The 112,264-nt window shown below is 71.1% G+C and carries 114 protein-coding genes and 2 pseudogenes (1 of these 116 cut by a window edge); 81 read left to right on the top strand and 35 right to left on the bottom strand.

The features are described 5' to 3' along the window. From ACFWTC_RS01390 to ACFWTC_RS01335, 12 genes and pseudogenes are all read right to left on the bottom strand, one after another. Positions 1 to 1,048, bottom strand: partial view of a tetrahydrofolate dehydrogenase/cyclohydrolase catalytic domain-containing protein gene (locus tag ACFWTC_RS01390; RefSeq protein WP_384025857.1) — the 5' portion only. Its footprint begins 77 nt before the window's first position; 1,048 of the gene's 1,125 nt are visible here — the first part of the coding sequence; the start codon lies at positions 1,046 to 1,048; its stop codon lies off the left edge, out of view. After that, positions 1,045 to 1,488 carry a hypothetical protein gene (locus ACFWTC_RS01385; RefSeq protein ID WP_383922754.1) on the bottom strand — a complete coding sequence of 148 codons (444 nt, stop codon included), beginning with the start codon at positions 1,486 to 1,488 and terminating at the stop codon, positions 1,045 to 1,047. Before ACFWTC_RS01385 ends, ACFWTC_RS01390 begins: the two co-directional genes overlap by 4 nt. 14 nt (positions 1,489 to 1,502) lie before the next feature. Then, positions 1,503 to 2,894 (bottom strand): hypothetical protein, encoded by a 1,392-nt coding sequence (locus tag ACFWTC_RS01380; RefSeq protein ID WP_384025860.1) that lies wholly within the window; start codon positions 2,892 to 2,894, stop codon positions 1,503 to 1,505. Between the two features lie 61 nt (positions 2,895 to 2,955). Next, positions 2,956 to 3,339, bottom strand: a complete 384-nt coding sequence (locus tag ACFWTC_RS01375) for a DUF4913 domain-containing protein (RefSeq protein WP_383922759.1) — start codon at positions 3,337 to 3,339, stop codon at positions 2,956 to 2,958. Beyond that, a complete protein-coding gene (locus ACFWTC_RS01370) occupies positions 3,336 to 5,102 on the bottom strand; it encodes a type IV secretory system conjugative DNA transfer family protein (RefSeq protein ID WP_384025863.1) in 1,767 nt (588 codons plus the stop codon). Before ACFWTC_RS01370 ends, ACFWTC_RS01375 begins: the two co-directional genes overlap by 4 nt. Then, positions 5,099 to 6,562 (bottom strand): ATP/GTP-binding protein, encoded by a 1,464-nt coding sequence (locus ACFWTC_RS01365; protein WP_383922815.1) that lies wholly within the window; start codon positions 6,560 to 6,562, stop codon positions 5,099 to 5,101. Before ACFWTC_RS01365 ends, ACFWTC_RS01370 begins: the two co-directional genes overlap by 4 nt. Positions 6,563 to 6,603: 41 nt before the next feature. Then, complete coding sequence (locus tag ACFWTC_RS01360) at positions 6,604 to 8,097, bottom strand: SCO6880 family protein (RefSeq protein ID WP_383922764.1); 1,494 nt, start codon at positions 8,095 to 8,097, stop codon at positions 6,604 to 6,606. Between the two features lie 38 nt (positions 8,098 to 8,135). Next, entirely contained in the window at positions 8,136 to 9,209 is a 1,074-nt protein-coding gene (locus tag ACFWTC_RS01355; RefSeq protein WP_384025866.1) for a zeta toxin family protein, read from the bottom strand. After that, complete coding sequence (locus tag ACFWTC_RS01350) at positions 9,206 to 9,448, bottom strand: hypothetical protein (protein WP_383922774.1); 243 nt, start codon at positions 9,446 to 9,448, stop codon at positions 9,206 to 9,208. The genes ACFWTC_RS01355 and ACFWTC_RS01350 overlap by 4 nt, the downstream gene beginning before the upstream one ends. 24 nt (positions 9,449 to 9,472) lie before the next feature. Beyond that, positions 9,473 to 10,540 (bottom strand): zeta toxin family protein, encoded by a 1,068-nt coding sequence (locus ACFWTC_RS01345; RefSeq protein ID WP_384025869.1) that lies wholly within the window; start codon positions 10,538 to 10,540, stop codon positions 9,473 to 9,475. After that, a complete protein-coding gene (locus ACFWTC_RS01340) occupies positions 10,537 to 10,782 on the bottom strand; it encodes a hypothetical protein (protein WP_384026086.1) in 246 nt (81 codons plus the stop codon). Before ACFWTC_RS01340 ends, ACFWTC_RS01345 begins: the two co-directional genes overlap by 4 nt. 463 nt (positions 10,783 to 11,245) lie before the next feature. Next, positions 11,246 to 11,443 (bottom strand): annotated as a pseudogene (locus ACFWTC_RS01335) (zeta toxin family protein); the annotation flags it as partial. A 29-nt stretch (positions 11,444 to 11,472) separates the two neighbouring features. Between ACFWTC_RS01335 and ACFWTC_RS01330 the strand changes: the two are divergent. After that, a complete protein-coding gene (locus ACFWTC_RS01330; protein WP_383922780.1) occupies positions 11,473 to 11,715 on the top strand; it encodes a hypothetical protein in 243 nt (80 codons plus the stop codon). 134 nt (positions 11,716 to 11,849) lie between these two features. Here the strand turns inward: ACFWTC_RS01330 and ACFWTC_RS01325 are convergent, their stop codons facing one another. The 6 genes from ACFWTC_RS01325 to ACFWTC_RS01300 all read right to left on the bottom strand — a co-directional run bounded on the left by ACFWTC_RS01325 (position 11,850) and on the right by ACFWTC_RS01300 (position 15,435). Beyond that, on the bottom strand, positions 11,850 to 12,095 hold the full coding sequence (locus ACFWTC_RS01325) for a hypothetical protein (protein WP_383922782.1): 246 nt from the start codon (positions 12,093 to 12,095) through the stop codon (positions 11,850 to 11,852). Between the two features lie 80 nt (positions 12,096 to 12,175). After that, positions 12,176 to 13,366 (bottom strand): hypothetical protein, encoded by a 1,191-nt coding sequence (locus ACFWTC_RS01320; RefSeq protein WP_383922785.1) that lies wholly within the window; start codon positions 13,364 to 13,366, stop codon positions 12,176 to 12,178. Next, positions 13,356 to 14,162, bottom strand: a complete 807-nt coding sequence (locus ACFWTC_RS01315; protein WP_384025872.1) for a hypothetical protein — start codon at positions 14,160 to 14,162, stop codon at positions 13,356 to 13,358. Before ACFWTC_RS01315 ends, ACFWTC_RS01320 begins: the two co-directional genes overlap by 11 nt. 16 nt (positions 14,163 to 14,178) lie before the next feature. Then, a complete protein-coding gene (locus ACFWTC_RS01310; RefSeq protein WP_383922790.1) occupies positions 14,179 to 14,466 on the bottom strand; it encodes a hypothetical protein in 288 nt (95 codons plus the stop codon). Between the two features lie 152 nt (positions 14,467 to 14,618). Continuing rightward, positions 14,619 to 14,861 carry a hypothetical protein gene (locus ACFWTC_RS01305; RefSeq protein ID WP_384025875.1) on the bottom strand — a complete coding sequence of 81 codons (243 nt, stop codon included), beginning with the start codon at positions 14,859 to 14,861 and terminating at the stop codon, positions 14,619 to 14,621. Between the two features lie 22 nt (positions 14,862 to 14,883). Next, positions 14,884 to 15,435: a DUF6668 family protein gene (locus ACFWTC_RS01300; RefSeq protein WP_383922794.1), complete on the bottom strand. Its 552-nt coding sequence runs from the start codon at positions 15,433 to 15,435 to the stop codon at positions 14,884 to 14,886. Positions 15,436 to 15,608: 173 nt separating this feature from the next. Between ACFWTC_RS01300 and ACFWTC_RS01295 the strand changes: the two genes are divergently transcribed. From ACFWTC_RS01295 to ACFWTC_RS01285, 3 genes are all read left to right on the top strand, one after another. Further along, positions 15,609 to 16,643: a peptidoglycan DD-metalloendopeptidase family protein gene (locus ACFWTC_RS01295; RefSeq protein ID WP_384025877.1), complete on the top strand. Its 1,035-nt coding sequence runs from the start codon at positions 15,609 to 15,611 to the stop codon at positions 16,641 to 16,643. A gap of 29 nt (positions 16,644 to 16,672) precedes the next feature. Continuing rightward, complete coding sequence (locus ACFWTC_RS01290) at positions 16,673 to 17,356, top strand: hypothetical protein (protein WP_384025879.1); 684 nt, start codon at positions 16,673 to 16,675, stop codon at positions 17,354 to 17,356. Positions 17,357 to 17,439: 83 nt separating this feature from the next. After that, positions 17,440 to 18,354 (top strand): hypothetical protein, encoded by a 915-nt coding sequence (locus tag ACFWTC_RS01285; RefSeq protein WP_384025882.1) that lies wholly within the window; start codon positions 17,440 to 17,442, stop codon positions 18,352 to 18,354. A gap of 43 nt (positions 18,355 to 18,397) precedes the next feature. Here ACFWTC_RS01285 and ACFWTC_RS01280 read toward each other — a convergent pair whose 3' ends face one another. Then, positions 18,398 to 20,866 (bottom strand): YfhO family protein, encoded by a 2,469-nt coding sequence (locus ACFWTC_RS01280; protein WP_383922806.1) that lies wholly within the window; start codon positions 20,864 to 20,866, stop codon positions 18,398 to 18,400. 537 nt (positions 20,867 to 21,403) lie between these two features. Between ACFWTC_RS01280 and rpsL the strand changes: the two genes are divergently transcribed. From rpsL to tuf, 4 genes are all read left to right on the top strand, one after another. Further along, positions 21,404 to 21,775, top strand: coding sequence for a 30S ribosomal protein S12 (gene rpsL / locus ACFWTC_RS01275; RefSeq protein WP_007265893.1), 372 nt, complete (start codon positions 21,404 to 21,406; stop codon positions 21,773 to 21,775). A gap of 2 nt (positions 21,776 to 21,777) precedes the next feature. Next, positions 21,778 to 22,248, top strand: coding sequence for a 30S ribosomal protein S7 (gene rpsG, locus ACFWTC_RS01270; protein ID WP_267724764.1), 471 nt, complete (start codon positions 21,778 to 21,780; stop codon positions 22,246 to 22,248). Between the two features lie 39 nt (positions 22,249 to 22,287). Further along, positions 22,288 to 24,417: an elongation factor G gene (fusA, locus tag ACFWTC_RS01265; protein ID WP_383802546.1), complete on the top strand. Its 2,130-nt coding sequence runs from the start codon at positions 22,288 to 22,290 to the stop codon at positions 24,415 to 24,417. 149 nt (positions 24,418 to 24,566) lie between these two features. Then, positions 24,567 to 25,760, top strand: coding sequence for an elongation factor Tu (gene tuf / locus ACFWTC_RS01260; RefSeq protein WP_257554813.1), 1,194 nt, complete (start codon positions 24,567 to 24,569; stop codon positions 25,758 to 25,760). 196 nt (positions 25,761 to 25,956) lie between these two features. Here tuf and ACFWTC_RS01255 read toward each other — a convergent pair whose 3' ends face one another. Both ACFWTC_RS01255 and rfbA read right to left on the bottom strand, forming a co-directional pair. Next, a complete protein-coding gene (locus ACFWTC_RS01255; protein WP_383917731.1) occupies positions 25,957 to 26,556 on the bottom strand; it encodes a dTDP-4-dehydrorhamnose 3,5-epimerase family protein in 600 nt (199 codons plus the stop codon). Further along, positions 26,553 to 27,428, bottom strand: coding sequence for a glucose-1-phosphate thymidylyltransferase RfbA (gene rfbA / locus ACFWTC_RS01250; protein WP_383917728.1), 876 nt, complete (start codon positions 27,426 to 27,428; stop codon positions 26,553 to 26,555). The genes ACFWTC_RS01255 and rfbA overlap by 4 nt, the downstream gene beginning before the upstream one ends. 82 nt (positions 27,429 to 27,510) lie before the next feature. Between rfbA and rfbB the strand changes: the two genes are divergently transcribed. The 44 genes from rfbB (at position 27,511) to glmM (ending at position 61,323) form a co-directional block, all read left to right on the top strand. Next, positions 27,511 to 28,488 carry a dTDP-glucose 4,6-dehydratase gene (rfbB, locus tag ACFWTC_RS01245; protein WP_383917725.1) on the top strand — a complete coding sequence of 326 codons (978 nt, stop codon included), beginning with the start codon at positions 27,511 to 27,513 and terminating at the stop codon, positions 28,486 to 28,488. Further along, positions 28,485 to 29,396 carry a dTDP-4-dehydrorhamnose reductase gene (gene rfbD, locus ACFWTC_RS01240; protein ID WP_384025885.1) on the top strand — a complete coding sequence of 304 codons (912 nt, stop codon included), beginning with the start codon at positions 28,485 to 28,487 and terminating at the stop codon, positions 29,394 to 29,396. Before rfbB ends, rfbD begins: the two co-directional genes overlap by 4 nt. A 158-nt stretch (positions 29,397 to 29,554) precedes the next feature. Continuing rightward, the gene (locus ACFWTC_RS01235; protein WP_383917719.1) at positions 29,555 to 29,944 is read left to right on the top strand and encodes a DUF2304 family protein; all 390 of its coding nucleotides are present in this window, start codon (positions 29,555 to 29,557) and stop codon (positions 29,942 to 29,944) included. Next, positions 29,941 to 30,747, top strand: a complete 807-nt coding sequence (locus tag ACFWTC_RS01230; RefSeq protein WP_383917717.1) for a glycosyltransferase family 2 protein — start codon at positions 29,941 to 29,943, stop codon at positions 30,745 to 30,747. The genes ACFWTC_RS01235 and ACFWTC_RS01230 overlap by 4 nt, the downstream gene beginning before the upstream one ends. A gap of 10 nt (positions 30,748 to 30,757) precedes the next feature. Then, a complete protein-coding gene (locus ACFWTC_RS01225; protein ID WP_383917714.1) occupies positions 30,758 to 31,642 on the top strand; it encodes a glycosyltransferase family 2 protein in 885 nt (294 codons plus the stop codon). Positions 31,643 to 31,667: 25 nt separating this feature from the next. Then, on the top strand, positions 31,668 to 32,966 hold the full coding sequence (locus ACFWTC_RS01220) for a lipopolysaccharide biosynthesis protein (protein WP_383917711.1): 1,299 nt from the start codon (positions 31,668 to 31,670) through the stop codon (positions 32,964 to 32,966). A 6-nt stretch (positions 32,967 to 32,972) separates the two neighbouring features. Beyond that, on the top strand, positions 32,973 to 34,793 hold the full coding sequence (locus ACFWTC_RS01215; protein ID WP_383917708.1) for a phospholipid carrier-dependent glycosyltransferase: 1,821 nt from the start codon (positions 32,973 to 32,975) through the stop codon (positions 34,791 to 34,793). Positions 34,794 to 35,002: 209 nt separating this feature from the next. Further along, a complete protein-coding gene (locus tag ACFWTC_RS01210) occupies positions 35,003 to 37,654 on the top strand; it encodes an N-acetylmuramoyl-L-alanine amidase (protein ID WP_384025888.1) in 2,652 nt (883 codons plus the stop codon). Between the two features lie 519 nt (positions 37,655 to 38,173). Next, complete coding sequence (rpsJ, locus tag ACFWTC_RS01205; RefSeq protein ID WP_003948644.1) at positions 38,174 to 38,482, top strand: 30S ribosomal protein S10; 309 nt, start codon at positions 38,174 to 38,176, stop codon at positions 38,480 to 38,482. 14 nt (positions 38,483 to 38,496) lie between these two features. After that, positions 38,497 to 39,141, top strand: a complete 645-nt coding sequence (gene rplC, locus ACFWTC_RS01200; RefSeq protein ID WP_215015311.1) for a 50S ribosomal protein L3 — start codon at positions 38,497 to 38,499, stop codon at positions 39,139 to 39,141. A gap of 4 nt (positions 39,142 to 39,145) precedes the next feature. After that, on the top strand, positions 39,146 to 39,796 hold the full coding sequence (gene rplD, locus ACFWTC_RS01195; protein WP_267724792.1) for a 50S ribosomal protein L4: 651 nt from the start codon (positions 39,146 to 39,148) through the stop codon (positions 39,794 to 39,796). Next, a complete protein-coding gene (gene rplW, locus ACFWTC_RS01190) occupies positions 39,796 to 40,119 on the top strand; it encodes a 50S ribosomal protein L23 (RefSeq protein WP_383917702.1) in 324 nt (107 codons plus the stop codon). The genes rplD and rplW overlap by 1 nt, the downstream gene beginning before the upstream one ends. A gap of 40 nt (positions 40,120 to 40,159) precedes the next feature. Beyond that, positions 40,160 to 40,996, top strand: a complete 837-nt coding sequence (rplB, locus tag ACFWTC_RS01185) for a 50S ribosomal protein L2 (RefSeq protein WP_030388860.1) — start codon at positions 40,160 to 40,162, stop codon at positions 40,994 to 40,996. A gap of 12 nt (positions 40,997 to 41,008) precedes the next feature. Beyond that, the gene (rpsS, locus tag ACFWTC_RS01180; RefSeq protein ID WP_008739713.1) at positions 41,009 to 41,290 is read left to right on the top strand and encodes a 30S ribosomal protein S19; all 282 of its coding nucleotides are present in this window, start codon (positions 41,009 to 41,011) and stop codon (positions 41,288 to 41,290) included. Positions 41,291 to 41,333: 43 nt separating this feature from the next. Beyond that, entirely contained in the window at positions 41,334 to 41,681 is a 348-nt protein-coding gene (gene rplV, locus ACFWTC_RS01175; protein ID WP_267725087.1) for a 50S ribosomal protein L22, read from the top strand. Next, positions 41,681 to 42,523, top strand: a complete 843-nt coding sequence (rpsC, locus tag ACFWTC_RS01170) for a 30S ribosomal protein S3 (protein ID WP_008739710.1) — start codon at positions 41,681 to 41,683, stop codon at positions 42,521 to 42,523. Before rplV ends, rpsC begins: the two co-directional genes overlap by 1 nt. A 5-nt stretch (positions 42,524 to 42,528) precedes the next feature. Further along, positions 42,529 to 42,948 carry a 50S ribosomal protein L16 gene (rplP, locus tag ACFWTC_RS01165; protein WP_030026326.1) on the top strand — a complete coding sequence of 140 codons (420 nt, stop codon included), beginning with the start codon at positions 42,529 to 42,531 and terminating at the stop codon, positions 42,946 to 42,948. Continuing rightward, the gene (gene rpmC, locus ACFWTC_RS01160) at positions 42,948 to 43,172 is read left to right on the top strand and encodes a 50S ribosomal protein L29 (RefSeq protein WP_073912892.1); all 225 of its coding nucleotides are present in this window, start codon (positions 42,948 to 42,950) and stop codon (positions 43,170 to 43,172) included. The genes rplP and rpmC overlap by 1 nt, the downstream gene beginning before the upstream one ends. After that, positions 43,172 to 43,453, top strand: a complete 282-nt coding sequence (gene rpsQ, locus ACFWTC_RS01155; protein WP_030008467.1) for a 30S ribosomal protein S17 — start codon at positions 43,172 to 43,174, stop codon at positions 43,451 to 43,453. The genes rpmC and rpsQ overlap by 1 nt, the downstream gene beginning before the upstream one ends. A 124-nt stretch (positions 43,454 to 43,577) precedes the next feature. Then, complete coding sequence (rplN, locus tag ACFWTC_RS01150; protein WP_008739701.1) at positions 43,578 to 43,946, top strand: 50S ribosomal protein L14; 369 nt, start codon at positions 43,578 to 43,580, stop codon at positions 43,944 to 43,946. Between the two features lie 2 nt (positions 43,947 to 43,948). Further along, complete coding sequence (gene rplX / locus ACFWTC_RS01145) at positions 43,949 to 44,272, top strand: 50S ribosomal protein L24 (RefSeq protein WP_267724807.1); 324 nt, start codon at positions 43,949 to 43,951, stop codon at positions 44,270 to 44,272. Continuing rightward, positions 44,272 to 44,823, top strand: a complete 552-nt coding sequence (gene rplE, locus ACFWTC_RS01140; RefSeq protein ID WP_030388859.1) for a 50S ribosomal protein L5 — start codon at positions 44,272 to 44,274, stop codon at positions 44,821 to 44,823. The genes rplX and rplE overlap by 1 nt, the downstream gene beginning before the upstream one ends. 5 nt (positions 44,824 to 44,828) lie before the next feature. Continuing rightward, positions 44,829 to 45,014 (top strand): type Z 30S ribosomal protein S14, encoded by a 186-nt coding sequence (locus tag ACFWTC_RS01135; protein WP_003956452.1) that lies wholly within the window; start codon positions 44,829 to 44,831, stop codon positions 45,012 to 45,014. A gap of 223 nt (positions 45,015 to 45,237) precedes the next feature. Further along, entirely contained in the window at positions 45,238 to 45,636 is a 399-nt protein-coding gene (gene rpsH / locus ACFWTC_RS01130; protein WP_067163170.1) for a 30S ribosomal protein S8, read from the top strand. A 20-nt stretch (positions 45,637 to 45,656) separates the two neighbouring features. Beyond that, a complete protein-coding gene (gene rplF, locus ACFWTC_RS01125) occupies positions 45,657 to 46,196 on the top strand; it encodes a 50S ribosomal protein L6 (protein WP_383917699.1) in 540 nt (179 codons plus the stop codon). A gap of 2 nt (positions 46,197 to 46,198) precedes the next feature. Continuing rightward, complete coding sequence (rplR, locus tag ACFWTC_RS01120; RefSeq protein WP_267724873.1) at positions 46,199 to 46,582, top strand: 50S ribosomal protein L18; 384 nt, start codon at positions 46,199 to 46,201, stop codon at positions 46,580 to 46,582. A gap of 45 nt (positions 46,583 to 46,627) precedes the next feature. After that, a complete protein-coding gene (gene rpsE / locus ACFWTC_RS01115) occupies positions 46,628 to 47,233 on the top strand; it encodes a 30S ribosomal protein S5 (protein WP_030298218.1) in 606 nt (201 codons plus the stop codon). Then, a complete protein-coding gene (rpmD, locus tag ACFWTC_RS01110; RefSeq protein ID WP_053682614.1) occupies positions 47,233 to 47,415 on the top strand; it encodes a 50S ribosomal protein L30 in 183 nt (60 codons plus the stop codon). The genes rpsE and rpmD overlap by 1 nt, the downstream gene beginning before the upstream one ends. A 1-nt stretch (position 47,416) precedes the next feature. After that, positions 47,417 to 47,872 (top strand): 50S ribosomal protein L15, encoded by a 456-nt coding sequence (gene rplO / locus ACFWTC_RS01105; protein WP_053682613.1) that lies wholly within the window; start codon positions 47,417 to 47,419, stop codon positions 47,870 to 47,872. A gap of 187 nt (positions 47,873 to 48,059) precedes the next feature. Next, positions 48,060 to 49,373, top strand: coding sequence for a preprotein translocase subunit SecY (gene secY, locus ACFWTC_RS01100; protein WP_267724880.1), 1,314 nt, complete (start codon positions 48,060 to 48,062; stop codon positions 49,371 to 49,373). Beyond that, positions 49,373 to 50,020: an adenylate kinase gene (locus tag ACFWTC_RS01095; protein WP_383917695.1), complete on the top strand. Its 648-nt coding sequence runs from the start codon at positions 49,373 to 49,375 to the stop codon at positions 50,018 to 50,020. Before secY ends, ACFWTC_RS01095 begins: the two co-directional genes overlap by 1 nt. A 165-nt stretch (positions 50,021 to 50,185) precedes the next feature. Further along, on the top strand, positions 50,186 to 51,037 hold the full coding sequence (gene map / locus ACFWTC_RS01090; protein ID WP_383905236.1) for a type I methionyl aminopeptidase: 852 nt from the start codon (positions 50,186 to 50,188) through the stop codon (positions 51,035 to 51,037). 138 nt (positions 51,038 to 51,175) lie between these two features. Then, complete coding sequence (gene infA / locus ACFWTC_RS01085) at positions 51,176 to 51,397, top strand: translation initiation factor IF-1 (RefSeq protein WP_003956442.1); 222 nt, start codon at positions 51,176 to 51,178, stop codon at positions 51,395 to 51,397. A gap of 73 nt (positions 51,398 to 51,470) precedes the next feature. After that, positions 51,471 to 51,584, top strand: coding sequence for a 50S ribosomal protein L36 (gene rpmJ / locus ACFWTC_RS01080; protein ID WP_003956441.1), 114 nt, complete (start codon positions 51,471 to 51,473; stop codon positions 51,582 to 51,584). 200 nt (positions 51,585 to 51,784) lie between these two features. Continuing rightward, positions 51,785 to 52,165 carry a 30S ribosomal protein S13 gene (gene rpsM, locus ACFWTC_RS01075; RefSeq protein WP_214936437.1) on the top strand — a complete coding sequence of 127 codons (381 nt, stop codon included), beginning with the start codon at positions 51,785 to 51,787 and terminating at the stop codon, positions 52,163 to 52,165. 54 nt (positions 52,166 to 52,219) lie between these two features. Then, on the top strand, positions 52,220 to 52,624 hold the full coding sequence (gene rpsK / locus ACFWTC_RS01070; protein ID WP_003956432.1) for a 30S ribosomal protein S11: 405 nt from the start codon (positions 52,220 to 52,222) through the stop codon (positions 52,622 to 52,624). Positions 52,625 to 52,807: 183 nt separating this feature from the next. Next, on the top strand, positions 52,808 to 53,830 hold the full coding sequence (locus ACFWTC_RS01065) for a DNA-directed RNA polymerase subunit alpha (RefSeq protein ID WP_008739666.1): 1,023 nt from the start codon (positions 52,808 to 52,810) through the stop codon (positions 53,828 to 53,830). 134 nt (positions 53,831 to 53,964) lie between these two features. Then, entirely contained in the window at positions 53,965 to 54,447 is a 483-nt protein-coding gene (gene rplQ, locus ACFWTC_RS01060; RefSeq protein WP_267725053.1) for a 50S ribosomal protein L17, read from the top strand. Between the two features lie 114 nt (positions 54,448 to 54,561). Continuing rightward, positions 54,562 to 55,413: a tRNA pseudouridine(38-40) synthase TruA gene (gene truA, locus ACFWTC_RS01055; RefSeq protein WP_384025891.1), complete on the top strand. Its 852-nt coding sequence runs from the start codon at positions 54,562 to 54,564 to the stop codon at positions 55,411 to 55,413. Between the two features lie 187 nt (positions 55,414 to 55,600). Next, positions 55,601 to 57,220, top strand: coding sequence for an ATP-binding cassette domain-containing protein (locus tag ACFWTC_RS01050; protein WP_384025894.1), 1,620 nt, complete (start codon positions 55,601 to 55,603; stop codon positions 57,218 to 57,220). Positions 57,221 to 57,260: 40 nt separating this feature from the next. After that, entirely contained in the window at positions 57,261 to 58,589 is a 1,329-nt protein-coding gene (locus tag ACFWTC_RS01045; RefSeq protein WP_384025897.1) for a glycosyltransferase family 87 protein, read from the top strand. Between the two features lie 232 nt (positions 58,590 to 58,821). After that, positions 58,822 to 59,265 carry a 50S ribosomal protein L13 gene (gene rplM, locus ACFWTC_RS01040; RefSeq protein WP_383802500.1) on the top strand — a complete coding sequence of 148 codons (444 nt, stop codon included), beginning with the start codon at positions 58,822 to 58,824 and terminating at the stop codon, positions 59,263 to 59,265. 42 nt (positions 59,266 to 59,307) lie between these two features. Beyond that, complete coding sequence (gene rpsI, locus ACFWTC_RS01035) at positions 59,308 to 59,829, top strand: 30S ribosomal protein S9 (protein ID WP_267725064.1); 522 nt, start codon at positions 59,308 to 59,310, stop codon at positions 59,827 to 59,829. Positions 59,830 to 59,964: 135 nt separating this feature from the next. Next, on the top strand, positions 59,965 to 61,323 hold the full coding sequence (gene glmM, locus ACFWTC_RS01030) for a phosphoglucosamine mutase (RefSeq protein WP_383917683.1): 1,359 nt from the start codon (positions 59,965 to 59,967) through the stop codon (positions 61,321 to 61,323). Between the two features lie 72 nt (positions 61,324 to 61,395). Here the strand turns inward: glmM and ACFWTC_RS01025 are convergent, their stop codons facing one another. Next, positions 61,396 to 62,343, bottom strand: coding sequence for a DUF389 domain-containing protein (locus ACFWTC_RS01025; protein WP_384025900.1), 948 nt, complete (start codon positions 62,341 to 62,343; stop codon positions 61,396 to 61,398). Between the two features lie 16 nt (positions 62,344 to 62,359). After that, the gene (gene coaA / locus ACFWTC_RS01020) at positions 62,360 to 63,409 is read right to left on the bottom strand and encodes a type I pantothenate kinase (protein ID WP_384025903.1); all 1,050 of its coding nucleotides are present in this window, start codon (positions 63,407 to 63,409) and stop codon (positions 62,360 to 62,362) included. Positions 63,410 to 63,697: 288 nt separating this feature from the next. On the opposite strand from coaA, the gene ACFWTC_RS01015 reads away from it, so the two are divergent. The 8 genes from ACFWTC_RS01015 to ACFWTC_RS00980 all read left to right on the top strand — a co-directional run bounded on the left by ACFWTC_RS01015 (position 63,698) and on the right by ACFWTC_RS00980 (position 71,749). After that, positions 63,698 to 64,459: a hypothetical protein gene (locus ACFWTC_RS01015; RefSeq protein WP_383917675.1), complete on the top strand. Its 762-nt coding sequence runs from the start codon at positions 63,698 to 63,700 to the stop codon at positions 64,457 to 64,459. Positions 64,460 to 64,568: 109 nt separating this feature from the next. Next, on the top strand, positions 64,569 to 66,416 hold the full coding sequence (gene glmS / locus ACFWTC_RS01010) for a glutamine--fructose-6-phosphate transaminase (isomerizing) (RefSeq protein WP_383917672.1): 1,848 nt from the start codon (positions 64,569 to 64,571) through the stop codon (positions 66,414 to 66,416). Positions 66,417 to 66,437: 21 nt separating this feature from the next. Then, complete coding sequence (locus ACFWTC_RS01005; protein ID WP_383917670.1) at positions 66,438 to 66,809, top strand: holo-ACP synthase; 372 nt, start codon at positions 66,438 to 66,440, stop codon at positions 66,807 to 66,809. A gap of 54 nt (positions 66,810 to 66,863) precedes the next feature. After that, complete coding sequence (locus ACFWTC_RS01000; RefSeq protein ID WP_384025905.1) at positions 66,864 to 68,282, top strand: NAD(P)H-hydrate dehydratase; 1,419 nt, start codon at positions 66,864 to 66,866, stop codon at positions 68,280 to 68,282. Positions 68,283 to 68,561: 279 nt separating this feature from the next. Then, a complete protein-coding gene (alr, locus tag ACFWTC_RS00995) occupies positions 68,562 to 69,698 on the top strand; it encodes an alanine racemase (RefSeq protein ID WP_383917664.1) in 1,137 nt (378 codons plus the stop codon). Positions 69,699 to 69,769: 71 nt separating this feature from the next. After that, the gene (locus tag ACFWTC_RS00990) at positions 69,770 to 70,906 is read left to right on the top strand and encodes an alpha/beta fold hydrolase (RefSeq protein ID WP_383917740.1); all 1,137 of its coding nucleotides are present in this window, start codon (positions 69,770 to 69,772) and stop codon (positions 70,904 to 70,906) included. Next, positions 70,857 to 71,423 (top strand): tRNA (adenosine(37)-N6)-threonylcarbamoyltransferase complex ATPase subunit type 1 TsaE, encoded by a 567-nt coding sequence (gene tsaE / locus ACFWTC_RS00985; protein ID WP_383917661.1) that lies wholly within the window; start codon positions 70,857 to 70,859, stop codon positions 71,421 to 71,423. Before ACFWTC_RS00990 ends, tsaE begins: the two co-directional genes overlap by 50 nt. 140 nt (positions 71,424 to 71,563) lie before the next feature. Then, positions 71,564 to 71,749, top strand: a complete 186-nt coding sequence (locus ACFWTC_RS00980) for a hypothetical protein (RefSeq protein ID WP_383917658.1) — start codon at positions 71,564 to 71,566, stop codon at positions 71,747 to 71,749. Positions 71,750 to 71,819: 70 nt separating this feature from the next. Here the strand turns inward: ACFWTC_RS00980 and ACFWTC_RS00975 are convergent, their stop codons facing one another. Further along, entirely contained in the window at positions 71,820 to 72,377 is a 558-nt protein-coding gene (locus tag ACFWTC_RS00975) for a hypothetical protein (protein ID WP_383917656.1), read from the bottom strand. A 114-nt stretch (positions 72,378 to 72,491) separates the two neighbouring features. Here ACFWTC_RS00975 and tsaB point away from each other — a divergent pair, with 114 nt between their 5' ends. Genes tsaB through ACFWTC_RS00955 form a run of 4 tightly spaced genes read left to right on the top strand, consistent with a single transcriptional unit; the run spans position 72,492 to position 75,097 of the window. Next, complete coding sequence (gene tsaB / locus ACFWTC_RS00970; protein WP_383917654.1) at positions 72,492 to 73,154, top strand: tRNA (adenosine(37)-N6)-threonylcarbamoyltransferase complex dimerization subunit type 1 TsaB; 663 nt, start codon at positions 72,492 to 72,494, stop codon at positions 73,152 to 73,154. 38 nt (positions 73,155 to 73,192) lie between these two features. Continuing rightward, complete coding sequence (gene rimI, locus ACFWTC_RS00965; RefSeq protein ID WP_383917737.1) at positions 73,193 to 73,672, top strand: ribosomal protein S18-alanine N-acetyltransferase; 480 nt, start codon at positions 73,193 to 73,195, stop codon at positions 73,670 to 73,672. Further along, positions 73,665 to 74,828 (top strand): tRNA (adenosine(37)-N6)-threonylcarbamoyltransferase complex transferase subunit TsaD, encoded by a 1,164-nt coding sequence (tsaD, locus tag ACFWTC_RS00960; RefSeq protein WP_383917651.1) that lies wholly within the window; start codon positions 73,665 to 73,667, stop codon positions 74,826 to 74,828. Before rimI ends, tsaD begins: the two co-directional genes overlap by 8 nt. Then, on the top strand, positions 74,825 to 75,097 hold the full coding sequence (locus ACFWTC_RS00955) for a hypothetical protein (RefSeq protein WP_383917648.1): 273 nt from the start codon (positions 74,825 to 74,827) through the stop codon (positions 75,095 to 75,097). The genes tsaD and ACFWTC_RS00955 overlap by 4 nt, the downstream gene beginning before the upstream one ends. Before the next feature lie 42 nt (positions 75,098 to 75,139). Here the strand turns inward: ACFWTC_RS00955 and ACFWTC_RS00950 are convergent, their stop codons facing one another. The 3 genes from ACFWTC_RS00950 to ACFWTC_RS00940 form a co-directional block, all read right to left on the bottom strand. Further along, the gene (locus ACFWTC_RS00950; protein ID WP_383917645.1) at positions 75,140 to 76,336 is read right to left on the bottom strand and encodes a methyltransferase domain-containing protein; all 1,197 of its coding nucleotides are present in this window, start codon (positions 76,334 to 76,336) and stop codon (positions 75,140 to 75,142) included. A gap of 197 nt (positions 76,337 to 76,533) precedes the next feature. After that, positions 76,534 to 78,942: an ATP-binding cassette domain-containing protein gene (locus ACFWTC_RS00945; protein WP_384025909.1), complete on the bottom strand. Its 2,409-nt coding sequence runs from the start codon at positions 78,940 to 78,942 to the stop codon at positions 76,534 to 76,536. A gap of 111 nt (positions 78,943 to 79,053) precedes the next feature. Further along, complete coding sequence (locus tag ACFWTC_RS00940) at positions 79,054 to 79,470, bottom strand: VOC family protein (RefSeq protein WP_384025912.1); 417 nt, start codon at positions 79,468 to 79,470, stop codon at positions 79,054 to 79,056. A gap of 307 nt (positions 79,471 to 79,777) precedes the next feature. Between ACFWTC_RS00940 and ACFWTC_RS00935 the strand changes: the two genes are divergently transcribed. Then, positions 79,778 to 80,638: a polysaccharide deacetylase family protein gene (locus ACFWTC_RS00935; protein ID WP_383917637.1), complete on the top strand. Its 861-nt coding sequence runs from the start codon at positions 79,778 to 79,780 to the stop codon at positions 80,636 to 80,638. Beyond that, a complete protein-coding gene (locus ACFWTC_RS00930; protein WP_383917634.1) occupies positions 80,635 to 81,525 on the top strand; it encodes a polysaccharide deacetylase family protein in 891 nt (296 codons plus the stop codon). Before ACFWTC_RS00935 ends, ACFWTC_RS00930 begins: the two co-directional genes overlap by 4 nt. A gap of 48 nt (positions 81,526 to 81,573) precedes the next feature. Here ACFWTC_RS00930 and ACFWTC_RS00925 read toward each other — a convergent pair whose 3' ends face one another. Beyond that, the gene (locus ACFWTC_RS00925; protein ID WP_383917631.1) at positions 81,574 to 82,995 is read right to left on the bottom strand and encodes an FtsW/RodA/SpoVE family cell cycle protein; all 1,422 of its coding nucleotides are present in this window, start codon (positions 82,993 to 82,995) and stop codon (positions 81,574 to 81,576) included. A gap of 179 nt (positions 82,996 to 83,174) precedes the next feature. On the opposite strand from ACFWTC_RS00925, the gene ACFWTC_RS00920 reads away from it, so the two are divergent. The 3 genes from ACFWTC_RS00920 to groL all read left to right on the top strand — a co-directional run bounded on the left by ACFWTC_RS00920 (position 83,175) and on the right by groL (position 85,714). Next, positions 83,175 to 83,492 (top strand): hypothetical protein, encoded by a 318-nt coding sequence (locus ACFWTC_RS00920; protein ID WP_384025915.1) that lies wholly within the window; start codon positions 83,175 to 83,177, stop codon positions 83,490 to 83,492. 154 nt (positions 83,493 to 83,646) lie between these two features. Further along, positions 83,647 to 83,955: a co-chaperone GroES gene (groES, locus tag ACFWTC_RS00915; protein WP_030230757.1), complete on the top strand. Its 309-nt coding sequence runs from the start codon at positions 83,647 to 83,649 to the stop codon at positions 83,953 to 83,955. A 136-nt stretch (positions 83,956 to 84,091) separates the two neighbouring features. After that, positions 84,092 to 85,714 carry a chaperonin GroEL gene (gene groL, locus ACFWTC_RS00910; RefSeq protein WP_383917625.1) on the top strand — a complete coding sequence of 541 codons (1,623 nt, stop codon included), beginning with the start codon at positions 84,092 to 84,094 and terminating at the stop codon, positions 85,712 to 85,714. 97 nt (positions 85,715 to 85,811) lie between these two features. On the opposite strand, the gene ACFWTC_RS00905 is transcribed toward groL, so the two are convergent. The 3 genes from ACFWTC_RS00905 to ACFWTC_RS00895 all read right to left on the bottom strand — a co-directional run bounded on the left by ACFWTC_RS00905 (position 85,812) and on the right by ACFWTC_RS00895 (position 88,085). After that, on the bottom strand, positions 85,812 to 86,510 hold the full coding sequence (locus ACFWTC_RS00905; protein WP_383917622.1) for an ester cyclase: 699 nt from the start codon (positions 86,508 to 86,510) through the stop codon (positions 85,812 to 85,814). 102 nt (positions 86,511 to 86,612) lie between these two features. Continuing rightward, complete coding sequence (locus ACFWTC_RS00900) at positions 86,613 to 87,386, bottom strand: SDR family NAD(P)-dependent oxidoreductase (protein ID WP_383917619.1); 774 nt, start codon at positions 87,384 to 87,386, stop codon at positions 86,613 to 86,615. Positions 87,387 to 87,416: 30 nt separating this feature from the next. Next, positions 87,417 to 88,085, bottom strand: coding sequence for an MOSC domain-containing protein (locus ACFWTC_RS00895; protein ID WP_383917734.1), 669 nt, complete (start codon positions 88,083 to 88,085; stop codon positions 87,417 to 87,419). An 88-nt stretch (positions 88,086 to 88,173) separates the two neighbouring features. Here ACFWTC_RS00895 and ACFWTC_RS00890 point away from each other — a divergent pair, with 88 nt between their 5' ends. Continuing rightward, entirely contained in the window at positions 88,174 to 89,073 is a 900-nt protein-coding gene (locus ACFWTC_RS00890; protein WP_384025918.1) for a LysR family transcriptional regulator, read from the top strand. A gap of 114 nt (positions 89,074 to 89,187) precedes the next feature. Here ACFWTC_RS00890 and ACFWTC_RS00885 read toward each other — a convergent pair whose 3' ends face one another. Continuing rightward, positions 89,188 to 89,517, bottom strand: coding sequence for a WhiB family transcriptional regulator (locus ACFWTC_RS00885; protein ID WP_267839842.1), 330 nt, complete (start codon positions 89,515 to 89,517; stop codon positions 89,188 to 89,190). A gap of 380 nt (positions 89,518 to 89,897) precedes the next feature. Here ACFWTC_RS00885 and ACFWTC_RS00880 point away from each other — a divergent pair, with 380 nt between their 5' ends. The 4 genes from ACFWTC_RS00880 (at position 89,898) to ACFWTC_RS00865 (ending at position 94,363) form a co-directional block, all read left to right on the top strand. Next, on the top strand, positions 89,898 to 90,509 hold the full coding sequence (locus ACFWTC_RS00880; protein ID WP_003948568.1) for a response regulator transcription factor: 612 nt from the start codon (positions 89,898 to 89,900) through the stop codon (positions 90,507 to 90,509). 311 nt (positions 90,510 to 90,820) lie between these two features. Next, positions 90,821 to 91,450, top strand: a complete 630-nt coding sequence (locus tag ACFWTC_RS00875; RefSeq protein ID WP_267723152.1) for a sigma-70 family RNA polymerase sigma factor — start codon at positions 90,821 to 90,823, stop codon at positions 91,448 to 91,450. Positions 91,451 to 91,567: 117 nt separating this feature from the next. Further along, positions 91,568 to 93,073, top strand: coding sequence for an IMP dehydrogenase (gene guaB, locus ACFWTC_RS00870; protein ID WP_384025922.1), 1,506 nt, complete (start codon positions 91,568 to 91,570; stop codon positions 93,071 to 93,073). A 165-nt stretch (positions 93,074 to 93,238) separates the two neighbouring features. Then, entirely contained in the window at positions 93,239 to 94,363 is a 1,125-nt protein-coding gene (locus ACFWTC_RS00865) for a GuaB3 family IMP dehydrogenase-related protein (RefSeq protein ID WP_383917610.1), read from the top strand. An 87-nt stretch (positions 94,364 to 94,450) separates the two neighbouring features. Here ACFWTC_RS00865 and ACFWTC_RS00860 read toward each other — a convergent pair whose 3' ends face one another. Together ACFWTC_RS00860 and ACFWTC_RS00855 are read right to left on the bottom strand one after the other, a co-directional pair. Beyond that, a complete protein-coding gene (locus ACFWTC_RS00860; protein WP_383917607.1) occupies positions 94,451 to 94,924 on the bottom strand; it encodes a hypothetical protein in 474 nt (157 codons plus the stop codon). A 116-nt stretch (positions 94,925 to 95,040) separates the two neighbouring features. Next, positions 95,041 to 96,270, bottom strand: a complete 1,230-nt coding sequence (locus tag ACFWTC_RS00855; RefSeq protein WP_383917604.1) for a nucleotide sugar dehydrogenase — start codon at positions 96,268 to 96,270, stop codon at positions 95,041 to 95,043. A gap of 257 nt (positions 96,271 to 96,527) precedes the next feature. Between ACFWTC_RS00855 and ACFWTC_RS00850 the strand changes: the two genes are divergently transcribed. The 6 genes from ACFWTC_RS00850 (at position 96,528) to ACFWTC_RS00825 (ending at position 109,500) form a co-directional block, all read left to right on the top strand. After that, a complete protein-coding gene (locus ACFWTC_RS00850; RefSeq protein ID WP_383917601.1) occupies positions 96,528 to 98,234 on the top strand; it encodes a glycerol-3-phosphate dehydrogenase/oxidase in 1,707 nt (568 codons plus the stop codon). Positions 98,235 to 98,410: 176 nt separating this feature from the next. Further along, entirely contained in the window at positions 98,411 to 101,173 is a 2,763-nt protein-coding gene (locus ACFWTC_RS00845) for a protein kinase (RefSeq protein ID WP_384025924.1), read from the top strand. A gap of 77 nt (positions 101,174 to 101,250) precedes the next feature. Next, positions 101,251 to 104,151, top strand: a complete 2,901-nt coding sequence (locus tag ACFWTC_RS00840; protein ID WP_384025927.1) for a protein kinase — start codon at positions 101,251 to 101,253, stop codon at positions 104,149 to 104,151. Positions 104,152 to 104,276: 125 nt separating this feature from the next. After that, on the top strand, positions 104,277 to 105,956 hold the full coding sequence (locus ACFWTC_RS00835) for a serine/threonine-protein kinase (protein ID WP_383917593.1): 1,680 nt from the start codon (positions 104,277 to 104,279) through the stop codon (positions 105,954 to 105,956). A 103-nt stretch (positions 105,957 to 106,059) separates the two neighbouring features. Beyond that, positions 106,060 to 107,691 (top strand): succinic semialdehyde dehydrogenase, encoded by a 1,632-nt coding sequence (locus ACFWTC_RS00830; protein ID WP_383917590.1) that lies wholly within the window; start codon positions 106,060 to 106,062, stop codon positions 107,689 to 107,691. Positions 107,692 to 107,700: 9 nt separating this feature from the next. Beyond that, positions 107,701 to 109,500, top strand: a complete 1,800-nt coding sequence (locus ACFWTC_RS00825; RefSeq protein ID WP_383917587.1) for a GMC oxidoreductase — start codon at positions 107,701 to 107,703, stop codon at positions 109,498 to 109,500. A gap of 497 nt (positions 109,501 to 109,997) precedes the next feature. Here the strand turns inward: ACFWTC_RS00825 and ACFWTC_RS00820 are convergent. Further along, positions 109,998 to 110,279: pseudogene (locus tag ACFWTC_RS00820) on the bottom strand (chorismate mutase); the annotation flags it as partial. A 296-nt stretch (positions 110,280 to 110,575) separates the two neighbouring features. Between ACFWTC_RS00820 and guaA the strand changes: the two are divergent. Then, the gene (gene guaA, locus ACFWTC_RS00815) at positions 110,576 to 112,162 is read left to right on the top strand and encodes a glutamine-hydrolyzing GMP synthase (protein ID WP_384025930.1); all 1,587 of its coding nucleotides are present in this window, start codon (positions 110,576 to 110,578) and stop codon (positions 112,160 to 112,162) included. The last annotated feature ends 102 nt before the right edge of the window (positions 112,163 to 112,264 follow it).

Here is a 112,264-nt window from a genome sequence, read left to right as displayed (position 1 = left end):
CCGGAAGCCGAGGAGGCGCGGCAGGGGCGGCCGTGGGCCCTGCGGGAGCCCCTGCCGGGGGGCCGGCGGAGCCGCGGAGCCGGGCGGCCTGGGCCACCGAGGGCGCGGTCCCAGGCGCGGACCGGGCAGTGTCCGGGGCGCTCCCGGCGCTGCGGGAGGCGGCCTCGAAGGCGCCGCGATCGAGGTAGGGCCCCGCGGCCACCTGCCACGGAGTGACGTTCGGATCCACCTCCTGACGGACTATGCGTTCCATCAGGGTGGCCATCTCCACCGGCCCGATGCCGCCGGGAACGGGGGTGATGTTCTGCGGGATCCCGGCGGCATCGGCGTGTACGTCGCCCTGGACGCCGCCGTTCGCCTGCGGCACGAAACCGGAGTCGATCACCACCCTGTGGTGGGGCTGGATGTGGTCGGGACCCAGGATTCCCGGGTTTCCGGTGACGGAGATGACGATGTCGGCGTCCCGCACCCGGCGCAGGTCGTCGCCCTGGTCCAAGGTCATCGGGTCGTGCCCGTTCTCCCGGAGCAGGCCGACGATGCCCTGGCCCACGAAGCCCTTGCTGCCGACCACGGCGATGGTGGGACCGTCCTGCGCGAAGGGCTGGGCGACCCGGTAGACCCCCTCCGCGGTGGCGCAGGCCGGGTAGGGGGACCGTCCGCCCAGCAGTGCGTCTATGTCCTTAGACGGATCCATCCGCTCCACGAGCGGGCGCAGATGGGCGGGCGGCGGGAACTGCACGATGATCGCGCGGGTGGCCGGGTCCTGGCTGTAGCGGTCCAGTACGGCGACGAACCCGGCTCGGTCGACTCCGGGCGGCAGGACGACGTGGTTCGCCTCGAAGCCGAGGTGCTCGAAGGCCTTCACCTTCTGCTCGGCGGAGACCCGGGAGGCAATCAGACGGGTCTGCCAGTCCGGTGGGTCGGTCGCCTCCGGGGTGAACCGGATGATCGCGACCTTCTGTTCCCGGGGCTGGACGATCTCCTGGTAGTGCCCGTAGAGCTCGCGCGCCTGTCGCAGTACGTCCCGGCCGGAGACGAGTTCGGTCACGTGCTGCGCCCCAGGGCGCCGAGCACCTCGGGTACGGGTGCGAGCGGCTTGCCGCCGAAGAGTGCCGTGACCTGCTCGGAGGTGAGCCGCTGGTCGCCCCGGAGGTCGTCCTGGTAGCCCTCGGGCGTCGCGGTGAGGGCGAGGGCGGTGAAGGTCTCCGGCCCGGAGGGGTCGTGGTACGAGAAGTCGCCGAAGTGGGCGATCCAGGTGATGGCGGCGATGTCCGGTGCGAAGCCTTCGCGCAGCAGCGGGAGCGCGGCGCCCGCGACGCTCGGGAAGTCGTCGGTGATACCGCGGTCGTCCGGGTTGTCGGCGAGTTCGGAGACGACGGCCACGACGTGCCGGGTGGCGGGGTCGTAGACGGCCCGCAGCAGGGCGTGGGCGTCGCCGGCCCGGCGGTGGCGCCAGTGGACGACTGCCTGGAACTGAGGGATTTCCATGGTCACTCCTCGGGTCAGCTCTGCTTGAGCACGGAGATGAGCAGCCCGCCCGTGGGACCGGGGGTCACGAAGACGCCGACGTTGTCGAGGGCCCATGTGGGGGCGACGGTGCCGGTCGGGAGCAGCTTGGGGGCGCCCGCGTCCTTGGAGAGGTCGATCTCGACGACGGCGTCGCCCTGGTCGCTCACCCGCCCGTACGCGATGCCCGCGTCGGTGAGGGACGTGACGAGCACGCCCTTGCGGTCCGCGGTGGCGCCCAGGCAGGTGCCGTGCAGGCGCTGGAGGTCGAAGGCCAGGCCGCCGTCGGCGATGAACCGGCCGTTCGGGGAGATCACAGCGGCCAGTGGTTCCGTGGTGCCGGGCCTGGCCCGCCGCGACGTCCACTCGCAGGCCATGCTCGCCTTCAGCTTGCCCGTCGCGGTGTCGTGCACCGCGGCCACGGGGAAGGTGATGCCGCGGCCGGTCTTGGGCGCGCGCCATCGGGAGAGCACGTTCCCGCCCCTGGTCGAGAGGAACTCGCCGTCGTTGCCGGTCCAGTCCGCGGCGGAGGCGCCGGGCGGTACGGCGGTGAGGTTCGACCAGACGCCGGACACCTGGAATCCGCCCGTGAATCCGGAGACGAGCCACCCCTTGCCCGTCTTGGTCTGTCCCGCACCCTTGGCACAGGCATCGGCGCACGCCTCGATCGTGCCCGTGGCCAGGTCCACGGCCACGGCCCCGTGGGGGTTGTTGCCGGTGACGGCCGGACCGTGCCAGCGGATCTGGAGGCCCGTTCCGAGATCCTCCACCTGGAGGTCGTTCAGGGCGTTGCCCGAGTTGCTCCCGTACGTATTGACGGGCACTTCGATCTCGCGGAGCGGGGTCACCGAGTCACCCGTGGCATCGGCCGGGTAGACGGCCATGCGGACGACTTCCTTGCCGGTGCTGAGGGCGTCCTGCCCGGCGACGCCGTGCGCCCACAGCACCACGTACTCCCGGCCGTCCTGGTAGGCCGTGGCGACCCCCGGGAGCTCGGCGTGCTCGTCGGCGTAGTCCCCCTTGCCGAGTTCGCCCATGGACTTGGGGGGTTCCCACACCGTGCCGGTGAAGACGTCCTCGCCGGTCGCGGCGCGTCGGGCCTTGAGCCGGAACCCGTCCTCCGAGGCCGTCAGGTACGCGACGACGCCGGTACGCGCGGCGACCGCCACGGGCGGTCTGGACGAGTACTCCCTCGGCAGCCACGTCAGCTCTTCCTGCCAGCCCTTGTCCGCGGCGTACGCCGACGGGACGGTCAGCAGGACCTTCGGCCCCTGCGGCGGCGGAGGGGCCGAGGCCGACGGCGCGCTCGGCTTGTCCTCCTTCGACGGGGAGTCCGCTCCTTCTCCGCAGCCTGCCAGGAGAGCCCCGGCCAGTACCGTCGCTGCCATCGCATGACTTCTGCGCACGTGTCGTACCCCTCCCCTTGCGTGCCTCATCGCTGTGGCACGTTCAGTACTTCTCGACCACCGGCGCGCTCTTGGCCCGGTGGCTTCCCTCCTTGCAGCCGGCGAACGGTCCCGCCGGATCGCGCAGTTCCCGCATCGCCGGGCCCAGATGATCTCGGTGCCACACGGAGGGTCCGCTCGCGCCGGACGCCGGATCGGTCAGCTCCTGCCACACCAGCCACAGGCCGTGCAGCCGGGCCACCGCCTCCAGGTGTTCCCACCAGCGGGGGCACCACGGTTCCGTGGAGCGGGCCTCCCGCCCGTAGACCGGCAGCAGCAGGTACTCGACCCACGTGGCGAGCGCCCGCAGCTCGCTCTCGTACGCCTCCCCCTCGAGGTAGAGGATGAAAAGGGGGGCCGCCCGGTCCTCCGGGGCGGGCGCCGTCATCGCAGGGCCGCCCGTGCGGCCCGGGCGGTGATGGCCTGGACCTCGGCCTGAGCCGCGGCCTGGATGCGATCGGCGCCGGGCTCCTTGTACCAGGGGCGCAGCCGGATCAGGGCCGGACGGACACCGGTGGCCAGCAGCAGGGCCGTGCCCTTGGGCAGGGCCCTGATCCGGTCCGCGGGCAGGATCCGCTCCAGCCGGTACGAGGTCGAGCGCGAGCGGCCGTCCTTGCTGCGGGAGTAGCTGACCGTGCTCACGTCCTGTTCGCCGACGAGCCGCGAGATCTTCTCGACGAAGTCGGCGTCGTCCAGGCCGGCGCCGAGCAGCTTGATCGTCGCGGCGCCCCAGAGGGCGTCCATGCCGGCCTCGCCCCAGACCCGGCTGCCCTGCCGGTAGCTCTGGAGGAGCGTCACGATGTTGATGCCGCGCGAGCCGAAGTGCGAGTACAGGTCGGGAAGGTCGGAGATCCGGCAGACGTTGGCCGCCTCGTCCAGGACCGCTGTCATCGGCGGGTCGAGGCGGCCCCCCGTGCGTTCGGCGGCGCGGACGCCAGCCCGCAGGACCGAGTCGGCGACGGCGGCGATGACGCCGGCGGCCGAACCGCCTCCGTCCTTGGACAGCAGGTACAGGGTGTCGGTGCCCGTCACGTGCTGGTCCGGCTGGAACTGCGGCATCGAGGGGTCGGGCGTGACCCAGGCGGCGATCCGTGGGTCGAGGAGGCAGGACACGCACTGCCGTGCCGTCTCGAAGATTCCGTCCCGGGTTTCCACCGCGCCTTGGATCGTGCCCCGCAACTGCTCGGCGAGGGCGTTCATGCCCGCGTCGCGCAGCAGGTCGATCGGGGTCCGGTCGGCCGGGTCGGCGAGCCAGCCCAGCACTTCGTCGACGGGGCGACCGCCCTTGTTGGCCGCGTGGAAGAGGGCGGTCAGGGTGTTCTGCGCCGCGGAGATCCAGAAGTCCCGCTTCGAGGCGTCGTCGTTGACCGCGCCCACGAAGTGGCCGGCCAGGCGCCGGGCGCCCTCGATGTCTCCGGCGTCGGCGAGCATGTCCCACCACATGGCGCGGGGGGTGTGCGCGATGCCCTGCGGGTCGAACGTCCAGACCCGGCCGACCCGTTCGCGTTCCGCCCGGGTGACGCTGTAGACGTCGGCCTTGTTGGACGTCAGCAGCACGCAGCCGCGGGCCCGCAGGACGCGCGGGACGGCGATGCCGGTGGACTTGCCCGCGCGGGGGGCCATCAGGTCCAGCTCCACGTCCTCGTAACTGGAGCGCAGTTCGGGGCCGTTGGGCTCCAGGTTGCCGAGGATGTTGCCGGTGTCGTCGGGATGGAGCTTGCCGCCGGAGGCCTTGCGCAGGGACGGGCGGAGCTCCAGGGCGCGGGCCGCGGCGCCCTTGGGGAGCATGGAGGCGAGCTCCCGGCGTCCGGCCAGGCCGTTCGAGCGGCCGCCGCGCTTGCGGATCAGCAGGACCAGAGCCACCAGCAACCCCAGGAGCACGCCGAAGGTCAGCGCGATGCCGGCGCCCGACACGGCGGCGGAGACACCGGGCCAGAGCGGCTCCGGGCCTTCCTGCACCAGGGTGGCCAGGGTGCTGAGGGCGAATGGGGGAGGGTTCCAGCCGGCGCCCCCGGCGGCCGCGCCGAGCGTGCCGCCCAGCCAGGCGGACAGGAAGCCGAGGAAGACGATGGCGGCGACCCCGACGATCAGCCAGGGGAGCAGGTCCTCGGCGGAACCGCCGCCCTTCCTGCGGGGGGTACGTGCGGTCACTGCTCCTCCCTGGGCTTGAGCAGCGGCACCCTGTCGGCCTCGGTCCACCGGTTGTTGGTGTTGTGCAGGTTCTTCTCGGTCTCCGTGATGGCGACCTTGATGGGGATGCCCGGCCGGCCGCCGACCTTGATCAGGAAGCGGCCGCGGCCGGGAGGCTCGGAGTTGGCGGTGGGGTTGGCCCACCCCGGCGGGGAGGACCAGGAGGAGACCAGGTCGATCTCCCGCTCGGACATGCCGATGACCTTGCCGAGGTCCTCCATCTCCGTACGCGGCAGTCCGGCACACACCACCATCCCGGCGCGCTCCACGAAGCCGCGGGCCTTCGCCCGGTCGGACTCGCTGCCGAGCGCCTCGGCGTCCTTGAGCGTGTGGGTGATCTTGGCGTCGCCGAGCCCGAGCGATCGGTTCAGGCGGGTCAGGGCGTCGATGCGTTCCACGATGCCGGAGGCGGCGCGCAGGGGACGCCACAGCTCGTCGAGGACGGTGAAGAACCAGCGCTGTGGAGCCAGGCCCGCGTCCGCCAGGGCGTGCGCCGCGGCGACGGTGCCGAGCCCGTCCGACCAGGCGGCCAGCATCGCGGCGGCGGTCAGCTGGGTGTCGGCCTCGCCGATGCGGGAGATGTCCACGCACACGGCGGGGGCGTTGGGATTGATCCGGGTGGAGGTCTCCGTGGCGAAGGTGTCGCCGAGCGGCCCGTCCAGGATGCCGATCAGGGAGCGGTGCAGAGGGTCGACGGCCTCCTGGTAGCGCTCCTGGTTGCCGCGGTCCAGGGTGACCGCCCGGACCCGGTCCGGCCCCTCGTCGAGGACCCGCAGGAGGTCGGGCAGCAGCGGGGGCCGGCCCGGCGTGGACCGCTCCTTGAGGTGGTGCAGGCAGGCCGACAGCACCGACTGCTCGTGGTCGTCCATCGGGCGGCCGCGCATGATGGTGATCAGCGCGGCGACCATGTTCAGGACGCGGCCGTGGGCCTCGGCCCGGAGCACCCGCCCGGCCTCCCCGCCGATCCGCTCGGCCGCCTCGCCCATCGCACCGGGATCGAGGACGTTGATCCCGCCGACGCCGCGGCCGATGGAGATCACCTGGCCGCCGAGGGCCCGCACGGTGTCGGCGTAGTCGGGCTTCAGGTCGCCGAGGACCAGCGGGACCACCCCCGTCGCCGTCATGCCGATCAGCATCCGGTTGACCAGGGTGGACTTGCCGAGGCCGGGCATGCCCAGCATGAACAGGGACGGGTTCGATATGTACCGGGCCCGGGTGAACCAGGAGATCGGGTCCCCGCACACGGTCGCGCCGGTGTGCAGGTGCTGGCCGAGGGGCACCCCCGTCATGGGCGCGCCGGATCCAGCGGCGAACGGCCACAGACCGCACGCCTGCACGGTAGTGGCACGCCACATCGAGGGCGGGTCCATGTGGGCGACCTGCCCGCCGCCGGGCCCGGGCCAGCCGCGGGACGGCGTCATGAGGCTTCGGGGCTGCCGGGGAGTCGCGGGCTGCTTCGTGCTCACAGGGTCTCCCTGAGCTGGTACGGGATGAGGGTGTGCTCCCACGGCAGCAGGCCGACCGGCAGGGTGCAGGTGAACGCGGCCGCCTGCATGCGGTCGGCGGGGCGCATCAGGATCCGGGAGGACGCCTGGAGGTTGCGCACGGTGATGGACGCGTCCGCCAACTGCTCCTCGTCGGCGACGGTGACCGTGACCATCATCGAGAATTCGACGAGGCCGGCGCCGGAGGCCTCCTCGGCGGCGGTCTGTTCGGCGGCGCGCATCTCGGACGCGGCGCGGGCCTGGACCAGGCCGCGCTGGGAGCCGGCCATGAAGTGGGCCGAGCGGCGGTCGGCCTCCACGATGCGGGCCGAGGTCCCCGGGTCGATGGGCCGGTAGACCAGCGAGACCCGTTTGCGGCGGGTGCCCTGCGCGGGCTCCAGCAGACCGCGCAGCACGCTGGAGCGGACGGTGCCGCGCGGGGCCAGCGTCAGCATCCAGGTCCGGGACACCCCGGAGTCGTGCTTGTACCCGTCCACGGTTTCCACCGCGGCGGCCGGACCGGCGTCGTGCCACTGGACGCCGGTGGCACCGTGCTCCGCACGGACGTTGAGGAGGTCCGGGGCGATCGCCGGGTCGTAGGCGACGCGCACGATCTCCGAGATCTGCTCCGCGGACATCGGGGAGGCGGAGCCGCCGCCGGCCGCGACCAGACCCGACAGCAGGGAGGGCAGGCGCATCGACAGGTCGGTGATGATGTCGTCCTGCTTGCGGCGCGGACCGGGCATGGCGCCGTAGGTGAGGGCGATGTACGTGTGCATCTCGGAGGACGCGGACGGGTAGCGGGCCACGACCTCCTCCATGACCGCGCGGGCAGCGAGCGGGGCGTCGGGCACGATCCGCGGCAGGACCTCGGCGGCAAGCCGGGTCCCGGTGTCGGGCGCGGTCTCGACGACGACCTGCGCCCCGCGCAGGCCGGGCTCGTGGGACAGGCGAGCCAGCCAGTCGCCCCAGGAGGCCACCCAGATGTCCACCTGGTGCGGGTCGACGAGGGAGCCTCCGTCCGGCTCGCAGGCCAGGACGATCGTGTAGAGGTTGCGGCCCGGGTGGTGCAGGACGCCGAAGGAGCGGCCGTAGGCGTCCTGGCCCTCCAGCATCTTCACGCGGGCGAGCATGCCGGGCGGCGAGAAGTGCCCGCCGGTACGCCGTGACAGGGGGCCGGAGACGTAGGTGTGCGAGCCGTTGGCCTTGCGCTTCATCCAGCCGATCCGCACGGCCACCATCTGGTAGACGTTCCGGCCGTCGGCGCTGCGCAGGGCGAGCGGTGCGACGAAGAGCGCGAGCGGTACGAGCACGCCGATGGCGGTGGCGAGCGAGACCAGCGAAGCGAGCAGGACGACCACGAGCCCGCCGAACGCGACGACGGTCCCGAGCAGGCCGAGCGGCCCGAGGCCGGGCCTGCGGGGGCGCCGCCAGTTTCCGTAGGTAGGCCGCGCCATGGATTCGGTGGCCATGCGTTTCCTTTCGGGGTGTTCTGTGTACGAGTGCTGGTTCAGCGGGTGCGGCCGGGGCCGGGCTGGTGGTGGGGGGTGTGGGGCGCCTGCGGCGCGGGCCGGGTGGCGGGCTGGACCGGGGTGCCGGTGGTGCCGGTGGTGCCGGTGGTGGAGCGGAGGCGGCCGGCGGCGGCTATGCGCATCGTGGTGTCGCCCTGCTGGAAGGCGGGGGCCTGGGCGAGCAAGCCGACGGGTGCGGGGGCCTGGGCGGCGAAGATGCCGCGGTCGGAGGTGATGAGGCCGGTGACGAGGCCCTTGTCGGCGAGGCGCTCGGCGTTCTCGCGGCCGATGGAGTAGCCGCGGCCGGTGCTGCTCTGCTGGTAGAGGTCCTTGATCATGGCTTCGGGGGCCATGCGGCCGCCGTAGTCGTCGCGGCCCTGTTCGTACTCCTTGCGGCCGGACTCCCAGCGGGTGTGGTTCTGTTGGAGGCACTGTTCGAGGGGGACTTCGACGGAGAGGATGACGCGCTTGTCGTAGCCCTGGCCGGCGAGGTCGGTGAGGAGCCGGGTGTTCTTCGCCTCGTTCTTGAGGGTTGCGTCGTAGAGCAGGTTGTAGCCCTCTCCACGGGCCCACCGCTCGAACTGGTCCTGCAAGTCGGCGGATTCCCGGTGGATGAGCGAGGCCATCTCGGACGGGGTGAGCTCGCGCCCGAAGGGCAGTTCCCTCGACGGGGCGTCCAGTTGGGGGAGTCCGCCGTGTCTGAAGATGGCGACCTTGAACTGGTCCGGGTCCAGGACGACGTAGTCGTCCAGGTTCACGCCGTGCGCGCGTGCCAGCTCGCGCCCGATCTCGGTGTCCTGACCCTGCAACGCGGATAGGTTCGCCTGGGCGCCCCCCTTACCGGCGCCCGGCGCGCCCGCCGTGAGCAGCACGGCATGGCCGTCACGGGGGAGCCCTGCGGTACCGGCCTGGAACTCCCGGAGGATCGTCGCGTGGAGGGGGCGCCGCTCGCGGTCCCAGCGCAGGCCGTCGTTGTACCTGCTGTATGTGTCCCGGTCGCCGGGGGACAGATCCCCTCCGGGGCCGATGCGTTGTTGCAACTCGCGGTAGAGCTGCTGGTATTCGGAGGTCATGCGCTGGTGTTCCGGCGGTCGCAGATCTCGTCGTAGTCCTCTTCGGTGATCTCGCCGAGGAGGAAGGATCCGTAGAGGACGTTCGCCGTATTGTCCTGGTGGGAGGGCTCGGTGTGGCCTTCTTCCCAATCCCATTCCTCGAACTTCCACTCCGTGACGGCGGTGATCATTTCCTCGCGCGGGATCTCACCGGCCGCGTAGCGGCCCAGGTAGGCGCGCAGGGAGGGCTTGTCGCTCATCTGCTGTCTTCCTTTCGGAATCTTCTAGCGGGTGCGGCCGGGTCCGGGGGGCTGGTGGGGCTGGTGGCCGGGTTGCGGCGTGGGCTGCTGTCCTGCGGGCCGGGGCGCCGCCGGGGTGGGGGTGCCGGTGGTGGAGCGGAGGCGGCCGGTGGCGGCTATGCGCATCGTGGTGTCGCCCTGCTGGAAGGCGGGGGCCTGGGCGAGCGGGCCGGTGGCTGGAGACGGTGTGGCGAAGGTGCCCCGGTCGGCGGTGATCAGGCCGGTGGCGAAGCCTTGGCCGGCGAGCCTTTCGGCGTTCTCCCGGCCGATGGAGTGTCCGCTTCCCGTGGTGTTCTTCGCGTACAGGGCGTGGATCATCTGCTCGGGGGACATCCGTCCGCCGTAGGCGTCCTCGCCCCGTTCGTACTCGAGGCGGCCCTGGTACCAGCGGTTGGTGTTCTGCGCGATCGACTGTTCGAGGGGGACCTCGACGGAGAGGATGACGCGCTTGTCGTAGCCTCCTCTGCCGAGGCCGTCCAAGAGCTCGGCGGCGCTCCGTTCGTTGGCGAGGGTGGCGTCGTAGACGAGGTTGTAACGGCCCTCGCGCGCCCACTCCTCGAATTCGTTCCGCAGGTTCGAGGCCTCCCGGTGCAGGAGTCCCGACATTTCGGCGGGTGCGAGTTCCCGCCCGTGGGGCAGGGCCATCGACTGGGGGTCAAGGCGGGGGAGGCCGCCCGCCTCGAAGAGGGCACGCTTGAACTCGTCGGGGTCCAGGACGACGTAGTCGTCGAGGTTCACGCCGTGCGCCGACGCCAGCCGGCGGCCGAGCTCGGAGTCCTCGCTCTGCCACTCGGTCAGCTTGCCCCGCGCGGCTCCCTTGCCGGCGCCGGGTGCTCCCGCCGTCATCAGGACGGCCGCCCCCCCGCGGGGGCGGTGCCTGTTCTCGGTCTTGAAGCGGTCCAGGACGGCCGCTTGCATGTGAAGGCGATCGCGGTCCCAGGCGGCGTTCCGCCCGAATGCCGCTTGGCTGTCCTGCGGACCGGGCGAGAGGTCTCCTCCCCGGCCCATGCGCCGCTGCAGCTCGGCGTAGAGCTGCCGGTATTCGTTGTTCATGCGTTGCTGGCCCCGCGCCGCCGCTGGATCTCCTCGTAGTCCTCATGGGTGATGCGACCGTGCAGCACTCCGCCCCTGAGCACGCTGAGGGTGTTGTCCTGGTGGATGGGCTCGATGACGAGCTCGTCCCAGATCTCTTCCTCGAAGTCCCAGGCGGCGACGGTGTCGAGCATCTCCTCGCGCGGGATGGTGCCCGTGGCGTACTGCTTGAGGTAGGCGCGCAGGGAGGGCTTCTCGGTCATCGGTGGTTCCTTCGGGGTCAGCGGGTGCGGCTGAGCGGGGTCTGGCCGGGAAGTCGGGCGGGGGAGCCGTCTGCGCCGGGGGTGTGGTGCGGGTGGCGGATCCCCGGGTGGAACGGAGCCGGCCGGCGGCGGCTATGCCGAGGGTGGTCTCGCCCTGCCGGAAGGTGGTGGCCTGGCGTGCCTTCGTGGGTGGCGCTGCCGGGAAGGTGCCGCGTTCGGTGGTGATGAGCGCGGTGGCGAGGCCTTTGTCGGCGAGCTTCTCGGCGTTCTCCCGGCCGATGGAGTGGCCGCGACCGGTGCTGCTCTGGGCGTACAGGTTCATGATCATGGCTGCGGGGGCCATGCGGCCTCCGTAGGAGTCGGGGTCGCGGCCTTGCTCGTACGCGATCCGTCCACGCTTCCAACGCTCGGCGTTTTGAGCCAGGCACTGTTCGAGGGGTACCTCGACGGAGAGGATGACTCGCTGCTGGTAGCCGACGCTGTCCAGCTCCCGCAGCAGGCGGGTGTTCTTGTCCAGGTTCTTGAGGGTGGCGTCGTAGAGGAGGTTGTAGCCCTGGCTACGGGCCCAGACCTCGAAGTTGTCCTGGAGGAACGCGGATTCCTCGTGGACGAGGGACGCCATTTCGGAAGGCGAGAGCTGCCGGCCGTGGGGGAGCGCCATGCGCTCGGTGTCCAGCCGGGGAGGCCCCCGTGCTGGAAGATGGCGACCTTGAACTCGTCGGGGTCCAAAGGGACGTATTGCTTCAGGTCCACGCCGTGGGCATCCGTCAGGGCGCGGCCCAGGTCGGAGTCCTGCCGCTGCCACTCCGCCAGATTGGCCTGCGCCGTCCCCTTGCCCGCGCCGGGGGCGCCCGCCGTCATCAGGACGGCCCGGCCGTCGCGGGGGCGGTCGTCGTACTTCTCCTTGAACTGTTCCAGGACGGCACGCTGTAGCTGACGCCGCTCTCGGGTCCACTCGTCGTTGGTCGTATGGACCGCGTAGGTCGTGTGGGGGCTTCCCGGCGACAGGTCACCGCCCTGGCCCATGCGCCTCTGGAGCACCTGGTACAGGTGCCGGTACTCGTCGTTCATGCCGAGCGCAGTCGGCGTCGGCGGTGGATCTCTTCGTAGTCGTCGTCGGTGATGTCCCCGAGCAGGGCGGCGCCGGAGAGGACCTTGAACGTGTTGTCCTGGTGGGTGGGTTCGATGTGTTCGGGGTCCCAGTCGTCCTCTTCGAAGTCCCAGGCGGCGACGGTGCCGAGCATCTCCTCGCGCGGGATGGTGCCCGTGGCGTACTGCTTGAGGTAGGCGCGCAGGGAGGACTTCTCGGGCATCGGTCTTCCTTTCGAACAGCGTGCTGTCGGTGGTGGGGTGGTGCGTGCCCAGGGGCGCGCACCACCCCACCCGACGGTTACTACTGGTTGTGGCCCTTCATACCGTCGTTGTCGTCCAGCGAGCCGGCGACTTCCTGCGCAGCGGCGATACCCGCCTGGGCGACCACCGCTGCGGCCTGGATCGCGACGCCCGCCGGGCCTGCTGCCGCGGCGGCGCCACCGGCGGCCGCGCCGCCCGCGCCGCTCGCCGAGGATCCGGCGCCTGCCGAGGGCGAGCCCTGGGGGCCTCCGCCGCCTCCGCCGCTGGAGCCTCCGCCTCCGCCGCCTCCGCCGCCAGCTCCACTGGCGATGCTGACGGCGCCGGAGGCGATGTTGTTCGCGACGTTCATCGCGACGGTTCCGCCGGACGTACTGCCGAGGGCGGCAGTCGCTGGGACGACCAGCTTGAGCAGGGCCGGCAGGGCGAAGACGGACAGGATCAGCATTCCCATGCCGGCGATCACGCTGTCCAGGCTCTTCTCGTCCTTGGTCATCGATGTCGCGGAGTAGATGATGAGCGCGGCGGCCGGCTTGTAGAGGAGCCACGCCACGGTCCAGCCGATGTGCTTCTTCCACCAGCCCTCGCCCCAGCCCGTCATCGACGAGGCGGCGGCGATCGGGAGGGTGCCGATGAGCATGATCAGCACGCCCAGCCTGATGTACATCAGGATGATCTGGATGAAGCTGGACAGCATGACGAGGATGCCGAAGATGATGATCGTGCCCGGACTCTCCAGCGCGGTGAAGCCGACGATCTTCTCGGCGTTCTCCCCGAGGTTGGCCTTGGTGTAGACCTCCTTGGCGTAGGCGTCGGAGGCCGCGTACAGGGACTGCGCGATGACCGGGGCCATGGCGCTGACGAGGATGACCTTCCACATCCCCATGAACGCCTGCTGCATGGACTGGCCCTTGCGCTCGTAGGCCATCCGGAACGCGGCGAGGAGGACGGACGCGACGGCAACGTAGCCGACGATCCAGCTCGTCTCGCCCATGATGGCGTTGAGCCCGGTGCCCTTCTGGGGGTTGAGCGTGGTGCCGTCGCCGACCTTCAGCCAGACACCGTTGAGAGTTTTGAGGATCTCGCCGACGGCCTTGCCGATGGCTTGGGCGAAGGCGCCGACGGCGCCGTCGGCGATCGAACCGCCGACCTTCTCGACGACCTTTCCGCCGCACTTGAGCGGATGGAGCGCGCAGTCCGCGATGTCGCCGGGACCCGGCAGGTTAACCGGCATTGCCGCCTCCCCAGACGACGAAGCCGTCCGTGCCGTCCACCGGAGCCATCCCTTCGAGGAGCGATCCGGTGAGGGTGGGGCGGAGCCGCCAGTCCCCGTCCTCCCAGACCACGGAAGCCGTTCCCGAGACGTAACCCTTCTCGGGCAGCTGGAGCAGCAGCATGACGGTCGCCTGAGTCGGGGAGTAGCTGAGGACGCCGAAGCCGGCGTAGGTTCCCTCGCTTCCCGGGGCACCCTTCCCGCTCTGGTCGGCCGGCTGGGCTCCCCGGCGCTTGATGAACTCGTCGCGGCCGGCTCCGCGCGCCATCTGCCGGTCGGCCACCTCGCGCCAGCGAGGTCCGGTGAAGTGGGTGGAAATACTGTGGGCCGCGAGCACGGCGCCCATCGGGGTGTGGGCGTAGCAGGTCCAGAGGGGCCCGTCGAACTGGCGCGGGCCAGCCGTCTCCGACACCGGAAGCAGATCGGTGTCGGACTGCTTCCACTTCAGGTCCGACGGGCCCTGCTTCGGGATGTTCTGGTCACTGTCGTTCGTGCTGCACCCCGCCGGGCGGCCTTCCGCTGAAGCGGACGGTGCCCCCGCCGACGGAGTGGCGGCAGGGGGGCCACTGGATGCCGGCGCGGACGGCTGGGGCTGCCCGGTGTTGTTGCCGTCCGAGTCCTCCCCGGTCAGGAGGACGATGCCACCGATCAAGAACATCGACAGCAGGAACGCGGCGGAGATCATCCAACCGCGCTGTTGCCAGAACGGCTTCTCCCACTCACCGCTGCTGCCACGGGATTTTCCGGAAGCCCTCATCGGTCAGCCTCCCGGATCAGTTGAAGACGAAGGAGACGAGCGGGCCGGCCGTGGCGACCAGGACGCAACCGCCCAGGACCATGCCGAGACGCCCCATGTGCTCGGAGCCCTCACCGCGGCGCATCGATATCGCCATCATGGCTCCGGTGATCAGGACGCCGGCCACGCCGGCCGCAGTGCCCGCCCAGGCCACGATGCCGAGGACGTTGTTCACCTTGGTGGTGAGCTCCGGCGGGGCGTTCATTCCGGGCTTCGGGACATCGGCCGCGAGAATGACGGCTGCGTCACGGACCTTACTGAGCATGGTGGATCCCCCTGGGTCATGTTCTACGCCGACCAATTGGTCGAAATTTTAAAGGCATTGAGATGTCATGGCCGACGGCATCATGGCAGGGATGGCACCGGTTGGGTCTTGCTCGTGACCGGTCCGGAACATATTCCGTCGGCGTTACGGTTTCAACCGGACAGCAGGAAGGCCACGATCGGGCCCGCCGTGGCGCCGATGATGCAGGCGCCCAGGACCGTGGCCAACTGGGCCAGGTGTTCGTCCCCGTTGCCCGAGCGGAGCGCGATCGCCATGCGGGAGCCGACGATCAGGACGCCGAACACCCCGGCCACCGACACGAGCCACGCCATCCAGCCGAGGATCTGGTTGAGGGGACCGGTAACCGCCGGGCCGGCGGCCAGCATGAACTCCATTGCTCTTCCCTCCCGGTGGCCGTCAGCGGCCGTTGATCAGTCTGGACAGCTTCGACGTCTCTCTCGGAATCGGGCCCGACAGGTCGCCCATGCGCCAGGCCGGTATCCACGGCACCCGGTGGACCTCGACGACCGAGCCGATCACCCTGATGCGCTTGGCCAGTTCGGGTGGCAGGCGGCCGGGGGCGTCGGCGACGAGAACGACGGCCTGGAGGCTGGCTCCGGGCGGCTGTTCATTCCTTCGGATCATATCCAGTGCCTGTGACACCGCCCGAAGTCCGGACGCGTGCGTGCGGGCCACGAGGAGGACCTTCCCGGAGGCTCCGGTCGCCGGATCGGGCCACTGCGATCCGGCGTCGGCCCCGCCGAACACCGTGGCCAGCGTGGTGGCCCCGGCGCCGCCGTGGGCGTTCATCCAGGTGAAGGGCGCGAGCTCCGGGGAGGGCGGGCCGGCCGCAAGTCCGTTGTCGGCGAAGGCGTGTGAAGGCGGGAGGGAAGGATCGGCCAGTGCCGTCGCCGAGCCGACCGGCCCCCGGATCCAGATCTCCGGACCACCCGGTGTTCTTTGACTCATGGCTTTGTCTCCCCCCACGTCGACGCCCGCCGCCAACTCGCGTAGCGTCCTGCACCGACAACTTAGTGCGAATCTCTAGGGATTGTTTGTGACAGTCTCGTGACTCTCTGCCGGACGGCCCCCCAGGAGACTCGCACGGGTAAACGGCATTGGAGCATGTCGACGGGGGAGCGATGTCAGAACAGGGGGGCGGCGCGGCCATGTGGGTGGCCGGCGCCGCAGTAGCTGCCGTCATGATGCCCTTCGTCCTCTTCGTGGGTGTAAGCGGCGGCGGAGCCGATACCGGACTGGTCGCCGGGGGCGGGGCGTTGAACCCCAAGCACGTCCCCCCGGAGTACGTGGCCTGGGTGCTGAAGGCCGGCTCGATCTGCCCGACCATCACCCCGCCCGTCATCGCGGCGCAGATCGAGGCCGAGTCGGCCTGGATCAACGGCCGGACGTCGCCCGTCGGCGCGCAGGGACTGTCCCAGTTCATGCCCGGCACCTGGGCCGGGTGGGGTAAGGACGACGACGGCAACGGCCGCATAGACCCCTTCGACCCCGGGGACGCGATCATGGCCCAGGGGCGCTACGACTGTGCCCTCGCCCGGGACGTCGAGCGCTACAAGGAGCGCGGCATAGCCAGCGGCCCCACCCTCGACCTCGCCCTCGCCGCCTACAACGCGGGGCCCGGCGCCGTCGAGAGGTACGGCGGCATACCCCCCTACCGCGAGACCCAGGGCTACGTCGTCGCCATCAAGAACGCCATGGCGAAGTACACCGCGATCGCCACAGACCCCGGCTCGGGAACCATCCCCGCAGGTCAGCAGATGGCCATGCCGTTGCGCGTCAACGCTCCGGTGACCTCCCCGTACGGTATGCGCGTGCACCCGGTGACGGGCGTGCACAAGCTGCACACCGGCATGGACTTCGGCGTCGGCGAAGGCAATCCGGTACTCGCGGCCAAGGAGGGCACCGTCACCTTCGCAGGCTGGAACACGGGTTACGGAAACCGCGTCATCATTTCGCACGGCACCGTCGGCGGCGCGCAGATATCGACGACCTACAACCACATGTCCGCCCTCAACGTGGGCGTCGGAGCACAGGTGGGCGTCGGGACCGTGGTCGGGCTCGTTGGTTCGACGGGCTACTCCACGGGTGCCCATCTCCACTTCGAGGTCCAGCAGAACGGCCAGTACGTGAACCCCGCCCCCTGGATCGGCAGGTGAGCGGGCAGGTGAGGAAGGAGATGACCGCCGTGCGCAGAGCCCTCGGCGTGGTACTCGCGGCCGTGGTGGGCGCCGCACTCCTGACGGGCTGCGGCCTGCGAGACCTCAGGGAAGAGAAGGGCGCCGGTCCGGCGCAGCCGTCAGCGGTCGAGACCTTCCCGGTCAAGGCACCGGTGCCGCCGGGCAAGCCGCTCGACGGGCAGGCGAAGGTGCAGCCCGTCCCGTCGCCGGACCCCACCGACGCGTCCGCGGTGGCCCGTGCCTGGCTGGCGACGGCATACGGATACGACACGGCGTACGACAGCGGACCGCAGGACGCGAACATCCGGGCAGTCGCCTACCTCACCGAGGAGCAGGCGGGCGCCGAGCGCGAATACCGGCCCGGCGCGGGCAGCGGATCGGACTGGGCGACGTGGGCGCAGCACCGGGCGTGGACGACGGTGGAGATCACCGCGGACGAGGACGACCAGGGGCCGGATGGCACGCCCGGCGCCTCCTTCCAGACGTACTACGTCGAAGGCACGGCCCACGGCCGTGACGGCTGGACGGGCCCCGGGCCGCGGCTGACCGCCGTGGTGCAGTTGACCCTCACCGGCCCGGCCGGCTGGAAGGTCGCGGGGGTCACGGTGACTCCCGCCGCTGTTCCGCCGGATGCAGTGCCATCGGGGACGTCTCCGCGTCCTTCTCCTCCATCTTCCACACCCGCACGCTGAGCAGAGCCGAGGAACCCATGTCCCTATTCACTCGCCGGAGCCGGAAGGCGGAGCCGGACTCGGCCCCCGCTCACGTGGCCCCCGTGACCGTGGATGTACGGATCACCGGCGCTGGCTACGCGGAGGTGGCGGGCTGGCCCGTCGTCGCGGGTGTCGGGGAGGAGCCGCAGGACGCCGTCCTCGACTACCTCCACCGGCAGGTGCTGTCCAGCGGTGCGCCGGTTCTGGCTACGGTGTGGGACGAGCGCATCGGCCACGTCGTACGGATCCAGGTGCTGGAGGACGGCTCCAGCCGGTTCACCGCCCACCCCGAGCCGCTTCCCGGCGCCGCGCCGACGGCCGTTGCACAGGCGGGGCCCACCAGGCCGGCGGAGACGGAGGCGCCGGCGCCGCCGGAGGCCGCGTCCGTGCGGGAACACCTCCCCGCGCCGACACCCACGGAGCCCGCACCCCCGCCGGAGCCGCAAGGCGTGCCCGTGCCCCCGCCGTCGGCCGTACCCGGGCCCCCGCCTGCTGCCACACCGGTGCCGGTGCCCGGGAAGCCGTCCGTACCGCACCGGGCCGCAGACGACCTGGTCGCCGGCCCCGGGGCGCGGATCCAGGAGGCGCTCCGGTCCGGGCGCATCGAGTGGGCCGCCACCCTCGCCCAGCAGAGCGTGAACACGGCGGCCGAGCGCCTCGGGTGGGAGTCGCCCGAGGTGCTGCAACTGCGCGAGCTGAACGCGTACGTGGCCTTCGTCGCCGGGGACAGCCGCCGGGCCTTCCACAACTCCCTCGAAATCGCGCGGATCCGCAGCGCCCGCAACGAGCCGCAGGCGCTGCACAGCGTGCTGAACGCCGCCGCGGCGTGGCTCAAGGTGGCGGACCCCGCCGAAGGGATCCGCATGGGACACGAGCTGATCTCGTTCTGGTCCGCGCTGCCCGGGTCGGACGCGGCTCAGCTGCAAGCCGCCCGGGCCCGGATGAGCCGTCTGGAGAAGCGGGGCGGCGCGGCCTGACCCGGAGGGGCCGGCCTCGGCCGGGGCGCCGCGGGTGCGGGGCTCAGGCGCGGTGGCGGCGGCGGGTGGCGATCGTGGTCGAGGCGAGGACCAGGACGGCGAGGGCGGCGCCGGCCAGGCCGGGCAGGAGGCCCCGCGGGGTGAAGGTGCAGGAGACCCCGGCCGCGCCGGCGGGAAGGTCCACCGCGAGCAGGCCGTGGAAGGGCTTCAGGGGGGCCGAGCAGCGCCAGCCGGGCACGGCCGTGGTGGCGATGACGGCCGTGCCCCGGGTGCCCCGGGGGAGGGCGGCCTCCAGGGTGTGGCCCGCGGCCTCGACCCGGGTGGCGCCGGTGGCGGTCAGGGCGGCCACGGCCCCGTCGAGCGCCCGGCGGTTCAGGCAGCCGACGGGGTGGGGGCCCGCCGTGGCCCCCCGGGTCCGGGTGCGCACGGTGGCGTCGACGCGGCCCGACGCGGGCACCGGGCCGAGCGGGACGACGCCCGTTGCGCGGTACTTCAGCGGAGTCTGCGCACCGCCGGCGGCGAGGGTTCCGTACAGGGCGGGGGAGTACCAGTAGGCCTCGGTGCCGGGGGTGCAGCGGGCGGCGTACGTCTGCACGGCGGCGCTGCCGCCGCGGGCGGCCCGGGGGACCTCGTACACCGTGGCGCCGAGGACGTCCTCCTGGCGGGCGTAGACGCTGTCCGCGGGGTGGGGCGAGGCGTAACGGGCCGACCGTACGGTGACCAGGGGCGGGGCCGGGAAGGTCCGGGCGGTCCAGGTTCCGGGGGTGTCCCCGGGGCGGACCCGGGCGCCGATGGAGAAGATCGCGTCGAGCACGGGGTTGTCGGCGCCGAAGAAGGTGCGGCCGTCGTTCTTGTAGCCGTAGCCGAGGGGTTCGAGGGCCCGGAAGGTGGCCGCGGGCAGGTAGCTGCTGTAGAACTGCGGCCCTTCGGCGCGCAGGGCGAGCGCGTCGTTGTACGAGGTCTGCGGCGCGCCGGAGTCGGTGCGGTGGGCGGGCCAGCCGTCGGCCTCCCGGACGGCGTCGAAGTGGTGGCCGATCGACCGGCCGGAGGTGGCGGCCGGCTTCGCCCACCGCTCGCGGGCGCGGCGGGCGTCGGCGTTGACCGCGGCGAGCGCGGACTCGGCGCACACGACGCAGACCATCAGCACCGCGGCCGCGGGGATCAGGAACCGGCGCTCCTCGCCGAGCCGCAGCAGGACCAGGGCCAGCAGGGAGAGGGCGCCGCCGCCGAGGACGGCGGGCCAGGTCCAGCCGCCGAAGTCGGGGGTGTGGCGGAGCGCGAACGCGGCTCCCGCGAGCAGGGCGGCGGAGAGGGCCAGGTGGAGCGGGCGCGGGCGGTGGGCCAGCGCCAGCCAGGCGAGGACGACCACCATGCCGCTGAAGACGAAGGTCTCGCGGTACGGGTTGCCGTTCGGCACCGCCAGCCCGTGCCACGCGTACTGGGTCGGCGGGAACTGGAAGGAGGCGGCCACCAGGACCACCGCCGTCGCCCACACCAGGCGGGTCCGCCCCCGGATCGCGGGGTTGAGGACGAAGGAGCCGGCGAGGACCAGGCCGAGCGAGGCGACGTACAGGCGCGGGCTGCCGCCCCACAGGTGGGTGGCCGGGAGCATGCCGGCGAGGAAGACGTCGAGCCCGACCGGGTCGAAGGCGGCGGCCCGGGTGGGCTGCGCCGCACCGCTGGACAGGAACGACGGCAGGAGCAGGGGGAGGGTGAGCAGGATCCCGGTCGCGGCGGCCGTCAATGCCCGCCCCACGGCGCGCAGCCGCTGCGCGCCGTTCAGGTCGAGGGTGGCCAGGCGGACGGCCAGCAGGACGCAGGCGGCCGTCGTGGCCATCATCGCGGTGTAGAAGTTGCCGTACCAGGCGAGGGCGACGAGCAGGGCCGCGGCGGGCCGGCGGCGCCCCTCCAGGCACCACTCCACCGCGATGCCGAGCAGCGGGAGCGCGACCAGGCCCCACAGCCACATGGGGATGTACGAGGCGTCGCTGACGGCCCAGCCGCACAGGCCGTAGCAGGCGCCGAGGACGCCGCGCTGCCACCACGGGCCCGGCTGCAGCCTGCCGAGGTAGACGGCCATCAGCGCGGCGGCGGTGCCCGTCGTCAGCGGGGTGAGCGCGAACACGGCGAGGTCGACGTGGTCGCGCGGGACGAGGACGGCGAGCCACGAGAACGGGTTGCCGAGGTAGGTGTGGTAGTCGGACAGGAACTGCTGGCCGAAGCCGCCGCGCCAGGTGAAGAGCAGGTCGCCGGCGGCCTGTCCGTGGGCGAGGTCCCACAGCGCCCGGTGGAAGGGGACGTACTGGTTGGCCTGGTCGTTGACGGCCCGCCCGGTTCCCCCGAAAGGGTGGGCGCGGCGGGCCGCCCAGGCGGCGCAGACCGCCCCGGAGGTGACGAGGAAGGCGAGCAGCGGACCGTACGGACGGCGCGTGCGGGTCGGGGGCCGGGGGGCCGGACCGGGGCGGAAGCGGGCGTCTTCGACGCTGGTCGGCTCCTGTGTCGCGGTCCCCAAGGCCCTGCTCCCTGCTGGTCGACGCTCGCGCACTGCGCGGGGGCAGTGCGCAGCTTAGGGCGCCGCCGGGTCCGTGATGGTCCGTGCCGGTCCGTGCCGGTCTGTGCTCCGGGGCCCGCGCGGACCGGCCGGGTACGGGGTCCGGCGGGCCGGCGGGGGCGGGCCGAGGCCGGCCGGGGCGGGAGCGCTGGGTGCGCCGGCGCCGCCGCAGGCGGGGAGGACCGCCGCCCGGTACGGGACTGATCCACCGCACCCGGGAGCGACCGGACGGGCGCTCCCGCTTGCGCCCGGCGTGTTTTCGTGCTGAGCATTTGTTTTGACCTACCTCTGTGAGGTAGGTACGCTCTGACCTTGTGCCTGGGGTGTGCCTAGGCTCCCGTGCGTGTCCATCAACCGCATGTGAGCCGCATCGGCCACCGCGATCCAAGCGTTTCCGTGTTCGCACGGAGGTCCGCCGGATCCGACACACCCGACCGCGTGGGTCGGCAAATGTTCCAGGTTAGCTTCACTACACGGCACACAGAAACCGGAGAAGTAGTGCCTACGATCCAGCAGCTGGTCCGGAAGGGCCGGCAGGACAAGGTCGAGAAGACAAAGACTCCCGCGCTTGAGGCTTCGCCCCAGCGTCGCGGCGTCTGCACGCGAGTGTTCACGACCACCCCGAAGAAGCCGAACTCGGCGCTCCGTAAGGTCGCGCGCGTGCGTCTGACCTCCGGCATCGAGGTCACGGCCTACATTCCGGGTGAGGGACACAACCTGCAGGAGCACTCGATCGTGCTCGTGCGTGGTGGCCGTGTGAAGGACCTGCCGGGTGTTCGTTACAAGATCATCCGCGGTGCGCTTGACACCCAGGCTGTCAAGAACCGCAAGCAGGCCCGCAGCCGCTACGGCGCCAAGAAGGAGAAGTAAGAATGCCTCGTAAGGGCCCCGCCCCGAAGCGCCCGGTCATCATCGACCCGGTCTACGCATCTCCTCTGGTGACGTCGCTCATCAACAAGATCCTCATGAACGGCAAGCGCTCCACCGCCGAGCGCATCGTTTACGGCGCCATGGAAGGCCTCCGCGAGAAGACCGGTGCTGACCCGGTCATCACGCTGAAGCGCGCGCTCGAGAACGTCAAGCCGTCCCTCGAGGTCAAGTCCCGCCGTGTCGGTGGCGCCACCTACCAGGTGCCGATCGAGGTCAAGCCCGGTCGCGCGGCGACCCTCTCGCTGCGCTGGATCGTGGGCTACTCCCGCGCCCGTCGCGAGAAGACCATGACCGAGCGCCTCATGAACGAGCTCCTCGACGCCTCGAACGGCCTCGGTGCGGCCGTCAAGAAGCGTGAGGACACGCACAAGATGGCCGAGTCCAACAAGGCCTTCGCGCACTACCGCTGGTAGTCCGACCCCACATCGAGACCGAGAGAAGACCGAAGCCTTATGGCTACCACTTCGCTTGACCTGGCCAAGGTCCGCAACATCGGGATCATGGCCCACATCGACGCGGGCAAGACGACCACCACCGAGCGCATCCTGTTCTACACCGGTGTGTCTTACAAGATCGGTGAGGTCCACGACGGCGCCGCCACGATGGACTGGATGGAGCAGGAGCAGGAGCGTGGTATCACCATCACGTCTGCCGCGACGACCTGCCACTGGCCTCTTGACGAGGTCGACCACACCATCAACATCATCGACACCCCGGGTCACGTCGACTTCACCGTCGAGGTGGAGCGTTCGCTCCGCGTCCTCGACGGCGCCGTCACCGTGTTCGACGGTGTCGCCGGTGTGGAGCCGCAGTCCGAGACGGTCTGGCGTCAGGCAGACCGCTACGGCGTTCCGCGCATCTGCTTCGTCAACAAGCTGGACCGCACCGGCGCCGAGTTCCACCGCTGCGTCGAGATGATCGAGTCGCGCCTCGGCGCGGTCCCGATCGTCATGCAGCTCCCCATCGGTGCCGAGATGGACTTCCAGGGCGTTGTCGACCTGGTCACCATGAAGGCGTTCGTCTGGTCCGCCGAGGCGACCAAGGGCGAGATGTACGACATCGTCGACATCCCGGCCACGCACACCGAGGCCGCCGAGGAATGGCGCGCCAAGCTCATCGAGCAGGTGTCCGAGAACGACGACGAGCTCATGGAGCTGTTCCTGGAGGGCACCGAGCCCTCCGTCGAGCAGCTGCACGCCGCCGTCCGCCGCATCATCATCGGCTCGGGCAAGGGCAACGGCGCCACGATCACCGCGGTGTTCTGTGGCACGGCGTTCAAGAACAAGGGCGTTCAGCCCCTGCTCGACGCCGTCATCCGTTACCTCCCGTCGCCGCTGGACATCGAGGCCATCGAAGGCCACGACGTCCGTGACGCCGAGGTCGTCGTGAAGCGCAAGCCTTCGGACGACGAGCCGCTCGCGGCTCTGGCGTTCAAGATCATGCGCGACCCGCACCTCGGCAAGCTCACCTTCGTCCGGGTTTACTCGGGCCGCCTGGAGGCCGGCACTGCGGTGCTGAACTCCGTCAAGGGCAAGAAGGAGCGCATCGGCAAGATCTACCGCATGCACGCGAACAAGCGTGAGGAGATCGCGGCGGTCGGCGCCGGCGACATCGTCGCCGTCATGGGCCTGAAGCAGACCACCACCGGTGAGACGCTGTGTGACGACAAGGCACCCGTGATCCTGGAGTCCATGGACTTCCCGGCTCCGGTCATCCAGGTCGCCATCGAGCCCAAGTCCAAGGGTGACCAGGAGAAGCTGGGTGTCGCCATCCAGAGTCTCGCGGAGGAGGACCCCTCCTTCCACGTTCACTCGGACGAGGAGACCGGCCAGACCATTCTCGGCGGTATGGGCGAGCTGCACCTCGAGGTGCTGGTCGACCGTATGAAGCGCGAGTTCAAGGTCGAGGCCAACGTCGGCAAGCCGCAGGTCGCGTACCGTGAGACGATCCGCAAGACCGTCGAGCGTCACGACTACACCCACAAGAAGCAGACCGGTGGTACCGGTCAGTTCGCCAAGGTGCAGATCGCGATCGAGCCCATCCTCGAGGCCGACGGCCCGGCGTACGAGTTCGTGAACAAGGTCACCGGTGGCCGCATCCCGAGGGAGTACATCCCCTCGGTCGACGCGGGTGCGCAGGAAGCCATGCAGTTCGGCATCCTCGCCGGCTACGAGATGACGGGCGTCCGCGTCATTCTTCTCGACGGTGGCTACCACGAGGTCGACTCCTCGGAGCTCGCCTTCAAGATCGCCGGTTCGCAGGCCTTCAAGGAGGCCGCGCGCAAGGCGTCCCCCGTGCTCCTCGAGCCGATGATGTCCGTTGAGGTCACCACGCCCGAAGAGTCCATGGGCGATGTCATCGGTGACATCAACTCCCGCCGTGGCCAGATCCAGGCCATGGAGGAGCGTCACGGCGCTCGTCTCGTGAAGGGCCTCGTGCCGCTTTCGGAGATGTTCGGCTACGTCGGAGACCTCCGCAGCAAGACCTCGGGTCGCGCCAGCTACTCGATGCAGTTCGACTCCTACGCCGAGGTTCCCCGGAACGTCGCTGAGGAGATCATCGCGAAGGCCAAGGGCGAGTAACTCTTCCGAGTACACGCTTTAGGCTTGTCACCGGAGCCTCTGGGGCAACAGGAGTCACCCTCCCGCTGCCCCGGGGGAACCGGCTATCCAGCAAAGATCACCTGGCGCCGATGAGCAAGGCGTACAGAACCACTCTCCAGGAGGACCCCGTGGCGAAGGCGAAGTTCGAGCGGACTAAGCCGCACGTCAACATCGGCACCATTGGTCACATTGACCACGGTAAGACGACCCTTACGGCCGCCATTACCAAGGTGCTGCACGACGCGTACCCGGACCTGAACGAGGCTTCGGCCTTCGACCAGATCGACAAGGCTCCCGAGGAGCGCCAGCGCGGTATCACCATCTCGATCGCGCACGTCGAGTACCAGACCGAGGCGCGTCACTACGCCCACGTCGACTGCCCGGGTCACGCTGACTACATCAAGAACATGATCACCGGTGCCGCGCAGATGGACGGTGCCATCCTCGTGGTCGCCGCCACCGACGGCCCGATGCCGCAGACCAAGGAGCACGTGCTCCTGGCCCGCCAGGTCGGCGTCCCCTACATCGTCGTCGCCCTGAACAAGGCCGACATGGTGGACGACGAGGAGATCCTCGAGCTCGTCGAGCTCGAGGTCCGCGAGCTGCTCTCCGAGTACGACTTCCCGGGCGACGACCTTCCGGTCGTCCGCGTCTCCGCGCTGAAGGCGCTCGAGGGCGACAAGGAGTGGGGCGAGAAGCTTCTCGGCCTCATGGCCGCCGTCGACGAGGCCATCCCGACCCCGCCGCGTGACACCGAGAAGCCGTTCCTCATGCCCGTCGAGGACGTCTTCACGATCACCGGTCGCGGTACGGTCGTCACCGGCCGTATCGAGCGTGGTGTCCTGAAGGTCAACGAGACCGTCGACATCATCGGTATCAAGGAAGAGAAGACCACCACCACGGTCACCGGTATCGAGATGTTCCGCAAGCTGCTCGACGAGGGCCAGGCCGGCGAGAACGTCGGTCTGCTCCTCCGCGGCATCAAGCGCGAGGACGTCGAGCGCGGCCAGGTCATCATCAAGCCGGGCTCGGTCACCCCGCACAAGGAGTTCGAGGCTCAGGCCTACATCCTGTCGAAGGACGAGGGTGGCCGTCACACCCCCTTCTTCAACAACTACCGTCCGCAGTTCTACTTCCGTACCACGGACGTCACGGGTGTCGTCACCCTGCCGGCCGGCACGGAGATGGTCATGCCGGGCGACAACACCGAGATGACGGTCGCGCTGATCCAGCCGGTCGCCATGGAGGAGGGCCTGAAGTTCGCCATCCGTGAGGGTGGTCGTACCGTGGGCGCCGGCCAGGTCACCAAGATCACGGCCTAGTCCGTGCTCTGACCTGGTAGCCCGTTCACCGGGCACCTAGTCGCACTGAAGGGCCCCGTCCCACCGCTCCGGCGGTGGGACGGGGCCCTTCGGCGTTGCCGGGTACGGACACCGCCGGGTACGACGAAAGGAGGGCCGCACCCCCGCGCGGGGGTGCGGCCCTCCTTTCGATGTAAGGCTGGGCCGGTGGCGGGGGTCAGACCACCCGGAGCGACTCGGTGAACGCCTTGCAGGCAGCGTAGTCCGGCAGCAGCCCGGTCGCGATGGCGTCGGCCAGCGAGGGGGCGGCCTCGTCGCGGGCGGACAGCTGCGGGACGTCGGCCGGCCACTCGATCGCCAGGTCGGGGTCGAGGGGGTGCACCGCGTGCTCGCCGGTCGGGTTGTACGGCTCCGAACAGAGGTACGAGAGCGTGGCGTCGTCGCTGAGCGCGCAGAACCCGTGGCCCAGGCCCTCGGAGATGTAGACCGCGCGGCGGTCGGCGTCGTCCAGCCTGACGCCCTCCCACTGCCCGAAGGTGGGGGAGCCGACCCGCAGGTCGACGATGACGTCGAGCACGGCGCCGCGCACGCAGGTCACGTACTTGGCCTGGCCGGGCGGCACGTCGGCGAAGTGGATGCCGCGGACCACGCCGCCGGAGGAGACCGAGAGGTTGCCCTGCGCCAGGTTCAGCGGGTGTCCGACCACCGCGGACAGCTTGTCGAAGCGGTACCACTCGGTGAACAGGCCGCGCGGGTCGCCGTGCAGCTGCGGGGTGATCTCGAAGGCGCCCTCGATGGAGAGCTCGCGGAACTTCATCGCGCGGCCTCCTCGTCGAGCAGGGTCAGCAGGTAGTCGCCGTAGCCGCTCTTCGTCAGCGGCTCGGCGAGCGCGCGCAGCTGCGCGGAGTCGATCAGGCCGGCCCGCCAGGCCGCCTCCTCGATGCAGCCGATCTTGAGGCCCTGGCGCTCCTCGATCACGCGCACGAACTCCGAGGCCTGCACCATCGACACGAAGGTGCCGGTGTCGAGCCAGGCGGTACCGCGGTCGAGGATCGTGACGTTCAGCTCACCGGCCTGGAGGTACGCGTCGTTGACCGCGGTGATCTCCAGCTCGCCGCGCGCGCTGGGCTTCAGCCCGCGGGCTATCTCCACGACGCGGTTGTCGTAGAAGTACAGACCCGGCACCGCGTAGCGGGACTTGGGCTTGACCGGCTTCTCCTCGATGGAGATGGCCTGGCCCTTGTCGTCGAACTCGACCACGCCGTACGCGGTCGGGTCGGCCACGGGGTACGCGAACACCCGGCCGCCCTTGGACCCGGTGTGCTGTGCGAGCCGGGTGCCGAGGCCACTGCCGTGGAAGATGTTGTCGCCGAGGATCAGCGCGACCGAGTCGTCGCCGATGAAGTCCGCACCGAGGACGAAGGCCTGGGCGATGCCCTCCGGCCGCTCCTGGACGGCGTACTCCAGCCGCAGGCCGAACTGGGAACCGTCGCCGAGCAGCCGCTCGAACTGGGTGCGGTCCTCCGGGGTGGTGATGATCAGGATCTCGCTGATGCCCGCCATCACCAGGGTGGAGAGCGGGTAGTAGATCATCGGCTTGTCGAAGACGGGCAGCAGTTGCTTCGAGACTGCCCGGGTCAGCGGCCAGAGTCGCGATCCGGTGCCACCGGCCAAAAGGATTCCACGCATGGGGAGAACCCTATGCGAGAGCGCCCGGGGGAGCGGAGCCACGTGCCTGTGACGTTCGGCAGGCGGATAGACTCTTCGTATTATGCGCATCCTCGTGACCGGCGGCGCCGGCTTCATCGGTTCAGAGTTCGTCCGGCAGCAGCTCGGCGCAGATGCGTCCGCGCGGATCACGGTCTTCGACAAGCTGACCTACTCCGGCGTCGAAGCCAACCTGGCGCCCGTGGCCGACCACCCCGGATACACGTTCGTCAAGGGTGACATCTGCGACCCCGAGGCCGTCGACCAGGTGATGCCCGGTCACGACGTCGTCGTGCACTTCGCCGCCGAGTCCCACGTGGACCGCTCCATCGCGGGTGCGGGTCCCTTCGTGCTGACCAACGTGGTGGGCACCCAGGTCCTGCTGGACGCCGCCCGCAAGCACGGCGTCGGCCGCTTCGTCCACATCTCCACCGACGAGGTCTACGGCTCGATCAGCGAGGGTTCCTGGACCGAGGAGTGGCCGCTGGTGCCGAACTCCCCGTACTCCGCCTCGAAGGCCTCCTCCGACCTGCTGGCGCTGGCGTACCACCGCACCCACGGCATGGACGTGGTGGTCACGCGCTGCTCCAACAACTACGGGCACTACCAGTTCCCGGAGAAGGTCATCCCGCTGTTCGTCTCGAACCTGATGGACGGCCGCAAGGTCCCGCTGTACGGCAACGGCGGCAACGTCCGCGACTGGCTGCACGTCTCCGACCACTGCCGCGGCATCGACCTGGCGATGCGCAAGGGCCGCGCCGGCGAGGTCTACAACATCGGCGGCGGCACCGAGCTCACCAACAAGGAGCTCACCGGCGTCCTGCTGGAGGCCGCCGGCCTCGGCTGGGACATGGTGGAGCCGGTCGAGGACCGCAAGGGCCACGACCTGCGCTACTCGATCGACATCAGCAAGATCGGCGAAGAGCTCGGCTACGCCCCGCAGGTCACCTTCGAGGACGGCATCAAGGCCACCATCGACTGGTACCGCGAGAACCGCGCCTGGTGGGAACCGCTGAAGGCGAAGGCGGCGCTGCAGAAGTGACCTCGAACTCAGGTACCCCCCGCTGGCTGGTGACCGGCGCCGCCGGGATGCTCGGCCAGGACGTCCTGGCCGCGCTCGAAGAGGCCGGCGCCGACGCCGTCGGCCTGCGCCGCGCCGACCTGGACGTCACCGACCCGGCGGCCGTCCGGGCCGCCGTCGAGGGCGCCGCCGTGGTCGTCAACTGCGCCGCCTGGACCGACGTGGACGGCGCCGAGACGGCCGAGGAGGCCGCCACCGCCGTCAACGGCACCGGCGTACGCGTCCTATCCGCGGCCTGCGCCGCGGCGGGCGCGCGCCTGATCCAGGTCTCCACCGACTACGTCCTCCCCGGGGACGCGTCGCTGCCCTACCCGGAGTCCGCCCCGACCGGCCCGGTCAACGCCTACGGGCGCGGCAAGCTGCTCGGCGAGCAGGCCGTCGCCGAACTCCTGCCGCAGGACGGCTACGTGGTCCGTACGGCCTGGCTGTACGGGGAGCACGGCCCGAACTTCGTCGCCACCATGCTGAAGCTGGCCGCCCAGCGGGACACCCTCGACGTCGTCGACGACCAGCACGGCCAGCCCACCTGGTCCCGCGCGCTGGCCGCGCGCCTCGTCGAGCTCGGCACGGCCGCGCTCGACGGCCGCGCCCCGGCGGGCGTCTACCACGGCACCGCGAGCGGCCGCACCACCTGGTGCGGGCTGGCCCGGGAGGCGTACCGGCTGAGCGGGCTCGACCCCGAGCGCATCCGGCCGACCACCTCCGAGGCGTTCGTACGCCCCGCCGCCCGCCCGGCGTTCAGTGTCCTTGGTCACGACGGCTGGTCGGCGGCCGGGCTGGAGCCCATGGCCGGGTGGCAGGTCCAGCTCGCCGAGGCGCTGACCCGGCCGGCCTTCACCGACCTGCTGAAACCGCCCTCGAAGGACTGAGCGAACGGGGCCGACCGCCTCCACACGCACGTCATCCGGCGGGGCCTGGGCTGCGACTTCCCGGGCCCCCGTCGGCGTCCTCGGGTGCCATATGCTTGTCCCACAAAGACGTTGGCCCCTTCGCGCGAAAGGCGCCGTCCGCTGTGCAACTCTCCGTCATGACCTCCATCACCGGTCTTCTGGTGCTGGGGTACATCCTCGAACTGCTGCGCCGCCAGCAACTGCGAGAGAAGTACGCGGCGATATGGCTCGCCATCGGACTGCTGGTCGCGCCCCTCGGCTTCGTGCCGGACCTGCTGGACCCGGCCGCCAGACGTCTCGGCGTCGCGTCGGGCGCGAGCCTCGTGCTGTTCGTCGGCTTCGTCCTCGTCCTGCTGGTCAGCCTGCACCTCAGCTGGGAGACCAGCCGGCTGGAAGCGGAGACCCGCACCCTCGCGGAGGACGTCGCGCTGATCAAGGCGCACCTCGTCCAGCAGGGCGGCTATCCCGGCACGCCGCCGCAGCGCACGGAGGACCCCGCCACCATTGAGGCACAGGTGAACCCGTGAACGACGGTCGTCGTGTTCTGATCATTCTTCCCGCCTGGAACGAGGAGGAGGGCCTGCCCTCGGTCCTGCGTGAGATCCAGGAACAACTGCCCTACGTCGACACCCTGGTGGTCGACGACGGCTCGACGGACAACACCGCCGAAGTGGCCCGCGCGGCCGGTTCGGCCGTCGCCCAGCTGCCGTTCAACCTCGGGGTCGGCGGCGCGATGCGGCTCGGCTACCGCTACGCGCAGCAGCACGGCTACGACGTGGCGATCCAGGTGGACGCCGACGGCCAGCACGACCCGGCGTACGTGCCGGCGCTGCTGGAACGGCTCGCCGCCGGCGACGCCGACCTCGTCATAGGCGCCCGGTTCGCCGGCGACGGCGACTACCAGGTGGGCGGCCCGCGAAAGTGGGCGATGACCCTGCTGTCCGTGGTGCTCTCGCGGATCACCCGGACCAAGCTCACCGACACCACCTCGGGCTTCCGGGCCTGCAACCGACCGCTCATAGAGTTCTTCGCCCGCTGGTACCCGGTGGAGTACCTCGGCGACACCATCGAGTCCATGGTGGGCGCGGCCCGCTCCGGCTTCACGGTGCGCCAGGTCCCCGTGGCGATGCGGGCCCGCACCACCGGCCGCCCCAGCGCCTCGCCGTTCCGGGCGATGGTCTACCTCACCCGGGCCGGCCTGGTGCTGCTGCTCGCGATGATCCGCCGGATGCCCAAGGAGCTCAAGGCGTTCTCGCCCGGCTCCCCGGCGTACGCCGCCTCCCAGCAGCGCACCGCAGAGCTGCTCGGCCGCGCACTGACCAAAGCCTAGGCGGGGAACGATGTCGCGTTTCGAGATCCTGTTGCCGTACTACGGCGATGTCGCGCTCATGCAGGACGCGGTCCGCAGCGTCCTGGCCCAGAGCGGCGGCGACTGGCGGCTCACCGTCGTCGACGACGGTCGCGAGCCGGGGGTCCCCGAGTGGTTCGAGGCCCTCGCGGACCCGCGGGTCCGCTACCTGCGCAACGAGCGCAACCTCGGGGTGACGGGCAACTTCAACCGCTGCGTCGATCTGGCCGAGTACGAGTACCTGGTACTCATGGGCTGCGACGACCTCATGCACCCGGACTACCTCCGGGTGGTGCGGGAGGCGGTCGAGCGGGAGCCCGCCGCGGCGATGGTCCAGCCGGGCGTCCAGGTGATAGGTACCGACGGCCTGCCGTTCGACACCCTCGTCGACCGGACCAAGCGCAAGCTGTACGCCCCCAAGGGACCGGGCCGCGCCCTGCTCGGCGGCGAGGAACTGGCCGCCAGCCTGCTGCGCGGCAACTGGCTGTACTTCCCGTCGATCTGCTGGCGCACCGAAGCGGTCAAGCGGTTCGGCTTCCGTGCCGACCTCGGCGTGATCCAGGACCTGGCCCTCGTCGTGGACCTGCTGGTGGCGGGGGAGACCCTCGCCACCACTCCGGAGGTCTGCTTCAGCTACCGGCGACACGCGGCGAGCGAGTCCTCCGCCAAGGCCTACACGGGTCACCGGTTCGAGGAGGCCAAGCGCTTCTTCGTGGAGACCGCCGACCGCCTGGACCGACACGGCTGGCCGCGCGCGGCCAAGGTCTCCCGACTGCACCTCTCCTCCCGGCTGCACGCGCTCACCCTGCTGCCCGGCGCCGTGAAGAACGCGGGCCGCCCCGGTGTCAGCGCCATGCTCCGCCACGCCACGCGCTGAGCGTGCGGCCGTCGAAAGCTCCCTGATGAACCCGATCGTGAAACTGCTCAAGGCCCTGCCCCCCGGGACCACCATGGTCGCGGGGGGCACCGCCGTGTTGGGCGCCGCCTCCTACATCCACCTCGCGGTGGCCGGCCACAGCCTCTCCAAGCCCGACATGGCCGGTGTCTCCGTCCTGTGGACCGTGGTCATGTCCGTGGGGATCGGCCTCTTCTTCCCGATCGAGCAGGAGCTCACCCGGATCGTCGCCGCCCGCGCGGTGCGCGGCGAGGGCGCCGCACCGGTGCTCCGGAAGGCCGGACTGCTGACCGCGGGGATCATCGCCGCGGTGCTCGGCGCGCTGTTCGCCTTCGCCCGGCCCCTCGCGGACCGGCTGTTCCACGGTGACCTCCAGCTGGTCACCGTGCTCGCCGGCGCCTTCCTCGGGATGGCCATGTGCTATCTCACCCGGGGCATCCTGGCCGGGACCGGCCGCTTCACCGCGTACGGCACCCAGCTCGCGGTCGACGGCGGCCTGCGGATCGCGCTGGCCTTCGCCTGCGCCGCCGCCGGGCTGCACTCGGCCCTCGCCTTCAGCCTGATCCTCGTCGTGGCGCCGCTCGTCGCTCTGCTGGTGACGCTGCCCCCGACCCTGCGGGCGGCACGGAGCGGCGGCACGATCCGCACCAGCGACCTCGTCCGCGACCTAGGGCCCCTGATCGCCTCCACCCTGCTGTCCCAGGTCGTGGTCAACGCGGCGGTGATGAGCACCCAGCTGCTCGAGCCGACCCGCACCGCGCTGATCTCGGCCCTGCTCAGCGCCCTGGTACTGGCCCGGGTTCCGTTGTTCGTCTTCGGCTCGCTCCAGGCCTCGCTGCTCTCCGGCCTGTCCACGGTGGTGGCCGGCGGCGACCAGGCGGGCTTCGCCCGGATGGTCCGCAAGGCCGGTCTGGTGGTACTCGGACTCGGTGCCGTCGGCGGTGTACCCGCCGTGCTGATCGGGCCCTGGCTGATCGAAATCCTGTTCGGCGCCGCGCCCGGACAGCTCGGCCACATCGACTTCCTCTGGTTCGCCGCCGGCACCACCTGCTACATGCTGGCGATGGTGCTCGGCCAGGCCCAGATGGTGCTGCACAAGCACCGTGCGCAACTGGCCTGCTGGGTGTTCGGCACCGCGGTGCTGCTCGCCATCACCCTGCTCCCCGGCGACATCTCGGTGCGGGTCGGCCTCGCCTACGCGACCGGCTCGCTCGCCACCGCCGCCTCGATGCTGCTGACCCTGCGCGGCGCCGTGCCACGCCGCACCGCCACGCCGGTACCCAATGGCCATCTCACGGAAGTCTGACCTGTCATGACGCGACCGGCCCCCATGCCCCCCGCCGAGTTGGAGAGCGACCGGCCCGCCGGGGACCCCCCGGCGGACAGCCGCACCCGTCCGGGGTGGTGGTACGCCTGGTGGGTGATGCCGTCGGCGCTCGTCGTGGGGTACGTGCTCCACGTGCTGTTCCGGCTGTCGCTGGTCACCGAGCAGGACTACCCGACCGTCAGCCCGGACGAGTCGATGTACCTGGTGATGGCCAGGATCATGGCGGGCCTGCCGACGACCGAGATCCCGAACGACCAGGTCATCCCCGGCGGATACTCCCTGCTGATCTCGCCCGCCCTGCGGATCACCCAGGAGCCGGTGTACGCCTACCACCTGATCATGGGGATCAACGCCCTGATCAGCTGCCTGGTGCTGCCGCTGGCGTACTGGGCGCTGCGCCGGCTGAACGTCTCCCGCGCCGTCTCGTACGTCGTCGCAACCGCCGTGGTCCTGCTGCCCCCGGTGGTCTTCTACTCGCAGTTCGCGATGGCCGACACCTCGCTGGCCGCCCTTGTGCTGCTGTGGCTGATCGGCATGCACGGGCTGTTCTCCGAGGGCGGCCGGCGCCGCCGGATCTGGTTCGGCCTGATGGCCGCCGCCGCCGCGGGCGGCTGCCTGCTCACCCACGACCGCGGCGGCGTGATCATCGCGCTGACCGCTCTGGTGCTGCTGGTGGCGCTGGTCCTCAACTGGGCACCCCGCATCGCCGGCGCGCTGGCCCTGGGCGTGCTGGCCGTGATGTTCGCCGGCAAGCAGATGATGACCGCCTGGCTGATGTCCCGGATCGACGGCGCCCAGCCGAGCGAGGTCGGCAACGCCGTCCTGGAGACGCTGGAGAACACGCGGCTGATGCGCCGCACGCTCATGCGGACGATCGGCCACATCTGGTACTTCGCGACCAGCACCTGGGGCCTGGGCGCGCTGGCGCTGGTCGTCTGCGTGTGCGTGGTGTTCAGGTCGCGCTCCACCCGGGCCGACCGCGTGGTGGCCTTCCTGATGGTCGCGCTGTTGGGCGGCATCGCCCTGGCCGCGGCCGCCGGCCTGCCCAACGACCACAGGATCGACACCATCGTCTACGCCCGCTACCTGTCCCCGCTGGTCGCGGTGTACGTGCTGGTGGCGGCGGCGGTGCTGTACCACGTACGGGGCTGGAAGAAGATCGCCGGACTGGGCGCCGCCGCCGTCGGCGTGACCCTGGCGCTCACGGCGGTGCTGCTCCACATGGCCGGCCGGGAGTTCGGCGAGTCCTGGTTCATCATCTGGGGCCTGCCCGACGCGACCTTCCTCTCCAGCCGCTGGTCGGGGGACTGGGACAGCTTCCACGCCCTGCGCACCACCGCGGTGGCCCTGATCGTGTTCGCGGTCCTCCTGTCGCTGCGGCTGCTGGGCGGCAGCCGCCGCATCGCGCTCGCCACCGGGGCCGCGGGAGTGGCGCTCGCGGTCTTCGCCGGCTGGGGGAGCGTCGTCATCACCGAACGGGTCACCGAGCCCGGCACCCGCTGGCGCCACAGCGACGGCACCGGGTTCTTCGAGGAGTCCGGCATCCGGCCCGACGACCGTCTGGTGATGGACCAGGCCTTCCGCTGGGAGACGAGGGTCACGCTGGCCTTCGAGATGCTCGACGGCCGGGTCTGGACCCGTTCCCTGATCAACAACGACGCTCCGCCGCCGGAGGCGGACGTCGCCGTGCTCCACCTCTTCGACCCGAAGGCCCCCGCCACCGACAGCTGGCGCAACGCGCCGCCGGGCTGGCACATCGACCGGGAGGTCCGCGAGCACCAGTACGTCGTCTGGCGTCGCGGCTGAGCGAGGGCGCGGAGCGGCGGGAGCGTGAGGGCACGCACCCGCCGCTCCCGTGCGTCACCAGGGGCAAATCCGGCCAAAGGCGGTGCTCCCGCCGCCCACCGCCGTCGGCGCCCGGGGCTGCCCGGCCGGCCGGGAATCCGTACCAGTAACATCCGGCGAACCAGGGCTGTCACCTGGTGAGTTCGCATCACAGGGGTTGGGGAAACAACTTGAGACTAGGTCGCGCGCGCGGTACGGCTCTGGCCGTCGCGCTCGGTGTCGTGGCGGTACTCGGTGTCCAGGGCGCGGCCAACGGATTCGGCACGGACTCTCTGGACGAGAACGGCGCGCAGCGCTACAGCGCGCCCGCCAAGGTGAAGGGCCCCGTCGAGGGCAAGGTCCACAAGCTCGCGCTGAAGCCGAAGGGGCCCGGCAAGGCCGTCCTCTCGCAGCAGGACACCCAGCCCTTCGGTCTCCTGGGGGTTTCCTGGAACGATCCCGCGGCCGACGTGAAGGACGGGGCCATCGAGGCCCGTACCCGCAGCGTGAAGACCGGCAAGTGGTCGGCGTGGGTCACTCTGGAGCAGGCCGAGGCGACCCTCGACGGCAAGCGTCCGGGGCTGCGCGGCGCCACGGAGCCCGTCTGGGTCGGCCTGTCGGACGCGGCCGAGGTCCGGGTGGGCGCAAACGCCGGCGGCACCGCGCTCCCCGCCGGGCTCGCGCTGAACCTGGTGGACCCGGGCTCCGCGGGTCCCGCCAAGAAGAAGGACGACCTGAAGGCGCAACCGGCGGCCTTCGCCGCCCCGGCAGTGGACCCGGTCCCGGGGGATCCCGTCCCGCCGACGCCGGCCCAGCCCCCGACGGTCCCCGGACCGACCTCGACCGCGCCCAAGCCCGAGGTCGTCTCGCGGGTCGCTTGGGGAGCGGACGAGACTCTGAACGACGAGGGTCCGACCTACCTCCCCGGGGGCACGGTCAAGGCGGTCTTCGTCCACCACACCGCGGCCACCGCGCCGTACGAGTGCAGCGAGTCCGCGGCCATCGTCCGTGGTCTGCACGAGTACCACGTGAAGGTCCAGGAGTGGCGCGACCTCGGCTACAACTTCCTGGTCGACAAGTGCGGCACGGTCTTCGAAGGCCGTCAAGGCGGCGTCGACCAGCCCGTGATGGGCGCGCACTCCTACGGCTGGAACGCGGAGTCGACGGGCGTCTCCGTCCTCGGTGACTACACGAACGCCGGGGCATCGGCCGCGGCGCTCGAAGCCGTCTCCCAGGTCGCCGCCTACAAGTTGGGCCAGTACGACGGCGACATGAGCGGCACGACGACGCTGGTCGCGGGTGCCACGCAGAAGAACTTCCACGACACGAACTTCACCGCCGGACAGCCCTACGAGTTCAAGACCCTCTCGGGCCACCGCGACGGCTTCAACACCCAGTGCCCCGGCAACGCGCTCTACCCCCAGCTGGACGCGCTGCGCAACACGGGTCCCGCGGCCCGGCTGAAGGTCTCCTCGGTGAACGGGGACCCGGTCCGGCCGGACTCCTCCTTCCAGACCCCCGGTCCCGTCTCCGTAGGCTTCCAGACCAGCACGGCGAGCGCCCTGGTGCGCACGTTCGAGCTGCTGGTGGACGACAAGCCGGTCGCCACGGCCACGGGTACCGCCCGCACGGCGTCGACGACGCTGGCCGTCGGCAGCCACCAGCTCCAGGTCCGGGCGACCGCCACGAACGGCAAGGTGTCCACGAGCCTCCCGGTCACCGTCGTGGCGGAGGTCAAGGCGATCACGTTCGTCCCGGTCGCCCCGCAACGCCTGATGGACACCCGTGAGGGTCTGGGCGTGCCACGGGCCAAGGTCGTCGGCGGTACCGCGGTCAGCCTCCCGGTGGCGGGCGCCGGCGGCATACCCGCGACCGGCGTCACGGCGGTGGTGCTGAACGTGACGGCGACGAATCCGACCGCGACCAGCTTCGTGTCGGTGTTCCCCAGCGGTACGGACCGCTCCGGGGCGTCGAACCTGAACTTCACGGCGGGCCAGACGATCCCGAACCTCGTGGTCGTCCCCGTGGTGGACGGGAAGGTCAGCTTCTACAACCACTCGGGCACCGTCGACCTCATCGCCGACATCACCGGCTACTTCACGTCGAGCGGTGGGGGCGCCACGCAGACCAACTACGGTCCGACGCGCCTGATGGACACCCGTGAGGGCCTGGGTGTGCCGCGGGCCAAGGTCGCCGGCGGAACCGCGGTCACCCTCGGCATCCCGGTCGCGGGGGCCAAGGCGGTCGTGCTGAACGTGACGGCGACGAACCCGACCGCGAACAGCTTCGTGTCGGTCTATCCGGGTGGGGGCGTGGACCGCCCCGCCGCTTCGAACCTGAACTTCACGGCGGGCCAGACGATCCCCAACCTGGTGATCGTCCCCGTGGTGGACGGGAAGGTCAGCTTCTACAACCACTCGGGCACCGTCGACCTCATCGCCGACATCACCGGCTACTTCTCGGACAGCGCCACCGGCTCGACCCACACCAACCTGGGGCCGAAGCGCCTCATGGACACCCGTGAGGGCCTCGGCGTCCTCCAGGCCAAGGTCGCCGGCGGCACCGAGGTCGTCCTCCAGGTCGCGGGCGTCGACGGGATCCCGGAGACCGGCGTCACGGCGGTGGTGCTGAACGTGACGGCGACGAACCCGACCGCGAACAGCTTCGTGTCGGTGTTCCCCAGCGGTATGAGCCGCCCCGGGGCTTCGAACCTGAACTTCACGGCGGGCCGGACGATTCCGAACCTGGTGATCGTCCCGGTCGTGGACGGGAAGGTCGGCTTCTACAACCACTCGGGCACCGTCGACCTCATCGCCGACATCACGGGCTACTTCGGCAAGTGAGGTAAGCGGTCGTCGACGCACGTGGGAGGCCCCGCACCGGACACCCGTCCGGTGCGGGGCCTCCCGGCGTGGTGCCCACGCCGCTTCTGTTTGACCACGCAGCGTGGCGGGGTATTCTCTTCGGCCCGATTGGCGCAGTACGTGCCTCGTATGGCAGACTACTCAAGTTGCTCGGCTGAGTGCCGATGCTGCGCGCCTCCCGCCGGGAGGACCGGAAGCGAGTCCCACAGTACTCGTCGTCCTTAATCTGCCTCTCGGGGCAGCAATGAGGACGGACGTACGGGAATCTTCTGGGAAGTGTCAGCACGGTGCACACCAGGCGCTCGGTGGGTGTTTCTCCCCCGCAACGCGGTCTCAGGGACCGCACCCCCTTGGAGAGGGAATTTCCGTATGGGAATTTTCTGTAGAGGGTGTGCGACACGCCCGACCGCGTGGGTCGGAGGAAAGACCGCGGGAACCATCCCGCAGCCGATCGAGTGCCAGAGCGTTTCCACATAGAGACAGGACTACGGAGTAGCCATGGCGGGACAGAAGATCCGCATCCGGCTCAAGGCCTACGACCACGAGGTCATCGATTCCTCGGCGAAGAAGATCGTCGAGACGGTGACGCGCACTGGTGCGTCGGTCGCGGGCCCGGTGCCGCTGCCCACTGAGAAGAACGTGTACTGCGTCATCAAGTCGCCGCACAAGTACAAGGACTCGCGCGAGCACTTCGAGATGCGCACGCACAAGCGCCTGATCGACATCCTCGACCCGACCCCCAAGACCGTTGACTCGCTGATGCGCCTGGACCTTCCGGCCGGCGTTGACATCGAGATCAAGCTCTGAGAGGCGTCGAGAAGATGGCAAAGCAGATCAAGGGCGTCCTGGGCGAGAAGCTCGGCATGACCCAGGTCTGGGACGAGAACAACCGTGTCGTCCCGGTCACCGTGGTCAAGGCCGGACCCTGCGTCGTTACCCAGGTCCGTAAGAACGACATCGACGGCTACGAGTCGGTCCAGATCGCCTTCGGCGAGATCGACCCGCGCAAGGTGAACAAGCCCCTCAAGGGCCACTTCGCCAAGGCCGACGTGACCCCCCGCCGCCACCTGGTGGAGCTCCGCACCTCCGACGCCAGCGAGTACACGCTCGGCCAGGAGATCACCGCCGCTGTGTTCGAGTCGGGCGTCAAGGTTGACGTCACGGGCAACAGCAAGGGCAAGGGCTTCGCCGGTGTCATGAAGCGTCACAACTTCAAGGGCCTCGGCGCCGGTCACGGTGTCCAGCGCAAGCACCGCTCCCCCGGTTCGATCGGTGGCTGCGCCACCCCTGGGCGTGTCTTCAAGGGCATGCGCATGGCCGGTCGTATGGGCAACGAGCGCGTCACCACCCAGAACCTGACCATCCACGCGGTTGACGCGGAGAAGGGTCTGCTCCTCATCAAGGGCGCGGTCCCCGGTCCGAACGGCGGCCTCGTCCTGGTCCGTACCGCGGCCAAGGGGGCTTGAGGTAATGAGCACCATTGACATCCTTTCGCCGGCAGGCGACAAGGCCGGTACCGTCGAGCTCCCCTCGGAGATCTTCGACGCGAAGACCAGCGTTCCGCTGATCCACCAGGTCGTTGTCGCCCAGCTGGCAGCTGCCCGTCAGGGCACGCACAAGACCAAGCGTCGTGGCGAAGTCCGTGGTGGTGGCCGCAAGCCGTACCGCCAGAAGGGCACCGGCCGCGCGCGCCAGGGTTCGACCCGAGCCCCGCAGTTCGTCGGCGGTGGCGTCGTCCACGGCCCGCAGCCGCGTGACTACTCCCAGCGGACCCCGAAGAAGATGAAGGCCGCCGCCCTCCGCGGTGCCCTCTCGGACCGTGCGCGTCACTCCCGCATCCACGTCGTCACCGGCGTGGTCGAGGGTTCCGCTTCCACGAAGGCCGCCAAGACGCTGTTCGGCAAGATCTCGGAGCGCAAGAACCTGCTCCTGGTCGTCGAGCGCGCCGACGAGGCCGCGTGGCTGTCCGCCCGCAACCTGCCCCAGGTTCACATCCTGGAGCCGGGCCAGCTGAACACGTACGACGTGATCGTCTCTGACGACGTGGTCTTCACTCAGGCCGCTTTCGAGTCCTTCGTGTCTGGCCCCAAGGCCGATGAGACCGAAGGGAGCGACGCCTGATGTCTGAGGCGACCGTTACCAGCAAGACCTTCACTGACCCGCGCGACCTGCTGATCAAGCCGGTTGTCTCGGAGAAGAGCTACGCGCTGCTGGACGAGAACAAGTACACGTTCATCGTCGCGCCCGGCTCCAACAAGACTCAGATCAAGCAGGCCGTCGAGGCGGTCTTCGGGGTCAAGGTCACCGGGGTCAACACGATCAACCGTCAGGGTAAGCGCAAGCGCACCAAGACCGGTTTCGGCAAGCGCGCTGACACCAAGCGCGCCATCGTGACCCTCGCTGAGGGCGACCGAATCGACATCTTCGGCGGCCAGGGCTCCTAACGGAGTCCTGAGTCGTCCGGAATCGGACGAGGACTGAGAAATGGGTATCCGCAAGTACAAGCCGACGACCCCGGGCCGTCGTGGCTCCAGCGTCGCCGACTTTGTCGAGATCACGCGGTCCACGCCGGAGAAGTCGCTGGTCCGCCCCCTGCACAGCAAGGGCGGCCGTAACAACACCGGTCGGATCACGGTTCGACACCAGGGTGGCGGCCACAAGCGCGCCTACCGCGTGATCGACTTCCGTCGTCACGACAAGGACGGCGTGCCGGCCAAGGTCGCGCACATCGAGTACGACCCCAACCGCACCGCGCGCATCGCGCTGCTGCACTACGCCGACGGCGAGAAGCGCTACATCATCGCGCCGCGCGGCCTGCAGCAGGGTGACCGGATTGAGAACGGCCCCACGGCCGACATCAAGCCGGGCAACAACCTGGCGCTGCGCAACATCCCGGTCGGTACGACCATCCACGCCATCGAGCTGCGTCCCGGTGGCGGCGCGAAGTTCGCCCGCTCCGCCGGTGCGTCCGTGCAGCTGCTCGCGAAGGAGGGCGTCATGGCCCACCTCCGCATGCCGTCCGGCGAGATCCGTCTCGTCGACGCCCGCTGCCGCGCCACGGTCGGCGAGGTCGGCAACGCCGAGCAGTCGAACATCAACTGGGGCAAGGCCGGCCGCATGCGCTGGAAGGGCGTTCGCCCGTCCGTCCGCGGTGTCGCGATGAACCCGGTCGACCACCCGCACGGTGGTGGTGAGGGTAAGACCAGTGGTGGTCGCCACCCGGTCTCCCCGTGGGGTCAGAAGGAGGGTCGTACTCGCTCGCCGAAGAAGGCTTCGAGCAAGTACATCGTCCGCCGCCGCAAGACGAACAAGAAGCGCTAGGAGCGGGTTTAGATGCCGCGCAGTCTCAAGAAGGGGCCCTTCGTCGACGACCACCTCGTAAAGAAGGTGGACGTCCAGAACGAAGCCGGCACCAAGAACGTCATCAAGACCTGGTCCCGTCGCTCGATGATCATCCCCAGCATGCTGGGTCACACCATCGCGGTGCACAACGGCAAGACCCACGTCCCGGTGTTCGTCACCGAGTCGATGGTCGGCCACAAGCTCGGCGAGTTCTCGCCGACTCGCACCTTCCGCGGCCACGTCAAGGACGACCGGAAGTCGAAGCGCCGCTAAAGGCGGGGTGGTTACGACTATGACTTACACCGAAGGGACAACCATGGAAGCCAGGGCCCAGGCGCGGTACATCCGCGTCACGCCCATGAAGGCCCGCCGAGTGGTGGACCTTATCCGTGGCATGGATGCCACGGAGGCTCAGGCGGTCCTGCGTTTCGCCCCGCAGGCCGCGAGCGTGCCGGTTGGCAAGGTGCTGGACAGCGCCATTGCCAATGCCGCACACAACTACAACCACCCGGACGCTTCTTCGCTGGTCATCAGCGAGGCGTTCGTGGACGAGGGCCCGACCCTGAAGCGGTTCCGTCCGCGTGCGCAGGGCCGTGCCTACCGGATCCGCAAGCGGACCAGCCACATCACCGTGGTCGTCAGCAGCAAGGAAGGTTCCCGGTAATGGGCCAGAAGGTAAACCCGCACGGGTTCCGGCTCGGCATCACCACCGACTTCAAGTCGCGTTGGTACGCCGACAAGCTGTACAAGGACTACGTCAAGGAAGACGTCGCCATCCGTCGGATGATGACGTCCGGCATGGAGCGCGCCGGCATCTCGAAGGTTGAGATCGAGCGCACCCGTGACCGCGTGCGTGTGGACATCCACACCGCTCGTCCGGGCATCGTCATCGGCCGCCGTGGCGCCGAGGCCGACCGCATCCGCGGTGACCTCGAGAAGCTCACGGGCAAGCAGGTCCAGCTGAACATCCTCGAGGTCAAGAACCCCGAGCTCGACGCTCAGCTGGTTGCCCAGGCCGTTGCCGAGCAGCTTTCCTCCCGCGTCTCCTTCCGTCGTGCCATGCGCAAGAGCATGCAGGGCACGATGAAGGCCGGCGCCAAGGGCATCAAGATCCAGTGTGGCGGCCGTCTCGGCGGCGCCGAGATGTCCCGCTCCGAGTTCTACCGCGAGGGTCGTGTGCCGCTGCACACGCTGCGCGCGAACGTGGACTACGGCTTCTTCGAGGCCAAGACCACCTTCGGCCGTATCGGTGTGAAGGTCTGGATCTACAAGGGCGACGTCAAGAACATCGCCGAGGTTCGCGCCGAGAACGCTGCGGCCCGTGCGGGTAACCGCCCGGCCCGTGGCGCGCAGGGCGCTGGCGACCGTCCCGCCGGCCGTGGTGGCCGTGGTGGCGAGCGCGGCGGCCGTGGTGGCCGCAAGCCGCAGCAGGCTGCTGGTGCCGAGGCCCCCAAGGCCGACGCTCCCGCCGCCGCTCCGGCCGAGAGCACCGGAACGGAGGCCTGACCGACATGCTGATCCCTCGTAGGGTCAAGCACCGCAAGCAGCACCACCCGAAGCGCCGCGGTATGGCCAAGGGCGGTACTGAGGTCTCGTTCGGCGAGTACGGCATCCAGGCGCTGACCCCGGCGTACGTGACGAACCGCCAGATCGAGGCGGCTCGTATCGCGATGACCCGCCACATCAAGCGTGGCGGCAAGGTCTGGATCAACATCTACCCGGACCGCCCGCTGACCAAGAAGCCTGCCGAGACCCGCATGGGTTCCGGTAAGGGTTCTCCCGAGTGGTGGATCGCGAACGTGCACCCGGGCCGGGTCATGTTCGAGCTGTCCTACCCGAACGAGAAGATTGCTCGTGAGGCGCTTACCCGCGCTGCTCACAAGCTTCCGATGAAGTGCCGGATTGTTCGGCGCGAGGCAGGTGAGTCGTGATGGCGACGGGAACCAAGGCGTCCGAGCTGCGTGAGCTCGGCAACGAGGAGCTCGTTGGCAAGCTGCGCGAGGCCAAGGAGGAGCTGTTCAAGCTCCGCTTCCAGGCGGCCACGGGTCAGCTGGAGAACAACGGCCGGCTCAGGTCCGTCCGTAAGGACATCGCTCGCATCTACACCCTGATGCACGAGCGTGAGCTCGGTATCGAGACGGTGGAGAGCGCCTGATGAGCGAGAACAACGTGACTGAGAAGACCGAACGCGGTTTCCGCAAGACCCGTGAGGGTCTGGTCGTCAGCGACAAGATGGACAAGACCGTCGTCGTCGCCGTCGAGGACCGCGTGAAGCACGCCCTGTACGGCAAGGTCATCCGCCGTACGAACAAGCTCAAGGCGCACGACGAGCAGAACGCTGCCGGCGTCGGCGACCGCGTCCTCATCATGGAGACGCGTCCGCTGTCGGCGAGCAAGCGCTGGCGCATCGTCGAGATCCTCGAGAAGGCCAAGTAATTATCTGAGGCCCTGGACAAAAAGTTCAGGGGCCCCTCAGGTTCGTTCCGCCAGGCTCGGTGGGGGCTGTAGCTCCTCGGAGTGAAGCCCCCGCCGGGAACCGGCAGACAAACAGGAGATACACGTGATCCAGCAGGAGTCGCGACTGCGTATCGCCGACAACACTGGTGCCAAGGAAATCCTTTGCATCCGTGTTCTCGGTGGTTCCGGTCGCCGCTACGCGGGCATCGGTGACGTCATCGTCGCCACCGTCAAGGATGCGATCCCCGGTGGCAACGTGAAGAAGGGTGACGTCGTCAAGGCGGTCATCGTTCGCACCGTCAAGGAGCGTCGCCGCCAGGACGGCTCGTACATCCGCTTTGACGAGAACGCCGCTGTCATTCTCAAGAACGACGGCGACCCTCGCGGCACCCGTATCTTCGGCCCGGTGGGCCGTGAGCTGCGCGAGAAGAAGTTCATGAAGATCATCTCGCTCGCGCCGGAGGTGCTGTAAGCATGAAGATCAAGAAGGGCGACCTGGTTCAGGTCATCACCGGTAAGGACAAGGGCAAGCAGGGCAAGGTCATCGCGGCCATGCCCACTGCCAACCGCGTCCTCGTCGAGGGTGTCAACCGGGTCAAGAAGCACACCAAGGCCGGTCAGACCGCTGGTGGGTCCCAGACCGGTGGCATCGTGATCACCGAGGCGCCGATCCACGTCAGCAACGTTCAGCTGGTTGTGGAGAAGGACGGCCAGAAGGTCGTTACCCGCGTCGGTTTCCGCTTCGACGACGAGGGCAACAAGATCCGCGTTGCCAAGCGGACGGGTGAGGACATCTGATGGCTACCACTCCGCGTCTCAAGACGAAGTACCGCGAGGACATCGCGGGCAAGCTGCGTGAGGAGTTCTCCTACGAGAACGTCATGCAGATCCCCGGCCTCGTGAAGATCGTGGTCAACATGGGTGTGGGCGACGCCGCCCGCGACTCCAAGCTGATCGACGGCGCCATCAAGGACCTGACGACGATCACCGGTCAGAAGCCGGCCGTCACGAAGGCCCGGAAGTCCATCGCGCAGTTCAAGCTGCGCGAGGGTCAGCCGATCGGCTGCCACGTCACCCTCCGTGGTGACCGCATGTGGGAGTTCCTGGACCGTACGCTGTCGCTCGCGCTGCCGCGTATCCGTGACTTCCGTGGTCTGTCGCCGAAGCAGTTCGACGGCCGTGGCAACTACACCTTCGGTCTCACGGAGCAGGTCATGTTCCACGAGATCGACCAGGACAAGATCGACCGTACCCGGGGTATGGACATCACCGTGGTTACCACGGCGACCAACGACGACGAGGGCCGCGCCCTCCTTCGTCACCTCGGCTTCCCCTTCAAGGAGGCGTAAGCGAGATGGCGAAGAAGGCTCTCATCGCGAAGGCTGCCCGCAAGCCCAAGTTCGGTGTGCGTGCGTACACCCGCTGCCAGCGCTGCGGTCGCCCCCACTCCGTGTACCGCAAGTTCGGCCTGTGCCGCGTGTGCCTTCGTGAGATGGCTCACCGTGGCGAGCTGCCGGGCGTGACCAAGAGCTCCTGGTAATTCCCTCTCGTCCGCAAGGACTTGGGAACATCCAGGCACTCTCGGTAAGCATCTGGACGGCAGGTGCCCGGCCGCGCATGCCTTAGGCTTGTGTGGTTGGGCGTCTGCCGCCCATAACGACTTACTACGCCGTAGGTCCCCGCACCGCACCCGTCCCGCCACTGAGTGGGGAGAGGGATGGCGCATACAGGAAACCCCGGCGAGAGAGGCCGAAGGCCACTTCATGACCATGACTGACCCGATCGCAGACATGCTCACGCGTCTGCGTAACGCTAACTCGGCGTACCACGACACCGTCGTGATGCCGCACAGCAAGATCAAGTCGCACATCGCGGAGATCCTCCAGCAGGAGGGTTTCATCACCGGCTGGAAGGTCGAGGACGCCGAGGTCGGCAAGAACCTCGTCCTCGAGCTGAAGTTCGGGCCGAACCGTGAGCGCTCCATCGCGGGCATCAAGCGGATCTCGAAGCCCGGTCTGCGCGTGTACGCGAAGTCCACCAACCTGCCCAAGGTGCTCGGCGGCCTGGGCGTGGCGATCATCTCCACGTCCCACGGACTGCTCACCGGCCAGCAGGCAGGCAAGAAGGGCGTAGGTGGGGAAGTCCTCGCCTACGTCTGGTAGTCGGGAACGGAGGAAAAGCAATGTCGCGAATCGGCAAGCTCCCCATCCAGGTTCCCGCCGGTGTGGACGTCACCATCGATGGCACCACGGTCGCCGTGAAGGGCCCCAAGGGTTCCCTCGCGCACACCGTTAAGGCGCCCATCGCAGTCGAAAAGGGCGAGGACGGCGTTCTGAACGTCACCCGCCCCAACGACGAGCGTCAGAACAAGGCCCTGCACGGCCTGTCCCGCACGCTGGTGGCGAACATGATCACCGGTGTGACCACGGGATACGTCAAGGCTCTCGAGATCAGCGGTGTCGGTTACCGCGTCGCCGCGAAGGGCTCCAACCTGGAGTTCCAGCTTGGTTACAGCCACCCGATCCTGATCGAGGCGCCCGAGGGCATCTCCTTCAAGGTCGAGTCGCCCACCAAGTTCACGGTCGAGGGCATCGACAAGCAGAAGGTCGGCGAGGTCGCCGCCAACATCCGCAAGCTGCGGAAGCCCGACCCGTACAAGGCCAAGGGTGTCAAGTACGCCGGCGAAGTCATCCGCCGCAAGGTCGGAAAGGCTGGTAAGTAGCCATGGCATACGGTGTAAAGATCGCCAAGGGCGACGCGTACAAGCGTGCCGCCAAGGCCCGCCGCCACATCCGCATCCGCAAGCACGTGTCGGGTACGGCGGAGCGTCCGCGCCTCGTCGTGACGCGTTCCAACCGCAACATCGTTGCTCAGGTCATCGACGACCTCCAGGGTCACACCCTGGCGTCCGCGTCGACCCTGGACGCGTCGATCCGCGGTGGCGAAGGCGACAAGAGCGCCCAGGCCCAGGCTGTCGGCGCACTCGTCGCCGAGCGTGCCAAGGCCGCGGGTGTCGAGACCGTCGTGTTCGACCGCGGTGGCAACCGATACGCCGGGCGCATTGCCGCTCTGGCTGACGCCGCCCGCGAAGCCGGGCTGAAGTTCTAAGCCCCGGTTCCGGGACTCACGGACGTAACAGAGAGAGGTAATCCAATGGCTGGACCCCAGCGCCGCGGAAGCGGTGCCGGTGGCGGCGAGCGGCGGGACCGGAAGGGTCGCGACGGTGGCCCTGCCGCCGAGAAGACCGCTTACGTTGAGCGCGTTGTCGCGATCAACCGCGTCGCCAAGGTTGTCAAGGGTGGTCGCCGCTTCAGCTTCACCGCGCTGGTCGTGGTGGGCGACGGTGACGGCACTGTAGGTGTCGGTTACGGCAAGGCCAAGGAAGTTCCCGCGGCCATCGCCAAGGGTGTCGAGGAAGCCAAGAAGAACTTCTTCAAGGTTCCGCGCATCCAGGGCACGATCCCTCACCCGATCACGGGCGAGCGTGCCGCGGGCGTCGTGCTCCTGAAGCCGGCTTCCCCCGGTACCGGTGTTATCGCCGGTGGCCCGGTGCGCGCCGTTCTGGAGTGCGCCGGCGTTCACGACATCCTGTCGAAGTCGCTCGGCTCGTCGAACGCGATCAACATCGTGCACGCGACCGTGGCAGCGCTCAAGGGTCTGCAGCGTCCCGAGGAGATCGCGGCTCGCCGTGGTCTGCCCCTCGAGGACGTCGCCCCCGCGGCTCTGCTCCGTGCGCGTGCCGGGGCGGGTGCTGCGTAATGGCCCGCCTCAAGATCACGCAGACGAAGTCGTACATCGGTAGCAAGCAGAACCACCGCGACACGCTGCGTTCGCTCGGGCTCAAGCGCCTGAACGACGTGGTCGTCAAGGAGGACCGCCCCGAGTTCCGCGGAATGGTGCAGACCGTCCGCCACCTCGTGACGGTTGAGGAGGTTGACTAACATGGCTGAGAACAGCCCGCTGAAGGCCCACAACCTCCGTCCCGCCCCCGGTGCCAAGACCGCGAAGACCCGTGTCGGTCGTGGTGAGGCGTCGAAGGGTAAGACGGCCGGTCGTGGTACGAAGGGCCAGAAGGCCCGTTACCAGATCCCGCAGCGCTTCGAGGGTGGGCAGATGCCCCTCCACATGCGTCTGCCGAAGCTCAAGGGCTTCAAGAACCCGTTCCGCACCGAGTTCCAGGTCGTGAACCTGGACAAGCTCGGCGCTCTCTACCCCGAGGGTGGAGAAGTCACGGTGGCCGACCTGGTCGCCAAGGGCGCGGTTCGCAAGAACAGCCTCGTCAAGGTCCTGGGCCAGGGCGAGATCTCCGTGGCGCTGCAGGTTTCGGTTGACGCCGTCTCCGGCTCCGCCAAGGAGAAGATCGCCGCTGCCGGTGGCACTGTCACCGAGCTCGTCTAAGACGAATCCAGTGGCTGAATAGCTCGAAACCCGACCGGGGATGCCTCACATATGGGGCATCCCCGGTTGGTCGTTCCACGGGGGGCACTGTCGCCGGTAAGGTGGCCTGCACCTTTGCTTGTACGTATTCGTCGATCCCTCAGACCGTCACCTCTGACGCAGTTGCGCGGGGGTCGCAGGAGGCACCGTGCTCACCGCGTTCGCCCGGGCGTTCAAGACGCCCGACCTGCGCAAGAAGCTGCTCTTCACGCTCGCCATCATCGTGCTGTTCCGGCTCGGGTCCCACATCCCGGTCCCCGGCGTGAGCTACAAGAACGTTCAGATCTGTGTCGACCAGGCCGGGAGCAGCAACAGCCTCTTCGGTCTCGTCAACATGTTCAGCGGCGGTGCGCTGCTGCAGATCACGATCTTTGCGCTCGGCATCATGCCGTACATCACGGCGAGCATCATCCTGCAGCTGCTGACCGTGGTCATCCCGAAGCTGGAGAACCTCAAAAAAGAGGGACAGTCCGGCACGGCGAAGATCACTCAGTACACGCGCTATCTGACGGTCGCGCTCGCGATCCTGCAGGGCACCGGCCTCGTGGCCACCGCCCGCACGGGTGCCCTCTTCCAGGGCTGCTCCGCCGCCAGTCAGATCGTCCCCGACCGTTCGATCTTCACCACCGTGGTCATGGTGATCACCATGACCGCCGGTACCTGTGTCGTCATGTGGCTCGGTGAGCTCATCACGGACCGCGGTATCGGCAACGGAATGTCGATCCTCATGTTCATCTCGATCGCCGCCGGCTTCATCGGGGCCCTCTGGCAGATCAAGCTCCAGGGCAAGATCGCCGACGGCTGGGTCGAGTTCGGCGTCGTGATGCTCGTCGGCCTCGCGATGGTGGGTCTGGTGGTCTTCGTCGAGCAGGCGCAGCGCCGGATCCCCGTCCAGTACGCCAAGCGCATGGTGGGCCGCCGCGCCTACGGCGGCACCTCGACGTACATCCCGCTCAAGGTGAACCAGGCGGGCATCATCCCCGTCATCTTCGCCTCGTCGCTGCTCTACATCCCGGCTCTGATCGTCCAGTTCAGCGGTTCCACCGCCGGCTGGGCCACCTGGATCCAGAAGCACTTCGTCAAGGGCGACCACCCGTACTACATCGCGGTCTACTTCCTCCTGATCGTCTTCTTCGCGTTCTTCTACGTGGCGATCTCGTTCAACCCCGAGGAAGTTGCAGACAACATGAAGAAGTATGGTGGGTTCATCCCGGGTATCCGCGCCGGTCGACCCACCGCTGAGTACCTGAGCTACGTACTCAACCGCATCACCTGGCCGGGGTCGCTGTACCTGGGTCTGATCGCTCTCGTGCCGACGATGGCGTTGGCCGGCTTCGGAGCGAACCAGAACTTCCCGTTCGGCGGGACGAGCATCCTGATCATCGTGGGTGTGGGTCTGGAAACCGTGAAGCAGATCGAGAGCCAGCTCCAGCAGCGTAATTACGAAGGGTTCCTCCGCTGATGCGAATCGTCCTCGTCGGACCGCCCGGTGCGGGCAAGGGAACGCAGGCCGCGTTCCTCGCCAAGAACCTGTCGATCCCGCACATCTCCACGGGAGACCTGTTCCGGGCCAACATCAGCCAGGGCACCGAGCTCGGGCGGCGTGCGAAGGCGTTCATGGACGCCGGCGACCTCGTCCCCGACGAGATCACCATCGGCATGGCCAAGGACCGCATGGAGCAGGCGGACGCCGCGAACGGCTTCCTGCTCGACGGGTTCCCGCGCAACGTGTCGCAGGCCGGAGCCCTCGACACGATGCTCCAGGAGTCCGGCATGAAGCTGGACGCCGTCCTGGACCTGGAGGTCGAGGAGGACGAGGTCGTCAAGCGGATCGCGGGTCGCCGTACCTGCCGCAACGACGGCAAGCACGTCTTCCACGTCACGTACGCCCCGCCGAAGGCGGAAGGCGTCTGCGACATCTGCGGCGGCGAGCTCTACCTGCGTGACGACGACTCCGAGGCCACGGTCCGCAACCGGCTGGACGTCTACCACACGCAGACCGAGCCGATCATCGACTTCTACAAGGCCCAGGGCCTGCTGGTGACCATCCCCGCCCTCGGCGAGGTGCACGAGATCACCAAGCGCGCCATGGAAGCCCTGAAGAAGTAGTACCCCTCGCTGCACAGGTCCGGCCGCGGTGCCCATCGGGCGCCGCGGCCGTCTGCGTGACGCGGGTTCGCGCGGCATCAGCCAATAATTGAGGAACCACAGCGGGGATGAACCACCTCCGCGAGAGCGGCGGCGGTTCAGCCGCAAAAGAGGGAAGGCACGTTCATGGTGCAGATCAAGACCCCCGAGCAGATCGCGAAGATGCGCGAGGCGGGGCTGGTCGTCGCGGCCATCCACGCGGCGACCCGCGAGGCCGCCGTGCCGGGCGCCACGACGCGGGATCTGGACATGGTGGCCCGCAAGGTCATCGACGACGCCGGCGCGAAGTCGAACTTCCTCGGCTACGGCGGTTTCCCCGCGACGATCTGCACCTCGGTGAACGAGGTCGTCGTCCACGGCATCCCGGACGACAAGACCGTCCTCAAGGACGGCGACATCATCTCGATCGACGCCGGCGCGATCGTCGACGGCTGGCACGGCGACGCCGCGTACACCGCCTTCGTGGGCACTGGGCACGCCCCTGAGCTCCTGGAGCTCTCCCGGGTGACCGAGGAGTCCATGTGGGCCGGGATCGCCGCCATGCGGCTCGGCAACCGCCTCGTGGACATCTCGAAGGCGATCGAGACGTACATCAAGCGCCAGCCGCGGCCCACCACCGGCGAGCACAGCCTCGGCAAGTTCGGGATCATCGAGGACTACGGCGGCCACGGCATCGGGTCCGAGATGCACATGGACCCCCACCTGCTGAACTACGTCTCGCGCAAGCGGGGCAAGGGGATCAAGCTGGTCCCGGGCCTCTGCCTGGCGATCGAGCCGATGGTCTCCCTGGGCACCGCCCAGACGGAGGTCCTGGCGGACGACTGGACGGTCATCACCACGGACGGCACCTGGTCCTCGCACTGGGAGCACTCGATCGCGCTGACCGAGGCCGGTCCCATCGTGCTGACCAGCCCGGACTGCGGCAAGGCGAAGCTGGCGGAGTACGGCGTCACGACCGCCCCGGACCCGCTCGGTTAATGATCTAGACTCTTGGGCAAACTTTCCGGATTCGTCTTTCCGGGTGCCCTGTCGTAGACTAACTCGTCGGCTCTCGTGCACTCCCATGCCTGCATGGCGCACTGAGCCGATCAAGGTAGCCGATTCGAAAGGCGAAGCGTGGCCAAGAAGCAAGGTGCCATCGAAATCGAGGGCACCGTGATCGAGTCCCTCCCGAACGCGATGTTCAAGGTGGAACTCCAGAACGGTCACAAAGTCCTCGCGCACATCAGCGGGAAGATGCGCATGCACTACATCCGCATCCTCCCTGATGACCGGGTTGTCGTGGAGCTCTCTCCGTACGACCTGACGCGTGGCCGGATCGTCTACCGATACAAGTAGATCTTGTCTTCACTCCGTCTGGGCATCTCGTCCCGGCGCGGGTGGTGGCACTGACCCGGAGAACCTCACCAACATGAAGGTCAAGCCGAGCGTCAAGAAGATCTGCGACAAGTGCAAGGTGATCCGCCGTCACGGTCGGGTCATGGTCATCTGCGACAACCTGCGCCACAAGCAGCGCCAGGGCTGACGCACGCCGACCGACCTGCCTTCCGCAGTTCTTCGCGCGACGTAAGAAAACGTACATACGCAGAACCCGCCCAGCCCTGTACGGGGCCGGCGGTACCTCCGGCGGGGGCCGGGGACCCGGACGTACCACCACCCATCAAGGCGTGGTCGGCGGTCGGGGATGGTTCTGCTGAAGACCCCCGAACACACAGGAGCCATTGAATGGCACGCGTTTCCGGTGTCGACATCCCGCGTGAAAAGCGCGTGGAGATCGCACTCACCTACGTCTTCGGTGTCGGGCGCACCCGGTCCAAGGAAATCCTTGAGGCCACTGGTGTGAACCCGAACACCCGCGTTCGTGACCTGGCCGAAGAAGACCTGGTCAAGATCCGCGAGTACGTGGACGCCAACCTCCGCACCGAGGGTGACCTCCGCCGCGAGATCCAGGCCGACATCCGCCGCAAGGTCGAGATCCAGTGCTACCAGGGCATCCGCCACCGTCGTGGCCTGCCGGTGCACGGTCAGCGCACCAGCACGAACGCCCGTACCCGCAAGGGTCCGCGTCGCGCGATCGCCGGTAAGAAGAAGCCGGGCAAGAAGTAGTCCTGTTCAGCGGTCTTGCGCTGTAGGACCGACCACCTCCCGTAGGAGATTTAGATGCCCCCCAAGGGTCGTCAGGGCGCTGCCAAGAAGGTGCGCCGCAAGGAAAAGAAGAACGTCGCTCATGGGCACGCCCACATCAAGAGCACGTTCAACAACACCATCGTCTCGATCACGGACCCCTCGGGCAACGTGATCTCCTGGGCCTCCGCCGGCCACGTCGGCTTCAAGGGCTCGCGCAAGTCCACCCCCTTCGCCGCGCAGATGGCCGCCGAGTCGGCCGCCCGTCGCGCGCAGGAGCACGGCATGCGCAAGGTCGACGTCTTCGTCAAGGGTCCCGGCTCCGGCCGTGAGACCGCGATCCGCTCCCTCCAGGCCACCGGCCTCGAGGTCGGCTCGATCCAGGACGTCACCCCCACCCCGCACAACGGCTGCCGCCCGCCGAAGCGCCGCCGCGTCTGACGACTGCCGGACCTTTCGCTTCGTCGAAGCGAAAGGCCGCGTCTGACGAAGCGGACGCACCTGTGCGTCTTTGAGTGTCCGGGCGGTACGAACCCCTCGCGGGGGACGTGCCGCCCGTACCCTTGCTGTACGTAGTGCCCGTCGGACGTCAAATAGTGGGCGTCCACGACTGAAGGAACACACATGCTTATCGCTCAGCGTCCCTCGCTGACCGAAGAGGTCGTAGACGAGTACCGCTCGCGGTTCGTGATCGAGCCGCTCGAGCCGGGCTTCGGCTACACCCTCGGCAACTCGCTGCGCCGCACGCTCCTGTCCTCGATCCCGGGTGCCGCTGTCACCAGCATCCGCGTGGACGGCGTCCTGCACGAGTTCACCACCGTGCCGGGTGTCAAGGAAGACGTCACCGACATCATCCTCAACATCAAGCAGCTGGTCGTCTCCTCGGAGCACGACGAGCCGGTCGTGATGTACCTGCGCAAGCAGGGTCCCGGCCTGGTCACCGCTGCCGACATCGCGCCCCCGGCCGGTGTCGAGGTGCACAACCCGGACCTGGTCCTCGCCACGCTCAACGGCAAGGGCAAGCTGGAGATGGAGCTGACCGTCGAGCGCGGTCGCGGCTACGTCTCCGCCGTCCAGAACAAGCAGCTGGGCCAGGAGATCGGTCGCATCCCGATCGACTCCATCTACAGCCCGGTCCTCAAGGTCACCTACAAGGTCGAGGCGACCCGAGTCGAGCAGCGCACCGACTTCGACAAGCTCATCGTCGACGTCGAGACCAAGCAGGCCATGCGCCCGCGCGACGCCATGGCGTCCGCAGGCAAGACCCTGGTCGAGCTGTTCGGCCTGGCGCGCGAGCTCAACATCGACGCCGAGGGCATCGACATGGGCCCGTCCCCGACGGACGCCGCGCTCGCCGCCGATCTGGCGCTGCCGATCGAGGAGCTCGAGCTCACGGTCCGCTCGTACAACTGCCTCAAGCGCGAGGGCATCCACTCCGTGGGTGAGCTCGTCGCCCGCTCCGAGGCCGACCTGCTCGACATCCGCAACTTCGGTGCGAAGTCGATCGACGAGGTCAAGGCGAAGCTGGCCGGCATGGGCCTGGCCCTCAAGGACAGCCCGCCCGGATTCGACCCGACGGCCGCCGCCGACGCCTTCGGCGCCGACGACGACGCGGACGCCGGTTTCGTCGAGACCGAGCAGTACTGATCTTCCTCGTCCCCGGCGGCCGAGGCGCGACCTCGACCGCCGGACGGGTGCGCAGGACTTTCCCGGGGCAGCCGCCCCGGGGGAACTGACACCGGTACCTGACACGGCCGGTGCAGATATGAAGGAGTATCACCATGCCGCGTCCCGCAAAGGGTGCCCGTCTGGGCGGCAGCGCCGCGCACGAGAAGCACCTCCTCGCGAACCTCGCGAAGGCGCTCTTCGAGCACGGCCGCATCACCACCACCGAGGCCAAGGCCCGCCGCCTGCGTCCCTACGCCGAGCGTCTGGTCACCAAGGCCAAGAAGGGCGACATCCACAACCGTCGCCTGGTGCTGCAGACGATCACGGACAAGAGCATCGTGCACACGCTCTTCACCGAGATCGCCCCGCGCTACGAGAACCGCCCCGGTGGTTACACGCGCATCACCAAGATCGGCAACCGTCGTGGCGACAACGCCCCGATGGCCGTGATCGAGCTGGTCGAGGCCCTTACGGTCGCCCAGCAGGCCACCGGTGAGGCCGAGGCCGCCACCAAGCGCGCCGTCAAGGAGTCCGAGGCCAAGGCCGAGGCTCCCGCCGAGACCGAGGCTCCGGCCGAGGAGACCAAGGAGGCCTGATTCCCCGCCCGGGAATCGTGTCTGCTTGAACGGCTCTGAACGGGCCCGCCCCTTCCCGGGGCGGGCCCGTTCTGCGTTGTCCGGCGTTTTCGGCTTTCTGAGAGGATCGGTCACGTGAGTGACGAGGTGGAGCCCGGGCACGTCCGGGTACGGCTGGATTTGAGCTACGACGGCAAGGACTTCTCCGGCTGGGCGAAGCAGCGCGTGCTGCGGACCGTCCAGGGCGAGCTGGAGTCGGCGCTGCGGACCGTGATGCGGCTGTCCGAGCCGGTCGAGCTGACCGTGGCCGGGCGGACGGACGCGGGCGTGCACGCCCGCGGGCAGGTCGCGCAGTTCGACCTGGCCGAGGAGGTGTGGGCCGAGCACCACGACAAGCTGCTGCGCCGCCTCGCGGGGCGCCTGCCGCACGACGTACGGGTGTGGAGGGCCGCCGAGGCCCCCGCGGGCTTCAACGCGCGCTTCTCGGCGATCTGGCGCCGCTACGCGTACCGCGTGGGCGACCACCAGGCGGGCGTGGACCCGCTGCGCCGCGGGCACGTCCTGTGGCACCAGTGGCCCCTCGACGTGGACGCCATGAACGAGGCCGCCGCCCCGCTGCTCGGCGAGCACGACTTCGCCGCGTACTGCAAGAAGCGCGAGGGCGCGACGACCATCCGCACCCTCCAGCAGCTCAGCTGGGAGCGGGCCGAGGACGGCATCGTCACCGCCACCGTCCGGGCCGACGCCTTCTGCCACAACATGGTCCGCTCGCTGGTCGGCGCCCTGCTGCACGTCGGGGACGGCCACCGGCCGGTCGACTGGCCGGGGAAGGTGCTGGCGGCCGCCGTACGGGACTCCTCCGTGCACGTGGTCAAGCCGCACGGGCTGACGCTGGAGGAGGTCGGCTACCCGGCCGACGAACTGCTGGCCGCCCGCAGCAAGGAGGCGCGCAACGTGCGCACGCTGCCGGGCACGGGCTGCTGCTGAAACCCGGGTTCGCCGAGCTGTGATCTTCGCCGGAGGGCGGGTACTTCGCGCACCAACCCGGACGCTCGTCGAGGACACCGTCTGACCGGCCTCGGTGCGGGTCTGTGGGACCTGGCCCGCAAGCGCCGGGCCGCCTGAGGCGCAACCCGTTTGGGCTCCGGGTGGCCGGGCCGCGACAATGCCCCGCATGGGACATCTCGAAGCCAACCACCTGGAGTACTACCTTCCCGACGGGCGGGTCCTGCTCCCCGACGTCTCCTTCCGCGTGGGGGAGGGGTCGGTGGTGGCCCTGGTGGGGGCGAACGGCGCCGGCAAGACCACCCTGCTCAAGCTGATCTCCGGTGAGCTCCAGCCGCACGGCGGCGGGGTCGCCATCAGCGGCGGGCTCGGGGTGATGTCGCAGTTCGTGGGCTCGGTGCGGGACGAGACGACCGTACGGGACCTGCTGGTCTCGGTCTCGCAGCCGCGGATCCGGGAGGCGGCGAAGGCCGTGGACCGGGCCGAGGAGCTGATCCTCACCGTCGACGACGAGGCCGCGCAGATGGCGTACGCGCAGGCACTGAGCGACTGGGCCGACGTGCAGGGCTACGAGGCGGAGACGCTGTGGGACGTCTGCACCATGGCCGCCCTGGCCATTCCGTACGACAGCGCCCAGTTCCGCGAGGTGCGCACGCTCTCGGGCGGTGAGCAGAAGCGGCTCGTGCTGGAGGCGCTGCTGCGCGGGCCCGACGAGGTGCTGCTGCTCGACGAGCCGGACAACTACCTCGACGTCCCGGGCAAGCGGTGGCTGGAGGAGCAGCTGAAGGCCACCCGCAAGACGGTGCTGTTCGTCAGCCACGACCGGGAGCTCCTCACCCAGGCCGCCGAGAAGATCATCAGCCTGGAGGCGAGCCCGACGGGCAGCGACGTCTGGGTGCACGGCGCCGGCTTCGGCACGTACCACGAGGCCCGCAAGGAGCGCTTCGCGCGCTTCGAGGAGCTCAAGCGGCGCTGGGACGAGGAGCACGCCCGGCTCAGGGCGCTGGTGCTGCGGCTGCGCAACCAGGCGGCCTCCAGCCCCGACATGGCCTCGCGCTACCGGGCGATGCAGACCCGATTCCAGAAGTTCGAGGAGGCCGGCCCGCCGCCGGAGCCGCCGCGCGAGCAGGACATCCGGATGCGGCTCAAGGGCGGCCGCACCGGCGTGCGCGCGCTGACCGTGGAGAACCTGGAGCTCACGGGCCTGATGAAGCCCTTCTCGCTGGAGGTCTTCTACGGCGAGCGGGTCGCGGTGCTCGGTTCGAACGGCTCCGGCAAGTCGCACTTCCTGCGGCTGATGGCCGGCGAGGACGTCCAGCACACCGGCACGTGGAAGCTGGGCGCGCGCGTGGTCCCCGGCCACTTCGCGCAGACCCACGCCCACCCCGAGCTGTTCGGCCGCACCCTCGTCGACATCCTGTGGACGGAGGCCGCGAAGCCGCTCGGCGCGGCGATGGGCGCGCTGCGCCGGTACGAGCTGGAGCGCCAGGGGGACCAGCCGTTCGAGAAGCTGTCGGGCGGCCAGCAGGCGCGTTTCCAGATCCTGCTGCTGGAGCTGGCGGGCACGACGGCCCTGCTGCTGGACGAGCCGACGGACAACCTGGACCTGGAATCGGCCGAGGCGCTGCAGGACGGACTGGAGGCGTACGACGGAACTGTGTTGTGCGTCACACACGACCGGTGGTTCGCGCGCACATTTGACCGTTACCTGGTATTCGGTTCGGACGGTGTTGTGCGGGAGACTCAGGAGCCCGTCTGGGACGAACGTAGAGTCGAGCGGAAGCGCTAGGGGGCGGACCACCCCCTCGAGACAGTGAGGGGGAGGCGTTGTGGGGCTGCGCCCTGGCAACTGGCTGACGATGTGGGAGAACCGGGCCCCGGGGAACCGGGCCTCGGGGAACCGGGCCTCGGAGAACCGGGCCCCGGGGAACCGGCTGATGGACTGGCTGCTGCGGCCGGCCTCCCGGCCGTGGCAGTTCCTCTCGCTCGCCGTGATCCTGGGGATCGCCGTCTCCACGAGCCTGCGGGCGAACTGGGGCTCGGACAACGCCTTCGTGGTCAAGGCGGCGCAGACGCTGCTGGAGGGCGGGTCCCCGTACGAGGACAAGCGCTTCCTGTACCTGCCCAGCGCCGTGCTCATGGCCGTCCCGGAGGCAGTGCTCCCGCAGACCGCCCTGCGCTGGCTGCTGCCGGTGGGGATGTCGGGGCTGCTGGGCGCCGGCTGGCTGGCCGCGCTGCGGCTGTTCTCGGTGCCGCTGCGCTCGCGCTTCGCGGTGATCGGCTTCCCGGTCCTCGCCCTGGCCTACAAGCCGTACGTGAACCTGGTGCTGATCGGCAACTGGACCGCGATCTCGGCGGCCGCATTGCCGGTGGCGCTGCTGCTCGCGCACCGGCGGCACTGGGGCGCGGCCGGTCTGGTCGTCGGGCTGGCGATCGCCTGCAAGCCGATGCTGGTGCCGATCGGGCTGCTGTTCCTGCTGGCCCGGCGGTGGCGGGGACTGGCCGCGGCCGTGCTGGTGCCGCTGGGGCTCTCCCTGGCGGGGGCGCTGCTGATGCCGAGCCCGTCGCTGTTCTTCACCAAGACACTGCCGTTCCTGCTCAAGGGGCAGGACGCGTACGCCCTGCCCTGGGACGCCTCGCCGATCGCGGTGCTGCCGCGGCTGGGGGTGCCGGAGCCGGTGGCGGTGCTGGTCGCCTTCGCGGGGGCCGGGGCGGGGCTGTGGGCGGCCTGGACGCGCTGGCGCAGCGTCGGCGACGACGCTGACGGCGGCGAGCTGCGACTGGTGGAGACGGCCTGCATGGTGATGCTCGCCGCATTCCTCGTCTCGCGGCCGTCCTTCGACCACTACCTGCTGCTGGTGCTCCCGCTGCTGCTGGCGTCGGCGGTGCGCCCCGGCTCGATGCCGCGCTCGCCCTGGTTCTGGGCGGCCCTGGCCCCCCAGACGGCGGGGATCCCGTGGCCGTCGGAGCTGGACGCCAAGCGGCGCGCGTTCAAGGACTGCGCCACCCTGTGCGGGCTCGCGATCCTGCTGGCGCGTCGTGGACTGCTCTCCGGGCGGGTTACCCTGGAGCCGGTAACAACTGCGGGGTCCCCACCCAGGACCGAACCGGAGTGCGCCGCGGAGCCAGCAGAACCGGCATCGCGGACCGCGTTTTGACCCGTACGGGTCTGCTTGGGTATCCTGCTGGTTTGTTATGCGTATTGGCTTGCTCATTCTCACGTGAAAGGGCCTTGCGCGCGGTCCACCGGACCGATGACCAGCGGTTCACACGGGTTGCGTCCCCGATGTGGACGAGGGCTGTCGTGATCGTCCGTGGTGACCCTGTCAGGACCTTCCCGCTGGGCTAGCGCCCGTGGGATACCACCACTGAAGAAGCGAAGGCATACGCGTGCGTACGTTCAGCCCCAAGCCCGGCGACATCTCGCGCCAGTGGCTCGTCATCGACGCCCAGGACGTTGTCCTCGGCCGTCTGGCGACCCAGGTCGCTGCCCTTCTGCGGGGCAAGCACAAGCCGACCTACGCCCCCCACATGGACATGGGCGACTTCGTCATCGTCGTCAACGCCGACAAGGTTCACCTGTCCGGCAACAAGGCGACCCAGAAGATGGCGTACCGCCACTCCGGCTACCCGGGCGGCCTCCGCTCGGTGCGCTACGACGACCTTCTGGCGAACAACCCGGAGAAGGCCGTCGAGAAGGCCATCAAGGGCATGCTCCCCAAGAACACCCTGGGCCGTCAGATGCTGTCGAAGCTGAAGGTCTACTCGGGCGACCAGCACCCCCACGCTGCCCAGCAGCCGGTGCCGTTCGAGATCACCCAGGTCGCGCAGTAGTTCCGGCCACCCCCTAAGACGTAGAAAATTCTGAGGAGCATCGTGGCCGAGACCACCGCCGAGACGACCCCCGTCGACGAGTTCGAGGGCAACGTCGAGGAGTACACCAGCGAGTCTGAGGTCGTCGCCGAGGGCGACTACACCTCCGAGTCCCTTGCCGGCCGCTTCGGCGACCCCCAGCCGGCCGCCGGCCTGGGCCGTCGCAAGAACGCCATCGCCCGCGTCCGGATCGTTCCGGGCACCGGCAAGTGGAAGATCAACGGTCGTACCCTTGAGGACTACTTCCCCAACAAGGTGCACCAGCAGGAAGTCAACGAGCCGTTCAAGCTGCTCGAGCTGGACAACCGCTACGACGTCATCGCCCGCATCTCGGGTGGCGGCGTCTCCGGCCAGGCCGGCGCCCTGCGCCTGGGTGTGGCCCGTGCGCTGAACGAGGCGGACGTGGACAACAACCGCGCGGCGCTGAAGAAGGCCGGCTTCCTCTCCCGCGACGACCGTGCGGTCGAGCGCAAGAAGGCCGGTCTCAAGAAGGCCCGTAAGGCCCCGCAGTACAGCAAGCGTTAATCTGCGCCTGCTGTTCTGCAACGAAACCGCCCCGGCAGCACTCTCTGTGCTGCCGGGGCGGTTCGTTTCCCGCCACAAGCGGCAAACATCTGTCACATGCGGTCACAAGCGAAGCAGAAACTCGGGAGGACAACAGTGGGACGACTCTTCGGGACGGACGGTGTACGCGGCGTCGCCAATGCGGATCTGACGGCTGAGCTCGCGCTCGGCCTCTCCGTGGCGGCTGCCCATGTACTGGCCGAAGCGGGAACCTTCGCGGGCCACCGGGCCACCGCCGTGGTCGGCCGTGACCCCCGGGCCTCCGGCGAGTTCCTGGAGGCCGCGGTCGTCGCCGGCCTCGCGAGCGCGGGCGTGGACGTCCTGCGCGTCGGTGTGCTGCCCACCCCGGCGGTGGCGTATCTCACCGGTGCGCTGGGTGCCGACCTCGGCGTGATGCTCTCCGCCAGCCACAACGCCATGCCCGACAACGGGATCAAGTTCTTCGCGCGCGGCGGCCACAAGCTCGCCGACGAGCTGGAGGACCGGATCGAGTCCGTCTACGAAGAGCACCGCACCGGCGCCCCCTGGGACCGCCCGACCGGCTCCGGCGTGGGCCGGGTCTCCGACTACACGGAGGGCTTCGACAAGTACGTCGCCCACCTCATCGGGGTCCTCCCGAACCGCCTCGACGGCCTCAAGGTCGTCCTGGACGAGGCGCACGGCGCCGCCGCCTACGTCTCGCCCGAGGCCTTCACCCGGGCGGGGGCGGAGATCGTCACGATCGGCGCCGAGCCCGACGGCCTGAACATCAACGACGGCTGCGGCTCCACGCACCTGGGCCTGCTCAAGGCCGCCGTGGTCGAGCACGGCGCCGACCTCGGCATCGCGCACGACGGCGACGCGGACCGCTGCCTGGCCGTCGACGGCACCGGCGCGGAGGTCGACGGCGACCAGATCCTCGCCGTACTGGCCCTGGCCATGCGGGAGGCCGGCCAGCTGCGCGAGAACACCGTCGTCGGCACCGTGATGTCGAACCTCGGCTTCAAGCTGGCCATGGAGGCCGAGGGCATCCAGGTCGTGCAGACCGGGGTCGGCGACCGGTACGTGCTGGAGTCGATGAAGCAGCACGGCTACGCGCTGGGCGGCGAGCAGTCCGGCCACGTGATCGTCCTCGACCACGCGACGACCGGCGACGGCACGCTGACCGGCCTGCTCCTGGCGGCGCGGATCGCGGACACCGGCAGGCCCCTCGCCGAGCTGGCGGGCGTCATGACCCGGCTGCCGCAGGTGCTGATCAACGTCCCCGACGTGGACCGGTCCCGGGTGACGACCTCCGCCGAGCTGGCCGCGGCCGTCGCCGACGCCGAGCGCGAGCTGGGCTCGACCGGCCGGGTGCTGCTGCGTCCGTCCGGGACGGAGCCGCTCGTACGGGTGATGGTCGAGGCCGCCGACATCGAGCAGGCCCGCGCGGTCGCCGGCCGGCTCGCCGACGTCGTGAAGTCGGCGCTGGGCTGACCCCGCCGACCGTCGCACGCCTGCGGCCCCGTACCCGATCCGGGTCCGGGGCCGCAGGCGTACATCCGGGCGTCAGGTCTTGGCGCCGCGGATCCAGCGGCGCCGCTGGATCCGCCACAGGGCTTTTTGCGCCAGCAGGGTCAGGACGCCCGCCACGACGATGCCGCCCAGGTTCAGCAGCAGCTGCTCCGCCGATCCCCACATCTGGCCGAGGTCGCCGTAGCTCAGGGCCACGGCGGCGTTGGCGGCCGCCGGGACCGTGGTCACGGAGATCGCCACACCCACCAGGGCCCCGGACTTGGCCGAGGTCAGGGACAGTATTCCGGCGACCCCGGCGAGCAGCGCCACGATGAACGAGAACGGGTCCGGCTGCCAGATGAAGCTGGTGTTCGGCCGCGGGTCCTCCAGCATGCCCTTGTCGAACTGGCCCAGCGCGTCCATCGCCAGGCTGAACAGGGTGGTGACGGCGATCGCGGCCGCGAAGCCGATCAGCAGGGCGAGGAGGGAGCGCGCCGCCAGCCGGGGCGCGCGCTGCACCAGGGCGGTGCACACGCCCGCGAGCGGGCCGAACTCGGGGCCGACGGCCATGGCGCCCACGATCAGGACGGCGTTGTCGAGGACCACGCCGCAGGCGGCGATCATCGTCGCGATGATCATGAACGCGACGTAGGTGACGCTGAGGGTGGACTCCTCGTGCGTGGATTCGCTCAAGTGTTCCCACAGGACGGCGTCTGCGGGCTCGCCCGGCGCTTCTTCCTCGGCCGCGTCGGCCCGCTTGGACAGCGAGAGGTCGATGTTCTCGACGGCGATCGAGCCGTCCTCGGCGAGCCCGAGGGCCCGGAGCTCCTCCAGCAGTTCGTCCGCCGCCTCGCGCGCCACGTCGCACAGGACGAGGTCGCCGTGCGGCACCCGGGCGGCCCCGTGCAGGACGACGAGGTGGGTGGTGCCGACCGTCTTCTCGATGGCCGCGACCACCGCCTCGGTACGGTCGGGCGGCGCGATCAGGCGGAGATGCAGCATCCCCGCACCCTAGTGCTCAGAGTTTGCGCAGGCTCAGCTTCTGCACCTTGTGGTCGGGGCCCTTGCGGACGACCAGGGTGGCGCGGCCGCGGGTGGGGGCCACGTTCTCCAGCAGGTTGGGCCTGTTGATGGTCCGCCACATCGTCTGCGCGTACTCCACGGCCTCCTCCTCGGAGACCTGCGTGTACTTGCGGAAGTAGGAGAACGGGTTCTGGAAGGCGGTCGCGCGCAGCTTCCGGAAGCGGTTCAGGTACCAGCGCTCGATGTCCTCGGGCCGGGCGTCGACGTACACGCTGAAGTCGAAGTAGTCGGCGAGGCCGACGCGGGTGCGGCCGTCCTTGCCGGGGAGGGCCGGCTGGAGGACGTTCAGGCCCTCGACGATGAGGATGTCCGGGCGGCGTACGACGAGCTCCTCGCCCGGGACGATGTCGTAGATCAGGTGCGAGTAGACGGGGGCCCGGACCTCGTCCTTGCCGGCCTTGATGTCGGCGACGAAGCGGGTGAGCGCGCGGCGGTCGTAGGACTCGGGGAACCCCTTGCGGGAGGTGAGCCCGCGCCGCTGGAGCTCCTTCATCGGGTACAGGAACCCGTCCGTGGTGACCAGCTCCACGCGCGGGTGCTCGGGCCAGCGGGCGAGGAGCGCCTGGAGCAGGCGGGCCACGGTGGACTTGCCGACGGCGACGGACCCGGCGACCCCTATGACGAACGGGGTGCCCTGCTGGGCGCCGTGCCCGTTGCCCGCGTCGCCGAGGAAGGTGTTGAGGGTGCCGCGGAGGTTGCTGGTGGCGCCGACGTACAGGTTGAGCAGGCGGGAGAGCGGGAGGTAGACGTCGCGCACCTCGTCGAGGTCGATGACGTCGCCGAGTCCGCGCAGCCGCTCGACCTCGTCGGCGCTGAGCGGGAGCGGGGTCCGCTCGCGCAGGGCGCTCCACTCGGCACGGGTCAGGTCGACGTAGGGCGAGGTGTCCGGGCCGCGGCGGTGGGCCGGGCGCGGGTGGGACCCGTCCTGGCCGGTGCGCTCCATTGCGTTCTCCGGCGTGCTGCTTCGTGGCGGCGAAGTGATCACACCGCCATTGTCGGGGCTGGGGGGCTGTTGTGGGTTATGCGGTCGGTCACGTAGCGGTGCCGGTGGCCCCGGCGGGCCGGGGTTGTACGGGTCCGGATATCGATTCGAGGGTCGCGCAGTCTCGCGATGATCACGATTGGCGCGGGAACGCCCGGGAGGTCCGCCGGGCGGGCTACCGGCGCGTAGATTGTGGATCACCGCAGCCCTGACGCGCTCCCGGAACGGTGGAGCGCCCGTCGGGCTGTCCTTTCGCCGTTCCGTCGTCGTACTCCATGGGGGAGATCTTTCGTGCGTACCGCTCTTGTCCGCCGTACCGTCCTGACCGCGTCCGCGGTGTCCCTGGCCCTGCTGGCCACCGCCTGCGGGGGCGAGAAGACCGACGCCAAGGCGTCCGCGAGCGCCCCGGCGACGTCCGCCGCGCCCGCCGCCAAGGGCAAGACGGACGCGGAGCTCGGCGGCGTGATCGTGGTCCAGGCCGACCTGCCCGCGTACCTGGTCAAGGCCGCCACCGCGGAAGAGGTGGCGGCGGCGGGCGCCGTCACCAGCGACAAGCCGGAGTGCGCACCGCTCGTCAAGGCACAGTCCATGGCCCCGGTGGGCACCGCCGCGGGCCTCGCCCGGACGAAGGCCGTCGCCCTCGGCAAGGAGCCGGCGGCGAACGCCAGCGCCGAGGAGAAGCTGAAGGCCGGGCTGGACGCCCTGGGCGCCACCGCGACCTCCGTCACCCTCACCTCGTACGACGGCAAGGGCGCCGAAGAGGCCTTCGCCGCCCTCAAGACCGCGGGCACCGCCTGCGCCGGCGGCTACACCGGCAGCCAGCAGGGCGAGTCGCTCACGATCACCAAGGTGTCCCCGGGCGCGTCCGTCACCGGCGGCGACGAGGCACTCGCCTACACCATCGCGGCGGACGGGGACGGCACCAAGATCGGCATGGAGCTGGTGGTCGTCCGCAAGGGCAACACCCTGGCGACGTTCTCCGCGATAAGCCTGTCCGGTACCGCCGAGCAGCCGAAGCCCGTCGTCGACGCACAGGTCAAGAAGCTCGGCTGACGCTGACTCGGAAAGTGCCGTCGGCCCCGCCCGGTGAAGTCCACCGGGCGGGGTTTTCGTCTTCTTCAGGTACCGGGCAGAGGGCCGACTACGGCGTACCCTGCCGCCTATGTGCGGAATTGTGGGTTACGTGGGAGCGCAGTCGGCGCTCGATGTGGTCATCGCCGGACTCAAGCGGCTGGAGTACCGCGGCTACGACTCGGCGGGGATCGCCGTGCTCGCCGACGGTGGGCTGGCCTCCGTCAAGAAGGCCGGAAAGCTGGTCAACCTGGAGAAGGAGCTGGTCGGGCACCCGCTGCCGGCCGGCTCCACGGGACTGGGGCACACCCGGTGGGCGACCCACGGCGGGCCCACCGACGCCAACGCACACCCGCACCTCGACAACACGGGGCGCGTGGCCGTCGTGCACAACGGCATCATCGAGAACTTCGCCGCGCTCCGCGCCGAACTGGCCGAGCGCGCGCACCGGCTGGACTCCGAGACGGACACCGAGGTCGTGGCGCACCTGCTCGCCGAGCACTTCGCGGCCACCGGGGACCTCGCCGAGGCGATGCGGCAGGTGTGCCGGCGCCTGGAGGGCGCCTTCACGCTGGTCGCGGTGCACGCCGACGAGCCGGACGTGGTGGTCGGCGCGCGCCGGAACTCGCCCCTGGTGGTGGGCGTCGGCGAGGGGGAGAACTTCCTCGCCTCGGACGTGGCCGCGTTCATCGCCCACACCCGGGCGGCGATCGAGCTGGGGCAGGACCAGGTCGTCGAGCTCCGCCGCGACGGCGTCACGGTGACCAACTTCGACGGCACGGCCGCGTCGGTGCGGGCGTACCACGTGGACTGGGACGCCTCGGCGGCCGAGAAGGGGGGCTACGACTACTTCATGCTCAAGGAGATCGCCGAGCAGCCGAAGGCCGTCGCCGACACCCTGCTGGGCCGCATCGACGCGAACGGCTCGCTGACCCTGGACGAGGTGCGCATCCCCGTCTCGGTGCTCCGGGAGGTCGACAAGGTCGTGATCGTGGCGTGCGGTACGGCCTACCACGCGGGCATGATCGCGAAGCTGGCCATCGAGCACTGGACCCGAATCCCGTGCGAGACGGAGCTGGCGAGCGAGTTCCGCTACCGCGATCCGATCCTGGACCAGCGGACGCTGGTGGTCGCGATCTCGCAGTCCGGCGAGACCATGGACACCCTGATGGCGCTGCGGCACGCGCGCGAGCAGGGGGCCAGGGTGCTGGCCGTCTGCAACACGAACGGTTCCACGATCCCGCGCGAGTCGGACGCCGTGCTGTACACGCACGCCGGTCCGGAGGTGGCCGTCGCCTCCACCAAGGCGTTCCTGACCCAGCTGGTCGCCTGCTACCTCGTCGCGCTGTACCTGGGGCAGGTGCGCGGTACGAAGTGGGGCGACGAGATCGAGACGGTCGTCCGGGAGCTGTCGGACATCGCCGCGGCCGTGGACACCGTGCTGGAGACGATGGAGCCCGTACGGGAGCTCGCGCGCTCCCTCGTGGACAAGAACACGGTGCTCTTCCTGGGGCGGCACGTCGGCTACCCGGTGGCGCTGGAGGGCGCGCTCAAGCTCAAGGAGCTGGCGTACATGCACGCCGAGGGCTTCGCGGCGGGCGAGCTGAAGCACGGGCCGATCGCGCTGATCGAGCAGGACCTGCCGGTGGTGGTGATCGTGCCGTCGCCGAAGGGCCGCTCGGTGCTCCACGACAAGATCGTGTCGAACATCCAGGAGATCCGGGCCCGCGGGGCGCGGACCATCGTGATCGCTGAGGAGGGCGACGAGGCGGTCGTCCCGTACGCCGACCACCTGATCCGGATCCCCGCGACGCCGACGCTGCTCCAGCCACTGGTGGCGACGGTGCCGCTGCAGGTCTTCGCCTGCGAGCTGGCGACCGCGCGGGGCAACGAGGTGGACCAGCCGCGTAACCTCGCCAAGTCGGTGACGGTGGAGTAGCGGGGCAGTGGGGTAGTCGTTGTGATCATCGGTGTGGGGATCGACGTCGCGGAGATCGACCGGTTCGGCGCGGCGCTGGAGCGGACGCCGAACCTGGCGCGGCGGCTCTTCGTCGACGCCGAGCTGACGCTGCCGAGCGGCGAGCGGCGCGGAACCGCCTCGCTCGCCGCCCGGTTCGCGGCCAAGGAGGCGCTCGCCAAGGCGCTCGGCGCGCCCGGCGGGATGCTGTGGACCGACGCCGAGGTGTACGTGGAGGAGTCCGGGCGGCCGCGGCTGCGGGTGTCCGGGACGGTCGAGGCGAGGGCGCTGGCGCTGGGCGTGACGTCGTGGCACATCTCGCTGAGCCACGACGCGGGGGTCGCCTCAGCCGTGGTGATCGCCGAGGGGCAGTAGCCGGGGGCGGTGGCCGAGGGGTGTGAGCCGCGCCGGTCGGGCAGGCTGGGGGCCATGCGTACTGCTTACAGCGTGGAGACCGTACGGGCCGCCGAGCGGGAGCTGATGGCCCGGCTGCCCGAGGGCGCCCTGATGCAGCGGGCGGCGGCCGGGCTGGCCGCCGTCTGCGCGGGGCTGCTGGCCCGGCGGCCGGGGCGGGTCTACGGGGCGCGCGTCGTGCTGCTGGTGGGGCCGGGCGACAACGGGGGCGACGCGCTGTACGCCGGCGCGCGCCTGGCCCGGCGCGGGGCCGGGGTGACGGCGGTGCCGATGGATCCGCAGCGGATGCACGCGGGCGGGCTCGCGGCGCTGCGGGCCGCCGGCGGCCGGGTGGCGGACGCCGTCCCCGCGCGGCCGGACCTGGTACTGGACGGGCTGCTCGGGATCGGCGGGCGGGGCGGGCTGCGGCCGGCGGCCGCGGCGCTGGCGGAGCAGGTCCCGCCGGGGGTCCCGGTGGTCGCCGTGGACCTGCCGAGCGGGGTGGACGCGGACACCGGGGAGGTGGCGGGCCCGGCGGTGACCGCCGACGTGACGGTGACGTTCGGGGCGTACAAACCCGGACTGCTCATCGACCCGGGGGCCTCGCGGGCGGGCGCCGTGCACCTGGTGGACATCGGGCTGGCCCTGGACGAGCCGGACACCGAGGCCCTGCAGCACGCCGACGTCGCGGCGCTGCTGCCGGAGCCGGGGGCGTCGAGCGACAAGTACCGGCGGGGCGTGGTCGGCATCGTCGCCGGGTCCGCGCAGTACCCAGGCGCGGCGGTGCTGGCCGTGGCCGGGGCGCTGCGGGGCGGTGCGGGCGCGGTGCGGTACGTGGGCCCGGAGGCGGCCGCGGACGCGGTGCTCACGCGGTACCCGGAGACGCTGATCGGGCGCGCCCGGGTGCAGGCCTGGGTGGTCGGGCCGGGGCTGGGGGAGGGGCGCGCGGGCGAGGTCGCGGGGCTGCTGGCCGAGGACGTGCCGGTACTGGTCGACGCGGACGGGCTGCGGGGGCTGGACGCGGGGGTGCTGCGGGCCCGTTCCGCCCCGACCCTGCTGACCCCGCACGCGGGGGAGGCGGCGGCCCTGCTGGGGGTGTCGCGGGAGTCGGTGGAGGCGGGGCGGCTGGGGTCGGTACGGGCGCTGGCGGAGCGGTACGGGGTGGCGGCGCTGCTGAAGGGCTCCACGACGCTGGTCGCCTCCGGCGGGGGCGCGGTTCCCGTACGGGTCAACCCGACCGGGACCCCGTGGCTGGCCACCGCCGGGAGCGGGGACGTGCTGTCCGGGCTGGCCGGTGCGCTGCTGGCGGGCGGGCTGTCCGGGGCGGACGCGGGGGCGGTGGCGGCGTACCTGCACGGGCTCGCGGGGCGGCGGGCCGCGTCCGGGGCGCCGGTGCTGGCGCAGGAGGTGGCGCAGGCTTTGCCGGGCGCGTGGCGGGACGTCCGCACGCCGTGACGCCCCGGCGGGGGGTGGGGGCGGGCCGGTGCCGGGCCGTGCCGTGCCGGGCCGTGCCGGGGCGGGGCCGGTGCCTGCGGCCGGGCATCGGGGCTCCGCCCCGGGCCCCGCGCCTCAAACGCCGGCGGGGCTGGATGTGGCTGCGGGTCGTGGTGGGTGTGCCGGTGGGCGGTCCGCGGGGCTCCGCCCCGGGCCCCGCGGGTCAATACCCGGCGGGGCCGGATGTGGCCCCCGGCGGGGTTTTACGGCGCGTAACCGGGGTCTGAGAGACTGTGGGCGATGAACGAGACACCGACGCGCGTGTACGCCGAGATCGATCTTGATGCCGTACGGGAGAACGTGCGCGCCCTGCGCGAGCGGGCGCCCCGGGCCGAGTTGATGGCCGTGGTCAAGTCGAACGCCTACGGGCACGGAGCCCTGGAGTGCGCCCGGGCAGCCCGGGAGGCCGGTGCCACCTGGCTCGGGACCGCCACCCCCGAGGAGGCGCTCGCGTTGCGCGCCGCCGGGATCCAGGGGCGGATCATGTGCTGGCTGTGGACCCCCGGCGGGCCCTGGCGCGAGGCGGTCGAGGCCGACGTCGACGTGTCCGTGAGCGGGATGTGGGCCCTGGACGAGGTGCGCGCCGCCGCGCGCGCGGCCGGGCGTACCGCGCGCATCCAGCTCAAGGCCGACACCGGCCTCGGCCGCAACGGCTGCCAGCCCGCCGACTGGGCGGAACTGGTCGGCGCCGCCGTGGCCGCGCAGGCCGAGGGGACCGTCCAGGTCACCGGCGTCTGGTCGCACTTCGCCTGCGCCGACGAGCCCGGCCACCCCTCCATCCAGCTCCAGCTCACCGCCTTCCGCGACATGCTCGCGTACGCCGAGAAGGAGGGCGTGGACCCCGAGGTACGGCACATCGCCAACTCGCCGGCCACGCTCACCCTCCCCGAGTCCCACTTCGACCTGGTGCGCTGCGGGGTCGCCGTCTACGGCGTGTCGCCCGCGCCCGAGCTCGGCACGCCCGCCCAGCTCGGCCTGCGGCCGGCGATGACGCTCAGGGCCTCCCTCGCGCTGGTCAAGACCGTCCCCGCCGGGCACGGCGTGAGCTACGGCCACCACTACGTCACCGACGCCGAGACCACCCTCGCCCTGATCCCGGCCGGTTACGCCGACGGCATCCCGCGGCACGCCTCCGGCCGCGGGCCGGTGCTCGTCGGCGGCACCGTCCGCCACGTCGCCGGGCGCGTGGCCATGGACCAGTTCGTGGTCGACCTAGGCTCCGACACGGCCCGCGTCGGCGACGAGGCCGTCATCTTCGGCGACGCGGAGCGGGGCGAACCCACCGCCGAGGACTGGGCACAGGCCGCGGACACCATCGCGTATGAGATCGTCACCCGTATCGGGGGGCGCGTGCCCCGGGTGTACCTGGGCGGCTGAGGCCGAGTGAGGGCGGCGGCGTGAGCGAGAACTGGCGCAAGGCCGGCTGGGCCGGAGCCGCCATCGGCGTGATGGCGGCGGGCGCGGCGGCCGGTGTCGCCGTCGAGCGGATCACCGTCGGGCGAGGCATGCGCATGAAGGCGCGCCTGGCCCTCGACGCGGCCGGGGACTACGGCTCCCTGCGCGGCACCGAGGGCACCTGCCGCGCCGAGGACGGCACCGAGCTCTACTACGAGGTCGACGAGGTGCCGGGCGACGCGGCGGCCAAGCGCCGGCTGCGCCGCAAGCCGGCGCCCCCGGCCACCGTCGTGTTCTGCCACGGCTACTGCCTCGGCCAGGACTCCTGGCACTTCCAGCGCGCCGCGCTGCGCGGGGTGGTCCGCGCCGTCTACTGGGACCAGCGCAGCCACGGCCGCAGCGCGCGCGGCCTCGCCCAGGCGGACGGCGAGCCGGTGACCATCGAGCAGCTGGGCCGGGACCTGAAGGCCGTCATCGACGCCACCGCCCCCGAGGGCCCGCTGATCCTCGTCGGCCACTCGATGGGCGGCATGACCATCATGGGACTGGCCGAGCTGTTTCCCGACCTGGTGCGCGAGCGCGTCGTCGGCGTGGCCCTGGTCGGCACGTCCAGCGGCCGCCTCGGCGAGGTGACGTACGGGCTGCCCGCGGTTGGCCTGGGCGCGGTGCGCCGGTTCCTGCCGGGCGTGCTCAAGGCCCTCGGCTCGCAGGTGGAGCTGGTGGAGAAGGGCCGGCGGGCCACCGCCGACCTCTTCGCGGGCATGATCAAGATGTACTCGTTCGGCTCCCGCGACGTCGATCCGGGCGTCGCGCGCTTCGCGGAGCGCCTCATCGAGGCCACCCCGATCGACGTGGTCGCGGAGTTCTACCCGGCCTTCCAGACCCACGACAAGACCGTGGCCCTCCAGCGGTTCGCGGACATCCCGGTCACCGTCATCGCGGGGGACCGGGACATGATCACCCCGCTCGCGCACAGCGAGGCCATCAAGGAGACGCTGCCGGGCGCCGAGCTGGCGGTCCTGGAGTCCGCCGGGCACCTGATGATGCTGGAGCAGCCGGAGACGGTGACCCGGCTGCTCACCGAGCTGCTGGCCCGCACCGGCGCGGTCCCGGCCCCGGCAGCGGCTAACGTTGGCGGGCATGGAAGAAGTACCGCTGGAAGCGCCGCGAGGCCCGGCCCCGGCAGCTGAGGCCGGCGTCCGCGCCGAAACCCTGATCACCGTCGACTCCCCGGACGCCATGCGCGAGCTGGGCCTCAGGATCGCGGGGCTGCTGCGCCCCGGCGACCTCGTGCTGCTGACCGGCGAGCTGGGCGCCGGCAAGACGACCCTGACCCGCGGCCTCGGAGAGGGCCTGGGCGTGCGCGGGGCCGTGACCTCGCCGACCTTCGTGATCGCCCGGGTGCACCCGCCGCTGGGCGACGGTCCGGCGCTCGTGCACGTGGACGCGTACCGCCTGGGCGGCGGGCTGGACGAGATGGAGGACCTGGACCTCGACGTCTCGCTGCCCGAGTCCGTGGTCGTCGTGGAGTGGGGCGACGGCAAGGTCGAGGAGCTCTCGGACGACCGGCTGCACGTGGTGATCGAGCGGGCCGTCGGCCACGAGGAGGTCCTGGACGACGTGCGGCAGGTATCGGTCCGGGGGATCGGTGCCCGCTGGGGCGGCGGCGCCGGGCTGGAAGCCCTCGCGGGAGCCCTGTCGGAGTAGCGGCCGGGGCGACGGCCGGGACAAACGTGCCGACAACTCGTCGGGGAGATATTGCGCTGGTGGCGGCGCTCGTGGTGACATGGTACCGAGAGTTTCTTAGGTATGCCTAAGTGCGGCGTTCCCGGGTCCCAGGAGGCACCATGCCGGCACCAGCAGGAGCACAGCGCCAACCCCGTCCGTCCGCCGTGTCCATGCGGGCGCTGCTCGCCGCGGGGGCGGCTGCCACCGCCGTCTCGACGCCCCCGGCGCGGGGTCACGCGCCCGACGCGTCCGCGCCGGAGGGCGCCGTACGGGAACAGGCCGCTCCGGAGTCCGAAGCGGCCTGAGTAGCACGTTGGGGTGAATCGGCGGACGGGCGGGAGCGGGGCGCCGCCCGGTCCGCGGGACGCGACCGCGTCAGGGGACGACGACCACCTTGGAGCTGATCGTCGCGAAGGCCCACATCGCGTCGCCGTCGGCGCGCGTCATGCGGATGCCGCCGGTCCTCTTGGCGGGGTCCGGAGCCGGGGTCGCGCCGTCCACGCGGGCGCTGAAGCCGAGCACGATGCCCTCGACGCTCGCGAAGCGCACCACGTGCTCGATCGGGACCCCGTCCGAGCCGGTGACGGCGCCCGATCGGGACCCCACCGCGTAGGTGCCGACCGCGGGGTGCACCGTACTGGGGACCACCGTGAACGTCTTCGGGGGCTGCGCCGGGTCGCCGACCAGCCACACCCGCTTCTGCCCCACCGAGTACACGACCCGCACGCCGGTGCCGGAGCCCTCGGGCACGGCCGCCGGCTTCGAGGGGTCCTGCTTCGCGGCGGGCTGGCTCGCGGCGGGCGCCGGTACCTGCGGGGCGGCCTGCGGGACGCGCGGGGGCGCCGACGCCGAGGCCTGGTAGCCGAGGAAGCCGACGGCGGCGATCGCCGCGGCGGTGAGCCCGGCCACGATTCCCGAGCTGCTGCGTGCCACCTTGCTCCACCTCTCGCGCCTGACCCCGTTGGGTACCTCGGTCGAAAGGTAGCAGCCGGGCCGCTCCGCGACCGGCCGCGAAGGGCCGGGGCCCCGGAGTCGTAGGCTGTTCGCGTGCTCTTGCTCGCTGTAGATACCGCCACGCCCGCCGTCACCGTCGCCCTGCACGACGGCGAGTCCGTCCTCGCCGAGTCCCACCAGGTCGACGCCCGCCGCCACGGGGAGCTGCTGCTGCCCTCCGTGGACAAGGTGCTCGCCGAGGCCGGCCGCACGCTCGACGCCGTCACCGGCATCGTCGTCGGCGTCGGCCCCGGCCCGTACACGGGGCTGCGCGTCGGCCTGGTCACCGCCTCCACCTTCGCCGCCGTCCTCGGCGTGCCGGTGCACGGCCTGTGCACCCTGGACGGCCTCGCGTACGCCGCCGGCGCCGCCGGGATCGAGGGCCCCTTCACCGTCGCCACCGACGCCCGGCGCAAGGAGGTCTACTGGGCCCGGTACGAGGACCCCCTCACGCGCGTCGGCGAGCCCGCCGTGGACCGCCCCGCCGACATCGCCGAGCAGGTCGCGGGCCGCCCCGCGGTCGGCCAGGGCGCGCTGCTCTACCCCGAGGTCTTCCCGGACGCGCGCGCCCCCGAGCACCAGTCGGCCGCCGCCCTCGCGGCCCTGGCCGCGCGGCGCCTGGCCGCCGGGGAGGCGTTCCTGCCGCCCACCCCCCTCTACCTGCGCAGGCCCGACGCGCAGGTGCCCAAGAACTACAAGGTGGTCACCCCCCAGTGACGGCCGCCGCCCCCGCCTGCGACGTCGTCCTGCGCGACATGCGCTGGTGGGACATCGGGCCCGTGCTGGAGCTGGAGCACGAGCTGTTCCCCGAGGACGCCTGGTCGGCCGGCATGTTCTGGTCCGAGCTGGCCCACGCGCGCGGTCCGCGGGCCACGCGCCGCTACCTCGTCGCCGAGGACGGCCGGGGCCGCCTGGTGGGCTACGCCGGGCTCGCCGCCGCCGGCGACCTGGCCGACGTACAGACCATCGCGGCGGCCCGCGACCAGTGGGGCACCGGGCTCGGCGCCCGGCTGCTGACCGAACTGCTGCGCGCCGCCACCGCGTTCGAGTGCGCCGAGGTGCTGCTGGAGGTACGGGTGGACAACACCCGCGCCCAGAAGCTCTACGAGCGCTTCGGCTTCGAGCCCATCGGCTTCCGCCGCGGCTACTACCAGCCCGGCAACGTCGACGCGCTCGTCATGCGACTGACCGACCCCGCACAAGCACGAACTGAGAGCAGTGAGAGCAATGGCTGACGAACCGCTCGTCCTCGGAATCGAGACCTCCTGCGACGAGACCGGCGTCGGCGTCGTCCGCGGCACGACCCTGCTCGCGGACGCCATCGCCTCCAGCGTCGACGAGCACGCCCGCTTCGGCGGCGTCGTGCCCGAGGTCGCCTCCCGGGCCCACCTGGAGGCGATGGTCCCGACCATCGAGCGCGCCCTGAAGGAGGCCGGGGTCAGCGCCCGCGACCTCGACGGGATCGCCGTCACGGCGGGCCCCGGGCTCGCGGGGGCGCTGCTGGTGGGCGTCTCGGCGGCCAAGGCGTACGCGTACGCGCTGGGCAAGCCGCTGTACGGGGTCAACCACCTGGCCTCGCACATCTGCGTGGACCAGCTGGAGCACGGGCCACTGCCGGAGCCGACCATGGCGCTGCTGGTGTCCGGCGGGCACTCCTCGCTGCTGCTGGCCCCCGACATCACCTCCGACGTACGGCCGCTGGGCGCGACCATCGACGACGCGGCCGGCGAGGCCTTCGACAAGATCGCGCGCGTGCTCCAGCTGGGCTTCCCGGGCGGCCCGGTCATCGACCGGCTCGCGCGTGAGGGTGACCCGAAGGCGATCAGCTTCCCGCGCGGGCTGACCGGGCCGCGCGACGCGGCGTACGACTTCTCCTTCTCGGGGCTGAAGACGGCCGTCGCCCGCTGGATCGAGGCGAAGCGGAAGGCCGGCGAGGACGTGCCGGTGCGCGACGTGGCGGCGTCCTTCCAGGAGGCCGTCGTGGACGTGCTGACCCGCAAGGCCGTCCGGGCCTGCAAGGACGAGGGCGTCGACCACCTGATGATCGGTGGCGGGGTGGCGGCGAACTCGCGGCTGCGCGCGCTCGCCCAGGAGCGGTGCGAAGCCGCGGGGATCGTCCTGCGGGTGCCGCGGCCGGGCTTGTGCACGGACAACGGGGCGATGGTCGCGGCCCTGGGCGCGGAGATGGTCAAGCGCAACCGGGCGCCCTCGGACTGGGACCTGTCGGCGGACTCCTCGCTGCCCGTGACCGACCCGCACGTGCCGGGCGCGGGGCACGACCACGACCATGACCACGCGGAGGGCCAGGGCCAGGGCCATGGTCACGCGCACGGACACGGGCACTCCCACGATCACGTGCACGAGCTGAGCAAGGACAACCTGTACTCATGAGCACCGTCGCGCTGATGTGGGAGGCCCGGGCCGCCGACGGGCGGGGCAACGAGCTGCTGGAGTGGGCCCGTTCGCAGGTCCTGGCCCGGGAGCCGGTGCGCCGCGAGGTGTTCCGGGCGCCGCAGGACCGGGTGCTCGTGATCACCTGGTGGGAGGCGGCCGAAGGCGTCGCGGCGGAGCTGCCCGAACTGCCGGAGCCCGCGGCCGACCTGATCACGCGGGCGGTGCACCGCTGGCGGTTCGAGTCGGTGGAGGTCGGCGGGGGCTGACCCGCCCGGCCCGGGCCGCCCGGTCATGGTTCCGGCCGCCGGTCAGCGCGGGTGCCGGGCCGCCGGTACCGGGGCGGGCGAGCCGATCAGCATCGACGGGGCCCCCGCGACCCGGGTCAGGAAGACGGTCGCGGAGTTCGGCCCCTGCGGCTTGACCTTCCGGCGCAGCTCCTCGGGCTCGATGGCGGAACCGCGCTTCTTCACGGTCAGGATGCCGACCCCGCGCTCGCGCAGCAGCGCCTTCAGCTTCTTGAGGCCGAACGGCAGCACGTCGGTGATCTCGTACGCCGTCGCGTACGGGGTCGCCCGCAGCTCGTCGGCGGTGACGTAGGCGATGGTCGGGTCGATCAGCCGGCCGTCCAGCTGCTCGGCGACCTCGGCGACGAGGTGGGCGCGGATGACGGCGCCGTCGGGCTCGTAGAGCCACCGGCCGACCGGCCCCGCCTCCGGGTCGGGGAGCGGGGCGGACGTGCACAGCGCGCGCGGGCCCGGCAGCAGGGTGGCGCGGATCGTGCCGGGCGCCGTGCCGAACCAGAGCACGGCCTCCTTGACGTCCCCGTGGTCGGAGATCCACTCGGCCTCGGCCTCGGCGGGCACCGCCTCGTGCGGGATGCCGGGGGCGATCTTGACGGCGGCGTACCGCGCCGCGCGGGCCGTCTCCACGGCCCACGACAGGGGCGGCGAGTAGGACTCGGGGTCGAAGATGCGGCCGCGCCCCCCGCGCCGGGCCGGGTCGATGAACACGGCGTCGTACGCGGACACGTCCACGTCCGTCACGTCCGCCTCCCGGACCTCGATCAGGTCCGCCAGGCCCAGGGCCTCGGCGTTGGCCCGCGCCACGGCCACGGTCAGCGGGTCGCGGTCCACCGCCAGCACCCGGATGCCGAGCCGTGCCAGGGCCAGGGCGTCCCCGCCGATGCCGCAGCACAGGTCGGCGACGCTGCGCACGCCGAGGGCGGCGAGCCGCTCGGCGCGGTACGAGGCCACCGAGGCGCGGGTGGCCATCTCGCCGCCGCCGGGGGTGAAGAACATCCGGTAGGCGTCCTCCTCGCCGAACTTCGCCACCGCGCGCTGCCGCAGCCGGGCCTGCCCCAGCGCGGCGGAGACCAGCCCGGCGGGGTGCTCGCGGCGCAGCCGGGTGGCGAGCGCCAGCTCCTGGGCGGGGTCGTGGTCGCGGAGCGAGGCGAGGAGGGCGGTGCCCTCGGGGGCGAGGAGGGCGGCGAAGTCTTCGGGGGTCACGGGTCCATTGTCGGCGACGGCACGCCCCCGGTGCCCCGAGGCGGCATCCGACCCCCGGTCCCCCGAGGCGGCCGCCGACCACCGGATCCCCCCCACCGCCACGGCCCCCGCGCCCCGCACGCCGCCGGGGGGCCCGCGTACGGGGTCGCTCGGGGCGCGCGGCGCGGGCCGCCGTGCGCAGCGGTCCGCGCCGCGGGTCAGGCGTCCACGTACGTCGCGAGGTGCTGTCCGGTGAGGGTGGAGCGGTCGGCGACCAGGTCGGCGGGGGTGCCCTCGAAGACGATCCGGCCGCCCTCGTGGCCGGCGCCCGGACCGAGGTCGACGATCCAGTCGGCGTGCGCCATGACGGCCTGGTGGTGCTCGACGACGATGACCGACTTGCCGGAGTCGACGAGCCGGTCGAGCAGGCCGAGCAGCTGCTCGACGTCGGCGAGGTGCAGCCCGGCGGTCGGCTCGTCGAGCACGTACACGCCGCCCTTCTCCGCCATGTGCGTGGCCAGCTTGAGCCGCTGCCGCTCGCCGCCGGACAGCGTGGTGAGCGGCTGGCCGAGGCTGAGGTAGCCCAGCCCGACGTCGGCGAGCCGGCGCAGGATCGCGTGCGCCGCGGGGGTGCGCGCCTCACCGGAGCCGAAGAACTCCTCCGCCTCGGTCACCGGCATCGCGAGCACCTCGCTGATGTCGCGGCCGCCGAAGCGGTACTCCAGTACCGAGGCCTCGAACCGCTTCCCGTCGCACTCCACGCAGGTGGTGGCCACTCCGGCCATCATCCCCAGGTCGGTGTAGAGCACGCCGGCGCCGTTGCAGCCGGGGCAGGCGCCCTCGGAGTTGGCGCTGAACAGCGCCGGCTTCACCCCGTTGGCCTTGGCGAACGCCTTGCGGATCGGGTCGAGCAGCCCGGTGTACGTCGCCGGGTTGCTCCGCCGCGAGCCGCGGATCGGCTCCTGGCCGACCGCCACCACGCCCTTGCCCGCGTCCCCGGACCGCCGGGGCAGCGACCCGTGCACGAGCGAGCTCTTGCCGGAGCCGGCGACGCCGGTGACGACCACGAGGACCCCGAGCGGGATGTCGACGTCGACGTCCCGCAGGTTGTGGGCGTTCGCACCGCGGATCTCCAGCGTGCCGGTGGGCTCGCGCACCGTCTTCTTCAGGGCGGCCCGGTCGCCGAAGTGGCGGCCGGTGACGGTGCCGCTGCTGCGCAGCTCCTCGACGCCGCCCTCGAAGCAGACGGTGCCGCCGGCCGTACCGGCGCCGGGGCCGAGGTCGACGACGTGGTCCGCGATGACGATCGTCTCCGGCTTGTGCTCGACGACGAGCACCGTGTTGCCCTTGTCCCGCAGCCGCAGCAGGAGGCCGTTCATCCGCTGGATGTCGTGCGGGTGCAGGCCGACGGTCGGTTCGTCGAAGACGTACGTGGTGTCGGTGAGCGAGGAGCCGAGGTGGCGGATCATCTTGACGCGCTGCGCCTCCCCGCCCGACAGGGTGCCCGACGGCCGGTCGAGGGAGAGGTAGCCCAGCCCGATCTCCACGAACGAGTCGAGGGTCTGCCGCAGCGTGGCGAGCAGCGGCGCCACCGAGGGCTCGTCGACGCCGCGGATCCACGCGGCGAGGTCGCTGATCTGCATCGCGCACGCGTCGGCGATGCCGACCCCGGCGATCCGCGACGACCGGGCCGCCTCGCTGAGCCGGGTGCCGTCGCAGTCGGGGCAGGCCGTGAAGGTGACCGCCCGGTCCACGAACGCCCGGATGTGCGGCTGCATCGCCTCCCGGTCCTTGGAGAGGAAGGACTTCTGGATCTTCGGGATCAGCCCCTCGTAGGTGAGGTTCACGCCCTCGACCTTGACCTTGGTCGGCTCCCGGTACAGGAAGTCCTGCATCTCCTTCTTGGTGAACTTGCGGATCGGCTTCTCCGGGTCGAGGAAGCCCGACTCGGCGTAGGTCCGCACGGTCCACCAGCTGTCCGACTTCCAGCCGGGGATGGTGAACGCGCCCTCGGCGATCGACTTGGAGTCGTCGTAGAGCTGGGTGAGGTCGATGTCGGAGACCGTGCCGCGGCCCTCGCACCGCGTGCACATGCCGCCGGTGCGGGTGAAGGTCTGCTTCACGGTCCGGCTGGCGGCGCCGCGGTCGACCGTGACCGCGCCGCTCGCCCGGACCGAGGCGACGTTGAAGGAGAAGGCGTTGGGCGAGCCGATGTGCGGCGTGCCGAGCCGGCTGAAGAGGATGCGCAGCATCGCGTTGGTGTCGGTGGCGGTGCCCACGGTGGAGCGGGTGTCGGCGCCGAGGCGCTGCTGGTCGACGATGATCGCCGTCGTCAGCCCTTCGAGCACGTCCACCTCGGGCCGCGCGGGCGTCGGCATGAAGCCCTGCGCGAAGGCGCTGTACGTCTCGTTGACCATCCGCTGCGACTCCGCGGCGATCGTGCCGAACACCAGGGAGCTCTTGCCGGAGCCGGAGACGCCGGTGAACACCGTCAGACGGCGCTTGGGGATCTCGACGCTGACGTCCTTGAGGTTGTTCACGCGCGCGCCGTGCACGCGGATCAGGTCGTGTCCGTCGGCGGCGTGCGGGGCGGGCGACCGCGGGTCCGTCCTCTTGGCCTTGCTCATCCTGTCCTGTCTCTCCATCACTGTGGGGCGGGGGCTGACCGCGCGCGGACTGCCGGCCGCGCGCGCTCCGGCGCCGGCGGGGGGCGCCGGCGAGCGGCGCCGGCTGGGGTCCTACCGCTTGCGGGCCTGGGTGAAGCGGAGCATGTTGCCGGCCGGGTCGCGGAACGCGCAGTCGCGCACGCCGTACGGCTGGTCGAACGGCTCCTGCATCACCTCGCCGCCGGCGGCCCGGATGCGCTCGAAGGTGGCGTCGCAGTCGTCGGTGGAGAAGATCACGCCCCGCAGCAGGCCCTTGGCCAGCAGTTCCGCCATGGCCTGCCGGTCGGCGGGGGAGGCATTGGGGTCGGCGAGCGGCGGTTCGAGGACGATCTCCACGCCCGGCTGCGCGGGCGAGCCGACGGTCACCCAGCGCATCCCGGCGTACCCGACGTCATTGAGGACCTCCAGGCCGAGCACGTCCCGGTAGAAGGTGAGCGCCCGGTCGTGGTCGTCCACCGCGATGAAGCACTGTGCGAGCTTGATGTCCATGCCTCCGACGCTACGAGGCGGCGGCGGATTTCGCTTCTCTGTTCCTGACCGGTCGCGTGGGGATCCCGGCGACGCGCGCCGGGCGGCCCGTACCGGCCCCCGTACCGGCCCGGCCCCGGCCCCTTCGCCCGCCCGACGCGGGGGCGGTGTGGGCCACTCGGTGGAAGGTGGGGTCCCGCTCGCGGTGTCTTCCCGGGAGGTTGCGTGCCCGGTGCCAGGATGCGCAACTATGCAGCTAGTCGGACAAAAGGAAAATAAGACGCTACACGGTCACCGGTACGCGGCGGGTCCGCGCGGCCGGTTCGGGGTGGCCGTGGCCGCCCTGCTGGTCGCCGCCCTCGGGACGGCGTGCTCCTCCGGGTCCGAGGCGCCGGAGAAGCCCAAGGCGGGCAAGGGCACGGAGGCGGGCGCGGCCGGCGCGCTCAGCGCCGCGGAGAAGGCGAAGGCGGCCCAGCAGGCGCGCATCGTCGCGGCGAAGAAGTGGGGGCTGGTCAAGCCGCCGCTCACGGCGCCGGCGGCGCCGAAGGAGAAGCCCGAGATCACCACGCGCGACGGCTTCGAGGTCGAGGACCAGGAGGAGTACCCGCCCGTCTTCACCACCGTGCCCACCGAGGACAAGGTCGTCTTCCTGACGATCGACGACGGCGCGGAGAAGGACCCCGAGTTCCTGAAGATGATGCAGGAGCTGAAGATCCCGTACACGGCGTTCCTCAGCGACTACGTCGTGAACGACAACTACCCCTACTTCAAGCAGATGCAGGCCGCGGGCGTCACCCTGAACAACCACACCCTCAACCACCGCTACATGCCGGCGCTGTCGTACGAGAAGCAGCGCCAGGAGATCTGCGGCCAGCAGGACACGATCCAGAAGCAGTTCGGCAAGCGGCCGACGCTCTTCCGGCCGCCGTACGGGAACTACAACCAGGACACGCTGCGCGCGGCGAAGTCCTGCGGCATCAAGGCCGTCCCCCTGTGGAACGCCGAGGCGTTCACCAACCGGATGGACTACCGGGAGTGGGACCGCGACCTGCACCCCGGTGACATCATCCTCACGCACTTCCGGGGGCGGGAGGACTGGAAGGGGACCATGCCTGACATGATCCGTCATGTCATGAAGACCGTCACGGACAAGGGGTACTCCGTGGCCCGCCTGGAGGACTATCTGTGAAGCACGCGCGCCGGTTGGTAGCCGGAACGCTGGCGGCCGGCGCGCTCGCGCTGTCCCTGACGGGGTGCGGGGACAGCGTGGACCCGATCGAACGGCTGGGCCGCAAGGCGACGCAGGAGGCCCCGGCCGCCGGGCCCTCCGGCACTCCGTCGGCGCCCCCCTCGGGGTCGCCCTCGGGGCCGGGGAGCCCCTCGGACGAGGCGTACCGGAAGTGGGGCCTGACGGCCCCCGTCGCCTACGCGCCCAAGCCCGCCCGGAAGCCCGGGCGTCCGCAGGCCGCCCCGGGCAGGGCGGCCGTGGTGGACCGGATACCCGTCGCGCCGGACGACAAGGTCGTCTTCCTGACCTTCGACGACGGCGCGGAGAAGGACCCCGAGTTCCTGAAGATGGCGGCCGACCTGAAGCTGCCGATCTCGATGTTCCTCACCCACAGCGTGGCCTCGGCGGACTACGGGCACTTCGAGCAGCTCCGCGACAACGGCTCGGCGAGCACGGTCAACAACCACACGCTGACGCACCCGAACCTCCGGACCCTGCCCTTCGCGGCGCAGAAGAAGGAGATATGCGGCCAGCAGGACCATCTGGAGAAACGCTTCGGCACGCGCCCGGCGCTCTTCCGGCCGCCGTTCGGCAACTACAACGACGACACCCTCCGGGCCGCCGCGGAGTGCGGGGTCAGCGACGTGGTGCTGTGGCGGGTCTCGATGCAGATCAACAACTTCCAGTACTCCGAGGGCTCCGCCCTCAAGCCGGGGGACATCGTCCTGGCGCACTTCCGGGGCCCGTCGGAGCTCAAGGGCGCCACGGAGACCCAGATGACGACGCGGATGCTCCAGCGGATACAGGAACAGGGCTTCCGGATAGGGCGCCTGGAGGACTACCTCTAGCCGTGGCCGTGGCCGTGGCCGTCCCCGGCGCCGCCCGCCGGCCCGCGGTCAGCCCGCCCCCGCCGTCGCGGCGCCCGTCCCCGCCGACACCGGGGTGTTCGTGGTCTCCGCCGGCCCCGGGGTGTCCGCCTTGCGCTGGCGCTCCGCGCTGTCGCTGATGCGCAGGAGCAGCGCGATCATGATCCAGTTGGCCAGCAGGGACGAGCCTCCCTTCGCCAGGAACGGCAGCGCCTTGCCCGTCAGGGGGATCAGGCCCGTGACGCCCCCCGCGACCACGAAGACCTGCAGCGCCAGCGCCGAGGCCAGCCCCACCGCCAGCAGCTTGCCGAACGGGTCGCGGGCGCCCAGCGCCATCCGCAGGCCCCGCTGCACGAGCAGCGCGTACAGGAGCAGTACGGCCATCACCCCGGCCAGGCCGAGCTCCTCACCGACCGTGGTGAGGATGAAGTCGCTGCGGCCCGCGAACTTGATCAGCTCCGGATGCCCCAGGCCGAGGCCCGTCCCGGAGATGCCGCCCGTGCCGAAGCTGAACAGCGCCTGCGCCGACTGGTCCGAGGTGACCCCGGCCGGCCGGTTCTCCCAGTAGTACGAGAGCGGCTCCAGCCAGGCGGCGACGCGCGCCCTGACGTGCGGTTCGGTCGAGCCCACCACGAACGCACCGAGCGAGGCCATGACGAGGCCGCACGCGATCCAGCCGGTGCGCTCGGTGGCGACGTACAGCATCACCACGAACACGCCGAAGAAGATCAGCGAGGTGCCGAGGTCGCGCTCGAAGACGAGCACCAGCATCGAGACGATCCACACGGTGACGATCGGGCCGAGCTGGCGCATCGGGGGCAGCCGCACGCCCAGGACCTTGCGGCCCGTCAGGGCCAGCGAGTCGCGGTGGATGACCAGGTAGCCGGCGAAGAAGATCGCGATCATGATCTTCACGAACTCGCCGGGCTGGAGCGAGAAGCCGAAGAGGATGATCCAGCGCTTCGCGCCGTACGTGTCCGCGCCGAAGAACGCCGGCGCGATCAGCAGCACCAGCGCGACCGCCATCGTGATGTAGATGAACCGCTGGAGCAGCCGGTGGTCGCGCAGCAGGGCCAGCACCACCAGGCAGGCGGCGACCCCGACCACCGTCCACATCAGCTGGTCCGGCGCGTTCGCGTCCGCGCCGTACCGCTCGATGTACCCCTGGTCGAGGCGGTGCAGGAGCACCAGCCCCAGCCCCGTCAGGAGCATGGCCAGCGGGAAGAGCAGCGGATCGGCGCAGGCCGCGAAGCGGCGCACGCCCAGGTGCCCCACGAGCGAGAGCAGCGTCATGCTGACTGTGAAACCGGCCAGGTTGGGCGGCAGCTCGTCGTTCATCGCGAGGCCCGCGCAGGCGTGGCCGATGACGGCGATGACGACGACGAACACCAGGAGCAGGGCCTCGGTGCGACGGCGGGCGCCCGCCGTCGTCAGGGGGTTCAGTCCACGCACGGGATGCCGCCGCCGTCCTGGGGGGAGGCCGAGGAGGCGGGCGCGGAGGGGGGTGCCCCGTCCCGGGACGCCGGGGGTGACGCCCCACCGGACGCGCCGCCGGACGCCTCACCGGACGCCGCGGGCGTGCCCGGTGCGGAGGGAGCGGTGTCCGGTGCGCCGGGGGCGGCAGCGGCTTCGTGTCCGATCTGCTCTGCAATGAGGCACTTTATCTTCATATCATCTGCGACGTTCACGTCCTCCCCGTGGTTCCTTCCGAACCGCTCGACGGGGAGTGTCGTGAAGCGGGGCCGCAGCCGCCGAACGGTCAGCAGTCGCAGGACGTCGTGACCGACGAGGGGTGGGACCTGCTCTCGTTCGTGCAGCAGGCGAAGAACCTGTCCGGCCGTTCGCGGTGGGAGGAAAAACGGTCAGGAAGGCCGTGGGGGCCGGGATTTCGCCGCGTCCGGGGTCCGTCGCGCGCCACACCCGGCGGCGAGAATTGGCACTCCGCTTGACCGAGTGCTAATCGCCGGAATAGTGTCGCACCTGGCACTCACCCCTGGTGAGTGCCAACGCAGCGACAGGTAGGTCCGGCACCCGCGACGACGGATCGACCTGGTCGCCACCTCAGACAGTTAACCCCGCATCTCCGAAGGGGGAGGTCGGAACGTGACGACCGCCAGCTCCAAGGTTGCCATCAAGCCGCTCGAGGACCGCATTGTGGTCCAGCCGCTCGACGCCGAGCAGACCACGGCCTCTGGCCTGGTCATCCCGGACACCGCGAAGGAGAAGCCCCAGGAGGGCGTCGTCCTCGCGGTGGGCCCGGGTCGCTTCGAGGACGGCCAGCGTCTCCCGCTGGACGTCTCCGTCGGCGACATCGTGCTGTACAGCAAGTACGGCGGCACCGAAGTGAAGTACAGCGGCGAGGAATACCTCGTCCTCTCGGCTCGCGACGTACTCGCGATCGTCGAGAAGTAATTCGCTTCCAGATTTTGTTTGAGCTGCGCCCCTGGTCACCCTGCTGATGCCGGGCGGCGAGGGGCGCAGTTCGTTCTAGGCGGTGGAGGTCGCGGTGAGCGGCCGAGGATCGCAACGAGAGGACTGAACCGCTCCCATGCCGAAGATCCTGAAGTTCGACGAGGACGCCCGTCGCGCCCTCGAGCGCGGCGTCAACAAGCTTGCCGACACGGTCAAGGTGACGATCGGCCCCCGTGGCCGCAACGTCGTCATCGACAAGAAGTTCGGCGCCCCCACCATCACCAACGACGGTGTCACCATCGCTCGCGAAGTCGAGCTGGACGACCCGTTCGAGAACCTGGGCGCGCAGCTCGTGAAGGAGGTGGCGACCAAGACCAACGACATCGCGGGCGACGGCACCACCACCGCCACCGTGCTGGCCCAGGCGCTGGTCCGCGAGGGTCTGCGCAACGTCGCCGCGGGCGCGTCCCCGGCCGCCCTGAAGAAGGGCATCGACGCCGCGGTCAAGGCCGTCTCCGAGGAGCTCCTCGCGACCGCACGTCCGATCGAGGACAAGTCCGACATCGCCGCCGTGGCCGCGCTCTCCGCGCAGGACCAGCAGGTCGGCGAGCTCATCGCCGAGGCGATGGACAAGGTCGGCAAGGACGGTGTCATCACCGTCGAGGAGTCCAACACCTTCGGCCTGGAGCTGGAGTTCACCGAGGGCATGGCCTTCGACAAGGGATACCTCTCGCCGTACATGGTCTCCGACCAGGAGCGTATGGAGGCCATCCTCGATGACCCGTACATCCTGATCCACCAGGGCAAGATCTCCTCGATCCAGGACCTCCTGCCGCTGCTGGAGAAGGTCATCCAGGCCGGCGCCTCCAAGCCGCTGCTGATCATTGCCGAGGACGTCGAGGGCGAGGCGCTCTCCACCCTCGTCGTCAACAAGATCCGCGGCACCTTCAACGCGGTCGCCGTGAAGGCCCCCGGCTTCGGTGACCGTCGCAAGGCCATGCTCCAGGACGTCGCCACCCTCACCGGTGCCACCGTCATCGCGGAGGAGGTCGGCCTCAAGCTCGACCAGGCCGGTCTGGACGTACTGGGCACCGCCCGCCGCGTCACGATCTCCAAGGACGACACGACCATCGTCGACGGTGGCGGCAGCCACGAGGAAGTCGTCGGCCGTGTCAACCAGATCAAGGCCGAGATCGAGTCCACGGACTCCGACTGGGACCGCGAGAAGCTGCAGGAGCGCCTGGCGAAGCTCGCCGGCGGCGTCTGCGTCATCAAGGTCGGCGCCGCCACCGAGGTGGAGCTCAAGGAGAAGAAGCACCGCCTCGAGGACGCCATCTCGGCGACCCGCGCCGCGGTCGAGGAGGGCATCGTCTCCGGCGGTGGCTCCGCGCTCGTCCACGCCGTCAAGGTCCTCGAGGGCAACCTCGGCCTGAGCGGCGACGAGGCCACCGGTGTCGCGGTCGTGCGCCGCGCCGCCGTCGAGCCGCTGCGCTGGATCGCGGAGAACGCCGGCCTCGAGGGCTACGTCATCACCGCGAAGGTGGCCGAGCTCGACAAGGGCCAGGGCTTCAACGCCGCCACCGGCGAGTACGGCGACCTGGTCAAGGCCGGCGTCATCGACCCGGTGAAGGTCACCCGCTCCGCGCTGGAGAACGCCGCTTCCATCGCCTCCCTGCTCCTCACGACCGAGACCCTGGTCGTCGAGAAGCCGGCCGAGGACGAGAGCGACGCCGGTCACGGCCACGGTCACAGCCACTGATCGCAGCACCGCTCCACGTTCCACGAGAAAGCCCCGGTCACCGCTGCCAAGCGGGGGTGACCGGGGCTTCCCCGTGCCGGGGCACGGGGCGGGGCGGCTATCCGGGCATCATGCCCATCTGCCGCATCAGGCCGGGTGCGTCGTAGTACCACCAGCCCTCGGCGATCATGCCGTCCTCCATCCGGAAGGTCGTGCAGCCCGACATGGCGACGTCCTTGCCGGTCGGTGCGACCCCCATGAACTCGCCCTTCTGGGTGCCCTTCCAGTCCCACAGGGTGGTGACGCAGTCGCCTTCGGCGATCTGCCGCGTCATGTCGAAGGAGAAGTCGAAGGCGTCCCGCCACATGCCGATGGTCCGCCGCATGCCGTCGCGTCCGTCGCTCCCGCCCGGGTCCTCCATGATGTCGTGGTCGGTGTAGCCGGTCGCGAAGCACTCGTCGACGGCGTCGAGGTCGCCCTTGCAGGCGATGTCCTCGAACACCCGCCGCGCGACCAGCTTGTTGAGGTGCTCGTCGCGGACCACGTCCAGGTTCATGAACTTCGGCATGCCCTCGCAGAGGGCCACCATCTCCTGGAACATCAGGTCGGTCTCCGGGAGCCGGGAGTTCTTCATCGCCTCCTCGTACGAGGGGAATTCGACGAGGTCGACGTAGTGCGTCCCGGCGTCCCGGTCCCGGCCGATCATCGTGTGGGTGACCGTGCGCCTGCCGCTGGTCTGCTCCGTGTAGCGGTCGATGAGCGCGTTCATCTCGTCGAACCGGCTGGTCTCGTAATCGATTACCTGTACGAATGTCATCGTGTCGCCTCCGGGGGTGGATGGGACACGTCCAGTTTAGGGAGATTTCACCCATTTGGCGGGTTTACTCGCCGGTCACCGGAGGAGCCGGAACCCCGTGCACTACTGGGGTCCGTACTTGCGGCCCGTACGCGAGGACATCCCGCCCAGCAGCCCGCGCGGCGTCAGCTTCACCACGCCCATCAGCGCCTTGTACCTCGGGTCCGGGATCGACACCGTCTTGCCCCGGGCCAGGTCGGCCAGGGCCGCCGTCACCAGCTTGTCGGCGTCCAGCCACAGCCAGCCCGGGATGTTGTCCGTACCCATGCCGGCCCGCTGGTGGAACTCCGTCCGGACGAAGCCGGGGCACAGGGCCATCAGGCGCACCCCGGAACCCGCCATGTCCTTCGCCGCCCCCTGGGTGAACTGCACGACCCAGGCCTTGCTCGCCCCGTACGTGCCGCGCGGCAGGAACGCGGCCACCGAGGCCACGTTGATCACCCCGCCGCGGCCGCGCGAGCGCATCGGCCCGGCCGCCGCCGAGGTCAGCCGCAGGACCGCCTCGACGTGCACCTTCAGCATGGTCAGCTCGTCCGCCATCGGGACGTCGAGGTAGCGGCCCTTGTTGCCGAAGCCGGCATTGTTCACCAGCAGGTCGACGGGGTGCGTGCGGTCGGCCAGGCGCCGCTCGACCGCCGCGATCCCCTCCTCCGTGGCGAGGTCGGCGGCCAGCACCTCGGCCTCGATGCCGTGCCGGTCGTGCAGCTCGGTCGCCTGGGCGCCGAGCCGCTTCGTGTCCCGTGCCACCAGGACCAGGTTGTGCCCCTGGGCGGCGAGCCGCCGGGCGAAGGCGGCGCCGATGCCCGCCGTGGATCCTGTAATCAACGCAGTCGTCATAGGCGCAACCTAGCGGCCCCGGCTGACGGCTCAGCGCGCCCCGTGCTTGGCCGCGTACGCCAGCGCGGTCTCGCGCACGTCGGGCGCCAGCGCCTCGCCCGCGGCCAGGACCCGCGGCAGCAGCGCGCGCTCGGTGGTCCAGGCGCGGAACAGGAACGACGAGGTCACCTCGTGCTCCGGGCGGTGGGTGATCACGATCCGGTCGCCGGGGGTGATCCGGCCCTCACGGACCACCCGCAGGTACGCGCCCGGACGGTTCTCCCGGGTGAACCGCTTGACCCAGCCGGGCTCGCCCAGCACACCCTGGAAGGTCCGGCACGGGATGCGGGTGGAGGAGACCTCCAGGACCAGTTCGGGGCCCACCTCCCAGCGCTCGCCGAGCACCGCTCCGCTCAGGTCCACGCCGCTGGTGGTCAGGTTCTCGCCGAAGAGGCCGGGCGGCAGCTCGCGCCCCAGCTCGCCCTCCCACCAGTCCAGGTCCTCGCGGGCGTACGCGTACACGGCCTGGTGGTCGCCGCCGTGGTGGCGCCGGTCGCACACGACGTCGCCCTCCAGGCCGCTGCCGGCGCCGGTCGCCTTCGGCCCCGGGGCGGACACGCGGACCGGCCCCGGGACGGGGCGCTTGCCGATGCCGGTCGTCCCGGTGTCGGCGTAGTCGACGGCCGTGGCCCGGCCGACGTTCACGGAGATCAGATGTATGGGGGCCATGCGGACACGCTAGCCGAACGGCCCCAAAGAGCCGTACGGATATTCGCACCGCGGTCAAAGCAGGGCTTATGCTCCCAGGGTGATCGAGGCACGTCATCTCCGGGTCCTGCGCGCCGTCGCCGGGACCGGCTCCTTTTCCGCCGCCGCCCGCGAGCTGGGCTGCACCCAGCCCGCCGTGTCCCAGCAGATGAAGGCGCTGGAGCAGTCGGCGGGCACCCCGCTGCTCATCCGCACCGGCCGCGAGATGCGGCTGACCCAGGCCGGTGAGGCCCTGGTCCGGCACGCCGCGGGGATCCTGGCCGGGCTGACCGCCGCCGAGGAGGAGGTCGCGGCCATCGCCGGGCTGCGCGCGGGCCGGGTCCGGCTGGTGTCCTTCCCCAGCGGCAGCTCCACGCTGGTGCCCACCGCCCTGGCGGCGATGCGGGCCGAGCACCCCGGGACCCGCATCTCGCTCGTCGAGGCCGAACCGCCGCGCTCGGTGCAGATGCTGCGCGAGGGCGACTGCGACGTGGCGCTGGCCTTCCGGTACGGGGATTCTCCGGCGGCCGCCGCGGAGTGGGAGGACCTCGTGGTCCGGCCGCTGCTGACCGACCGGCTCGTCGGGCTGGTCCCCGAGGGGCACCGGCTGGCCGGGGCCGAGCGCGTGGGCATGGCGGAGCTGGCCGACGAGGCCTGGATCGCGGGCTGCCCGCGCTGCCGCCGCCACCTGGTGGAGGTGTGCGAGGACGCGGGGTTCACCCCGCGCATCGACTTCGCCACCGACGACTACCCGGCGGTGGTCGGACTGGTCGGCGCCGGGCTGGGCGTGGCGGTGCTGCCGGAGCTCGCGGTGGAGTCCGTACGGGCCAAGGGCGTGAGCACGGTCCGGGTGGAGCCGGCCGTGGAGCGCGAGGTCGTGGCGCTGACCCTGCCCGACCTGGCCAGGGTCCCGGCCGTGGCCGCGACCCTGGCCGAGCTGGTCCGGGCCGGCGCGCGCTGACCGCGGGCACTGCGGTGCCCCCGGCCACGGCGCGCGACGCCCCGGCCCCGCCCCCGCCGGGTCATCGGCGCAGGCGCGACAGAAACGTTCCTTCTGACGTTTCGCGGGTTCCGGTCAGTGCTGCTGCGCGTTCGGCCCGATCGCCGTCGACGCGGGGATCAGGCGGTGTCGGGCGCGGCCCATCAGCTCCTCGCGCTCGTCCTCGGTGAGGCCGCCCCACACCCCGTAGGGCTCGCGGACGGCGAGTGCGTGCGCGGCGCATTCCGAACGCACCGGGCATCTCATGCAGACCTCTTTAGCCGAGGCCTCGCGCGCGCTCCTGGCCGCGCCCCGCTCGCCTTCCGGGTGGAAGAAGAGGGAGCTGTCGACCCCGCGGCAGGCTGCGAGGAGCTGCCAGTCCCAGAGGTCGGCGTTCGGTCCGGGGAGGCGGGAGAAATCTGCCATTGGTAGTCCCTCTTGGTGCCGGTACTGAGGCGGATACGGTCCATGTCTCCACACCTACTGTCGGAGTAGATGTAAATATGACTCATTGGGAATCTAGCCTCAGACATGTGCCAAACGGAAGGAAAGCCGCCAAATAGGGCATAGCTCCATATGGACGACACGAAGCCCGTGGCTCCACCAACGTGATCGCGTCCTCACGTAGAGTGCCGAAGGTGTCCGTCCGACCCGTAACTCTTTCGAGTGACCATCGTTGAGAGTGCGAAGGCGGTTGAACCAAGAAGTTCTCGGACATGTGTCCGGGGGCATCGACCGCACAGGTGACGATACGTACCAGCCTGGAGGCTCAAGGTGACGCGCATCAGCAGCTGCGGAGGGCGGTCATGACATCCGTCCTCGTCTGCGACGACTCCCCGCTTGCCCGAGAGGCGCTCCGTCGTGCGGTTGCCACCGTGCCCGGCGTCGAGCGTGTGACGACGGCTGCCAACGGCGAGGAAGTCCTCCGCCGCTGGGGTGCCGACCGCTCCGACCTCATTCTGATGGATGTACGGATGCCCGGGCTCGGCGGTGTGGAGACGGTTCGCCGGCTGCTCTCGGCCGACCCCGGCGCCCGCATCATCATGCTGACGGTCGCTGAGGACCTGGACGGAGTGGCCCTCGCGGTCGCCGCCGGTGCCCGGGGCTACCTGCACAAGGACGCCTCGCGCGCCGAACTGCGGGCCACGGTCACCCAGGCCCTCGCCGACCCGACCTGGCGACTGGCCCCGCGCCGGCTCCGCTCGGCCGAGATGGGCGCCGCGCCCACGCTCACCGCGCGCGAGATCCAGGTCCTGGAGGGCATGAGCCACGGCCGGTCCAACGCGGAGATCGGGCGCGAGCTCTTCCTCTCCGAGGACACGGTCAAGACGCACGCTCGAAGGCTGTTCAAGAAGCTCGGCGCGTCCGACCGGGCGCACGCCGTGGCGCTCGGCTTCCGCTGGGGTCTGGTGCGCTGACCGCCCCGGACCCGGACCGGTCCGCCGACGGCGGACCGTCCGAGCGGTCCCGTCCGCCGCCGGCGGACGGGGCGGCGCACCCGGGAATTCGCGGAGCACGGTCCGTGGGACGTGTCGCTTCGAGCGCGATGCCGCATCCTTGGGGGTGTGCCGCATTCTTGGAGATGTGGGGTCCCCGTCCTCGGGGACCATTCGGCCGAGCGGGAGGGGAGGCGCAGAGCATGGGTTCCGGCGCACCCGCTCATAACGCTTCGACGCACAACCAGGGCCATGGTGCCGCGAATCCTCCGGCGTCAAGGCACCATGGATTGATGCGCGACGACGAGGCCCCGGGGTCACCCGAGCCCACAGGCCCCACCGGCGCCGCCAGAGGCGGCAACGCCGGAGCCGTCAGCGCGCTCGTACGCCGCGCGGTGGAGGGCGACGAGCAGGCCACGCACGACCTGCTCGCCTTCGTGCACCCCCTCGCCATTCGCTACTGCCGCTCGCGGCTGTCCCGCCTTCCGGGTGATGCCCGCCACTTCGTGGAGGACCTGGCGCAGGAAGTCTGCGTCGCCGTCCTGATGGCCCTGCCGCGCTACCGCGACACCGGCCGGCCCTTCGAGGCCTTCGTCTTCGCCATCGCCGCGCACAAGGTCGCCGATCTGCAACGGGCCGCCATGCGGCACCCGGGCAGCACGGCCGTGCCCTCCGACGAGATGCCGGAGCGCCCCGACGACTCGCTGGGTCCGGAGGAGCGCGCCCTGCTCAGCAGCGACGCCGCCTGGGCCAAGAAGCTCCTGGCCAACCTCCCGGAGAACCAGCGCGAGCTCCTCGTCCTGCGGGTGGCCGTCGGGCTGACCGCCGAGGAGACCGGCCAGATGCTCGGCATGTCCCCCGGGGCGGTGCGGGTGGCCCAGCACCGGGCCCTCAGCCGGCTGAGGGCACTCGCCGAGCAGTAGGGCTGTCCATCGTAGGAAGTGACAAAACTTCGGCTCGGCCTTGGTCGTGGAATGAGACGCGGCGGGATCCCGTTAGCATGGACATCCCCGCTGAGCAAGACCATTTGGGAAGGTGTCATGACTGTCAACGCCGACGGAGTGCCCGACAAATTCGCCACGCTCGGGCTTACCTACGACGACGTCCTGCTGCTGCCGGGCTCGTCGGACATGGCGCCGGACGATATCGACACCTCCTCCCTCATCTCGCGGAACGTCCGCGTGAACGTTCCGCTGCTCTCCGCCGCCATGGACAAGGTCACCGAGGCCCGCATGGCCATCGCGATGGCCCGGCAGGGCGGCGTCGGCGTGCTGCACCGCAACCTCTCCATCGCCGACCAGGCCAACCAGGTCGACCTGGTCAAGCGCTCCGAGTCCGGCATGGTGACCGACCCGATCACGGTCCACCCCGACGCGACGCTGCGCGAGGCGGACCAGCTCTGCGCGAAGTTCCGCATCTCCGGCGTCCCGGTCACCGACGCGGCGGGCAAGCTCCTCGGCATCGTCACCAACCGCGACATGGCCTTCGAGTCGGACCGCAGCCGCCAGGTGCGCGAGGTCATGACCCCGATGCCGCTGGTCACGGGCAAGGTCGGCATCTCCGGCGTCGACGCCATGGAGCTGCTGCGCCGCCACAAGATCGAGAAGCTTCCGCTGGTCGACGACGCGGGCATCCTCAAGGGCCTCATCACGGTCAAGGACTTCGTCAAGGCCGAGCAGTACCCGAACGCCGCCAAGGACAAGGGCGGCCGGCTGCTCGTCGGCGCGGCCGTCGGTGTCGCCGGTGACGCGTACGAGCGCGCCCAGGCCCTGATCGAGGCGGGCGCCGACTTCATCGTCGTCGACACCGCCCACGGCCACTCCCGCCTGGTCGGCGACATGGTCGCCAAGATCAAGTCGAACGGCGGCATCGACGTCATCGGCGGCAACGTCGCCACCCGCGACGGTGCCCAGGCACTGATCGACGCCGGCTGCGACGGCATCAAGGTCGGCGTCGGCCCCGGCTCCATCTGCACCACTCGCGTCGTCGCCGGCATCGGCGTCCCGCAGGTCACCGCCATCTACGAGGCCGCGCTCGCCGCCAAGGCCGCGGGCGTCCCGGTCATCGGCGACGGCGGCCTCCAGTACTCCGGCGACATCGCCAAGGCGCTCGTCGCCGGCGCCGACACGGTGATGCTCGGCTCGCTGCTCGCGGGCTGCGAGGAGTCCCCGGGCGAGCTGCTCTTCATCAACGGCAAGCAGTTCAAGTCGTACCGCGGCATGGGTTCGCTCGGCGCGATGCAGTCCCGCGGCGACCAGCGCTCCTACTCCAAGGACCGCTACTTCCAGGAGGGCGTGGGCGGAGACGACAAGCTCATCCCCGAGGGCATCGAGGGCCAGGTCCCGTACCGCGGCCCGCTCTCCGCGGTCGTGCACCAGCTCATCGGCGGCCTGCGCCAGTCGATGTTCTACGTCGGCGGCCGCACGGTTCCGGAGCTGCAGGACCGGGGCCGCTTCGTCCGGATCACCTCGGCGGGCCTCAAGGAGAGCCACCCGCACGACATCCAGATGACGGTGGAGGCACCGAACTACAGCCGCAAGGGCTGAACCGCGTGACGTGAGGGGCGGGTCCCGGACGGCGTTCTCCACAGTCGGCCGGGCCCGCCCCTTCGCCGTGCGCGCGCCGGTGCGTCCGTACAGCGGTCACCGAAACGCAGTCCTCCGCCCGTCGGGGATACTGGACGGGCAGACCCACAGGAAAGGCCACCACACGTGACTGAGATCGAGATCGGGCGCGGCAAGCGCGGCCGCAGGGCGTACGCGTTCGACGACATCGCCATCGTCCCGAGCCGGCGTACCCGGGACCCGAAGGAGGTCTCGATCGCCTGGCAGATCGACGCGTACCGCTTCGAGCTCCCCTTCCTGGCCGCCCCCATGGACTCGGTCGTCTCCCCGCAGACCGCGATCCGCATCGGCGAGCTCGGCGGCCTCGGCGTGCTGAACCTCGAAGGCCTGTGGACCCGGTACGAGGACCCGCAGCCGCTGCTCGACGAGATCGCGGAGCTGGACGAGCAGACCGCCACGCGCCGTCTCCAGGAGATCTACGCCGCCCCGATCCAGGCGGACCTGATCCGCCAGCGCATCAAGGAGGTGCGCGACTCCGGTGTCGTCACCGCCGCCGCGCTCTCCCCGCAGCGCACCGCCGAGTTCTCCAAGGCCGTCGTCGAGGCGGGCGTGGACATCTTCGTCATCCGCGGCACCACCGTGTCGGCCGAGCACGTCTCGGGCGCGGCCGAGCCGCTGAACCTGAAGCAGTTCATCTACGAGCTCGACGTCCCCGTCATCGTGGGCGGCTGCGCCACCTACACGGCGGCCCTGCACCTGATGCGCACCGGCGCCGCGGGCGTCCTGGTCGGCTTCGGCGGCGGCGCCGCGCACACGACGCGCAACGTCCTCGGCATCCAGGTCCCGATGGCCACCGCCGTCGCGGACGTGGCCGCGGCCCGCCGCGACTACATGGACGAGTCCGGCGGCCGCTACGTGCACGTCATCGCCGACGGTGGCGTGGGCTGGTCGGGCGACGTCCCGAAGGCCGTCGCCTGTGGCGCCGACGCCGTCATGATCGGTTCCCCGCTGGCCCGTGCCACCGACGCGCCCGGCAAGGGCAACCACTGGGGCATGGAGGCCGTCCACGAGGACGTGCCGCGCGGCAAGAAGGTGGACCTGGGCACCGTCGGCACCACCGAGGAGATCCTCACCGGGCCGTCGCACTCACCGGACGGCTCGATGAACATCTTCGGCGCGCTGCGCCGCTCGATGGCCACCACCGGCTACAGCGAGCTCAAGGAGTTCCAGCGGGTCGAGGTCACGGTCGCGGACGCGCCGCACAGCCGCTGACCGGGCACCACGCCCGAACGCCGGAGGGCCGGCACCCCGCTCGGGGTGCCGGCCCTCCGGCGTGTGCGTGTGCGGGTCAGTCGCGGGTCAGTCGCTGACCTTCCGGGCGGCGCCGAAGGCGACGATTCCGCCGATGGCGAGGAACAGGTAGTCCATGGCCTCGGCCGATTCCTTCCAGATGTCGTTCAGGCCGCCGATGCCCGGGTCGCTCAGGACGTCGCCGAGGCCGATGTGGGCGAACTCGGAGAGCGCGAGCGCGATGAAGAACAGCTGGCCGAGGTAGACGGCGCCGACCGACAGCACCGCGCTGACCACGGGGAGGACCGGGTTCTTCCCGCCGACCTTGCCGGCGGCGAGGCCGACGAGGGCGCCGACGGCGACCGCGGCGTAGCCGACCTGGCGGTCGATGGCGTTCATGATGCCGCCGTACGCGCCGGCCGCGACCAGGGCCGCGACGACGGCGGCCAGGATGCCGAAGCCGACGTTGCCGCTCCGGGCCGGGGCCGGGGCGGGGGCCGCGGTGTAGGAGTCGGGCGCGGGCGGCTGGAAGCTCTGGGCCATTGAGAATCCCCCCAGGGAAATCGGACGCACGGGTGCCCATGGGACATAAGTGCGAGATAAGTGACGCCGCAGGTTAGCACCCGTCTCGGACGTTCACCGGGGGGATTCTTCGCGCCTCAGAGGCGGTGGGCCGCGCCCGCCGGGCTGGCGCCGCGGGTGTCCAGCAGCAACTGCGCCTTCACGGCGAGTCCTTGCAGGTCGTAGGTGCGGTGGTGCTGGAGCAGGATGGTCAGGTCGGCGTTGGCGGCGGCCTCGTACAGCGATTCCGCGCGGGGGACCGGCTGGTCGCGGACGCGCCAGCCCGCGATGTACGGGTCGTGGTAGCTGATCAGCGCACCGAGGTCGATGAGGCGGCTGGCGATCTCGCGGGCCGGGGAGCCCTCCTGGTCGGCCAGGTCGGGCTTGTAGGTGACGCCGAGGAGGAGGACGCGGGCGCCGCGGGCGGACTTGCCGTGCTCGTTCAGCAGGGTGGCGGACCGCTGGATGACGTACTGCGGCATCCGGTTGTTGATCTCCTGTGCCAGGCCGATCATGCGCAGGGGGTGGCCGGGGGTGCGGGTGGTGTGGGGGAGGTAGTTGGGGTCCAGGGGGACGCCGTGGCCGCCGACCCCGGGGCCGGGGCGGAAGGCCTGGAACCCGTACGGCTTGGTCTCGGCGCAGCGGATGACGTCCCAGAGGTCGACGCCGAGGTCGTGGCAGAGCACCGCCATCTCGTTCATGAGGGCGATGTTGACGTGCCGGTAGTTGGTCTCCAGGAGCTGTACGGTCTCCGCTTCGCGCAGGCCGCGGGCACGGACCACCTTTTCGGTGAGGCGGGTGTAGAACGCGTGTGCGGACTCGGTGCAGGCGGGGGTGAGGCCGCCGATCACCTTGGGGGTGTTGGCGATGCCGTGCGTCCGGTTGCCCGGGTCGAGGCGGCTGGGGGAGTAGGCGAGGTGGAAGTCCCGGCCGGCCCGCAGTCCGGATCCCTCTTCGAGGATCGGGCGGAGGTAGTCCTCGGTGACGCCCGGGTGGACGGCCGATTCGAGGATCACGGTGGTGTGCGCGCGAAGCCGGGCGGCGAGCGCGCGGCCGGCCTCGCCGACCGCGGAGAGGTCGAGTGCACGATCGGCGCCGAGCTGGGTAGGAGCGCAGACGACGGCGGTGCGGACCCGGCCGAGCTCGGCGGGGTTGGTGGTGACCCGGAAACCGGCCGCCGACATGCGGCGGATCTCGGCGGCGGTGAGGGTGGAGTCCGTGACCGGACCGCTGTCGTAGCCGACCGTCTCGATCCCGGCGGCGACGGCCGCCTGGGCGAGGGGGAGGCCGAGATGGCCGAGTCCGATGACGGCGAGATCTGCGGGCATTGGGGGGTGCCGTCCCTTCCCTGACATGAGGGGGATGCGTGCGCAAGCCCTGTGGACAGGGGTACCGGAGGGGAGCTGGCGCAATGTCAGACTAGGCGTATATATGACAGATATGTCGCATTCTGCGGCGGTGGTCGTTCTTGTGTTGTCCACAGGCGGTGGCTGATGTGGGTGGGGGCGGTCAGAATCATGAACGGGTGATGTGAGCGGGATCACCCGCACGAAGCGGGGTAGACCCGCAGCAACGGGAGGCAGCCGTGAGGACAGCGACACTGGGACCGGCGGAGCGCGCCGAGGCCCTCGCCGGGATGGCCGAGCGGGAACTGGACGTACTGGTCGTGGGCGCGGGTGTGGTGGGCGCCGGCACCGCGCTCGACGCGGTGACCAGAGGGCTCTCGACGGGCCTGGTGGAGGCGCGGGACTGGGCGTCGGGCACGTCCAGCCGGTCGAGCAAGCTGATCCACGGCGGCCTCAGGTACCTGGAGATGCTCGACTTCGCCCTGGTGCGGGAGGCGCTCAAGGAGCGCGGCCTGCTGCTGGAGCGGCTCGCCCCGCACCTGGTGAAGCCGGTGCCGTTCCTCTACCCCTTGCAGCACAAGGGCTGGGAGCGGTTGTACGCCGGCTCGGGCGTCGCCCTGTACGACGCGATGTCCGTCTCCAGCGGGCACGGCCGGGGCCTGCCCGTACACCGGCACCTGTCGCGCCGGCAGGCGCTGCGGGTGGCGCCCGCCCTGCGCAAGGACGCACTGGTGGGGGCCCTGCAGTACTACGACGCCCAGATGGACGACGCGCGGTACGTCGCCACGCTGGTCCGCACCGCCACGGCGTACGGCGCGCACTGCGCCAACCGGGCGAGGGTGGTCGGCTTCCTCCGGGAGGGGGAGCGGGTCGTCGGCGTGCGGGTGCAGGACGTCGACGGCGCCGGGGAGTACGAGATCCGCGCGAAGCAGGTCGTGAACGCGACGGGGGTGTGGACGGACGACACCCAGGCGCTGATCGGGGAGCGCGGGCAGTTCCACGTCCGGGCGTCGAAGGGCATCCACCTGGTCGTGCCGAAGGACCGGATCCATTCGAGCACCGGGCTGATCCTGCGGACCGAGAAGTCGGTGCTGTTCGTCATCCCGTGGGGGCGCCACTGGATCGTGGGCACCACGGACACCGAGTGGGACCTGGACAAGGCGCACCCGGCGGCGTCGAGCGCGGACATCGACTACCTGCTGGAGCACGTGAACTCGGTGCTGGCGGTCCCGCTGACGCGGGACGACGTCCAGGGGGTGTACGCGGGGCTGCGGCCGCTGCTGGCCGGCGAGTCGGACGCGACGAGCAAGCTGTCGCGGGAGCACACCGTGGCGCACCCGGTGCCGGGGCTGGTGGTCGTGGCGGGCGGCAAGTACACGACGTACCGGGTGATGGCGAAGGACGCCGTCGACGAGGCCGTGCACGGGCTGGACCAGCGGGTGGCGGAGTGCGTGACGGAGGACGTGCCGCTGGTGGGGGCGGAGGGCTACCGGGCCCTGTGGAACGGGCGGGCGCGGATCGCCGCCCGGACGGGTCTTCACGTGGTGCGGGTGGAGCACCTGTTGAACCGGTACGGCTCGCTGACGGAGGAACTGCTGGACCTGATCGCCGCCGACCCGGGACTGGCCGTGCCGGTGACCGGGGCGGACGACTACCTGCGGGCGGAGATCGTGTACGCCGCCTCGCACGAGGGGGCGCGGCACCTGGACGACGTGCTGACGCGGCGGACGAGGATCTCGATCGAGACGTTCGACCGGGGGACGCGGTCGGCGCGGGAGTGCGCGGAGTTGATGGCGCCGGTGCTGGGCTGGGACAAACAGCAGGTCGAGAAGGAAGTGGAGCACTTCGAGAAGCGGGTCCAGGCGGAGCGGGAATCGCAGCGCCAGCCCGACGACCAGACGGCGGACGCGGCGCGCCTGGGGGCGCCCGACATCGTTCCGTTGTAACTCCGGGATCTGGAAGGGGGAACCGCGGACCCGGGGGGTCCGTCCGTTGCGGAGTGAGGAACAATGAGGGGCCTGCCGGGGCGGGTTACCGCGGACCCCGGACGCTGCCGGGTCCGTCGGCGTCGCCGGCGTCGCCGGCGCCGCTGGAGCGGGCGGCACGATCGCAGAGGGGACGCATGTCGAAGCCGGAGCACACCGAGTCGCCTGCGGCGGAGCTGGACGATGCGGGTTCGGCTGCGCAGGCGCCTGCCGAATCACCTGGCGGTGGGCCGTCCGGGGGGTCGCCTGCCGGGTCCCCTGCGGCGGTGCCCGAGGGGGCGGAGTCCGCGGCCGGGGCTGCGAAGCCGGGGCTTGCCGCCAAGGCCGGGGAGGCGGAGGCGGACGCGGTGAAGTCCGGGCCGGTGAACCCGGCCTCCGCCGGGCCCGCGACGTCGAAGCCCGTGCCCGGCCCGGGCAAGGCCGAGGAGGCCAAGCCCGCGCCCGGCCCGGGGAAGGGCGAGGCCGTTGGGTCCGCGTCTGCGAAGCCTGCGCCCGCGAAGCCTGTGCTGGCGAAGGCCGGGGCTGCTGAGTCCGCGTCGGCGAAGGCCGAGGCGGTCACGTCCGGGCCCGGGAAGGTCGATGCCGCCACGTCGGGGTCGGTCGACGGCCGGGCCGCGGCGGTGGGGGAGCCCGAGGACGCGCGGCCTGACGCGGCGCCGGCCGCGGCGAAGCCCGCGGCGGAGGATGCCGCGTCCGTGGCCGGGGCGAGGGCCGCGAAGCCCGGCGCCGCGGTCAAGGACGCCACGCCCGCCGGTCGGGTCGAGGACGCGAAGCCGGCGGCCGAGGGTGCCGAGGACGCGAAGCAGGCAGCCCGGGGCGCCGAGGCCGGGCGCACGATCGACGACGCCACCCCCGTGGCCGAGATCGAGGTGGTGAAGCCGACGGGTCGGGGCGAGGACGCCAAGGCCGTCGGGCGCAGCGGTGCCGGCAAGCCGGCCGGGGGCGACGGGAAGGACGAGGGGCGGCTGCTCGCCGGGCGGTACCGGCTGGGGGCCGTGCTCGGCAAGGGCGGGATGGGCACCGTATGGCGGGCCGAGGACGAGATCCTCGGCCGTACGGTCGCCGTCAAGGAACTCCGCTTCAGCACCGGGGTCGACGAGGACGAGAAGCGCCGGCTCATCACCCGTACCCTCCGCGAGGCCAAGGCGATCGCCCGGATCCGGAGCGGCGGCGCGGTCACGGTCTACGACGTCGTCGACGAAGACGCCCGCCCGTGGATCGTCATGGAGCTCATCGAGGGCCCCTCCCTCGCCGAGTTCGTCCGGGAGAACGGCCCGCTGACGCCCCGTCGCGCCGCCGAGGTCGGCCTCGCCGTGCTCGACGTGCTCAGGGCCGCGCACCGCCAGGGCATCCTGCACCGCGACGTGAAGCCCTCCAACGTGCTCATAGCCGGCAGCAGCGGCCGCGTCGTCCTCACCGACTTCGGCATCGCGCAGGTCGAGGGGGACCCCTCGGTCACCTCCACCGGCATGCTCGTCGGCGCACCCTCCTACATCTCCCCGGAGCGCGCCCGCGGCCACAAGCCCGGCCCGCCCGCCGACATGTGGTCGCTCGGCGGCCTGCTGTACGCCTCGGTCGAGGGCGTGCCCCCGTACGACAAGGGGTCCGCGCTCGCGACCCTGACCGCGGTGATGACCGAACCGGTCGACCCGCCCAAGAACGCGGGCCCGCTCACCGAGGTCATCTACGGCCTGCTGGCCAAGGACCCGGCCCACCGGCTCGACGACACCCGCGCGCGGGCGATGCTCACCGCCGTCCTCGACGCCCCCGATCCCGTACCGGCGCCCGTGGCCTCCCCGACCGCGGAGGAGACCCGGCAGATATCGCTCGCGGACGCCAAGGAGGCCGCCGACAAGATCGGGGCCGACAAGGCGGAGAAGGCGGCCGAGAAGACGGCGAAGAAGGAGCGCGAACGGCGGGAGCGCGAACAGCGCGAACGGGCCCGCGCCGCGCTGAAGTCCGCCCGGAAGGCCGCTCTCGTCACGGCCGCCGCCACGGCCGCCGAGGCGCCCGAGCCCGAGCCCGCGCCCGAGACCAAGCCCCAGTCCAAGCCCAAGACGTCGCCCGTCGCCGCGTCGCTCACCGACGTCGTGCCGCGCCGCACCATCGTCCTCGCGATCGTCGCCGTGGTCGTGGTGCTGGCCGCGCTCGGCTCCCTGATCGCCTACATGGTCAGCGGGGACGACAAGGACGGCCGCAAGGACGCGGGCAAGGGCGGACAGCCCACCCCGACCGCGCCCGGCAGCCCCGCCGCGGGCGGTACCCCGCAACAGTCACCGGCCGCCTCGCCGAACGCGGGCCAGCCGGGCGGCAACACGGCCGGCGAACCGGGCCAGGGGCAGAACCAGGGCCAGAACCAGGGCCAGAACCAGGGGCAGGGCCAGCAGACGCCCGGCGCCGACCAGGGGCAGGGCCAGGGGTCCGCTCCCGGTGCCGACGCGCTGCCGGCCGGGTACGCCACGATCTCGGAGCCCGGGTTCCACTTCTCGATGGCGATGCCCGAGGGCTTCCGCCGGACGGCGACGGCGGGGGAGAACTCCGGCGGCATATACAGCCGCGACGGCGGGTTCCCGCGCATCCAGGTCGACTTCACCCCGACCCCCGGCAACGACGCCAAGGCCGCGTGGCTGGCCCTGGCGGTATCGACCGCGGCCAGCAGCGACAACTACCGGCAGATCCGCATAGACACGGTGGACTACCGGGGTTACCCGACCGTCGCCGACTGGGAGTTCGAGCGCGAGCAGAAGGGCATCAAGGTGCGGGTCCTCAACCGCGGCTTCAAGATGGACGCGAAGCACGGTTACGCGATCATGATCAGCTGCCCCGCGGACCAGTGGGACGCCCCGGAGTGCACGCAGATGCGCACCACGGCCTTCGAGACCTTCCAGCCGCTCGGCTGACCCCGGGACGCGGGCGCCCTGCGCGTCGTATCGTGTCAGCGGGTCCATGGGGGGCCGCCGCACTCGGGGGAGGCGATGTGGAGGAGTACGCGGGCCGGATCCTGGCCCACCGCTACCGTCTGCCGTTGCCGCCGTCGGACGAGTACGAGCTGGTCGAGACCCGGGCCTTCGACACGCGCAGCGGGCAGGAAGTCCTCGTACGGCAGGTGCCGTTGCCCGAGGTCGTGGACGCCGAACTGCTGGACGGCCACCGGGTCACCCCGACCCCCGGCCGCGGCGGGGTGGCCGAACTGCCCGCCGTCCGGCGCGCCATCGAGGCGGCGCAGGCGGCGGCCGCCATCCCGGACCACCCCCGGCTCGACCAGGTCTTCGACGTGTTCGCCGAGGGCGGTTCGCTGTGGATAGTGAGCGAACTGGTCCCGGCCAGGCCGCTGGCCGCGCTGATGGCGGACGAACCGCTGAGCGCGTACCGGGCGGCCGAGGTGGCGTCGGACGTGCTGACCGCGCTGCGGGTGCTGCACGCGCACGGGTGGACGCACCGCAACATCACCGTGCGGACCGTGCTCGTCTGCGACGACGGGCGGGTGGTGCTGACCGGGCTCGCGGCGGGCGCCGCCGAGGAGGCCCTGTGCGGGTACGACCCGGTTCCGCGGCCCGCGTCCGGCGCCGACGCGGGGTGGGGCCAGAGCCCGCCCCCGGGGCAGTACGCCGCTCCCGGCACGGACGCCGGGACTCCGGGGCAGGTGCCGGGGCCGTGGCCGCTGCCGCACCAGGGCCCGGCGGCCGGACCGTACCCCGGTGGGGGTGCCGGGCCGCCCGGTGCGGGACTGGAGGTGTTCGCCGGTCCGGCGGCCGCCCCCGACACGGGTTCCGCCGCACCCTTCCCGACGGCCGGCCGGGACGCGGCTGCCGGTCCGCACGCCGGTCCGGACGCGCCCGCTCCGCCCGCCGCGCGGCCGGGTCCGCCCGCCGCCTCGTACGCGCCGCTCGTGGCTCCCGGGTACGACACGGGGCCGCGCTACACCGACCACATCACCCCCGAACGCCCCGACGAGCGGCCCGAGCTGAAGGCCGCCGCGCGCGCCGGCGCCATCGCCGCCTACCGGGCCGGGGCGCAGGCCGCCGCCGCCCGGGTCACCGAGCAGCGCAAGGCCGTCGAGGAGGCGCGGCCCGAGGGGTCGAACCTCCCGCAGGGGTACTCGTACCCGTACGGCGGCCCGGAGACCGGCGCCACCGGCACCCGCGAGCCCTGGCACGGGGCCACCCCCCGCCAGGCGCTCCCGCCGGGCCCGGGCCGGTCGGCGGACCCGGCCTCCGCCCCGGCCCCGGACCCCGCGCCGGAGGCGGGCGCCGCCCTCCGCCCGCAGGCCCGTCCCGAGCCGTACGCCCCGGCCGACCCGGGAGCGGCCGGGCGGCACGAGCCGTACCCGGAGCACCGCACCGAGCCGTACCCGCCACCGCCGCAGCCGTACCCGGCCCCCCCGGCGCAGACCGGCCCGCAGGCACCGACCGCCCCGCAGGCACAGCCCGGGGCTCCGCTGCCCGCGCGGCTCGCGCTGCCGCAGGGGTACCGGCAGGCCGACGCCCCGCACGGGGACGTACCGCCGGCGGCCGGCGCCGCGGAGCAGGGCCGTGCCGTCCGGAGCCCCGAGCCGCCCCGGCCCGCCCAGGCCGGCAGCTGGGGCGCGCGGCCGCAGCCGACCCCGCCCCCCGCCCCGGGCCAGTCCGCGCCGGGCCGTCCCGCCCCGGGCCAGTCCGCGCCCGGCCGCCCCGCCCCGAGGCCCGGGTGGGACGGCCCGCGCACCGGGCTGGACGCCGAACGGGCCCGGCAGACGCGGATGGCCGTCGTCGGAGCCGTCACCGAACGGTGGGCCCCCGAACAGGCCGGTCCCGTGCACGGACACTGGCAGCTGGCCGCCCCGGTCGGCCCGGCCACCGACCTCTGGGCCCTCGGCGCCCTGCTGTACCGCGCCGTGCAGGGGCACGCCCCGTACCCCGAGGACAGCGTCGCCGAACTCGTCGAAATGGTCTGCGCGGAGCCGCCCGCCTTCGCGGAGGAGTGCGGCGCGCTGCGCCCCGTCGTCGAGTCGCTGCTGCGTCAGGACCCCACCGAGCGGCCCGATTTCGAGGAGCTGCGCGGCTGGCTCCGCTCGCTCGTGCGGTCCGCCCCCGAGCCGGAGGCCGGCTTCGGGATCCTGCCGATGGCCGAACCCGACCCCGCGCGGCTGCCCGTCGTACGCCGCCGCGGCGAACTCCACGGGAGGCACCGCAATCCCGCGGGCCCCCGCGCGCCCCGCTCCCTCGGCCGGACGCTGCTCGTCGGGGTGCTGGCCCTGCTCGCCGGGGCGGTGGCGTACGCGATGCTCTTCATGCCCCGGGCCGGTGAGCAGGACGGGCGGGCCGGCGCCGGCCCGACCCCGCAGAAGCAGAGCCAGGGCCCCTCGCAGACGCCCGCCGGCACGCCCGAGTCGAAGCCGGCGCCCCAGACGACGACACCGCCCCCGACGGCGGCGCAGCCCGTGCCGGCGCCGCCCGGCTACACCGTCCAGCAGGATCCGGAGCACTTCCAGATCGCGGTGCCCGACGGCTGGGACCGCAACGGCATCAACGAGGCCGGCCAGGTGCGCTTCACGGAGGGACAGTTCGTCCTCACCGTCGTGCCCGGCCGGGACAAGGTCCAGGGCAACCCGGACCCGGAGGCGTACCAGAAGGACAAGGAGCCGGAGCTCAACCCGTACCGCAGCTCCACCTGGTCCTCCGTCGGCGACATCAAGAAGACCACGGTGGGCCAGCAGCTCCGCGTCACCGCCCGGTACACGTGGATCGACGGCAACGGCCGCAACGTCTTCGCGCGCAACTTCGTCGTCGCCCTCGGCGGCAGTTACCACGTGGTCATCGTCACCGGTCCGGAGGACGAGTCGGGCAAGGTCACCGAGGTCTTCGAGAAGGCCACGGCGAGTTACCGGGCGGGCGGTTGAGGAGTTTCTGACGGCCGATCAGTACGGCGATTGCGTCACAGTGCTGTCTCTGGGCGCCCGGGCGGTTCCGGCAGCGCCCGTGCGCTCCGTAACCTGTCCTGAAGTGCAGAGAGCGGCGAGGTTTCGTGGAACAGCAGACAGGTGGGGGCGCCGTGCTCGCGGGCCGGTACCGGCTCATCGAGCCGATCGGCAGCGGCGGCATGGGCAAGGTGTGGCGCGCTCATGACGAGCTGCTCCACAGGACCGTCGCGGTCAAGGAGCTGACGGCGGGTCTGTACGTGGCCCAGGCCGACCGCGAGGTCCTGCACGCCCGGACGCAGAAGGAGGCCCGGGCCGCGGCCCGCATCCAGCACCCCGCGGTCGTCACCGTGCACGACGTGCTGGAGCACGACGACCGGCCGTGGATCGTCATGGAGTACATCGACGGCCCGTCCCTGGCGGAGGCGGCCAAGGCCGCCGGCCGGATCGAGCCGGGCGAGGCGGCGCGGATCGGACTGCACGTCCTGGGCGCGCTGCGCGCCGCGCACGCGGTCGGCGTCCTGCACCGGGACGTGAAGCCGGGCAACGTCCTGCTGGCCAAGGACGGCCGGGTGCTGCTCACGGACTTCGGGATCGCGGCGATCGAGGGCGACTCCTCCATCACGCGCACCGGCGAGATCGTCGGCTCCATCGACTACCTGGCACCCGAGCGGGTCACCGGCGGGGCCCCCGACCCGTCGTCCGACCTGTGGTCGCTGGGCGCCACCCTGTACACGGCCGTCGAGGCGCGCTCGCCGTTCCGCCGCACCTCGCCGATCTCCAGCCTCCAGGCCGTGGTCAACGACGAGCCGCCGCCGCAGCGCCAGTCCGGCGCCCTGGGGTCGGTCATCACGGCCCTCCTGCGCAAGGACCCGGCCGAGCGGCCCTCGGCCGCGGAGACCGAGCGGATGCTGCTGGAGGCGATGGAGGGCCGGGAGCCGAAGGCGGCGCAGGCGTACGTCCCCACGCGCGCGGTGACCAGCGAGGAACTGGCCCCGGCGCGGGACCGGCCCGACCACCACCCGGAGGCCGGGCCGCCCAACGCCGCGCACGCCCCCCGGCCCCCGCGGGACCCCTCGGGGGGCCCCGCCGCGACGGCCACCCTCCCGGACCGGGCCGCTCCCGGCGGCGGCGGGGCCACGGGCCGCGTCCGGCGCGCGGCGGCGGTCGCCCTGGTGGCGGCGCTGCTCGGCGGCGGCGGTGTCTTCGGGGTGCTGAAGTTCACCGGCGACGCCGACACCGGGAAGGACGGCGGCGGGGACAGGAACGCGAGCGTCCCCGACCAGCAGAACCCGGGCGGCGGCCCGCCGGCGCAGGAACCCGCCGGGCCCCCGGCCGGCTGGACCAGGGTCACCGATCCCGCCGGCTTCACCCTCTTCGTCCCGGAGGGCTGGACGCGCCAGACGGACGGCAACCAGATCGACTACACCCCGGACAACGGGAAGCACTTCATCCGGATCGCCGTGGACCCCACCCCGGACTACCGGGACGCGTACGCGCACCTGCTCGACCTGGAGAAGCAGGTGCAGAAGCGGACGGACTACAAGCGGCTGGTGCTGAAGCCGAACACCTTCCGGGACAGCCTGCGGTCCGCGCTGTGGGAGTTCACGTACACCGAGAAGGGGACGCATGCGGGCCCGCGCCGGGCCATCGAGCAGATGTACATCGCGCCCGACGAGACCGAGTACGCGATCTACCTGTCGAGCCCCGCCGCCGACTGGAGCACGACCCGCCAGCAGTTCGACACCGTGCTCAGCGGCTGGGAGCCGCCCGCCAAGGGGCGGTGATCCGGCCGAACGCGCCGACGATGCCAGCGATCACTGGCGGAAAAGGCAAAATCCGGTTACCCACGGGTACCCAAAGGCTCGCGGGCGCAATACGCTCACCGCCATGACGGACTCGCAGGCCCCCGCCGCCCCCCTCCGCACCGCACCGCAGCCCACCAACCCGGTCGCCCCGGCCCCGGCGGGCGCCCGCACCGCCGCCGACGTGGTCACCCCCGACCTGGTCGCCCGGCTGACCCGCGGCATCATCGGCTCCGGCCGGACCGCCAACCACACCCCCTTCACCGGGGACCGGCTGGCCGAGCTCCCCGAGGCCACCCCCGAGGACGTCGCCGAGGCCTTCGACCGGGCCCGTGCCGCGCAGCCGGCCTGGGCCGCCGTCCCCGTACGCAAGCGGGCCGCGGTGCTGCTGCGCTTCCACGACCTGGTCCTCGCCCGGCAGGCCGAGGTCCTCGACCTGATCCAGCTGGAGACCGGCAAGGCCCGCCTGCACGCCCACGAGGAGGTCCAGGCGGTCGCCGTCGCCGCCCGCCACTACGGCCGCAAGGCCCCCTCGTACCTGCGCCCCAAGGGCCACACCGGTGCGATGCCCACCCTCACCAAGGTCACCGAGCTGCGCCAGCCGCGCGGCGTCGTCGGCCAGATCGCCCCCTGGAACTACCCCCTGGAGCTGTCGGTCGGCGACGCGCTGCCCGCCTTCGTCTCCGGCAACGCGCTCGTCATGAAGCCCGACACGGAGACCGCGCTCACCGCCCTGTGGGCCCGTGACCTGCTCATCGAGGCCGGACTGCCCGCCGAGGTCTTCCAGATCGTCCTCGGCGAGGGACCCGTCGTCGGCCCGGAGGTCGTCCGGCACGCCGACTACGTCTCCTTCACCGGCTCCACCCGTACCGGCCGCGAGGTCGCCCGCGGCGCCGCCGACCGCCTCGTCGGGGTCTCCCTCGAGCTCGGCGGCAAGAACGCCATGCTCGTCCTGCACGACGCCGACGTGGAGAAGGCCGCCGCCGGCGCCGTCCGCGCCTGCTTCTCCTCCGCCGGCCAGCTGTGCATCTCCATCGAGCGGCTGTACGTCCACGCCTCGGTCGCCGACACGTTCGTCGAGCGCTTCGCCGCCCGCACGAAGGCCATGCGCCTGGGCAGCTCCCTGGCCTACGGTGCCGACATGGGCTCGCTGGTCGGCACACGCCAGCTGGAGACCGTCCAGCGGCACGTGGACGAGGCCGTGGCCAAGGGCGCCGTCCTCGTCGCCGGCGGCACCGCCCGCCCCGACATAGGCCCCCTCTTCTACGAGCCCACCATCCTCGACGGCGTCGAGGCGCCCATGGCCGTGTGCGGCGAGGAGACCTTCGGACCGGTCGTCTCCGTCTACCGCTTCACCGACGAGGACGAGGTCATCGCGCAGGCCAACGCCACCGCCTACGGCCTCAACTCCAGCGTGTGGACCAAGGACGCCCGCCGCGGCCACGCCGTCGCCGCCCGCCTGCGCACCGGCACCGTCAACATCAACGAGGGCTACGCCCCCGCCTACGGCAGCGCCCAGGCGCCCATGGGCGGCATGAAGGACTCCGGCCTCGGCCGCCGCCACGGCTCCGAGGGCATCCTGAAGTACACCGAGGCCCAGACGGTCGCCCACCAGCGGCTGCTGCCGATGGCGCCCTCGCTGGGCATGGACGACGAGAAGTACGCGGCGTTCATGACCCGCAGCCTCCAGGTCATGAAGGCACTCCGACTGCGTTAGGGGCCACCCGTGTCGCACGCGTACGACTACGACGTCATCGTCATCGGATCGGGCTTCGGCGGGTCGGTCTCGGCCCTGCGCCTGACGGAGAAGGGGTACCGGGTCGGCGTCCTGGAGGCAGGACGCCGGTTCACCCGCGAGAGCCTTCCGAAGAACAGCTGGGACCTGCGCAACTACCTGTGGGCCCCGGCCCTCGGGCTGTACGGGATCCAGCGCATCCACCTGCTCGGCAACGTCATGGTGCTGGCCGGCGCCGGGGTGGGCGGCGGCTCGCTCAACTACGCCAACACCCTCTACGTGCCGCCCGCCGCCTTCTTCCAGGACCGGCAGTGGGCGTCCATCACCGACTGGCGCAGCGAGCTCGCCCCCTACTACGACCAGGCCAAGCGGATGCTCGGGGTGCGCCTGAACCCGACCATGACCGCCTCCGACGTCCACCTGAAGGCCGTCGCCGAGCAGATGGGCGTCGGGGACTCCTTCCACATGGCCCCCGTCGGCGTCTTCTTCGGCGACGGCAAGGACGGCGAGAACGGCGAGCAGGGCGCGGGCCGCGCCCGGGCCAGGCCCGGCGAGGAGGCCGCCGACCCGTACTTCGGCGGCGCCGGACCCGCCCGCAGCGCCTGCACCGAGTGCGGCGAGTGCATGACGGGCTGCCGGCACGGCGCGAAGAACACCCTGAACGAGAACTACCTGCACCTCGCCGAGCACGCGGGCGCGGTCATCCACCCGATGACCACCGTCACCGCGCTCTCCGAGGATCCCGGGGGCGGCTACCGCGTCCGCACGGTCCCGACCGACGGCCGGCGCAGCGGCCGGGCGAAGGTGCTGCGCGCGCCGTACGTGGTCGTGGCGGCGGGCACGTACGGCACCCAGACCCTGTTGCACACCATGAAGGACCGCGGGGAGCTGCCGCGCCTGTCGGAGCGGCTCGGCGAGCTGACCCGGACCAACTCCGAGGGCCTGGTCGGCGCGCAGACCGACGACCGCCGCTACCGCAGGCGGCACGGCGCGGACCGCCGCGCCGACTTCACCCACGGCGTGGCGATCACCTCCTCGGTGCACCCCGACGCCGACACCCACATCGAGCCCGTCCGCTACGGCAAGGGCTCCAACGCGATGGGGTTCATGACGATCCTCCAGGTGCCGTACGCCCGGCACCGGGTCCGGGCCTGGTTCGCCCGGACGGCGCGGCACCCCCTCCAGCTGGCGCGCTCGCTGTCCAACCGGCGCTGGTCCGAGCGGACCATCATCGGCCTGGTCATGCAGTCGCTCGACAACTCGCTGACGACCTACCGCAAGCCGGGCGGCATCGGCAAGGGCCTGCTCACCGCCCGCCAGGGCCACGGCGCCCCGAACCCGGTCCAGATCGCGGAGGCCACCCGGGCCGCGTCCCTGCTGGCGGAGGAGATCAACGGCTTCGCGGGCAGCAACATCGGCGAGCTGATGGGCACCCCGCTCACCGCGCACTTCCTCGGCGGCTGCCCGATCGGGGCGTCGGCGCAGGAGGGCGTCGTCGACCCGTACCACCGCCTCTACGGACACCCGGGCATCTCGGTGGTGGACGGCTCGGCCGTCTCCGCCAACCTCGGGGTCAACCCGTCGCTGACGATCACGGCGCAGGCGGAGCGGGCGATGTCGTACTGGCCGAACAAGGGCGAGCAGGACGCGCGCCCGGAGCAGGGAGCGGCGTACGTCCGCCTCCCCGCGGTGGAACCGGTCCGCCCGGCGGTGCCGAAGGAGGCCTTCGGGGCGCTGCGGCTGCCGTTCCTCGGGATCCCCGAGGTGCCGGCGAGGCAGGAGACGCCGTAGCGGGGACGCGGGGCCGGCGGGACGCGCGGCGACGCAGTTGCAGGCGGGGACTGCACTCCCCCTCCGAGCGCAGTCCCCGCACGCATCTGGTGACACGTGGTCCGCACGGATGGTTGTACCGGAACCAGCGCTCCCGGTCCGTGGCGTCCGTCACACGGTGAAGGGCGGGGCCGGCGGGGAGGGGCCGCACCCGCGCTCCGGGAGGCCGGGTCGGGGAGGGGCCGCACGGGAGGAACGGCCGGCCCGGGACGTCCCCCGGACCGGCCGTCCTGTCACGGACCGGCCTGCTGTCCCCTGCCGTCCGGTCACGCTGAGGAGCGAGGTCCCACGACGCACGCTCCACGGGGCGTGCGTCTCATCGCTCCGGCGGAGCCACGCGTGGTGCTGCGGTCCCGCGCCTGGCTGGCGCGGCCAACCTCACCAACGAAGGGCCGCGGGGCCGGTCACGGTCCGGACGGGTGACGAACGGGCGTGACACGGCCCCGCGGCCGCCGGCGTCAGACCCGGCCCCGGCACAGCTCCAGCAGGGTCATCGCCAGGCTGGTGCCGGGCTTCCCGAGCGCACCGCTCCAGTGCGAGAGCACCTCCATCTCGCGGGACAGGTGCACCCGGCGGCCGCCGGAGGTGATCCGGGCCTCCTGGATGACGGTCGAGACGGCCATCCGCTCCTGGATCAGCCCGATGATGCGGTCGTCGAGGGCGTCGATGCGGGTGCGGGAGTCGGCGATCAGCTGCTCGGGGGTGGTGGTCGTCGTGGTCATGGCGGTTCTCCTGTGGCTGTGGTTCGCGGGGTGGACGCGGCCGACAGGGGCGGGAACGCAGGAGCGCCCCGGTCCTGTCGGACCGGGGCGCTCTCTGGGAAGTCAGCGGCTCAAGCGAGCATCACGAGGACCCATGGCGACCGGACCGACCGGTGCCATAGGTAAAGAGGAAGCTCAGCTGCTCGCGCATGGAACGGATTATGGCCTTCCGTCCCCCTTCAGGCCAAGCCGGTTCGGATGGTGAGACGAAGAGGGGCTTGGGTCCCCCGTTAGAATCGACAAAACAGCCACCTCTTCCGCCGGAAGGCCGCCCCGTGCCAGAAGCACCCTCCGCCGCCCACGACAGCGCCCCGGACACGGTTCTCGTCGTCGACTTCGGCGCCCAGTACGCCCAGCTCATCGCCCGCCGCGTCCGCGAGGCACGGGTCTACAGCGAGATCGTCCCCAGCACGATGCCGGTGGCCGAGATGCTGGCCAAGGACCCCAAGGCGATCATCCTCTCCGGCGGCCCCTCCTCCGTGTACGAGGACGGCGCGCCCACCATCGACCGCGCCCTGTTCGAAGCCGGCGTCCCCGTCTTCGGCATGTGCTACGGCTTCCAGCTGATGGCGGTCACCCTCGGCGGCCAGGTCGACAACACCGGCGCCCGCGAGTACGGCCGCACCCCGCTGGCCGTCTCCAAGTCCGGCTCCACCCTCTTCGAGGGCACCCCCGACAACCAGTCGGTCTGGATGTCCCACGGCGACGCGTGCTCCGCCGCCCCCGAGGGCTTCGCCGTCACCGCGTCGACCGGCGTCGTGCCGGTCGCGGCCTTCGAGAACGACGAGAAGAAGCTGTACGGGGTCCAGTACCACCCCGAGGTCATGCACTCCACGCACGGCCAGCAGATCCTGGAGCACTTCCTCTACCGCGGCGCCGGCCTGGCCCCCACCTGGACCACCGGCAACATCGTCGAGGAGCAGGTCGCCGCCATCCGCGAGCAGGTCGGCGACAAGCGCGCCATCTGCGGCCTCTCCGGCGGCGTGGACTCCGCGGTCGCCGCGGCGCTCGTACAGAAGGCCATCGGCTCGCAGCTCACCTGCGTCTACGTCGACCACGGCCTGATGCGCAGGGGCGAGACCGAGCAGGTCGAGAAGGACTTCGTCGCGGCCACCGGCGTCCAGCTGAAGGTCGTCGACGCGCAGGAGCGCTTCCTGAACGCGCTGGCCGGCGTCTCCGACCCGGAGACCAAGCGCAAGATCATCGGTCGCGAGTTCATCCGCGTCTTCGAGCAGGCGCAGGCCGAGATCATCGCCGAGGGCGGCGCGGACGTGGCCTTCCTGGTGCAGGGCACCCTGTACCCGGACGTCGTCGAGTCCGGCGGCGGCACCGGCACCGCGAACATCAAGTCCCACCACAACGTGGGCGGCCTCCCCGACGACATCGAGTTCGAGCTCGTCGAGCCGCTGCGCCAGCTGTTCAAGGACGAGGTCCGGATGGTCGGCCAGGAGCTGGGCCTGCCGGACGAGATCGTCCAGCGCCAGCCCTTCCCCGGCCCCGGCCTCGGCATCCGCATCGTCGGCGAGGTCACCAGGGAGCGCCTGGACCTGCTGCGCGAGGCCGACGCCATCGCCCGCCACGAGCTCACCGCCGCCGGTCTGGACCGCGAGATCTGGCAGTGCCCGGTCGTCCTGCTCGCGGACGTCCGCAGCGTCGGCGTCCAGGGCGACGGCCGCACCTACGGCCACCCGATCGTGCTGCGCCCCGTCTCCTCCGAGGACGCCATGACCGCGGACTGGACGCGCATGCCGTACGAGGTGCTCGCCCGGATCTCCACCCGGATCACCAACGAGGTGCCGGACGTGAACCGCGTGGTCCTCGACTGCACGAGCAAGCCCCCGGGCACCATCGAGTGGGAGTGACCGGGTCCTGACCCGCGTACGACGACGGCGGCGGCGGACACAGGCCCCGGCCCGGTGCCGGACACGCGCCCCGGCACGCGGCCCGGCCCGGTGCCGGTGGAC

Source organism: Streptomyces sp. NPDC058619, assembly GCF_042717785.1.
Classification (GTDB): Bacteria; Actinomycetota; Actinomycetes; order Streptomycetales; family Streptomycetaceae; genus Streptomyces.
The sequence above is the reverse complement of the archived record's forward strand: the minus strand, read 5'-3'. Positions and strand labels throughout refer to the sequence as shown.

Coding starts and splice junctions, on each gene's coding strand:
- ACFWTC_RS01385 (WP_383922754.1), bottom strand. CDS start 1,488: ATGGAAATCCCTCAGTTCCAGGCAGTCGTCCACTGGCGCCACCGCCGG.
- ACFWTC_RS01135 (WP_003956452.1), top strand. CDS start 44,829: ATGGCGAAGAAGGCTCTCATCGCGAAGGCTGCCCGCAAGCCCAAGTTC.
- rpsS (WP_008739713.1), top strand. CDS start 41,009: ATGCCGCGCAGTCTCAAGAAGGGGCCCTTCGTCGACGACCACCTCGTA.
- ACFWTC_RS01255 (WP_383917731.1), bottom strand. CDS start 26,556: ATGAAGTTCCGCGAGCTCTCCATCGAGGGCGCCTTCGAGATCACCCCG.
- ACFWTC_RS00990 (WP_383917740.1), top strand. CDS start 69,770: ATGGCGGCGGGCGCGGCGGCCGGTGTCGCCGTCGAGCGGATCACCGTC.
- ACFWTC_RS00880 (WP_003948568.1), top strand. CDS start 89,898: ATGACATCCGTCCTCGTCTGCGACGACTCCCCGCTTGCCCGAGAGGCG.
- rplP (WP_030026326.1), top strand. CDS start 42,529: ATGCTGATCCCTCGTAGGGTCAAGCACCGCAAGCAGCACCACCCGAAG.
- rpsK (WP_003956432.1), top strand. CDS start 52,220: ATGCCCCCCAAGGGTCGTCAGGGCGCTGCCAAGAAGGTGCGCCGCAAG.
- rplF (WP_383917699.1), top strand. CDS start 45,657: ATGTCGCGAATCGGCAAGCTCCCCATCCAGGTTCCCGCCGGTGTGGAC.
- rplD (WP_267724792.1), top strand. CDS start 39,146: ATGAGCACCATTGACATCCTTTCGCCGGCAGGCGACAAGGCCGGTACC.
- fusA (WP_383802546.1), top strand. CDS start 22,288: ATGGCTACCACTTCGCTTGACCTGGCCAAGGTCCGCAACATCGGGATC.
- ACFWTC_RS01355 (WP_384025866.1), bottom strand. CDS start 9,209: ATGACCTCCGAATACCAGCAGCTCTACCGCGAGTTGCAACAACGCATC.
- rfbA (WP_383917728.1), bottom strand. CDS start 27,428: ATGCGTGGAATCCTTTTGGCCGGTGGCACCGGATCGCGACTCTGGCCG.
- ACFWTC_RS01220 (WP_383917711.1), top strand. CDS start 31,668: ATGAACCCGATCGTGAAACTGCTCAAGGCCCTGCCCCCCGGGACCACC.
- ACFWTC_RS00900 (WP_383917619.1), bottom strand. CDS start 87,386: ATGACGACTGCGTTGATTACAGGATCCACGGCGGGCATCGGCGCCGCC.
- rpsC (WP_008739710.1), top strand. CDS start 41,681: ATGGGCCAGAAGGTAAACCCGCACGGGTTCCGGCTCGGCATCACCACC.
- groL (WP_383917625.1), top strand. CDS start 84,092: ATGCCGAAGATCCTGAAGTTCGACGAGGACGCCCGTCGCGCCCTCGAG.
- ACFWTC_RS01375 (WP_383922759.1), bottom strand. CDS start 3,339: ATGACGGCGCCCGCCCCGGAGGACCGGGCGGCCCCCCTTTTCATCCTC.
- ACFWTC_RS01320 (WP_383922785.1), bottom strand. CDS start 13,366: ATGCCGGTTAACCTGCCGGGTCCCGGCGACATCGCGGACTGCGCGCTC.
- rpsM (WP_214936437.1), top strand. CDS start 51,785: ATGGCACGCGTTTCCGGTGTCGACATCCCGCGTGAAAAGCGCGTGGAG.
- rfbB (WP_383917725.1), top strand. CDS start 27,511: ATGCGCATCCTCGTGACCGGCGGCGCCGGCTTCATCGGTTCAGAGTTC.
- ACFWTC_RS01050 (WP_384025894.1), top strand. CDS start 55,601: ATGGGACATCTCGAAGCCAACCACCTGGAGTACTACCTTCCCGACGGG.
- ACFWTC_RS00860 (WP_383917607.1), bottom strand. CDS start 94,924: ATGGCCCAGAGCTTCCAGCCGCCCGCGCCCGACTCCTACACCGCGGCC.
- ACFWTC_RS00980 (WP_383917658.1), top strand. CDS start 71,564: ATGCCGGCACCAGCAGGAGCACAGCGCCAACCCCGTCCGTCCGCCGTG.
- ACFWTC_RS01350 (WP_383922774.1), bottom strand. CDS start 9,448: ATGAGCGACAAGCCCTCCCTGCGCGCCTACCTGGGCCGCTACGCGGCC.
- tsaD (WP_383917651.1), top strand. CDS start 73,665: ATGGCTGACGAACCGCTCGTCCTCGGAATCGAGACCTCCTGCGACGAG.
- rpsJ (WP_003948644.1), top strand. CDS start 38,174: ATGGCGGGACAGAAGATCCGCATCCGGCTCAAGGCCTACGACCACGAG.
- glmS (WP_383917672.1), top strand. CDS start 64,569: ATGTGCGGAATTGTGGGTTACGTGGGAGCGCAGTCGGCGCTCGATGTG.
- rplX (WP_267724807.1), top strand. CDS start 43,949: ATGAAGATCAAGAAGGGCGACCTGGTTCAGGTCATCACCGGTAAGGAC.
- ACFWTC_RS01345 (WP_384025869.1), bottom strand. CDS start 10,540: ATGAACAACGAATACCGGCAGCTCTACGCCGAGCTGCAGCGGCGCATG.
- ACFWTC_RS01235 (WP_383917719.1), top strand. CDS start 29,555: ATGACCTCCATCACCGGTCTTCTGGTGCTGGGGTACATCCTCGAACTG.
- rpsH (WP_067163170.1), top strand. CDS start 45,238: ATGACCATGACTGACCCGATCGCAGACATGCTCACGCGTCTGCGTAAC.
- rpmC (WP_073912892.1), top strand. CDS start 42,948: ATGGCGACGGGAACCAAGGCGTCCGAGCTGCGTGAGCTCGGCAACGAG.
- tsaE (WP_383917661.1), top strand. CDS start 70,857: ATGGAAGAAGTACCGCTGGAAGCGCCGCGAGGCCCGGCCCCGGCAGCT.
- rplO (WP_053682613.1), top strand. CDS start 47,417: ATGGCTGAGAACAGCCCGCTGAAGGCCCACAACCTCCGTCCCGCCCCC.
- guaB (WP_384025922.1), top strand. CDS start 91,568: ATGACTGTCAACGCCGACGGAGTGCCCGACAAATTCGCCACGCTCGGG.
- rplR (WP_267724873.1), top strand. CDS start 46,199: ATGGCATACGGTGTAAAGATCGCCAAGGGCGACGCGTACAAGCGTGCC.
- ACFWTC_RS01025 (WP_384025900.1), bottom strand. CDS start 62,343: ATGCTGCATCTCCGCCTGATCGCGCCGCCCGACCGTACCGAGGCGGTG.
- rpmD (WP_053682614.1), top strand. CDS start 47,233: ATGGCCCGCCTCAAGATCACGCAGACGAAGTCGTACATCGGTAGCAAG.
- ACFWTC_RS00875 (WP_267723152.1), top strand. CDS start 90,821: ATGCGCGACGACGAGGCCCCGGGGTCACCCGAGCCCACAGGCCCCACC.
- ACFWTC_RS01095 (WP_383917695.1), top strand. CDS start 49,373: ATGCGAATCGTCCTCGTCGGACCGCCCGGTGCGGGCAAGGGAACGCAG.
- ACFWTC_RS01360 (WP_383922764.1), bottom strand. CDS start 8,097: ATGGCCACCGAATCCATGGCGCGGCCTACCTACGGAAACTGGCGGCGC.
- ACFWTC_RS00945 (WP_384025909.1), bottom strand. CDS start 78,942: ATGAGCAAGGCCAAGAGGACGGACCCGCGGTCGCCCGCCCCGCACGCC.
- rplE (WP_030388859.1), top strand. CDS start 44,272: ATGGCTACCACTCCGCGTCTCAAGACGAAGTACCGCGAGGACATCGCG.
- ACFWTC_RS00905 (WP_383917622.1), bottom strand. CDS start 86,510: ATGACATTCGTACAGGTAATCGATTACGAGACCAGCCGGTTCGACGAG.
- ACFWTC_RS01315 (WP_384025872.1), bottom strand. CDS start 14,162: ATGAGGGCTTCCGGAAAATCCCGTGGCAGCAGCGGTGAGTGGGAGAAG.
- rplW (WP_383917702.1), top strand. CDS start 39,796: ATGTCTGAGGCGACCGTTACCAGCAAGACCTTCACTGACCCGCGCGAC.
- ACFWTC_RS00940 (WP_384025912.1), bottom strand. CDS start 79,470: ATGGACATCAAGCTCGCACAGTGCTTCATCGCGGTGGACGACCACGAC.
- rpsG (WP_267724764.1), top strand. CDS start 21,778: ATGCCTCGTAAGGGCCCCGCCCCGAAGCGCCCGGTCATCATCGACCCG.
- rplB (WP_030388860.1), top strand. CDS start 40,160: ATGGGTATCCGCAAGTACAAGCCGACGACCCCGGGCCGTCGTGGCTCC.
- ACFWTC_RS00830 (WP_383917590.1), top strand. CDS start 106,060: ATGACGGACTCGCAGGCCCCCGCCGCCCCCCTCCGCACCGCACCGCAG.
- ACFWTC_RS01305 (WP_384025875.1), bottom strand. CDS start 14,861: ATGGAGTTCATGCTGGCCGCCGGCCCGGCGGTTACCGGTCCCCTCAAC.
- ACFWTC_RS01000 (WP_384025905.1), top strand. CDS start 66,864: ATGCGTACTGCTTACAGCGTGGAGACCGTACGGGCCGCCGAGCGGGAG.
- ACFWTC_RS01310 (WP_383922790.1), bottom strand. CDS start 14,466: ATGCTCAGTAAGGTCCGTGACGCAGCCGTCATTCTCGCGGCCGATGTC.
- ACFWTC_RS01215 (WP_383917708.1), top strand. CDS start 32,973: ATGACGCGACCGGCCCCCATGCCCCCCGCCGAGTTGGAGAGCGACCGG.
- rplV (WP_267725087.1), top strand. CDS start 41,334: ATGGAAGCCAGGGCCCAGGCGCGGTACATCCGCGTCACGCCCATGAAG.
- ACFWTC_RS01325 (WP_383922782.1), bottom strand. CDS start 12,095: ATGCCCGAGAAGTCCTCCCTGCGCGCCTACCTCAAGCAGTACGCCACG.
- ACFWTC_RS00885 (WP_267839842.1), bottom strand. CDS start 89,517: ATGGCAGATTTCTCCCGCCTCCCCGGACCGAACGCCGACCTCTGGGAC.
- rplQ (WP_267725053.1), top strand. CDS start 53,965: ATGCCGCGTCCCGCAAAGGGTGCCCGTCTGGGCGGCAGCGCCGCGCAC.
- ACFWTC_RS01295 (WP_384025877.1), top strand. CDS start 15,609: ATGTCAGAACAGGGGGGCGGCGCGGCCATGTGGGTGGCCGGCGCCGCA.
- rpsE (WP_030298218.1), top strand. CDS start 46,628: ATGGCTGGACCCCAGCGCCGCGGAAGCGGTGCCGGTGGCGGCGAGCGG.
- ACFWTC_RS01300 (WP_383922794.1), bottom strand. CDS start 15,435: ATGAGTCAAAGAACACCGGGTGGTCCGGAGATCTGGATCCGGGGGCCG.
- map (WP_383905236.1), top strand. CDS start 50,186: ATGGTGCAGATCAAGACCCCCGAGCAGATCGCGAAGATGCGCGAGGCG.
- rimI (WP_383917737.1), top strand. CDS start 73,193: ATGCGCTGGTGGGACATCGGGCCCGTGCTGGAGCTGGAGCACGAGCTG.
- ACFWTC_RS01225 (WP_383917714.1), top strand. CDS start 30,758: ATGTCGCGTTTCGAGATCCTGTTGCCGTACTACGGCGATGTCGCGCTC.
- ACFWTC_RS01340 (WP_384026086.1), bottom strand. CDS start 10,782: ATGACCGAGAAGCCCTCCCTGCGCGCCTACCTCAAGCAGTACGCCACG.
- ACFWTC_RS01380 (WP_384025860.1), bottom strand. CDS start 2,894: ATGGCAGCGACGGTACTGGCCGGGGCTCTCCTGGCAGGCTGCGGAGAA.
- ACFWTC_RS01365 (WP_383922815.1), bottom strand. CDS start 6,562: ATGACGCCGTCCCGCGGCTGGCCCGGGCCCGGCGGCGGGCAGGTCGCC.
- rpmJ (WP_003956441.1), top strand. CDS start 51,471: ATGAAGGTCAAGCCGAGCGTCAAGAAGATCTGCGACAAGTGCAAGGTG.
- ACFWTC_RS00845 (WP_384025924.1), top strand. CDS start 98,411: ATGTCGAAGCCGGAGCACACCGAGTCGCCTGCGGCGGAGCTGGACGAT.
- alr (WP_383917664.1), top strand. CDS start 68,562: ATGAACGAGACACCGACGCGCGTGTACGCCGAGATCGATCTTGATGCC.
- ACFWTC_RS00855 (WP_383917604.1), bottom strand. CDS start 96,270: ATGCCCGCAGATCTCGCCGTCATCGGACTCGGCCATCTCGGCCTCCCC.
- ACFWTC_RS01065 (WP_008739666.1), top strand. CDS start 52,808: ATGCTTATCGCTCAGCGTCCCTCGCTGACCGAAGAGGTCGTAGACGAG.
- rpsQ (WP_030008467.1), top strand. CDS start 43,172: ATGAGCGAGAACAACGTGACTGAGAAGACCGAACGCGGTTTCCGCAAG.
- ACFWTC_RS00955 (WP_383917648.1), top strand. CDS start 74,825: ATGAGCACCGTCGCGCTGATGTGGGAGGCCCGGGCCGCCGACGGGCGG.
- rplC (WP_215015311.1), top strand. CDS start 38,497: ATGGCAAAGCAGATCAAGGGCGTCCTGGGCGAGAAGCTCGGCATGACC.